Annotated in this window: 103 protein-coding genes and 1 pseudogene; 42 read left to right on the forward strand and 62 right to left on the reverse strand. The window is 72.7% G+C overall.

Translation table 11 applies throughout. From position 1 onward, the window contains the following. Positions 1-114: 114 nt before the first annotated feature. From ABZW17_RS19740 to ABZW17_RS19760, 5 genes are read right to left on the reverse strand one after another with little or no spacing between them, the layout of a single operon-like run. The gene (locus tag ABZW17_RS19740; protein ID WP_354815698.1) at positions 115-528 is read right to left on the reverse strand and encodes an ATP-binding protein; all 414 of its coding nucleotides are present in this window, start codon (positions 526-528) and stop codon (positions 115-117) included. An 11-nt stretch (positions 529-539) separates the two neighbouring features. Continuing rightward, positions 540-896: an STAS domain-containing protein gene (locus ABZW17_RS19745; RefSeq protein ID WP_354815701.1), complete on the reverse strand. Its 357-nt coding sequence runs from the start codon at positions 894-896 to the stop codon at positions 540-542. Between the two features lie 34 nt (positions 897-930). Further along, positions 931-1,371: a response regulator gene (locus tag ABZW17_RS19750; protein WP_354815704.1), complete on the reverse strand. Its 441-nt coding sequence runs from the start codon at positions 1,369-1,371 to the stop codon at positions 931-933. Further along, the gene (locus tag ABZW17_RS19755) at positions 1,368-2,930 is read right to left on the reverse strand and encodes an ATP-binding protein (RefSeq protein ID WP_354815707.1); all 1,563 of its coding nucleotides are present in this window, start codon (positions 2,928-2,930) and stop codon (positions 1,368-1,370) included. The genes ABZW17_RS19750 and ABZW17_RS19755 overlap by 4 nt, the downstream gene beginning before the upstream one ends. Continuing rightward, a complete protein-coding gene (locus ABZW17_RS19760) occupies positions 2,920-4,122 on the reverse strand; it encodes a SpoIIE family protein phosphatase (protein ID WP_354815710.1) in 1,203 nt (400 codons plus the stop codon). Before ABZW17_RS19760 ends, ABZW17_RS19755 begins: the two co-directional genes overlap by 11 nt. Positions 4,123-4,319: 197 nt before the next feature. Here ABZW17_RS19760 and ABZW17_RS19765 point away from each other — a divergent pair, with 197 nt between their 5' ends. Continuing rightward, entirely contained in the window at positions 4,320-4,676 is a 357-nt protein-coding gene (locus ABZW17_RS19765; RefSeq protein ID WP_354815713.1) for a hypothetical protein, read from the forward strand. Positions 4,677-4,679: 3 nt separating this feature from the next. On the opposite strand, the gene ABZW17_RS19770 is transcribed toward ABZW17_RS19765, so the two are convergent. The 3 genes from ABZW17_RS19770 to ABZW17_RS19780 all read right to left on the reverse strand — a co-directional run bounded on the left by ABZW17_RS19770 (position 4,680) and on the right by ABZW17_RS19780 (position 8,414). After that, positions 4,680-6,017: a DUF2252 family protein gene (locus ABZW17_RS19770; RefSeq protein ID WP_354815716.1), complete on the reverse strand. Its 1,338-nt coding sequence runs from the start codon at positions 6,015-6,017 to the stop codon at positions 4,680-4,682. A 34-nt stretch (positions 6,018-6,051) separates the two neighbouring features. Then, complete coding sequence (locus ABZW17_RS19775) at positions 6,052-7,107, reverse strand: DUF6801 domain-containing protein (RefSeq protein ID WP_354815719.1); 1,056 nt, start codon at positions 7,105-7,107, stop codon at positions 6,052-6,054. 77 nt (positions 7,108-7,184) lie between these two features. Next, positions 7,185-8,414 carry a DUF6801 domain-containing protein gene (locus ABZW17_RS19780; protein WP_354815722.1) on the reverse strand — a complete coding sequence of 410 codons (1,230 nt, stop codon included), beginning with the start codon at positions 8,412-8,414 and terminating at the stop codon, positions 7,185-7,187. A gap of 333 nt (positions 8,415-8,747) precedes the next feature. Between ABZW17_RS19780 and ABZW17_RS19785 the strand changes: the two genes are divergently transcribed. Together ABZW17_RS19785 and ABZW17_RS19790 are read left to right on the forward strand one after the other, a co-directional pair. After that, positions 8,748-9,311, forward strand: coding sequence for a hypothetical protein (locus tag ABZW17_RS19785; protein WP_354815725.1), 564 nt, complete (start codon positions 8,748-8,750; stop codon positions 9,309-9,311). Further along, entirely contained in the window at positions 9,308-10,489 is a 1,182-nt protein-coding gene (locus ABZW17_RS19790) for a lipase family protein (RefSeq protein ID WP_354815728.1), read from the forward strand. The genes ABZW17_RS19785 and ABZW17_RS19790 overlap by 4 nt, the downstream gene beginning before the upstream one ends. Here the strand turns inward: ABZW17_RS19790 and ABZW17_RS19795 are convergent, their stop codons facing one another. Further along, positions 10,490-11,089: a hypothetical protein gene (locus ABZW17_RS19795; protein ID WP_354815731.1), complete on the reverse strand. Its 600-nt coding sequence runs from the start codon at positions 11,087-11,089 to the stop codon at positions 10,490-10,492. 39 nt (positions 11,090-11,128) lie between these two features. Between ABZW17_RS19795 and ABZW17_RS19800 the strand changes: the two genes are divergently transcribed. Then, positions 11,129-11,602, forward strand: a complete 474-nt coding sequence (locus tag ABZW17_RS19800; RefSeq protein WP_354815734.1) for a GtrA family protein — start codon at positions 11,129-11,131, stop codon at positions 11,600-11,602. Here ABZW17_RS19800 and ABZW17_RS19805 read toward each other — a convergent pair. Beyond that, positions 11,585-12,796, reverse strand: coding sequence for a helix-turn-helix domain-containing protein (locus ABZW17_RS19805; protein WP_354815737.1), 1,212 nt, complete (start codon positions 12,794-12,796; stop codon positions 11,585-11,587). The genes ABZW17_RS19800 and ABZW17_RS19805 overlap by 18 nt on opposite strands. Positions 12,797-12,989: 193 nt before the next feature. Here ABZW17_RS19805 and ABZW17_RS19810 point away from each other — a divergent pair, with 193 nt between their 5' ends. Further along, positions 12,990-14,189: a helix-turn-helix domain-containing protein gene (locus ABZW17_RS19810; RefSeq protein WP_354815739.1), complete on the forward strand. Its 1,200-nt coding sequence runs from the start codon at positions 12,990-12,992 to the stop codon at positions 14,187-14,189. 48 nt (positions 14,190-14,237) lie between these two features. Here the strand turns inward: ABZW17_RS19810 and ABZW17_RS19815 are convergent, their stop codons facing one another. Then, positions 14,238-14,552, reverse strand: a complete 315-nt coding sequence (locus ABZW17_RS19815) for a hypothetical protein (RefSeq protein ID WP_354815742.1) — start codon at positions 14,550-14,552, stop codon at positions 14,238-14,240. A gap of 87 nt (positions 14,553-14,639) precedes the next feature. On the opposite strand from ABZW17_RS19815, the gene ABZW17_RS19820 reads away from it, so the two are divergent. The 3 genes from ABZW17_RS19820 (at position 14,640) to ABZW17_RS19830 (ending at position 18,352) form a co-directional block, all read left to right on the forward strand. Continuing rightward, positions 14,640-15,557 (forward strand): alpha/beta hydrolase, encoded by a 918-nt coding sequence (locus ABZW17_RS19820; protein ID WP_354815745.1) that lies wholly within the window; start codon positions 14,640-14,642, stop codon positions 15,555-15,557. A 216-nt stretch (positions 15,558-15,773) separates the two neighbouring features. Then, positions 15,774-17,120 carry a helix-turn-helix domain-containing protein gene (locus ABZW17_RS19825; RefSeq protein ID WP_354815748.1) on the forward strand — a complete coding sequence of 449 codons (1,347 nt, stop codon included), beginning with the start codon at positions 15,774-15,776 and terminating at the stop codon, positions 17,118-17,120. Between the two features lie 38 nt (positions 17,121-17,158). Beyond that, positions 17,159-18,352: a helix-turn-helix domain-containing protein gene (locus tag ABZW17_RS19830; protein ID WP_354815751.1), complete on the forward strand. Its 1,194-nt coding sequence runs from the start codon at positions 17,159-17,161 to the stop codon at positions 18,350-18,352. 185 nt (positions 18,353-18,537) lie between these two features. Here the strand turns inward: ABZW17_RS19830 and ABZW17_RS19835 are convergent, their stop codons facing one another. The 14 genes from ABZW17_RS19835 to ABZW17_RS19900 all read right to left on the reverse strand — a co-directional run bounded on the left by ABZW17_RS19835 (position 18,538) and on the right by ABZW17_RS19900 (position 32,136). Further along, positions 18,538-19,611, reverse strand: a complete 1,074-nt coding sequence (locus ABZW17_RS19835; RefSeq protein WP_354815754.1) for a KR domain-containing protein — start codon at positions 19,609-19,611, stop codon at positions 18,538-18,540. Continuing rightward, positions 19,608-20,879, reverse strand: coding sequence for an AMP-binding protein (locus ABZW17_RS19840; protein WP_354815756.1), 1,272 nt, complete (start codon positions 20,877-20,879; stop codon positions 19,608-19,610). Before ABZW17_RS19840 ends, ABZW17_RS19835 begins: the two co-directional genes overlap by 4 nt. Positions 20,880-20,896: 17 nt before the next feature. Then, a complete protein-coding gene (locus ABZW17_RS19845; RefSeq protein ID WP_354815759.1) occupies positions 20,897-21,364 on the reverse strand; it encodes a hypothetical protein in 468 nt (155 codons plus the stop codon). Positions 21,365-21,495: 131 nt separating this feature from the next. Next, complete coding sequence (locus tag ABZW17_RS19850) at positions 21,496-21,993, reverse strand: hypothetical protein (RefSeq protein WP_354815762.1); 498 nt, start codon at positions 21,991-21,993, stop codon at positions 21,496-21,498. Further along, complete coding sequence (locus tag ABZW17_RS19855) at positions 21,990-23,096, reverse strand: MlaD family protein (protein WP_354815765.1); 1,107 nt, start codon at positions 23,094-23,096, stop codon at positions 21,990-21,992. The genes ABZW17_RS19850 and ABZW17_RS19855 overlap by 4 nt, the downstream gene beginning before the upstream one ends. Continuing rightward, complete coding sequence (locus ABZW17_RS19860) at positions 23,096-24,067, reverse strand: MCE family protein (RefSeq protein WP_354815768.1); 972 nt, start codon at positions 24,065-24,067, stop codon at positions 23,096-23,098. Before ABZW17_RS19860 ends, ABZW17_RS19855 begins: the two co-directional genes overlap by 1 nt. Further along, positions 24,064-25,062, reverse strand: coding sequence for an MCE family protein (locus ABZW17_RS19865; RefSeq protein WP_354815771.1), 999 nt, complete (start codon positions 25,060-25,062; stop codon positions 24,064-24,066). Before ABZW17_RS19865 ends, ABZW17_RS19860 begins: the two co-directional genes overlap by 4 nt. Then, positions 25,062-26,057: an MCE family protein gene (locus ABZW17_RS19870; RefSeq protein ID WP_354815774.1), complete on the reverse strand. Its 996-nt coding sequence runs from the start codon at positions 26,055-26,057 to the stop codon at positions 25,062-25,064. Before ABZW17_RS19870 ends, ABZW17_RS19865 begins: the two co-directional genes overlap by 1 nt. Continuing rightward, positions 26,054-27,070, reverse strand: a complete 1,017-nt coding sequence (locus ABZW17_RS19875) for an MCE family protein (protein ID WP_354815777.1) — start codon at positions 27,068-27,070, stop codon at positions 26,054-26,056. The genes ABZW17_RS19870 and ABZW17_RS19875 overlap by 4 nt, the downstream gene beginning before the upstream one ends. Next, entirely contained in the window at positions 27,067-28,260 is a 1,194-nt protein-coding gene (locus tag ABZW17_RS19880; protein WP_354815780.1) for an MCE family protein, read from the reverse strand. The genes ABZW17_RS19875 and ABZW17_RS19880 overlap by 4 nt, the downstream gene beginning before the upstream one ends. Next, positions 28,257-29,072 (reverse strand): ABC transporter permease, encoded by an 816-nt coding sequence (locus tag ABZW17_RS19885; RefSeq protein ID WP_354815783.1) that lies wholly within the window; start codon positions 29,070-29,072, stop codon positions 28,257-28,259. The genes ABZW17_RS19880 and ABZW17_RS19885 overlap by 4 nt, the downstream gene beginning before the upstream one ends. Further along, positions 29,073-29,858 (reverse strand): ABC transporter permease, encoded by a 786-nt coding sequence (locus ABZW17_RS19890; RefSeq protein WP_354815786.1) that lies wholly within the window; start codon positions 29,856-29,858, stop codon positions 29,073-29,075. Continuing rightward, positions 29,855-30,577 (reverse strand): hypothetical protein, encoded by a 723-nt coding sequence (locus ABZW17_RS19895; RefSeq protein WP_354815789.1) that lies wholly within the window; start codon positions 30,575-30,577, stop codon positions 29,855-29,857. Before ABZW17_RS19895 ends, ABZW17_RS19890 begins: the two co-directional genes overlap by 4 nt. A 5-nt stretch (positions 30,578-30,582) precedes the next feature. Then, positions 30,583-32,136 carry a DUF6801 domain-containing protein gene (locus ABZW17_RS19900; RefSeq protein ID WP_354815792.1) on the reverse strand — a complete coding sequence of 518 codons (1,554 nt, stop codon included), beginning with the start codon at positions 32,134-32,136 and terminating at the stop codon, positions 30,583-30,585. Between the two features lie 252 nt (positions 32,137-32,388). Between ABZW17_RS19900 and ABZW17_RS19905 the strand changes: the two genes are divergently transcribed. Beyond that, complete coding sequence (locus tag ABZW17_RS19905; protein ID WP_354815795.1) at positions 32,389-33,318, forward strand: ATP-binding cassette domain-containing protein; 930 nt, start codon at positions 32,389-32,391, stop codon at positions 33,316-33,318. A gap of 11 nt (positions 33,319-33,329) precedes the next feature. After that, positions 33,330-34,163 (forward strand): ABC transporter permease, encoded by an 834-nt coding sequence (locus ABZW17_RS19910; RefSeq protein WP_354816292.1) that lies wholly within the window; start codon positions 33,330-33,332, stop codon positions 34,161-34,163. On the opposite strand, the gene ABZW17_RS19915 is transcribed toward ABZW17_RS19910, so the two are convergent. The 5 genes from ABZW17_RS19915 to ABZW17_RS19935 are packed head-to-tail and all read right to left on the reverse strand — an operon-like array spanning position 34,160 to position 45,852. Beyond that, positions 34,160-35,266, reverse strand: coding sequence for a nucleotide disphospho-sugar-binding domain-containing protein (locus ABZW17_RS19915; RefSeq protein ID WP_354815798.1), 1,107 nt, complete (start codon positions 35,264-35,266; stop codon positions 34,160-34,162). The genes ABZW17_RS19910 and ABZW17_RS19915 overlap by 4 nt on opposite strands. Beyond that, a complete protein-coding gene (locus ABZW17_RS19920) occupies positions 35,263-36,039 on the reverse strand; it encodes an alpha/beta hydrolase (protein ID WP_354815801.1) in 777 nt (258 codons plus the stop codon). Before ABZW17_RS19920 ends, ABZW17_RS19915 begins: the two co-directional genes overlap by 4 nt. Then, positions 36,027-36,317 (reverse strand): phosphopantetheine-binding protein, encoded by a 291-nt coding sequence (locus ABZW17_RS19925; RefSeq protein ID WP_354815804.1) that lies wholly within the window; start codon positions 36,315-36,317, stop codon positions 36,027-36,029. The genes ABZW17_RS19920 and ABZW17_RS19925 overlap by 13 nt, the downstream gene beginning before the upstream one ends. Then, positions 36,314-40,147 (reverse strand): beta-ketoacyl synthase N-terminal-like domain-containing protein, encoded by a 3,834-nt coding sequence (locus tag ABZW17_RS19930; RefSeq protein ID WP_354815807.1) that lies wholly within the window; start codon positions 40,145-40,147, stop codon positions 36,314-36,316. The genes ABZW17_RS19925 and ABZW17_RS19930 overlap by 4 nt, the downstream gene beginning before the upstream one ends. Further along, positions 40,141-45,852: an SDR family NAD(P)-dependent oxidoreductase gene (locus tag ABZW17_RS19935; RefSeq protein ID WP_354815810.1), complete on the reverse strand. Its 5,712-nt coding sequence runs from the start codon at positions 45,850-45,852 to the stop codon at positions 40,141-40,143. Before ABZW17_RS19935 ends, ABZW17_RS19930 begins: the two co-directional genes overlap by 7 nt. Before the next feature lie 206 nt (positions 45,853-46,058). Here ABZW17_RS19935 and ABZW17_RS19940 point away from each other — a divergent pair, with 206 nt between their 5' ends. Together ABZW17_RS19940 and ABZW17_RS19945 are read left to right on the forward strand one after the other, a co-directional pair. Next, entirely contained in the window at positions 46,059-46,844 is a 786-nt protein-coding gene (locus ABZW17_RS19940) for an SDR family oxidoreductase (protein ID WP_354815813.1), read from the forward strand. Between the two features lies 1 nt (position 46,845). Then, the gene (locus ABZW17_RS19945; protein WP_354815816.1) at positions 46,846-47,811 is read left to right on the forward strand and encodes an aldo/keto reductase; all 966 of its coding nucleotides are present in this window, start codon (positions 46,846-46,848) and stop codon (positions 47,809-47,811) included. Here ABZW17_RS19945 and ABZW17_RS19950 read toward each other — a convergent pair. The 3 genes from ABZW17_RS19950 to ABZW17_RS19960 all read right to left on the reverse strand — a co-directional run bounded on the left by ABZW17_RS19950 (position 47,808) and on the right by ABZW17_RS19960 (position 52,362). Continuing rightward, positions 47,808-50,417 (reverse strand): CHAT domain-containing tetratricopeptide repeat protein, encoded by a 2,610-nt coding sequence (locus ABZW17_RS19950; protein ID WP_354815819.1) that lies wholly within the window; start codon positions 50,415-50,417, stop codon positions 47,808-47,810. The genes ABZW17_RS19945 and ABZW17_RS19950 overlap by 4 nt on opposite strands. A gap of 90 nt (positions 50,418-50,507) precedes the next feature. Next, a complete protein-coding gene (locus ABZW17_RS19955; RefSeq protein WP_354815822.1) occupies positions 50,508-50,678 on the reverse strand; it encodes a hypothetical protein in 171 nt (56 codons plus the stop codon). 544 nt (positions 50,679-51,222) lie between these two features. Next, complete coding sequence (locus ABZW17_RS19960; protein ID WP_354815825.1) at positions 51,223-52,362, reverse strand: serine hydrolase domain-containing protein; 1,140 nt, start codon at positions 52,360-52,362, stop codon at positions 51,223-51,225. A 360-nt stretch (positions 52,363-52,722) separates the two neighbouring features. Between ABZW17_RS19960 and ABZW17_RS19965 the strand changes: the two genes are divergently transcribed. From ABZW17_RS19965 to ABZW17_RS19975, 3 genes are all read left to right on the forward strand, one after another. After that, positions 52,723-53,088 (forward strand): VOC family protein, encoded by a 366-nt coding sequence (locus ABZW17_RS19965; RefSeq protein ID WP_354815828.1) that lies wholly within the window; start codon positions 52,723-52,725, stop codon positions 53,086-53,088. Between the two features lie 76 nt (positions 53,089-53,164). Continuing rightward, positions 53,165-54,835, forward strand: a complete 1,671-nt coding sequence (locus ABZW17_RS19970; protein ID WP_354815831.1) for a hypothetical protein — start codon at positions 53,165-53,167, stop codon at positions 54,833-54,835. Between the two features lie 15 nt (positions 54,836-54,850). Further along, on the forward strand, positions 54,851-55,252 hold the full coding sequence (locus ABZW17_RS19975; protein WP_354815834.1) for an NUDIX hydrolase: 402 nt from the start codon (positions 54,851-54,853) through the stop codon (positions 55,250-55,252). A 208-nt stretch (positions 55,253-55,460) separates the two neighbouring features. Here ABZW17_RS19975 and ABZW17_RS19980 read toward each other — a convergent pair whose 3' ends face one another. The 3 genes from ABZW17_RS19980 to ABZW17_RS19990 form a co-directional block, all read right to left on the reverse strand. After that, on the reverse strand, positions 55,461-56,198 hold the full coding sequence (locus ABZW17_RS19980) for a dihydrofolate reductase family protein (RefSeq protein ID WP_354816295.1): 738 nt from the start codon (positions 56,196-56,198) through the stop codon (positions 55,461-55,463). After that, entirely contained in the window at positions 56,195-56,782 is a 588-nt protein-coding gene (locus ABZW17_RS19985) for a dihydropteroate synthase (RefSeq protein ID WP_354815837.1), read from the reverse strand. Before ABZW17_RS19985 ends, ABZW17_RS19980 begins: the two co-directional genes overlap by 4 nt. A 174-nt stretch (positions 56,783-56,956) precedes the next feature. Beyond that, entirely contained in the window at positions 56,957-57,256 is a 300-nt protein-coding gene (locus ABZW17_RS19990) for a hypothetical protein (protein ID WP_354815840.1), read from the reverse strand. Between the two features lie 211 nt (positions 57,257-57,467). Here ABZW17_RS19990 and ABZW17_RS19995 point away from each other — a divergent pair, with 211 nt between their 5' ends. The 5 genes from ABZW17_RS19995 to ABZW17_RS20015 are packed head-to-tail and all read left to right on the forward strand — an operon-like array spanning position 57,468 to position 62,122. Next, on the forward strand, positions 57,468-58,376 hold the full coding sequence (locus tag ABZW17_RS19995) for a hypothetical protein (RefSeq protein WP_354815843.1): 909 nt from the start codon (positions 57,468-57,470) through the stop codon (positions 58,374-58,376). Between the two features lie 21 nt (positions 58,377-58,397). Continuing rightward, positions 58,398-59,591, forward strand: a complete 1,194-nt coding sequence (locus ABZW17_RS20000) for a histidinol-phosphate transaminase (RefSeq protein ID WP_354815846.1) — start codon at positions 58,398-58,400, stop codon at positions 59,589-59,591. Between the two features lie 11 nt (positions 59,592-59,602). Continuing rightward, positions 59,603-60,538 (forward strand): phosphotransferase, encoded by a 936-nt coding sequence (locus tag ABZW17_RS20005; RefSeq protein ID WP_354815849.1) that lies wholly within the window; start codon positions 59,603-59,605, stop codon positions 60,536-60,538. Between the two features lie 20 nt (positions 60,539-60,558). Then, complete coding sequence (locus tag ABZW17_RS20010) at positions 60,559-61,248, forward strand: TetR/AcrR family transcriptional regulator (protein WP_354815852.1); 690 nt, start codon at positions 60,559-60,561, stop codon at positions 61,246-61,248. Positions 61,249-61,273: 25 nt separating this feature from the next. Continuing rightward, positions 61,274-62,122, forward strand: a complete 849-nt coding sequence (locus tag ABZW17_RS20015) for an LLM class F420-dependent oxidoreductase (protein ID WP_354815855.1) — start codon at positions 61,274-61,276, stop codon at positions 62,120-62,122. Here ABZW17_RS20015 and ABZW17_RS20020 read toward each other — a convergent pair whose 3' ends face one another. The 3 genes and pseudogenes from ABZW17_RS20020 to ABZW17_RS20030 all read right to left on the reverse strand — a co-directional run bounded on the left by ABZW17_RS20020 (position 62,123) and on the right by ABZW17_RS20030 (position 63,872). Continuing rightward, a complete protein-coding gene (locus tag ABZW17_RS20020) occupies positions 62,123-62,521 on the reverse strand; it encodes a hemerythrin domain-containing protein (protein ID WP_354816298.1) in 399 nt (132 codons plus the stop codon). 36 nt (positions 62,522-62,557) lie between these two features. Continuing rightward, positions 62,558-62,854 (reverse strand): annotated as a pseudogene (locus ABZW17_RS20025) (nitroreductase/quinone reductase family protein); the annotation flags it as partial. 199 nt (positions 62,855-63,053) lie between these two features. Further along, positions 63,054-63,872, reverse strand: a complete 819-nt coding sequence (locus tag ABZW17_RS20030) for a hypothetical protein (protein ID WP_354815858.1) — start codon at positions 63,870-63,872, stop codon at positions 63,054-63,056. A gap of 60 nt (positions 63,873-63,932) precedes the next feature. On the opposite strand from ABZW17_RS20030, the gene ABZW17_RS20035 reads away from it, so the two are divergent. Beyond that, on the forward strand, positions 63,933-65,456 hold the full coding sequence (locus ABZW17_RS20035) for an AMP-binding protein (RefSeq protein WP_354815861.1): 1,524 nt from the start codon (positions 63,933-63,935) through the stop codon (positions 65,454-65,456). A 15-nt stretch (positions 65,457-65,471) separates the two neighbouring features. On the opposite strand, the gene ABZW17_RS20040 is transcribed toward ABZW17_RS20035, so the two are convergent. The 6 genes from ABZW17_RS20040 to ABZW17_RS20065 form a co-directional block, all read right to left on the reverse strand. Further along, the gene (locus ABZW17_RS20040; protein ID WP_354815864.1) at positions 65,472-66,017 is read right to left on the reverse strand and encodes a dihydrofolate reductase family protein; all 546 of its coding nucleotides are present in this window, start codon (positions 66,015-66,017) and stop codon (positions 65,472-65,474) included. Between the two features lie 25 nt (positions 66,018-66,042). After that, a complete protein-coding gene (locus ABZW17_RS20045) occupies positions 66,043-68,358 on the reverse strand; it encodes a molybdopterin-dependent oxidoreductase (RefSeq protein ID WP_354815867.1) in 2,316 nt (771 codons plus the stop codon). Then, complete coding sequence (locus tag ABZW17_RS20050) at positions 68,355-69,380, reverse strand: LLM class flavin-dependent oxidoreductase (RefSeq protein ID WP_354815869.1); 1,026 nt, start codon at positions 69,378-69,380, stop codon at positions 68,355-68,357. The genes ABZW17_RS20045 and ABZW17_RS20050 overlap by 4 nt, the downstream gene beginning before the upstream one ends. After that, a complete protein-coding gene (locus ABZW17_RS20055; RefSeq protein WP_354815872.1) occupies positions 69,377-69,868 on the reverse strand; it encodes an SRPBCC family protein in 492 nt (163 codons plus the stop codon). The genes ABZW17_RS20050 and ABZW17_RS20055 overlap by 4 nt, the downstream gene beginning before the upstream one ends. Positions 69,869-69,937: 69 nt before the next feature. Then, entirely contained in the window at positions 69,938-70,441 is a 504-nt protein-coding gene (locus ABZW17_RS20060; RefSeq protein ID WP_354815875.1) for a helix-turn-helix domain-containing protein, read from the reverse strand. A 40-nt stretch (positions 70,442-70,481) separates the two neighbouring features. Continuing rightward, on the reverse strand, positions 70,482-70,871 hold the full coding sequence (locus ABZW17_RS20065) for a cupin domain-containing protein (protein WP_354815878.1): 390 nt from the start codon (positions 70,869-70,871) through the stop codon (positions 70,482-70,484). A gap of 43 nt (positions 70,872-70,914) precedes the next feature. Between ABZW17_RS20065 and ABZW17_RS20070 the strand changes: the two genes are divergently transcribed. Continuing rightward, positions 70,915-71,880, forward strand: a complete 966-nt coding sequence (locus tag ABZW17_RS20070) for a helix-turn-helix domain-containing protein (RefSeq protein WP_354815881.1) — start codon at positions 70,915-70,917, stop codon at positions 71,878-71,880. On the opposite strand, the gene ABZW17_RS20075 is transcribed toward ABZW17_RS20070, so the two are convergent. Then, positions 71,837-77,050: a hypothetical protein gene (locus tag ABZW17_RS20075; RefSeq protein WP_354815884.1), complete on the reverse strand. Its 5,214-nt coding sequence runs from the start codon at positions 77,048-77,050 to the stop codon at positions 71,837-71,839. The genes ABZW17_RS20070 and ABZW17_RS20075 overlap by 44 nt on opposite strands. Before the next feature lie 37 nt (positions 77,051-77,087). Further along, complete coding sequence (locus ABZW17_RS20080) at positions 77,088-77,690, reverse strand: TetR/AcrR family transcriptional regulator (RefSeq protein WP_354815887.1); 603 nt, start codon at positions 77,688-77,690, stop codon at positions 77,088-77,090. A gap of 70 nt (positions 77,691-77,760) precedes the next feature. Between ABZW17_RS20080 and ABZW17_RS20085 the strand changes: the two genes are divergently transcribed. Further along, the gene (locus ABZW17_RS20085) at positions 77,761-78,225 is read left to right on the forward strand and encodes a GNAT family N-acetyltransferase (protein ID WP_354815890.1); all 465 of its coding nucleotides are present in this window, start codon (positions 77,761-77,763) and stop codon (positions 78,223-78,225) included. A gap of 6 nt (positions 78,226-78,231) precedes the next feature. On the opposite strand, the gene ABZW17_RS20090 is transcribed toward ABZW17_RS20085, so the two are convergent. Then, the gene (locus ABZW17_RS20090) at positions 78,232-79,416 is read right to left on the reverse strand and encodes a hypothetical protein (protein WP_354815893.1); all 1,185 of its coding nucleotides are present in this window, start codon (positions 79,414-79,416) and stop codon (positions 78,232-78,234) included. Positions 79,417-79,640: 224 nt separating this feature from the next. Between ABZW17_RS20090 and ABZW17_RS20095 the strand changes: the two genes are divergently transcribed. From ABZW17_RS20095 to ABZW17_RS20115, 5 genes are all read left to right on the forward strand, one after another. Continuing rightward, positions 79,641-80,537, forward strand: a complete 897-nt coding sequence (locus ABZW17_RS20095; RefSeq protein WP_354815896.1) for a hypothetical protein — start codon at positions 79,641-79,643, stop codon at positions 80,535-80,537. A 246-nt stretch (positions 80,538-80,783) separates the two neighbouring features. Continuing rightward, on the forward strand, positions 80,784-81,119 hold the full coding sequence (locus tag ABZW17_RS20100; RefSeq protein WP_354815899.1) for a hypothetical protein: 336 nt from the start codon (positions 80,784-80,786) through the stop codon (positions 81,117-81,119). A gap of 95 nt (positions 81,120-81,214) precedes the next feature. Continuing rightward, positions 81,215-82,597 carry a DHA2 family efflux MFS transporter permease subunit gene (locus ABZW17_RS20105; protein WP_354815902.1) on the forward strand — a complete coding sequence of 461 codons (1,383 nt, stop codon included), beginning with the start codon at positions 81,215-81,217 and terminating at the stop codon, positions 82,595-82,597. A gap of 83 nt (positions 82,598-82,680) precedes the next feature. Continuing rightward, a complete protein-coding gene (locus ABZW17_RS20110) occupies positions 82,681-84,174 on the forward strand; it encodes an alpha/beta hydrolase (RefSeq protein WP_354815905.1) in 1,494 nt (497 codons plus the stop codon). 71 nt (positions 84,175-84,245) lie between these two features. After that, the gene (locus tag ABZW17_RS20115) at positions 84,246-85,091 is read left to right on the forward strand and encodes a GDSL-type esterase/lipase family protein (protein WP_354815908.1); all 846 of its coding nucleotides are present in this window, start codon (positions 84,246-84,248) and stop codon (positions 85,089-85,091) included. Between the two features lie 9 nt (positions 85,092-85,100). Here the strand turns inward: ABZW17_RS20115 and ABZW17_RS20120 are convergent, their stop codons facing one another. Next, positions 85,101-85,271 carry a hypothetical protein gene (locus ABZW17_RS20120; protein ID WP_354815911.1) on the reverse strand — a complete coding sequence of 57 codons (171 nt, stop codon included), beginning with the start codon at positions 85,269-85,271 and terminating at the stop codon, positions 85,101-85,103. Between the two features lie 170 nt (positions 85,272-85,441). Here ABZW17_RS20120 and ABZW17_RS20125 point away from each other — a divergent pair, with 170 nt between their 5' ends. After that, entirely contained in the window at positions 85,442-85,879 is a 438-nt protein-coding gene (locus ABZW17_RS20125; RefSeq protein WP_354815914.1) for a GNAT family N-acetyltransferase, read from the forward strand. Here ABZW17_RS20125 and ABZW17_RS20130 read toward each other — a convergent pair. Both ABZW17_RS20130 and ABZW17_RS20135 read right to left on the reverse strand, forming a co-directional pair. Beyond that, a complete protein-coding gene (locus ABZW17_RS20130; RefSeq protein ID WP_354815917.1) occupies positions 85,876-86,535 on the reverse strand; it encodes a hypothetical protein in 660 nt (219 codons plus the stop codon). The genes ABZW17_RS20125 and ABZW17_RS20130 overlap by 4 nt on opposite strands. A gap of 101 nt (positions 86,536-86,636) precedes the next feature. Then, positions 86,637-87,332: an SDR family oxidoreductase gene (locus tag ABZW17_RS20135; RefSeq protein WP_354815920.1), complete on the reverse strand. Its 696-nt coding sequence runs from the start codon at positions 87,330-87,332 to the stop codon at positions 86,637-86,639. 103 nt (positions 87,333-87,435) lie between these two features. Between ABZW17_RS20135 and ABZW17_RS20140 the strand changes: the two genes are divergently transcribed. The 3 genes from ABZW17_RS20140 to ABZW17_RS20150 all read left to right on the forward strand — a co-directional run bounded on the left by ABZW17_RS20140 (position 87,436) and on the right by ABZW17_RS20150 (position 89,969). Continuing rightward, positions 87,436-88,350 (forward strand): LysR family transcriptional regulator, encoded by a 915-nt coding sequence (locus ABZW17_RS20140; RefSeq protein WP_354815923.1) that lies wholly within the window; start codon positions 87,436-87,438, stop codon positions 88,348-88,350. Between the two features lie 195 nt (positions 88,351-88,545). Beyond that, positions 88,546-89,709, forward strand: a complete 1,164-nt coding sequence (locus tag ABZW17_RS20145; RefSeq protein WP_354815926.1) for a lytic murein transglycosylase — start codon at positions 88,546-88,548, stop codon at positions 89,707-89,709. Positions 89,710-89,714: 5 nt separating this feature from the next. After that, positions 89,715-89,969, forward strand: coding sequence for a hypothetical protein (locus ABZW17_RS20150; RefSeq protein WP_354815929.1), 255 nt, complete (start codon positions 89,715-89,717; stop codon positions 89,967-89,969). Positions 89,970-89,990: 21 nt separating this feature from the next. On the opposite strand, the gene ABZW17_RS20155 is transcribed toward ABZW17_RS20150, so the two are convergent. Then, positions 89,991-90,761, reverse strand: a complete 771-nt coding sequence (locus ABZW17_RS20155; RefSeq protein WP_354815932.1) for a TetR/AcrR family transcriptional regulator C-terminal domain-containing protein — start codon at positions 90,759-90,761, stop codon at positions 89,991-89,993. A 60-nt stretch (positions 90,762-90,821) separates the two neighbouring features. Between ABZW17_RS20155 and ABZW17_RS20160 the strand changes: the two genes are divergently transcribed. Continuing rightward, the gene (locus ABZW17_RS20160) at positions 90,822-91,235 is read left to right on the forward strand and encodes a DUF1992 domain-containing protein (RefSeq protein WP_354815935.1); all 414 of its coding nucleotides are present in this window, start codon (positions 90,822-90,824) and stop codon (positions 91,233-91,235) included. Here the strand turns inward: ABZW17_RS20160 and yidC are convergent. After that, on the reverse strand, positions 91,218-91,862 hold the full coding sequence (yidC, locus tag ABZW17_RS20165; RefSeq protein WP_354815938.1) for a membrane protein insertase YidC: 645 nt from the start codon (positions 91,860-91,862) through the stop codon (positions 91,218-91,220). The genes ABZW17_RS20160 and yidC overlap by 18 nt on opposite strands. Before the next feature lie 62 nt (positions 91,863-91,924). Further along, a complete protein-coding gene (locus tag ABZW17_RS20170) occupies positions 91,925-92,197 on the reverse strand; it encodes a DUF6412 domain-containing protein (protein WP_354815941.1) in 273 nt (90 codons plus the stop codon). 70 nt (positions 92,198-92,267) lie between these two features. Here ABZW17_RS20170 and ABZW17_RS20175 point away from each other — a divergent pair, with 70 nt between their 5' ends. The 3 genes from ABZW17_RS20175 (at position 92,268) to ABZW17_RS20185 (ending at position 94,983) form a co-directional block, all read left to right on the forward strand. After that, positions 92,268-93,389: a metallophosphoesterase gene (locus tag ABZW17_RS20175; RefSeq protein ID WP_354815944.1), complete on the forward strand. Its 1,122-nt coding sequence runs from the start codon at positions 92,268-92,270 to the stop codon at positions 93,387-93,389. 82 nt (positions 93,390-93,471) lie between these two features. Then, positions 93,472-94,206, forward strand: coding sequence for an alpha/beta hydrolase (locus tag ABZW17_RS20180; protein ID WP_354815947.1), 735 nt, complete (start codon positions 93,472-93,474; stop codon positions 94,204-94,206). 129 nt (positions 94,207-94,335) lie between these two features. Continuing rightward, positions 94,336-94,983, forward strand: a complete 648-nt coding sequence (locus ABZW17_RS20185; protein WP_354815950.1) for an HAD family hydrolase — start codon at positions 94,336-94,338, stop codon at positions 94,981-94,983. On the opposite strand, the gene ABZW17_RS20190 is transcribed toward ABZW17_RS20185, so the two are convergent. Further along, positions 94,973-95,440: an NUDIX domain-containing protein gene (locus ABZW17_RS20190; protein WP_354815953.1), complete on the reverse strand. Its 468-nt coding sequence runs from the start codon at positions 95,438-95,440 to the stop codon at positions 94,973-94,975. The two genes, ABZW17_RS20185 and ABZW17_RS20190, sit on opposite strands and share 11 nt — an antisense overlap. A 114-nt stretch (positions 95,441-95,554) precedes the next feature. Here ABZW17_RS20190 and ABZW17_RS20195 point away from each other — a divergent pair, with 114 nt between their 5' ends. After that, positions 95,555-95,980, forward strand: coding sequence for a DoxX family protein (locus ABZW17_RS20195; protein WP_354815956.1), 426 nt, complete (start codon positions 95,555-95,557; stop codon positions 95,978-95,980). Positions 95,981-95,999: 19 nt separating this feature from the next. On the opposite strand, the gene ABZW17_RS20200 is transcribed toward ABZW17_RS20195, so the two are convergent. From ABZW17_RS20200 to ABZW17_RS20220, 5 genes are all read right to left on the reverse strand, one after another. Beyond that, the gene (locus ABZW17_RS20200) at positions 96,000-96,602 is read right to left on the reverse strand and encodes an ATP/GTP-binding protein (protein ID WP_004561734.1); all 603 of its coding nucleotides are present in this window, start codon (positions 96,600-96,602) and stop codon (positions 96,000-96,002) included. Further along, positions 96,583-96,954: a DUF742 domain-containing protein gene (locus ABZW17_RS20205; protein ID WP_004561733.1), complete on the reverse strand. Its 372-nt coding sequence runs from the start codon at positions 96,952-96,954 to the stop codon at positions 96,583-96,585. The genes ABZW17_RS20200 and ABZW17_RS20205 overlap by 20 nt, the downstream gene beginning before the upstream one ends. Further along, entirely contained in the window at positions 96,951-97,370 is a 420-nt protein-coding gene (locus tag ABZW17_RS20210; protein WP_004561732.1) for a roadblock/LC7 domain-containing protein, read from the reverse strand. Before ABZW17_RS20210 ends, ABZW17_RS20205 begins: the two co-directional genes overlap by 4 nt. After that, positions 97,370-99,916 carry a nitrate- and nitrite sensing domain-containing protein gene (locus ABZW17_RS20215; protein ID WP_354815960.1) on the reverse strand — a complete coding sequence of 849 codons (2,547 nt, stop codon included), beginning with the start codon at positions 99,914-99,916 and terminating at the stop codon, positions 97,370-97,372. Before ABZW17_RS20215 ends, ABZW17_RS20210 begins: the two co-directional genes overlap by 1 nt. 599 nt (positions 99,917-100,515) lie before the next feature. Next, a complete protein-coding gene (locus ABZW17_RS20220) occupies positions 100,516-101,172 on the reverse strand; it encodes a transcriptional regulator (RefSeq protein ID WP_354815963.1) in 657 nt (218 codons plus the stop codon). Positions 101,173-101,367: 195 nt separating this feature from the next. Between ABZW17_RS20220 and ABZW17_RS20225 the strand changes: the two genes are divergently transcribed. Next, on the forward strand, positions 101,368-103,224 hold the full coding sequence (locus ABZW17_RS20225) for an AMP-dependent synthetase/ligase (RefSeq protein WP_354815966.1): 1,857 nt from the start codon (positions 101,368-101,370) through the stop codon (positions 103,222-103,224). Here the strand turns inward: ABZW17_RS20225 and ABZW17_RS20230 are convergent. Then, entirely contained in the window at positions 103,221-104,120 is a 900-nt protein-coding gene (locus tag ABZW17_RS20230) for an SDR family oxidoreductase (protein WP_354815969.1), read from the reverse strand. The two genes, ABZW17_RS20225 and ABZW17_RS20230, sit on opposite strands and share 4 nt — an antisense overlap. Positions 104,121-104,423: 303 nt before the next feature. Here ABZW17_RS20230 and ABZW17_RS20235 point away from each other — a divergent pair, with 303 nt between their 5' ends. Continuing rightward, positions 104,424-105,671 carry an MFS transporter gene (locus ABZW17_RS20235; protein WP_354815972.1) on the forward strand — a complete coding sequence of 416 codons (1,248 nt, stop codon included), beginning with the start codon at positions 104,424-104,426 and terminating at the stop codon, positions 105,669-105,671. 508 nt (positions 105,672-106,179) lie between these two features. Beyond that, on the forward strand, positions 106,180-107,397 hold the full coding sequence (locus ABZW17_RS20240; RefSeq protein ID WP_354816301.1) for a GGDEF domain-containing protein: 1,218 nt from the start codon (positions 106,180-106,182) through the stop codon (positions 107,395-107,397). Here ABZW17_RS20240 and ABZW17_RS20245 read toward each other — a convergent pair. Next, on the reverse strand, positions 107,375-108,244 hold the full coding sequence (locus ABZW17_RS20245; protein ID WP_354815975.1) for a hypothetical protein: 870 nt from the start codon (positions 108,242-108,244) through the stop codon (positions 107,375-107,377). The two genes, ABZW17_RS20240 and ABZW17_RS20245, sit on opposite strands and share 23 nt — an antisense overlap. A 156-nt stretch (positions 108,245-108,400) precedes the next feature. Here ABZW17_RS20245 and ABZW17_RS20250 point away from each other — a divergent pair, with 156 nt between their 5' ends. After that, positions 108,401-110,554, forward strand: a complete 2,154-nt coding sequence (locus tag ABZW17_RS20250; protein ID WP_354815978.1) for a phospholipase A2 — start codon at positions 108,401-108,403, stop codon at positions 110,552-110,554. 145 nt (positions 110,555-110,699) lie between these two features. After that, on the forward strand, positions 110,700-112,373 hold the full coding sequence (locus tag ABZW17_RS20255; protein ID WP_354815981.1) for an LCP family protein: 1,674 nt from the start codon (positions 110,700-110,702) through the stop codon (positions 112,371-112,373). The last annotated feature ends 117 nt before the right edge of the window (positions 112,374-112,490 follow it).

A 112,490-nucleotide genomic window follows, 5' to 3' on the forward strand; every position in this document is an offset into this window, starting at 1 on the left:
GGGCGCCCCCCCCGCCGCAACCGCCCGCGCCGCCCATCCTGAGCGGCTGGCCCGCCGCCGCCGTCGTGAGTTAAAAACCGTTTAAAACCCGTTTTCCCCCCCCACGACCGGTGGTCAGCGGGCGTCGGGGACCGGGTCCAGGTCCCAGGCCAGGGTCACGACCGTCCCCGCGTCGCCGGCCGAGATGTCCGCCCGGTCCGCGCTCGCCCGCAGCAGCAGCAAACCCCGCCCCCGCAACGAAACCGGCTCCGCGTCCGGGACCGGGGCGCGCCACTGGCCGTGGTCGGTGATCACCACCTCGATCCGGTCCGGGTACGCCGAGGCGTCGACGTCCACCAGGCCGTCGCCCGAACCGTCGTAGGCGTGGTCGGCCACGTTCGCCAGCGCTTCGTAAGCCGCCAGCACGATGTCGCCGGCCCGGTGCTCGCCGACGCCCGCCGCGAGCACCCACGCCGTCAGCTCGTGACGCAGGCGGCGGAGGGCCTCCGGGACGGCCGGCACGCCGTGGCACCGGAACGGTTCCTGCATCCGCGCCGGCCTCATGCGAGTGCTTCGCCGACCGTGGCGTGGACGCCGATCCACGTGTCGAGCCCGGTCGTCCGCAACGGTCCCGACGTCACCGCCGAATCGCTCACGACCCGCAGCGCGCGCTCGGCCAGCCTGCGGTGGGCGGCCGCGAGCACCTGCAGCCCGGCCGAGCAGAAGAACGTCACCTCGCGCAGGTCGACCACCAGCTTCTCCGGCCCACCGGCCAGCACCACGTCGACGACTTCCCCGAACTCCGGCGCGCTGACCAGGTCGATCTCCCCCGCCACGGCGAGCACCGCGGTGCGGCCGCGCCAGTCCAGCGTGACCGCCAGTTCGGTGGCGGGCAGATCCGGCGTCGAAGGGGGCACGGCCACCCATCGTGCCGCACTCACCGCGAAACGGCTACCGGTGCGGGAGCTGCACGACGGTGACCCAGAAGTCGTCGATCTTCCGGACCACTTCGACGAACTTCTCGAAGTCGACCGGCTTGGTGACGTAGGCGTTGGCGTGCAGCTCGTAGCTGCGCAGGATGTCTTCGTCCGCTTCGGACGTCGTCAGCACCACCACCGGGATCGTGCGCAGCGCGGGGTCCTGCTTGATCTCGCCGAGCAGCTCCCGGCCGTCCTTGCGGGGCAGGTTGAGGTCGAGCAGGATCAGCCCCGGCCGCGGCGAATCCCGGAACGGCCCTTCGCGGTGCAGGAACCGCAGCGCTTCGACGCCGTCCTCCGCGACGTGCAGCGGGTTGCGGATCTTGTGGTGCGTGAACGCTTCCCGGGTCATCAGCACGTCGCCGGGGTCGTCCTCGACGAGCAGGATGTCGATCGGGGTGGGCGCCTGCGTCATGCGTTCCCCTTGTCTTCGCGGGCGGGCAGGGTGAAGCGGAAGGTCGTGTCGGCGGCTTCGGTGTCGAGCCAGATCCGGCCGCCGTGGTACTCGACGATCCGGCGGCACAGGGCCAGGCCGATGCCGGTGCCCGGGTACGCCGAGCGCGTGTGCAGCCGCTGGAACAGCGCGAACACCCGTTCGGCGTACTCCGCGTCGATGCCGATCCCGTTGTCCGCCACCGAGAACACCCAGTCGTCGCCGTCGCGCTCCGCGGTGACCCGGACCTCCGGCGGGGTTTCGCCCTTGAACTTCAGCGCGTTGCCGATGAGGTTCTGGAACACCGCCGTCACCAGCGCCGGCTCGACGCGCACCGCGGGCAGCTCGCCGCGGGTGACCTTGCCGCCGCTCAGCGACAGCGCCACCTCCAGGTTCGCGAGCGCGTCGTCGACCAGCGCCCCCGCCTCGGCCACGACGTGCTCGCCCGGCTTGCGGCCGACCCGGGAGAACGCCAGCAGGTCGTTGATCAGCACCTGCATCCGCTTCGCGCCGTCGACGGCGTACTCGATGTACTGCTCGCCGCGCTCGTCGAGCAGGCCCTGGTAGCGCCGCTGCAGCAGCTGGCAGAAGCTGGCCACCTTCCGCAGCGGCTCCTGCAGGTCGTGGGATGCCACGTAGGCGAACTGCTCCAGGTCGGCGTTGGACCGCTCGAGCTCGCGGGTGCGGCGGTCCAGCATCGCGTTGGACTCCTCCGCTTCGCGCGTGCGCCGGTCCAGCATCGCGTGCGCCCGTTCGAGCTCGGCGACCTCGTCGAGGATGCGCTGCCGCATCGCCTCGACGTCGGCGCCGAGCTGGGCGATCTCGCGCGGCCCGCTGCCGTGCACCGGCCGGTGGATGTCGGAATCGGCGACGTGGCGGACCTCGCCGGCCAGCCGCAGGATCGGCCGGGTGATGACCTGCCGCAGCCCGGCGAACAGGCCGACGAACAGCAGCAGCACGAGGGCGCCGATGACCACGAACACCGCGGTGAGGAAGTTCGCCGCCGCGTCCAGGTCGACGCGGCCGGTGTCGCGGATCGCGGCGAGGTGGTCGAGCTGGGCGTCGAGGGCCTTGCGGACGTCGCCGAACAGGGTCCGGCCGCGCTCGACCTGGGCCGCGGTGACCGGAGGTGCGCCGGGGGCGACGGTCGGCTCGGCCGCGGCCTGCCAGGCGCCGGCCGCCCGCAGCACCGCCGTCAGGTCGTCGCCGATCCGGGTGCCCGGGTCCGCCCCGAGCTGCCGCAGCTGGGTGACCGCGTCGGCCTGGGAGCGCATGCCGTCGGTGTAGGGGACGAGGAACTCCGGCTGCCGGCCGAGCTGGTAGCCGCGGACGCCGGTTTCCTGGTTCAGCAGCGCGGTCGACAGCTGGGTCGCGGCCAGGCGCTGCGGCGCGATCACGTCGAGCAGGCGGGTGCGGGCCTCGGTGAGGTTGTGCAGCGCGATCCCGCCGGCGATCAGGGCGGCGACCAGCAGCACCGCTTCGACGGCGGCGAGGATGGCCAGGCGGCGGCGGATCGGCCAGCCGCGTGCGTCACCGCTCATCGGTCACGTCTCCCGGGTCGTGGCTGAGCAGGGCGAGGGCGACGTCGTCGTCGAGCGGGCCGGCGTTGAGCCGTTCGGCGCGGGCGATCAGCTCGTCCAGCAGGACGTGGCTGTGGATCCCGGTCTGCCGCTTGATGTCGAGCACGAGGGCGGCCATCCGCTCGTGGCCCAGCCGCTCGGACCCGGCGCCGACGCGGCCCTCGAACACGCCGTCGGTGTAGAGCAGCAGCGACCAGCCCGGCTCCAGCGGGACGTCCAGCGCCTCCCACTTGGCGCCTTCGACGACGCCGAGCGGGACGCCGAGGCGTTCGCCGGAGAGCAGGTGCCCGTCCTCCGGCGTGAGCAGCAGCGGCGGCAGGTGCCCGGCCAGCGACAGGCGCAGGGATCTTCGGTCCGGCGCGACGACGACCATGCAGACGGTGGCGAACAGCGGCTCGATCCGCTCGTGCACCAGGACCCGCTCGACCATGCTCAGCACGTCGGGCATCGGCAGGCCGGCCATCACGAGCGAGCGCCACGCGATCCGCAGCGCGACGCCGAGCGCGGCCTCGTCCGGGCCGTGGCCGCAGACGTCGCCGATCATCATGTGCACCGTGCCGTCGGCGAGCTCGATGGCGTCGTAGAAGTCGCCGCCCAGCAGGGAACCGTTGCGGCCGGGCCGGTAGCGGGCGGACAGGTCGAGGTGGGGGTCGCGCAGCAACGGGCTCGGCAGCAGGCCGCGTTCGAGCCGCGCGTTCTCCCGCGCGAGCAGCTGCTGCTGGAGGAACTGCTGCTCGACCTGCTCGGCGCGCTTGCGCTCCCGCGCGAACCGCAGCGCCTTCAGCAGCAGCGGGCCGTCGACCTGGTCCTTGACGAGGTAGTCCTGCGCGCCGGCGGCGACCGCGGCGACGCCGGTGGCCTGGTCGTGCTGGCCGGTCAGGACGACCACGGCGACGCCGGGGGCGTGCTGGCCGAGCTTGGTCAGGCCGGACAGCCCCATCGCGTCGGGCAGCTGCAGGTCGAGCACGACGCAGTCGGCGGTGAGCGGGCCGCTCAGCGCGGCGGCGAGGGTGTCGACGCGTTCGAGCGAGCACGGCGTCGCCGTGTCCGCCAGCATTTCCTCGACCAGCAGGGCGTCGCCGTCGTCGTCCTCGATCAGCAGCACCCGCAGGCGCGTGCGGGGATCCCACGATGAGTCGAGCGCGGCGGTCACCGGCGTCTCCCGTTCGGCTGCTCTTGAGCCAGCACATCCAGACGATCAACCCTAGCGGCACCGGCCGCGGCCGCCTACGGCCGTGGAACCGGTCCCACCGGGGTAGCGTTTTATAGCACCCCGGTGTGACACCGGGTCGATAACGGTTCGGGTCACGGCCGGACCCGAACCGGGCACAGCGCGCTTACGCTGCGCTGATGGCCCTGTCCGCCGCGCTCGCCTGGTGGGGTGCGACGGCGTGCTGGTTCCTCGGCACCCTCGCCGGCCGCCTGACCGGCAGCCACACGGCGATCACCGGAGCCATCCCGTTCCCGGTCGCGGTCCTCCTGTTCGCCGGCTGCGCCGGGCTCTGGGCCCTGCTCGTCCTCGCGGCCCGCCGGGGTCTCAAGGGCGCCCGTCCCGTGCTCGCGGTGGCCGGCGGGCTCGGGATCGTGGACCTCGTGGTGCAGCTCGTCGGGGACGTCGTGACGCGCAACCCGGTGCACGGCGGCCTCTTCCTGGCGGCGCTGGTCCTTTCCGGCGCCGGGTTCACCCTGATGTTCCGGCCGCGCTGACGCTCAGAACAGCGGGCGGCCGCTGTTCTTGGCGGCGACGTACGCCTGCCAGTCACCGGTGACCTGGTCGGCGTAGCTCGTCGCGAACGCCCGCGTCTCGGCCTGCAGCCCGGAGACCGACGTGATGGCGCCGTCGATCGCCGCGTCGGCCGAGTACGCCAGCCCGGTGCCGGCGATGTCCTGGTCGGCGCGGGCGTGCGCGGCGGCCAGCAGGCGCCCGACGTCCCGGACGGTGTCGTCCCAGATCGCGGACGTCGTCAGGTCGCCGATCTTCAGGTCTTCGGCGAACGGCGACTTCTCCTTGACCAGGACCGGTGTGCTGCCCACGCTCGCCCAGCCGGCCAGCGGGTCCGACTGGTTGGCCAGCCAGCGCAGGGCCAGCGCCGGGCGCTGCCCGCCGGTGAGGGTGGTGGCGTTCGGCGCGAGCTGCTTCGGCGCCGGGTCGACCTGCTGCTTGAGTTCGAGGATCCGGTCGTCGGAGTTCGCCGTCGTGTCCCCTTCGACCAGCACGTACCAGCGGAAGCGGCCCAGGCTGCCGGTGCCCGCGCCGGTGCGGCGGCGGACGTCCTTGACGACGGCTTCGGACGCCTTGAGCGGCTTGCCCGCCGTGGTCCGGTAGGCCGCGATCGCGGTCACGAGCTGGGTGCGCGTCGCCGCCGGGACGGCCTGCAGCTGCGGGTCGTCCTTGAAGTGGCCGCCGGTGGTCCACTTGGCGATCAGGTCGGCCCGCTTGTCCCCGGCGGACCCGTCGATCAGGTCGCTTACGAGGTCGGAGGTGTTGGCCGAGGTCAGCCGCCAGCTCGCTTCGTCGTTGGTGCCGTGGAACTTCGCGATCCACTGCGCGTACTCGGCGACGAACGTGTCGACGTCGGTGGCGATCTGGCTCGCGCTGCGGCCGTCCGCCCGGCCGGCGAGGACGATCGACACGGCTTCGCGGCGCAGTTCCCACGTCCACGACCCGCGCCAGGCGTCGTCGGTGTCGGTGATGGCGAACTGCTCTTCGTTGTCGGCCCCGCGGTCGGCGCCGGTGTTCTCCAGGTGGGCGTCGCCGGTCAGCCACACGTCGCCGCCCGCGGTGGCGTAGGCGGACGGCGGCAGTTCGCCCAGGTCGCGGTAGTACAGCGGCGAAGTGCCCCGGAAGAACGCCCACGCGCTGGACGCCAGCGTCTGCGTCCGCAGCGTCAGCTCGTCGTCGGTGGCGCCGCCGTCGAGGACGTGCAGCGCGTGGTCCCGGTCGTAGATCACCGCCACCGGGTCCCGGCTCAGGCCGGCCGCCTCCCCGGGCGCGGCGGTGGCGAGCAGCGTGACAACGACCAGAGTCCCCACAGTGGTTCGGCGCATTCCCCCAGGTATACCCGGATCGGGTGAGCGGCAGTCAGCGCGCAGTCAACGTCAGGGCGAACGTGTTCCCGTCGCCCTGCACCAGCGAACTCAGGTACGCGGTGAACGCGCCGCAGCCGGTCAGCGGCGGGATCGCGTACGGCCCGCTCACCGGCCCGCCCGACGCGAGCGCGAACCCCGGCCCCGTCTTCAGGTCGACCGGGATCGGGGCGCTCGCGCGGCACCCCGCATCCGCGACCGGCAGCCCGAACAGCGTCACCTGCGGCAAGGCCAGCGCCAGCTTCGCGTGCGCGACGAAGCCGTCGCCGGTGACTTCGCCGGTTTGCGGGCCGTCCGGGCCGAGCTGCAGGTCGGCGGTCCCGGGCACGAACCCGAACACCTTGAACTCCGCCCGCGTCCGGTCGAAGGCCGGGGTGAACCCCGTGAACGTTCCGGTGAGCGGCGCGGTCGCCCCGAGCGCCTTGAGCGTGGTCGAGCCCGTGACGCCGTAGTCGCGCGCCGACGTGCCGAGGTCGAAACTCAGCAGCACCGGGTCCTGCCCCGCGTCGAGCGTGCAGTCCGAGGTGAACGAGCCGAGCCCGGTGAACGAGCCGTCGGCCTTCTTCGGGGTGAGCCGCGCGCTGAAGCCGCCGATCGTCAGCGTCGTTTTGCCGGCGTTCGGCAACTGCACCGGTGGCACCGAACCGGACGCGTTCGTGGTGAACGGCCCCGACGCCGGCACCGCCGTCTTCGCCACGGTCAGCGGCAGGGCGAGCGGCAGCGTCAGCGAGCCGTTGGCCAGCGTCACCCCTGCGGACGCCGTCCCTTCGATGCTCGCCGCGCCGACCAGGGCCAGGCCGCGGGCGGACTTGTCCGGCACGGTCACCGCCACCGCGAGGTCCGCCGTCGTGAACGTGCCGCCGGGCGCGGCCGGCACATCGAACGACGCCTTGACCTCGACGTCCAGCTTCTGCAACCCGATCAACGGGAAGGGGCAGGTGAAGCTCAGCTCCTTGTCGATCGGCGTCGACGCCGCCGCGGGCGTGGCAACGGCGACGGGGCCGGCGAGGGCGAGCACGCAGGCGGCGAGCAACGACCGGGCGATCCGCACGGGCGCTCCCTTTCTCGAGACGTGGCACCGGCCCCCGCCGCGGCACGGTCGGCGCGCAGCGGGGGCCGGCAGATCGGTCACTTCTTGGCGAGGGTCAGGTCCAGCGAGTTGCCGTCGCTCTTGGCGAAGGCGCTGACGATGTCGTTGAACGGACCGCAGTTCTGCAGCGCCGACAGCGAATAGGTGCCCGCCAGCTTGCCGCCCTTGAGCAGGTCGAAGCCGGGACCGGTGGTCATTTCGCTGGTCGACGAGGTGGTCGTGCCGCACTTCGGGTCGGTGCTGATCGGGATGCCGAACAGGGTGACCGTGGTGAGGAACGTGTCGAACTTGATGTGCGCCTTGAAGCCGGTGCCGACGAGCTCACCGGTCTGCGGGCCGTTCTGCACGACCTTGACGTCCGAGCTGCCCTGCAGGAAGCCGAACAGCTTGAAGTCGGTGTGCGTCGGGTTGAGCTGCAGGCTGCCGGTGAACTTCTTGTTGGCCAGGTCCACGTCGGCGTCGAACGAGCCGGTGATCGGCGCGGTGCTGCCGAGCGACTTCAGCGCCGTCGACCCGGTGATGCCGAAGGAGTACTTGATGCCCCCGCCCGGCGGCGTGGTCGTGGGCGGGGTCGTCACCGGCGGCGTGGTCGTCGGCGGCGTGGTGACCGGCGGGGTCGTGGCCGGCGGGGTGGTCGTCCCGCCACCGCCGTTGATGGTGATCGTGGCCAGGGTGTTGTTCTGGCCGCTGTCCTGCGTGCAGGGCGCGTCGATCGTGCCGTCCGGCGTGATGCCGGTGACCGAGCCGTCGGCCTTGCGCGGGGTGACCTTGAGGTTCAGGTCGCCGACGGTGATCTTCGCCTGGCCGGGCTGGGTGAACGTCAGCGACGGCGTCTTGCCCGCCGCGTTGATGTTCATCTCGCCCGACGCCGGGATGTTCGTCTTGTCCAGCGTGATCGGCACGCTGACCGGCAGGTTGAGGCTCGGCGCGGCGACGGTCGCGCTCGCGGTGGCGGTGCCCTCCAGCGTCGTGGCGCCGATCAGGCTCAGGCCGCTGACGGTGTCCGCGTTGATGGTGGACACGGCCTTGATGTCGAACGCGCCGGTCGGCTGGCCGGTGTTCACCGTGGTCGGCAGGTCGGTGTTGATCACCACCTTCAGCGACTGCGAACCCACCAGCGGGAAGGTGCAGTGGTAGTTCAGCGTCAGCGAAATCGGGTCGGCGGCGCTGGTCTGCGCCCCGGCGACGAGCGCGGTGGCGATGAGCCCGGCCGCCGCCGTGGCCGCGGCGGCCGCGACCGTCTTCTTCTTGCCAGTTGGGTGACTCACGATGGTCCTTCCGTGTATCAACAGTGATACGAAACGGCGGAGCGTTCCCTGGAAATGACCGTCCGGAAATCGCTGCCGAACGGTACGCTAACGAGCACCGCTCGCCTCGATCAAGCGCTTCCGGTAAAAAGGTCACGTGGGCACGGCAAATTGTCACACCGGCACGTCGAGGCGCACGCTTTCCTAGCAGCTCCGGGAAGGTTTGCCCAGTACAACGCCACCGGCGAACCGCTGATGCGCGTGACAAAACCGGGTACCGGAATGTTGACGCAGGTGCCAACCGGCCATTCCGTTCTTGCTCGCCGGGGAGCGCGCCGCGTAGCTTCGAAACCCATGAAAAGAATGCACAGCGCGGTGCTCGCGATGTCGGCGGCCGCGCTTCTGTCGTGTGCCGCGTGCGCTTCGGACACCCCGCCCGACCCGGGCCGCCACGCGGATCCGGCGGCGCTCGCGTGGGTCGACAAGGTGTGCACCGGCGTCGCCGCGGGCTCGGCGAAGCTCGCCCAGCCGCCCGCGGTCGACGACGCCGACCCGGTGAAGACCCGGGACGCGATGGTCGGCTTCCTCGGCCGGCTCGGCTCCGCCCTCGACGACATGGCTGGCGGCATCCGCACGGCCGGCGTCCCGCCCGTCCCGGATGGACAGTCTGTTGTGGACAAAGCCACCGGCAACCTCACCGAGACGAAGACCAAGCTCGCCGAGACGAAGACCCGGATGGAGCAGGCGAAGGTGACCGACCAGCCCAGCCTGCGCAAGGTCATCTCCGAAGCCGACTCGACCATGGGGCAGCTGGCCGACCCGGAGGGCCCGATCAAGGACCTCAAGACGAACTCCGAGCTGAACCTGGCCTTCAGCGAGTCCGCGACCTGCAAGCGCGTCTACGGGACGGGCTCGTGACCGCCCGCCGCGTGCTCGCCGCACTGGTGGCGGTGGTCCTGAACGCGGTGTTCGCGCCCGCGGCCGCCGCCACGGCGCCTGCTCCGCCGGACGATTCGTTCTACGTCCCGCCGTCCCCGCTGCCGGCGGGCAAGCCGGGTGACGTGCTGCGGTGGCGGCCGTCGAAGGCGGGCCCGCGTTCGGCGTCGGTCGACGCGTGGCAGGTGATGTACCTGTCGACGAACGCGCTCGGGCAGCCCGACGCGGTCACCGGCACGGTCCTGGTGCCGAAGACCGCCGATCGCGCGAGCGCCCCGATCGTGGCGTTCGCCCCGGGCACGCACGGCCCGGCGTTCGCCTGCACCCCGTCGGCGATGATCGACATCGGCGCGTTCTACGAGCAGCCGGGCCTCGACGACCTGCTCGACGCGGGCTACGCGGTGGCGGTCCCGGACTACGAGGGCTACCAGCCGTCGCCGAAGACGACGTACGTGGTGGGGAGGTCCGAAGGCCCGGCGGTGATCGACGCGGTCCGCGCGGCCCAGCGGCTCCCGGCGGCCGGGCTGTCGGCGTCGGCGAAGGTGGTGTTCCGCGGGTATTCCCAGGGCGGCGGCGCGGCGGCGTGGGCCGGCGAGCTGCAGCCGTCCTACGCACCGGAGCTGAACCTGGTCGGCATCGCGGCCGGCGGGGTGCCGGCCGACCTGGTCCAGGTGACCCTGCAGCTCGACGGCAAGTTCGGCTTCGGCGTGTTCGCGTACGCGCTGCTGGGGCTCGACCGGGCGTACCCGGAGCTGCAGCTGGACTCGTTCCTCAGCGACAACGGCCGGGCGAAGCTGGCCGAGATGCAGCGGAGCGCGTGCACGTTCGAGCTGCTCACGACGTACGCGAACCAGAAGATCGCGGACTACACGACTTCGCCGGGCTACATCAAGCCGGCTTGGGTGGCGCGGCTGAACGAGAACAAGCTGGGCGGCACGCCACCGCGGGCACCGGTGTTCCTGTACCACGCGACGGGCGACCAGCTGGTGCAGTTCGCGCAGGCGGACGCGCTGCACAAGGCGTACTGCGCGGCCGGGGTCCGGGAGACGTGGAAGACCTACGACACCGACCACATCACGCTGGTGTACACGGGAAACGCGGACGTGCTGGCGTTCGTGCAGGACCGGATCGCGGGGAAACCGGCGACGGCGAGCTGCTGATCAGCGGTTCCGGCCGCCGCGCGGGTGCTGCTGCCAGGAGCTGATCACCGAGCTCACGTACTCCCGCCACTGGTCCTCCGGCGAGGCCGTCGACGGCGGCGGGGGCTCGGCGTGGGCGGGTTTGCGGCCCGCGGCGGACGGCACGCTCGTGGTCCCGGGCGGCGAGTCGCGCACCTGGGCGGTGAGCGGGGGCGCCGCCGCGGAGGCGCTCATCGTCACCACACCTTCGCTCGACGTCGTCGGGGGCGGCGGCGCCGGGACCGCCGCGCCGGGCGGGGGCACCGCCGTGCCGCCCACCTGGTGCGGCTGGAACAGCACGACCGCCGCCAGCCCGAGCCCGACGGCCGCGCCCGCGGCGAGGACGTACGGCTTCGCGCGGCGGGACCGGTCGGCGGGCGGGGTCTCCTGCGGGCGCTCGTCGCCAGCTGCCAGCTCCGCGTCGAGCACGGCCAGCGGGTCGGGCGCGGGCTCGGGTGCGGTGGCTGCCTCTTCGGCGAGCTTCGCGTCGAGTTCGCCGCGGATCACCAGCGGTCTCGTCTGCGAAAGGTTCACCAGTTCGGCGACCGAGGGGAGTTCGCCTTCCCCGCCCGTCCGTGCCATCGAAAGACCTCCGCCCTGTCGGCGCCACCTGGAGGAACCATGCCCGAGCCGCGAGAGCTGCTCCGCTTCGCCGTCGTCGGCTCGGCCGCGTACGGGGTCACCCTACTGGGCGACTACAGCCTGAAGTTCACCGTGTTCCGAGAGAAGCCTGTGACGGCCCTCGCGATCGCCACGGTCGCCGCCACGGCCTTCGCCTACCTGCTGTCCAGACGCTGGTCGTTCGCCACCCGCGGCGGCCACGGGCGGGTGCGCGAGGCGACGCTGTTCTTCGCCGTCAACGCGGGCGCGGTGGCGGTGAACCTCGTGCCGCCGCTGGTGTCGCGGTACGTGCTGCACCTGGCCGTCCCGCACGTCGGGTACGCCACGCAGGAGGTCGCCGACTTCGTCGCCGGGATGGTGCTGGGCACCCTGTCGGGGACGGCGTTCCGCTGGTGGGGCTACCGGCGGTGGGTGTTCCCGCGGCCGGCCGCCACCCCGGCAGCGCGGCCGCGGGCCTCAGCCGTGGTCCGGTAGCGCCCGCTCCGCCAGCAGCGCCAGCTCCAGCCGCAACCGCTCACCCGGGTCGTCCAGGCGGTCGCCGAACAGCTCCGCCAGCTTCTTCAGCCGCGCCCGGATCGTCTGCGGGTGCAGGTCGAGCACCCGCCCCAGCTCCGGCGCGCTGCCCCTGGTCCGGACCAGCGCCAGCAGCGTCTCGGCCAGCTGCTCGCGGCGACGTCCGGACAAACCGGACAGTGGCTCGAGCGTCGTCGAGGCCAGCTGCGTGAGCAGGAACTCGTCGGCGAGCAGCAGGAGCGTCGTCACGTGGTCGCGGCACCAGATCACCGGGCCCGGCGCGTCGAGGAGACCGCGGGCGGCCAGGTCGACCGCGCGGCGGGCGATCCGGAACGACTCGGGTGCTTCGGCCGGCGGCACCAGCGGGCCGACCGCGGCCGTCCAGCCCGGTGGCAGCCCGGCGAGGCCGGCCAGGTCGACGTCCGGGGCCGGGGTGAGCGCCGCCGGCGGGTCGCCGGCCGGGTCGGCGGGGACGTGCTCCGGCAGCAGCCCGGGCGGGAACTCCGGGGCGCCGGGCAGCGCGCGGAACGCCACCGCGGCGACCCGCTCGGGCACCGGCAGCCCGGACGCGGCGACCAGACTGTCCCACTCCTGAAATGTCTCAGCGGCCGGTGTGCGGCCGCCGAGGAGCGCGCGCAGCAGGCGGCGGTGCCGTTCGCCGGTCCCGGCCACCGCCGCTTCCGCCGCGCGGTAGCCCTCCGCAATGGCGGCCATCGACGTCTCGACGTCGGCGAACATCCCTTCGGCGGCGCCGTACAGGACATCGCCGGACAGGCCGGCTTCCCGCGCGATGTCGGCGATCCACCGCCAGGTGATCCGGCTCGACACGCGCACCGCCGCCTGCACGGCCTCGCGGCTGAGACCATTGTGGAACGCTTCGCGCCCGTGGCCGCGGAACCCGGCCAGCCGGTCGGCCTGCCACATCGCGGGCGTGCCGACGCGGTCGACGTCCCGCTCGATGCCGCGCCGCGCCTGCTCGATCGCCACCGCGCGCCCGGGGCCGTGGCCGAAAGTCCCGGAATATTCCGGAATCTCGGCGGCGATCGCGTCGATACAGGCCCGCGCGATCTCCGGGATCCGCGGGCGCACGGCGTCGCCGAGTTCGTGCGGCAGCCGGGACCACACGGAGCCGTCCGAGGCAGCGGAACCGCGCATGGGGAATTCAGTCCTCCACTGGGAATTGGTACCGCAGAAATGGCCCCGCCATCTGACACGGAGCGTAGAACGCGCACCCGTCCGTGTCAAAAGGACGAGTGAGCGTCACCCTTTCCGGGAACCGATCGTTGATTTTTCAGTGACATCCGGGTCGGATACGCTCGGGCCGCACACGCACGCGAAGGGGGATTCGTTGGTCGAGTACCGCAGCTTCCGCCTGCTGGCCTCGCTGCCGCGCGCGCTGGGCGCGGGCCTGCGCCCGCACGTCGGGCACGCGGCGGCCTCGATGATCCAGGAGGTGCAGCGCACGGTCCCGGCCTACGGCCAGCCGCTCAAGGGCGTGTTCGGCAAGGTGCTGGTGAAGAGCGTCGAGTACGCGGTGCAGCACTGCGTCGATGCGATGGGCGAGCCGGCGCTGCCGCACGAGCCGTGGGTCGAGTTCTACCGCGGCCGCGGCCGGATCGAGTTCACCGAGGGCCGCACCCTCGACGCACTGCAGGACAGCGCCACGATCGGGGCCCGGGTGGCCTGGCGGGCGATGCACCCGGCGGTGGTCGCCGCGGGTGTCGACCCGGCGGTCATCTCGACCGCCGCGGAGGCCATCTTCGCCTACGTCGACGAGCTCTGCGCCACCGCGATCGAGGGCTACCAGCAGGCACAGGCCGAGGCCGAGGGGGCGGTCCCGGTCCGGCGGCGGCGCCTGCTGGAGCTGATCGCGGGCGCCCCGGAGGGGGCGGCGAGCAGCATCGCCGAACTGGCGGGCGGCGCGGGCTGGCCCCTGCCGGAGACGGCGGCGATGGTGGCCCTCGAGCGCGGCCCGGACGCGGCGGACTTCCCGGCGGACCTGCTCGGCGACGGCGTCCTGGCCGACCTCGACGGCCCCGAGCCGTACCTGCTGACCAGCGACCCGGACGCGGACCTGGCCCCCCTGACGGCCAAGCTCGACGGCTGGCGCGCGGCGGTGTCCCCGACGGTGCCCCTGGTGGACGCCCCGGCGGCCCTGCGCACGGCCCGGCGGGCCCTGCTGCTGTCGGGCCCGGACGTCCCGGGCCCGCTGATCTGGTGCCGCGACCACCTGGCGACGCTCTGGCTGCTGGCCGAGGACTTCCTGGCGGCCGAGCTGGCCCGGCAGAGCCTGGACCCGTTCGCTTCGCTCAGCGAGAAGCAGCGGGAACGGTTGAGCGAGACGCTGCTGGCGTGGCTGGAGACGCGGGGCGGAGCACCGGAGATAGCGCAGCGGCTGGGGGTGCACCCGCAGACGGTCCGCAATCGCCTGCGTCAGCTGGAAGAGCTGTTCGGCGACCGGTTGAAGGACGCGGACGACCGGCTGGGCATGCAGCTGGCGTTGCGAGCGCAACGGCTGATGCGAGCGCACCGGCCGCCGGAGGGCTGAACGCACCCGGCGCAGGCAGGCAACCGAGCGCCGCATCGAGGCACTCGGTCACCCGTCCTCGCGCGGCGATCCGGGTGCTCCGCCGCAGCTCGCCTGCGCCGCGCCGGCCTGCACCACGCGGTCGAGCGCGCGCACCGGCATCGGCAGCACCCGCCGCCACGGCCGGCGGCCCGGGCGGCGGCGGGGCAGCCCCTGGTGGGCGAAATGGATACTCGCGCGGCAGGACATCAGCGCGTCCGGTGCGTCATTGCGACCATGCGTCGAGGATTCCCAACCGGCTCCGGAATGTCGATACGCATTCCCGGTGACCTTCCGGAAACCCGCACGCGCGGCCGCCTTTTCCGCCGCCTTCTTGTCATGCACGGCCGACGATTCGCGGCAGTGTCCTTCGCCACATCCCCGAAAGCGGTCCGGTGTCCTAATTTCGGGTCCCGCGAGAAAGGGCCACCGATGACCGTCAAGACCCTGACCCTGCACGGCCGCCGGATCCGGCTGCACGAGCACCTGCCGTCCTCGGGTGCTTCCGACGAAGCGATCGTGCTGCTGCACGGGATCGCGGGCAGCGCCGAGACCTGGGCGCCCGTGCTGGACCGGTGCGCCGCGCTCGGCCGCCGCGTGCTCGCGCCCGATCTGCCCGGGCACGGCGAATCCGAGGCACCCCGCGCGGACTACGGCCTCGGCGCGATGGCCGCCACCGTGCGCGACATCCTCGCCCTGTCCGGCGTGCGGCACGCCACCGTCGTCGGGCACTCCCTCGGCGGCGGCATCGCCCTGCAGTTCGCCTACCAGTTCCCGGAAATGTGCGACCGCCTGGTGCTGGTCGCCGGCGCCGGGCTCGGGCGTGAAGTGAGCCCGGTGCTGCGGGCCACGGCGCTGCCCGGTGCCCCCGCCGTGCTGGCGCTGGCCGTGAACCGGGTGACGCTGGCCCTCGCGCGGGCCGTCGCGCGGGCCGCCGGCCGGATCGCCGGGCCGCGCACGCCGGAAACCCGGGAACTGGCCCGGCACTTCGGCTCGCTGGCCGATCCCGCGCGGCGACGCGCGTTCCTGGTCATCGCGCGCAGCCTGATCGACCTGCGCGGCCAGCGCGCGAGCGCCGCCGACAAGCTCTACCTGGCCGAAGCCGTGCCGATGCTGCTGGTCTGGGGTGCCCGCGACCCGCTCATCCCGGTGAGTCACGCGCACCGGACGGCCGCCTTGCTGCCGGACAGCCGCTTGACGGTACTGGAAAACGTGAAACACTTTCCGCACGTGGCCGACCCGGACCGGTTCTGCGTGCTGCTGAACGAGTTCGTCACCGGGACCGCCCCCGCGCGCCTGACCCTCGACGACGTCGTCACGCGGCTGACCGCCGCGAACCGGGCCTCCTGAAAAGTTGTCATCCGCGCACCATTCCGCCGCGCCGGAAGTGTCACCTGCCCCCGCGCCGTTCCACCCGTTCGGGTGTAGTCCGGACGGGTTACCGCAAAGTCAGCGGAGAACCCGTTGACAGTGCCGTTCGCGCGAAATTATGTTGCCTGAGCCACAAAATTCGGATCGGCTGTCCCGGCGAAGAGGCCGCTTTTGTTGCCAGCAAGGATAAAACACATGACCGACGTGGACACCGGATTCGCCGCCCCCGCCCTGCGGGCCGGCCGGCCGAACCCCGGCGAGCGCACTTCCGGACCGGCCTACCGGCAGCAGTCCGTGTCGGCCCGGCCCGCCTACCCACCCGCGCCGCGCACCCCGGTGGACCGCCGTCCGGGCCGCGCTTCCGGCGCCATCGGGCTCTGGGCGTCACTGCCCCGCGAGCTGGCGATCCGCTTCAAGCCGCGGGTCGACCCGCTGGCACGGGCCATCCTGCAGGAGGTGCAGCGGGCGGTGCCCGAGTACCGCCAGCCGCTGGAGGGCGCGTTCGGACACATCATCACGCAGGGTGTCCGGCAGTCGATCATCCAGTGCCTCGACAGTGTCGGCACGCCGAACGCCGTGCCGCTCGAGACGTGGACGACCGTCTTCCGCAACCTGGGCAAGATCGAGTTCAACGAGGGCCGCAGCCTCGACTGCCTGCAGACCGCCTACCGGGTCGGCGGGCGCGTCGCGTGGCGGCACATCAGCGAGTTCGGGCAGGCCGCCGGCGTCTCCGCGGACACGCTGTGCACGAGCGCCGAGGCCATCTTCGCCTACGTCGACGAGATTTCCGCGCTCTCGATCGAGGGCTACACGGCGGCGCAGACGCGCGCGGCCGGCACCCGCGCCCGCCGCCGGAGACGACTGCTGGAACTGCTGCTCGCCGATCCGCCGTCCGCGCCGCAGACCATCACCGCGCAGGCCGCCACGGCGCAGTGGGCGTTGCCGGCCGAGGTCACCGTCGTCGCCCTCGAACCCCGCGCCGACCAGCACAGCCTCGCCGCGCCCGACCTGCACTCCGACGTCCTCGTCGACCTCGAAGGCGGCGAGCCGTGCCTGGTCACCGGCGACCCGGACCGGCACCTGAAGAACCTCGCCGAGCGGCTGCCGGGCTGGCGCGCCGTGATCGGCCCGGCCGTGCGGCTCACCGACGCGCCGCGCTCGCTGCTCTGGGCGCGCCGGACGCTGAAGCTCGTCCAGCGCGGCGTGCTGCCGGACGCGCCGGTGACCCGCTGCACCGACCACCTGTCCACGCTGTGGCTGCTCGCCGACGAGTTCCTCGTCCGCGAACTGTGCGCGCGCAGCCTGGAGCCGTTCAAGGACCTCACGCCGAAGCAGCGGGCGCGGCTCGGCGAGACGTTGCTGATCTGGCTGCAGTCCCGCGGCAGCGCGCCCGAGATCGCGAAGAAGCTGAAGGTGCACCCGCAGACCGTGCGGTACCGCATGCACCAGCTCGTCGACCTGTTCGGCGACCGGCTCCACAACGCCGACGACCGGCTAGACATGGAGATCGCGCTGCGCGCGGAGGCTCTCCTCGGTTCCTGAACTCCTCTTCCACAATGTCTTCCACAACGGGGTGGGCGATGACGGGACCGCCCGTCGAAACGAACTTCGGGCCGATGCTCGGCGACGACGGCCGGCCGGGACAGCTGTGGGCCCTGCTCCCCCGCGAGCTGGCCGCGGTGTTCCGGCCGCGGCTGCTCGACGTCGCCGACGAGGTGCTGCGCGAGATCCAGCGGACCATCCCGGACTACGCGCGGCCCCTCGACGGCGCGTTCGGCAAGGCGCTGCGGGCCGGCGTCCAGGCGGCGATCCTGCAGTTCGTCGACCAGATCGCGGCGTCGGAGCCGCTGCCGGACGACCGCCGGAAGGTGTTCGTCGGGCTCGGCGTGCACGAGCTCGCGCAGGGCCGCAACCTCGACGTCCTGCAGGCCGCCTACCGGGTCGGCGCACGGGTGACGTGGCGGCGGATGGCGGAGGTGGGGACGCGGGCCGGCGTGCCGTCGGCGACGCTGTGCCTGCTGGCCGAGGCGATCTTCGCCTACATCGACGAGCTGTCGGCGTTGTCGATCGAAGGGCACGCGGCGGCGCAGGCGCGGGCGGCGGGCGCGCTGGAACGGCGGCGGAGACGGCTGCTGGACCTGCTGCTGGCGGACCCGCCGTCGCCGTCCCGGACGGTCCAGGAAGCGGCGACGGCGGCGGAGTGGCCGTTGCCGCACCGGCTCGTCGCGGTGGCGCTCGACGGGGCCGCCGACGTCACCGGGCTGGACGCGCTGGAGGACTTCGAGGACGGCACTCCGCGCCTGCTGCTGCCCGCCCCCGCGGACCGCTGCGGGCTGACCCGGGCCCTGGCCGGCCGGCGGGCCGCGGTGGGCCCGCCGGTACCGCCCCGCCAGGCGGCCCGCTCCCTGGCGACGGCGCAGGAGGCCCTGCGGCTGGTCGGCGACGTCCTGCCGGACGAGCCCCTGACCTGGTGCGAGGACCACCTCGCGACGTTGTGGCTGCGCAAGGAGCCGTTCCTGGTCACGGAGGTGTCCCGCCGCCGGCTCGCGCCGCTCACGGCGTTGACCCCGAAGCAGTACAGCCGCCTGGCCCACACGCTGCTCGCGTGGCTGGAGACGTGCGGCAACGTCCGCGAAGTCGCCGACCGCCTCGCGATCCACCCCCAGACGGTCCGCGCCCGCGCCCAGGAGCTGGAGGCCCTCTTCCCCGACCACCTCCGCCGCCCGGACGACCGCTTCGAGATGATCCTCGCCCTCCGCGCCACCCTCACCTGACCGGTCGGCTCGCGTACCCAGGCAGTCGGCTCGCGTACCTGGACAGTCGGCTCGCGTACCTGGACGGTCGGCTCGCGTACCTGGACGGTCGGATGACGAGCCGACCCTCCCGGTACGCGAACCGACCCTCCCGGTACGCGAGCCGACCTTCTGGGTACGCGAGCCGACCCTTCGGGTGCGGGGCATCAGGCGAAGTCGGGCCAGTGGGCGGTGGTGGCGGGGAGGCCGCGGGCGCGGCGCCAGGCGGCGAACGCGTCGAGCCAGGCGCCGGCGGTCGCGGAGGGCAGCCGGGGCGGGGTGGGGGACGAGACCAGGAGCCACCAGTCCGGTGGGCAGTCGGCGGTGGCCTCGTGCAGGCGGCAGGCGCCGAGGACTTGGGGACGCCAGGCGGTCTCGACGTCGTCGGCGAGCTCTTCCGCCGCGTGCACCACGCCTCGCAGGGGGACGCCGTCCGCCGTGGCCGCCGCGATCAGGCGTTCCGCGACGCCCGGGGCCGCGATGTCGCCGGGGACGGCCACCGTGTCGACCCCGGGCAGGACGAGCGGAGTCCGTCCGGAAAGGACGATCCGGGTGGCGCCGGTGGCCGCCAGCCGGCGGGCGATGGCCGGTCCGCGCTCGCCCGTGATCACGTACGCGCCGGGCCCGCCCGGCACCTCGGCCGTGAACGGGACGCGGGCCGGCCGCGCCGCGTACCGGACTTCGTCGCGCCAGCGGACGTCGTCGTCCGGTGCGTCCGCGCGCAGCTCGCGCACCAGGAACCCCAGGTCGGCGCGGGCGTCGAAGTCGACGAGGCTCGCCCGCAGCTCCGGCCGCTCGACCGCGAGCACCCGCACCAGCCCGCGCAGGGACAGCAGCCCCGGCTCGCCGCCCGACTGTGTGAGCAGGTGGAACCGGACGCCGGGGCCGAGCCGGGCGACCACCTCGAGCACCGCGAACAGCAGTTCCTGGGCGGCCTCCGGGTCGTGGTAGGCGTACGGCGCCCCGGTCAGGAAGACGACGCCGCGCACCGGGCGTTCGGCCAGGAAGGCCGGCAGCTCGTCGAGGTCGTCGCGCGGCAGCGACAACGCGTCGTCGCCCGCCGCGGCCAGCGCCAGGGCCAGCGCGACGGCCCGGCCGAGCGCGGCCGGGTGCTCGTCGGTGAGCAGCAGCCACGCGGCGGACCCGGTCGGCGACGTCACCGGCAGCGGCGCCTCCGGCCACGACACCTCGGACGACGAAGGGGCGAACGGGACGCCGGGCGAGAGCGCCGGCCCGGTCACCACAGGCCGTCCCCGCCCCGGGAACCCGCGGGCAGCACGACGACTCTGCGCAGCGTCAGCCCGTGCCGCGCCGACACCGCGTGCCGCACCGCCCGCTCGACCTCGCCGCGCGGCGGGACGACGCCGTCGACCAGCTCCAGGACGACCACCGCCTGCTGCCCGGCGACGGCGAACGCGGCCGCGGCGTTCGGCCGGATCGCCGGGTGCGCCTCCTCGGCCGTCGCTTCGAGGTCCTGCGGGTGGTGACCGGCGACGAGGCCGCGGCCGGTGACCGTCAGCTCGCCGGCCTCGTCCAGGACACCGAGGTCGCCGGTCCGCAGCCACCACCGCGGCTCGTCGTCGCCGGTGAGGAACGCGCAGAAGACCCGCGCCGACTCCTCGGGCCGGTTCCAGTAGCCGCGGGCGACGTTCGGCCCGCTCACCCAGATCTCGCCGGCCACGCCCGGGGGCCGCCGCCGTCCGTCCGGGCCGACGATCGCGACCGACTGGCCGGCCGGGCGGCCGCACGAGACCAGCGCGGTCGCTTCGGCAAGGACGTAACACTCGCGCAGGCCCCCGGACACCGCCCGCAGCCGGTCCAGGTCCGGATCGTCGACGCTCACCAGGGTTCCGGCCGCCTCGACGGCCCCGGCCAGGACGGCTCGCCTCTCGCAAAGCACCGCGGGCCGGCCGGTGACGATCGGCACCGCCACGCCGAGCAGCAGGCCGAGGGGATCGCTCGGCGGCAGCCAGGTGACCACGACGGGCCGGTCCAGTACCTGCGCCGCCTGCCGCGCGTTGGCCACGACGTTCGCGTGGGTCACCATCACCCCGCCCGGGTACTGCAGGTAGGCCACGTCGTCGGGTGCCGGGGCGGCTTCGGCGAACGGCGCGTCCGCAACGGCGTCCACGGCGAGCACGCGATGCCCGCACGTGTCCGAAGTAGACAGGAATCGCCGGGTCGTGGTCACCGTCGCCGCGGTCGCGAGCACGATCGACGGCTGCGCGTCGGCCAGGACGCGGGCCCGGCGGTCCGGCCCCGCCGGGATCGCGACCAGCCCGGCCCGCAGCACGCCGAGTAACGCGACGACGCAGTCGGGTGACGGCGCGATCAGGATCGCCGCGCGCTGCCCCGGCTCGGCGACCCGGCGCAGGGCCGCGGCGACGGCGGTGACCCGGCGGTCCAGCTCGGCCCAGGTCAGGGTGATCGGCCGGGCGCCGGACCAGGTCAGCGCCGGCTCGTCGCCCGCCGCCGCGGCGCGGCGGGCCAGCAGCTTCGAGAGGGTCATGGCTTCCTCGTGCATCCTCAGGCCGCGGACATCCCGGTGACGCGCCACTTCCCGGCGACGCGCTCGGCCGTGACGCTCAGCTGGGCGGCGCCCGTGCTGCGCTGCCCGTCGCCCCTCGTGCCGGTCTGGTCGAGGAACACCAGCAGCGCCGCGCGGTCGCCGTCCAGGAGCTTCACGCCGGCGGTGACGGCGGTCGAGGTGACCACGAGCTTCTGGTCGGCGGCCAGCTTGCGGACCTGGCCGAAGAGCTGTTCGTACTGCGCGAGCGCGGGTCCGGTGAGGACGTCCTTCGCGGCCTGCTCGCTCTTGGCCGGGTCGTCGTAGCGGTAGGAAAACACCGTGCCGAGCGCGGCGCTGATCTGCTTGGCGGCGTCCGCGGTCCCGGCGACGTCGGAAAGCGCGCTGTTGTGCGCAACGACGGCGTTCGTGCTGCGGGCTTCGAGCGTGAACCACCCGGCGAGCCCGGCCATGACGACGGCCACCACCGCGAACACCACCCACGCCCGCCGCCGTCGCCCCGGGGTCGTGAGTGGTAAGGCGGGTTCTAACCCGTCCAAACACTCACGAGCGTGGTGGCGGCCGGCGACCTTGACCGTTCGCTTCTTCGTCGGGACTGTCATGGCGCCTCCCCCACGGGAACCTGGCCGAGCCCGGTGACCCGCCAGCCGTCCGGCCCGCGGGTCAGGTCGGCCTGGAACCGGTTGCGTTTCGTCACCGCGTCCCCGCCCTCCGGCGTGACGACCAGCTCGACCGACGCGATCAGCTTCGCCGTGCCCGCGCCGGTGTCCACTTCGGTCACCGCGGCGTCGGTCACCTTCCCGGTGGTGACGGTCTTCGCCTGGGCGATCCGGTCGAGACTGCCCGGCCGGTCGGCCGCCAGTTCGTCGCGGAGCGGGCCGCCGGAGAGGTCCAGCCAGTGCTGGTACCCGGGTGCCGCCTGCCGGTAGTCCAATGTGGTCAGTCCGGCGACGGCCGTCCGGCCCACCTGCAACGCTTCCTCCCGGACGACCGCGCGCGCGACGCCGTCGTCGTGCGCCGCCTGCCACCAGCTGAACCCCGACCATCCGGCCGCGGCGGTCGCCAAGACCGCGGCCACCACAGCGAAGATCCTCACGGCCGTCCTCCCGGTGCGTTCTGCGAGCCCCGGACGTTCGTCGGGTCGCCCTTCGGCAGCGCGCAGCGCGCGGCCGTGTTGAGCGGGCGGACCGACGTGTCGAGGCCGTTGCGGTACGGCGTCGTGTACCCGGTGGTGCACGGCGGTGGGTCGAAAAAGGTCAGCGACAGTCCGATGTGGACGCCGTCCGGCCGCACGATGGCGCCGGCCGCGGCGACCGCCTCCGGCGCGGTGATCAGCAGCTGCCGGACCCCGTCCTGCCGGGCCTCCAGGACGTCCGCGGTGGTCAGCAGGTTCGCCAGCAGGACGCCGAGGTCCGGGCCGGCGTCGCGGATCAGCGCGCTGACCTCGTTAGCGGCCGCGGGGACCGCGGGGATGAGCGTGCGCAGGTCGCCGTCGGACTGCTTCAACGTCGACGCGAGCAGCTTCGCGTTGGCCCCGAAGTCGCGGATCGCGCCCGCCTGCTGCACCTGCGTGTCGAGCACCGTGTGCGCGTCGGTGACGAACCGGGTCAGCGGGGCGACGTGCGCGCTCGCCGCCTGGACGAACTCGATGCCGCGGCCGATCAGCTGGTCCAGCGCCGGACCGGCGTCGGAGGTCGCGTTGTACAGCTCGTCGACGACCGTGCGCAGCGCCGGTTTGGGCACCGACGCGGCGAAGGTGTCCACTGTCGACAAAACGACGTCGACCGGCAGCGGGATCTTCGTGTCCGCCTGGGTGATCACCGAACCGTCGTGCAGCTTCGGCCCGCCGTCGGCGCGCGGCCGCAGGTCGACGTACTGCTCGCCGACGGCCGACCGGTCCGCGACGACGGCTTCGGTGTCGGCCGGGACCGGTGTGGTGCCGGCGTCGATCTCGAGGTCGGCCTCCATCCCGGCCGGTGTCAGCCGCAGTTCCCCGACGCGGCCGATCGGCACCCCGCGGTAGGTGACCTCGGCATTGGTGAAGATGCCGCCACCGGTCGGGAACTGCGCCCGCACCGTGTAGCCGCGGTCGAAGAACACCTTGTCGAGGCCGGCGTAGGTGGCCCCGACGTAGGCGACGCCGACGACGGCGATGACGACGAAGATCGTCACCTGGACGCGCACGAACCGGGTCAGCATCAGTGGCCCGCCTTGAGGAACCCGTTGAGGTAGTCGCCGCGGATCGTGTCGAGGGCGGCGTCCGGGAACGGGAAGGTGAAGATCATCTCCATCGCCTTGGGGAGCTTGTCGCCGGAGTCGGCCAGCCGCCGCAGCAGGGGTTCGAGGGCCTTCAGGTCGGCCACCAGGTCGTCCTTGCTGCGGTTGACCGTGTCGACGGCGACCGTGGTCAGGCCGTCCAGCGACTTGAGCATGTCGACCAGGGCGGTCCGCTGCTGGTTGAGCACGCCGATGCCCGGCGTCAGGCCGTTGAGGGTGGTGGTGATCTGGCCGGTGTGCGCGTTGAGCGTCGCCGCGAGCTTGTTGACGCTCTCGATGGCCCGCGTGATTTCGTTGCGGTGCTCGTCGAGGCCCTGGACGAACGTGTCCAAACTGGACAGCAGGCTGCGCGCGGCCGTTTCGCGGCCGCCGAGGGCGTCGTTGAGCTGGTGGCTGATGTTCTGGACCTGCGCCACCCCGCCGCCGTTGAGCAGCAGCGAAAGCGCGCCGAAGACCTCCTCGATCTCGGGCGTCAGCGTGGAGCGGTCGAGGGGGATGGACGCGCCGTCGAGGAGCCGGCCCGACGGTGTCGCGTCGTCCGGCGGGGCCAGTTCGACGAACTTCTCACCGAGGATGCTGGCCTGCCGCAGCCGGGCGACGGCGTTGCCGGGCAGGTCGACGTCGCCGTTGAGCAGCAGGTCGACGACCGCGCTGTGCCCGTCCGGCGCCAGCTCGACCTTGACGACCTGGCCGACCGGGACGTCGTTGACCTTGACCCCGGACTGCGGCACCAGGTCGAGGACGTTGGTGAAGCTCGCGGTGACGTGGATCGGGTGGTCGCCGAGCGCGGCGCCGCCGGGCAGCGGGATGTCGTAGACGCTCACCCCGCTGCCGCAGCCGGTCGTCACCAGCGCGAGGGCGACGACCGCGGCGAACTTGACCGGGGACTTCATTTCTGCTCCGGGAATTCGAGGAGGTTGCCGCGGCCGTCGATGGTCCCGTTCGCCCGGTCGTAGGCACCCAGGAGGTTCGACAGCGCGTTCGGTGCCGCGGTGAGCGCCTCGGACAGCGAGTCCTTCTGGTTGACCAGCACCTTCGTGACGTCGGCCAGCTTGTCCACATCGGACTGCACCTTGCCGCGGTTGTCCTTGATGAACGTCTGCACGACGCTCAGCGCCTGGGTCAGCTCGGTCAAGGCGCCGGAGAACTGGTCGCGCTGGTCGGCCAAAACCTTGCTCAGCGAAGCGATCTGCGAGATCGCCTGCTTGACCTGCCCGTCGTTCGCGGCGAGCATCGCGGTGAACTTGCTGATGTTGTCGACCGAGGAGAACAGGTCGTCCTTCGAGTCGCTCGCGGCGCGGGCGAACTCGCCGAGGTTCCTGATCGCCGTGCCGATGGTCTGCCCGGTGCCGCTCAGGTAGTCCGCCGACCGGGTCAGGACCTCGCTGACCGCGCCGTCCTTGTTGGCGCCGTTCGGGCCGAGCGCCGACATCAGCTGGTTGAGGCTGTGCAGCAGGTCGTCGACCTCGACCGGGGTCGCGGTGCGCTCGCGCGGGATCGACGAGCCGTCCGCCAGCGTGGGGCCGCCGTGGTAGACCGGCGTGAGCTGCACGTACCGGTCGGCGACCAGGCTCGGCGTGATGACGACGGCCCCGGCGTCCGCGGGCAGCTGAACCCCGGGCTTCAGCGTCATCGTCACCTTCACGTCGGTCCCGTTAGGTTCCACTTTGGACACCGAGCCGATCGCGACGCCGAGTACGCGCACGTCCGAGTTCGGGTAGATCCCCACCGCGGCGGTGAAGTACGCGTACAGGGTGCGCTGGGCGGGCGCGGTGACCACCGGCCACGCCGCCGACACCCCGAGCGCGAGCACGACGCCGAGCGTCAGCGCCCGCTGTCTCGTCCGCCGTCGCGCCGCCGCGCCCAGGTCGAGCAGCTGGTGGGCCATCAGCGTCCCCCGTTCTTCGGCGGCTGGCAGCTGCCCGGCGTGGTGCCGGTCGGGATCAGGCCGCAGATGTAGGTGTCGATCCACCGGCCGTTGCCGACGGCGTTGCCGAGCAGCCGGTAGAACGGGCCGGCCAGGCGGAGGCTGTCTTCGAGCTTGCCCTGGTTCCGCTGCAGCACGGTGGCCACGCGGTCGAGCTGGTCCAGCGCCGGGCCGAGCGTCTTCTGGTTCTCGGCGACCAGCCCGCGCAGCTGGATCGAGAGGTTCTTGATGCCGCTGAACAGCTGGGCGATCGCGTCCTTGCGGGCGTTGAGTTCGGTGAGCAGCGTGTTGCCGTCGCGGATCAGCGCCTCGATCTGGCCGGAGCGTTCACCGAGCGTCTTCGACACCTGGTTGGTGTTCTGGAACAGCTTGACCAGCTCGTCGTCGCGCGATGCCAGCGTCTGTGACAGCGCGGCAATGCCGTTGAAGGCCGTCTTGACGTCGCTGGGAGCGGACGCGCCGAGGGTGTCGGACAGCACGCGGAACGCTTGGGCAAGCTGGTCGGTGTCGATGGCGCCGACCGTGCTCGCCAGGTCGTTGAAGACCGCGGTGACGTCGTAGGGCGAGCTCGTGCGCTCGGCCGGGATCGGCTGGTCGGGGTTCAGCTCGCCGTTGCCGACCGGGTCGAGCACGAGGTTCTTCTGGCCCAGCAACGTCTTGATCTTGATCGCCGCGGTGGTCCGGTTGCCCACCCACGTGTCGCGGACCCGGAACAGCACCTCGACGTGGTCGCCGGCCAGCCGCACGTCGGTGACCTCGCCGACCTTCACCCCGGCGACGCGGACCTCGTCGTCCGGCCGGAGCCCGGCGGCCTCGCGGAACTCGGCCCGGTACGTCGTGCCGCCGCCGACGAGCGGCAGGTCGTCGGAGAAGAAGGTGGCGCTGCCGACCAGCGCCATGACCAGCGCGGTCACCGCGCCGACGGCGATCGGGTCGCGGCTGCGGAAGGGTTTCACCGGCACCTCGCAGCCGTCACGGGGATGCCCGGCGGCGGTCCGCCGGGCGCGGGTTTCGCGTCGGTCTTCACCGAGCACAGGTAGAAGCTCGCCCACGAGCCGTAGGAGAAGAGCGTGCCGATCCGGTCGAGCTTCTTCGGCAGGTTGTCGACGAACTGCTGGAACACCGGGGTGTTGTCGGCCAGGTTCTTCGACAGGTCGCCGAGTGCGGTGATGCTGTCCTTCAGCGGCTGACGGCCCTGTTCGAGCAGGCCGGCCGTCGCGGTGGTCAGCTCGCCGAGGCCGCCGATGGCCTGCCCGATCGGCTTCGCGTCCGCGGCCAGCCCGGTGACCAGCTGCGCGGTCGTGTCGACGAGCGTGTCGAACTGGTCGCCCTGGGCGTTCAGCGTGTCGAGCACGGTGTTGAGGTTGCCGATCACCTGGCCGATGAGCGCGTCCTTGCCCGCCAGGGTCGAAGTGAGCGACGCCGTGTGCCGCAGCAGGCTCTCGATCGTGCTGCCCTCCCCCTGCAGCACCTGGATGATCTCGAACGACAGCTGGTTGACGTCGTTCGGCGACAGCGCCTGGAAGAGCGGTTTGAAGCCGTTGAACAACGCGGTGAGGTCGAGCGCCGGAGTCGTCCGTTCGAGCGGGATTTCCGCGCCTTCGGCCAGCGTCGGCGAGGTGTCGGTGGCACCGGGGTCGATCGCCAGGTACCGCTGCCCGACCAGGTTGCGGTAGCGGATGGTGACCGAGGCCGACGCGGTGAGCCGGTGCGCGCGGCCGACCGAGAACGCGACGTCGGCCAGGCGGTGTTCGACGACCCGCACCGAGTCGACCTGGCCGATCCGGACGCCGGCCATCCGGACCTCGTCGCCGGGGTTGACCGAGGTCGCGTCGGTGAACCGGGCGGTGTAGCCGATCGTCGCCCCGACGTCGGAGTTGGCGATCGTGATCGCGAGCACGGCCGTCGCGGCCGCGGTGACCAGGAAGAAGATCAGGCCCTTGACGGCGGGGCCGACGACGCTCCTCATCGGACGGTCACCTCCGTCCCGCGCAGCGCCGGTCCGATGAGGACACTGCTCCAGTCGGGCACGTCACCCAAGGCCGGCCGCAGGAGTTCGGCGACGAGCCGGCGCTCGCCCGCCGAGTTCGCGGGCCCCAGGTCACCGTCGGCGGCCGCCGGGGCACCACCACCGCCGTAGCACTTCGGGCCGCCGGTGGCGTCGAACCGCGGGGTGTCACGGCCGGGCACGTACTTCTCGCGCGGGTCCTGCACGGTGAGCGTCACGTGCAGGCCCGGTTCGTTCGTGCCCTTGCCGAGGGCCTTCTCCATCAGCGGCTTCAGCCGGTTGACGGCGTCGAACAGGCACGGGAACTCCGGCGAATACCGCGACAGCAGCTCCAGCGTGGGCCGGCTCGCGGCGGAGACGCCGATCAGGTTGTCCTTGTTCTTCCGCAGGAACTCGTTCAGGTGGCCGGTGGCGCTGGTGACGCTCGTGTAGAGGCTGTCGAGGTCGGCACGGGTGTCCACAATGGTCTTCGCCGTGGTCGAGAGGTCGGACAGCGCCTGGAGGATGTCCGGCGCGGCACCGGTGTAGACGTCCGCTGCGTTCGCCAACCCGGTGACGTCGGCCTTGAACTGCGGCATCAGCGGGTTCAGCCGGCCCAGGAGGTCCTGCAGCTGGACGATGCTGTCGCCGAGCGGTTTCCCGCGGTTGTCGAGGGCCTGCGAGATCGCGCCGAGCGAACTGTTCAGCTTCTGCGGCTGGACCGCGCGCAGCAGCGGCAGCAGGTCGCCGAGGACGCGTTCCAGCTCGATCGCGTTCGTCGAGCGGTCCTGCCCGATGACGTCCCCGGCCCGCAGTGTCCCTTGTGGACTGACCGGCAGCACGAGGTTGACGTACCGCTCGCCGAACACCGTCTTCGGCAGCAGCCGCGCGGACACGTTCTCCGGCAGCAGCCCGATCTTCGCCGGGTCGAGCGCGAGGTCGATCTCCGCGCCGGTGCGCGTGCTGCGCACCGCCCGGACCTCGCCGAACGGCACGCCCTTGACCTTGACCTCGGCGGTCGGCGCGAGCTGGTTGCCGACGCGGTCCGCCCGCAGCGTCACCAGCTCGGCGTCGTCGAAGTCCTTGTCGTAGATGGCGACCGCGAGGTAGCCGAGCAGGACCAGCACGCCGAGGAAGGCGACCCCGGCGAGCTGTGTGCGGAACCGGCTCATCCGGACACCTTCACCGTGGTGGTCGCGCCCCAGATGGCCAGGGACAGGAACAGGTCGAGCACGCTGATCAGCACGATCGACGTCCGCACGGCCCGGCCCACCGCGACGCCGACGCCGGCCGGGCCGCCGCTGGCGCGGTAGCCGTAGAAGCAGTGGGTCAGGATCACCCCGACGCTGAAGACGAGCACCTTGCCGAACGACCACAGGACGTCACCGGGTGGCAGGAACAGCGTGAAGTAGTGGTCGTAGGTGCCGCCGGACTGTCCGAAGAAGACGACCGTGGTGAGCCGCGAGCCGAGGTAGGAGATCAGCAGCCCGACGACGTACAGCGGGACGATGGCGATGAACCCGGCGACGATCCGGGTGGTGACCAGGTACGGCATGCTGCGCACGGCCATCACCTCGAGGGCGTCGATCTCTTCGGAGATCCGCATGGCGCCCAGCTGCGCGGTGAACCCGCTGCCCACAGTGGACGAAAGCGCGAGCCCGGCGACGAGCGGCGCGATCTCCCGCGTGTTGAAGTACGCGGTCAGGAACCCCGTCATCGCCGAGATGTTGATCTGGTTGAGCGCGCTGAACCCCTGCAGGCCCACGGTGACACCGGTGAACACGCACAGGCCGACCATCACGCCGATCGTGCCGCCGATCACCGCGAGCGCGCCGCTGCCGAACGTCACTTCGGCCAGCAGGCGCACCACTTCGCGGAAGTAGCGGGTGACGGCGAGGGGGACGGCCGCGAGCGCGCGGACGTAGAACAGCAGCTGGTCGCCGAGGTCGAACAGCCGGTCGCCGGGTTTGCCGAGGAGCGTCACTCAGGTTCCCTTCGCCGGGACGAGCTGCAGGTACAGCGCGGTGAGCACGGTGTTGACGAAGAACAGCAGCAAGAACGTGATGACGACGGACTGGTTGACGACGTCGCCGACGCCCTTGGGGCCGCCCCGGGGGTTCAGGCCGCGGTAGGCCGCGACCACCCCGGCGAGGTAGCCGAAGATGACGGCCTTGATCGAGCTGACGACCAGGTCCGGCAGCTGCGCGAGGGCGTTGAAACTGGCCAGGTACGCACCGGGCGTCCCGCCTTGGACGATGACGTTGAAGAAGTAGCCGCCGAGCACGCCGACCACGCTGACCAGGCCGTTCAGCAGCACGGACACGCCGACGGCGGCCTGCACCCGCGGCACGACCAGCCGGTGGATCGGCGAGACGCCGAGCACCTCCATCGCGGCGATCTCCTCGCGGATGCTGCGCGCGCCGAGGTCGGCGCAGATCGCGCTGCCGCCCGCACCGGCGATGATCAGCGTCGTCACGATCGGGCTCGCCTGCTGCACGACGGCCAGCACGCTCGCCGCGCCGTTGAACTGCTGGGCGCCGATCTGGCTGGTCAGCGACCCCAGCTGCAGGGAGATCACCGCGCCGAACGGGATGGACACCAGGATCGCCGGCGCGATGGACACGCTGGCGATGAACCAGAACTGCTGGACGAACTCCCGCACCTGGTACGGGCGGCGGAGCATGGCGACCAGGACGTCGAGGCCCATCGCGCACATCCGGCCGAACTCGCGCAGGCCGTTGACCGCGCGCTCCTGCAGCTGGATGGTCATGGCTTGCACCCGCTGCTGAAGCAGCGCAATCGGAGGTTCGAGACGAATGTGTTGCCGGGTCCCGAAACCAGGCCGGTGAGCAGGCGGCTGACGTCCTCGTGCCCGACGCACCCGGCGAACGGCGGTGCGGTGAAGGTCGACGTCACCTTCACCGGCGGGGCCGGCAGGGAGATCGGCACCAGCGCCTTGATGGTGACCGCCGCGGGCTGGGCCGTCCGGCAGCCGGGGCCGACGTCGAGGGGCCGGCCGTCCACTTTGACGTCCGAGAGCTTGATGAACACCTTGGCGGTCACATCCGTATCGGCGCAGATGGTGGTCTGGGTGGCCTTGCAGTCCTTGTCCTTGCCCGTGTGGACGGTGGCCGTGCCGGCCGCGTCGCCGTCCGGGACGATTTCGACCCGGCCGGTGGTGGCCATGAACCGGAACGCGACGAAGTAGCCGTCCGCGGGCGGGATGGCGAGCTTGCCGGTGATCGGCACGGTGCTGGTCAGGCCGCCCAGGAAGCCGTCGAACGTGCCCGGTGGGAAGGCGATGTCGGAGCCGAGCTTGGCCACGTGGCTCGTGGTCGGCTGCTGCGCGTCCCCGAGGGTGAAGCCGAACGGGATCTGCGTTGCCGCCTGGGGTGCCGGGGCGTCCCCGCCCGGCGCGGCTTGCGCGGCACCGAGCGAGAACGCGGCCACTGCCAGCACGAGCGGCAGAGAAGAACGGATCAGCTTCATCGAGTTCACTTCTTGGTGAGGGTCACGTCCAGCTTGTTGCCGGGGCCGGAGGTGATTCCGGTGATCAGACCGGTGAGGAAACCGCAGCCGGTGAACTGCGGGATGCCGTAGGTCGCGGTGAGCTTGCCGCCCTTGAGCGGGTCGAAGCCGGGTGCCGACGTCAGCGGCACGTCCGCGGGCTTGACCGTGTGGCACGACTTCGACGACAGGATCGGGAAGCCGAACACGCGGACCTTGGTGAGCTGGACGTCGACCTGCGCGTTGGCCTTGACCGCACCGGCGGTGAGCGTGCCGTTGATCGCGCCGACCTGGGCCAGCTTCACCGTCGCGGACGCCGGGATGAAGCCGAGGACGCGGAAGTACACATCGGACTTCGGCAACGCGAGCTGGGCGCCGAACTTGCCGGAGGCCGCGTCGAGCTTCGCGTCCAGGGTGCCCGGGCCGAGGGGCAGCGTGGCGTGCAGCTGCTTGAGGGCCGACTTGCCCTTGACCGAGTACTTGACGTCGATGCCGCCCGGCGGGGTCGACGTGGTGGTCGTCGTCGGGGTGGTCGGTTGCGTGGTCGGGGTCGTCGGCGTGGTCGGCTCGGTGGTCGGGGTGGTCGGTTCTGTGGTCGGAGTGGTCGGCTCGGTGGTGGGGGTCGTCGGTTCCGTGGTCGGAGTCGTGGGTTCCGTCGTCGGCGTCGTCGGTTCCGTCGTGGGAGTCGTCGGCTCGGTCGTCGGTGTCGTCGGCTCGGTGGTCGGAGTCGTCGGCTCGGTGGTCGGAGTCGTCGGCTCAGTCGTGGGAGTCGTCGGTTCCGTGGTCGGCGTCGTGGGCTCCGTGGTGGGAGTCGTCGGCTCGGTGGTCGGCGTCGTCGGTGCCGTCGTCGGGGTCGTGGGCTCCGTGGTCGGGGTCGTGGGTGTGGTGGGCGTCGTGGGGGTGGTCGGCGTCGTCGTGCCGCCCGCCGGCTTGATCTCGAACGTGCCCAGCTGCTGGTTCTGGCCCGGGACGGCGACGCAGTCCGAGGTGAACGTGCCGAGGTCGGTCGGCTGGCCGTCCGCCGTCCGCGGCGTCATCGTGGTGCTGAAGTTCCCGACCGTCACCGACGCCGTGCCCGGGCTCGGGAACGTCACCGCCGGGGCCTTGCCGCTGCTCTTGACGTGGAACGCGCCCGACGGCGGCACCGGCGTCGAGGCGATCGCCAGCGGCAGGTTCAGGTTCAGCGTCTTGTCGACCGGGTACTTGAGCACGGCCGCGGCCTTGGCCGAGCCGTCCAGCGAGGTGGCGCCGACCAGCGCGAGGCCCTCGGTGGCGGTCTCCGGCACGGTGACGTCGACGTCGAAGGTGATCGGCGTCGACGAGGCACCCGCGACGGCGTTGTCCGGCAGGTTGGTGTCGATCTTCACCGACAGCACCTGGTCGCCGATGAGCGGGAACGGGCAGTTGTAGTTGAGCGTCAGGCTCACCGGGGCGGCCTGGGTCGGGCCGGCGCCGACGAGCGCGACCGCCGCCGCCACGCCCGCGGCGGTCACGACGGCCAGACCGTAGGCGGGCTTTCTCGACTTCCACGAAAACTTCACGGCTCGTCACCTCGGGAAATGGGGGAATTTCGGCAAAGCTACCTCCGCGTTTCCGGCGGAACAAGCGGCCGCCGATTCTTTGTCACGCGCATGGCATCGGCCCGTCCCCGAACGATCACGCAGGTCAGGGCTTATCACGCGGAGACGAATCCATTCCGCGAAAATTGTCATGCGTACGGCGGGTGGTGACGATCTTCTTGCCCGGGAACACCTCGTCCCGATACCTTTTCGCAGGCAAGGAAAGGAGCGGCCATGTCCCAGCCGGTCATCGCCGTGACGGACCTCGAGAAGAAGTACGGCGCGGTCACCGCGCTCGCCGGGATCGGCCTCACCGTGGCCCGGGGCACGGTGCTGGCGGTCCTCGGCCACAACGGCGCCGGGAAGACCACGCTGATCGACATCCTCAGCACGCGGGTGCGGCCGAGCTCGGGCAGCGCCCGGGTCTGCGGCTACGACGTCGTGCAGCGCGGCCGCGCGGTCCGGCGGCGGATCGGCGTGACCGGGCAGTTCGCCGCGGTCGACGACACGCTGTCCGGCCGCGGGAACCTCGTGCTGATCGCCCGGCTGCTGGGCGCGAAACCGCGGCAGGCCCTCGCGCGGGCGGCCGAGCTGGTCGCCGCGTTCGGCCTCGAAGACGCGGCCGACCGCCCGGCGGGCACGTATTCCGGCGGCATGCGGCGGCGGCTGGACCTGGCCGCGGGGCTCGTCGGCGCGCCGCAGGTGCTGTTCCTCGACGAGCCGACCACCGGCCTCGACCCGGTGAGCCGGGCCGGGCTCTGGGCGATCGTCGAAGACCTCGCCGCGCGCGGCACCACCGTCGTGCTGACCACGCAGTACCTCGAGGAGGCGGACCGGCTGGCCGACCACGTCGTCGTCCTCGGCTTCGGGCACATCACCGTGTCGGGAACGCCGGCGCAGCTCAAGGCCCGGCTCGGCACCCGCACCGCGACCTGCACGTTCGGCACCGAGCTGGCGTTGCGGCGCGCGGTGGACGCGCTGGCGCGCCTGGGGCTCGCGGCCGGGCGCGCCGGGCTGGTGCTCACCGTGCCGCTGTCCGGCCCGGGCGACATCCCGGTGCTGGTCCGCGCCCTCGACGCGGCGGGCGCACCGCTGCGGGACCTGACGGTGACCGAGCCGACGCTCGACGACGTCTACCTTTCGCTGCACCGGACGGCATCGTGACCCGGTTCCCGATGGCCCAGGCCCGCCACCGCGCGGCGGTGGCCGCCCTCGGCGACCCGGCGGCGTGGCCGGAAGCCGGCTTCTGGACCCAGGTCCGGGTCCTGGCGGCCCGATCCCTGCGCACGGCGTTCGGCGACCGCCGGCTGGTGTTCTTCGGGCTGTTGCAGCCGGTGGTGCTGCTGGTGCTGTTCAGCCAGGTGTTCAGCGGCGTCGGAGAGCTCCCGGGGGTGGCGGCGTACCAGGGTTACGTGAACTTCCTGGTGCCGGCGACGCTGGTCAACATCGCGATGACGACGGCGATGAGCTCGGGCGCGGGCCTCCTGGCGGAGATCTACGGCGGCTTCACCGGGCGGTTGCGGTGCCTGCCGATCTCGCTGTTTTCGGTCCTGGTGGCCCGGACGCTGGCGGACGCCGCGCGGCTGGGTGTCCAGTTGGCGGTGACGGCCCTGGCGAGCGTGGTGTTCCTGGACTTCCGCCCGGCGGGCGGAGTGCTGGGCCTGAGCTTGGCGTTGGCGTTGACGTTGGTCGTCGGCTGGTGCCTGAGCTGGGTGTTCGTGGCGATCACGACGTGGCTGCGCAAGGCGGAGACGTTGCAGGCGGCGTCGTTCGTGGTGATGTTCCCGCTGATGTTCTCGTCGAGCGCGTACATGCCCCTGGACACGATGCCGGCGTGGGTCCGAGCGGTGTCGGCGGTGAACCCGCTGACGTACGCGATCGACGCGACCCGGGCGTTGGCTTTGGGCCGCCCGATCGGCTGGTCGGTGCTGACGGCGGTGGCGATCGCCGCGGTGGCCGCGGTAGTGGGCTCGGTGCTGGCGGCTCGGACGTTCCGCAACCGCGGCTAACCCAGCGCCTCCAGGTGGTCGGCCGCCTCCTGGGCACCGCCCGCGGCCGCGAACGACTTGCGGATCTTCTCCGCGCCCGGCGCATACCCCGGAGCCGCTTCGATCGCCTTGCGGATGTCCGCCGCCTTCGCGCGGTCGAAACGCAACCTCACCCCCGCCGACGCCGCCACCACCTGCTGGGCCAGCATCGACTGGTCGTCCCGGATCGGCGCGACCACCAGCGGCACCCCCGCCGACAACGCCTCGCACACCGTGTTGTGGCCGCCGTGGCAGACCACCACCGAGGCCCGCGAAAACACCGCCACCTGCGGGATCCGCCGGGCCAGCAGCACGCTCTCGCTGACCAGCGAGCCCGTCGGGTCGACGACGAGCCCCTGCACGCCCGGCATTCCGGCCAGCGCGTCCACGCTCTCCGCCAGGAACCGGGAGCCCGCCGAGTCGTTCGACGTCCCCAGCGTCACCACCACCAGCGGCCGATCGTCCACAAGGGACCACTCGCCCGATGCCGCGGGCAGGGCCGGGCCGACGTACGACACCGGCACCGCCAGGCGGCACTCGCCGGCCAGGGCGCGGGTGGTGAACGCCAGCACCAGGTGCGGGGAGAACCGCAGGTCCCCCAGCAGGACGCCGTGCCGGGCCCGCAGGCCGGCCTGGAGATCGGAAACCCAGGACGCGATCTTCGGCAACGTCCCCAGCGGGTCGGCCAGCTCGGTGGACGTCGACGCCGACGTCGCCCACGGCCGCCCGCAGCGGGCCGCCACCAGCGCGCCCGCCATCGCCTGCTGGTCCACCACGACCACGTCCGGCTCGAAAGCCGCCACCGCCGACGAAACCCCGGGCACCATCGCATCCGCCAGCGGGACCAGGTACGACTCCCACAGGAACTTCAACGCGGCGAACCCGCGCAGCCCCGGCGGCCGCAGGGACAACGAGAACGGCGCCGAACCCCCGGCCGGGAACACGCGTCCGGAGACCAAAGTGGACAGCAGCGGCTCCGGGCCGCACCAAGCCACCGAATGGCCGCGCGAGGAAAGCACCGCAGCCACCCCGCGCAACGGCGCCACGTGCCCGGCCAGCGGCGGCACCACCAGCAGGAACCTCACGCGGCGTGCCGTTCGATCCACTTCAGCACCAGCGCACGCACCTCCCGGTGCTGCTCCACCAGCACCGAATGCCCCTGCCCCTCGAACACGTGCAGCTCGCCGTTCGGCAGCAACGACGTGCACGCTTCGAGATCGTCGGCCTGGTAGCCGTGACTGCCCAAAATGGACAGCACCGGGCAGCCGATGGCCGCCACCTGGTCCCAGGTCAGCAACGGGCCGAGCGGGACCTCCTCGGCCATCTTCGTCGACGTGATCCGCTCGGCCGCCATCCGCGCGAGCCGCCGGTGGTGCGCGCTGAAGTTGGCTTCGATCCAGTCGAAGCTCTCCTCCACCTGCAGGAACCGCACGGTGTGCGCGAGGATCGCGCTCATCTTCTCCGCCCACACTTCCGTCGCCGGCTCGGACTCGATGCACACGATGCTGCGAACCCGGGAAGGGTGAGCCACGGCGTAGCTGTAGGCCAGCGTGCCGCCGAAGCTGTTGCCCACCAGGTGCACCGGCCGGTCGACGCCGAGCTGCCGCAGCAGGTCGTCCAGGTCGGCGACGAAGTCCCCGAGGGTGTAGCCGCGCTCCGGCCGCTCGGTCTTGCCGTGCCCGCGCAGGTCGTAGCTGATCACGTCGATGCCCGCGGCCGCGACCGGCGGCGCCAGCGTCAGGTAGAAGCTCGCCAGGCTGTCGGTGCCCATGCCGTGCAGGAACACCACGGTTTCGGTGCCGCCGGCCGGCACGAGCTGCACGTTGGTGCGCAGCCCGTTGACGGTCATCGTGGGCACGTGCGCTCCCCCACGAACCGGGCGATGTCGCCGACGGTCAGCCCGATGACGTCGTCGAGGTCCTGCTCCGCCAGGTATTCGGCGAGGTTGACGTCCGCGCCGAAGTGCTCGGCGAGGATGCTCGCGAAGGTCACCAGGTCGATGCTCTCCAGCTGCAGGTCCTCGTGGAACGTCGTGCCGGGGGTGATTTCGGTGCCGAGCACGTCGGCGTCCCCGACGAGCTCGGCGAGCAGCTCGGCGACGACGTCGAAGGTGGCGGACGCGTGGTCGATGGTCATGAAGTGCTCCTGATTCGTGCGATGGCGGTGTCGCCGTTGAGCTCGACCGAGACGGCGAAGGGCGGCAGGTCCCGGTGGTGGCCGGACACCGTGCCGTCTTCGTGGACGCGGATTTCCGCCGGGTAGACGGGTTCGCCGAGGCGCGCCCGGACGGCGTCCTTGACGGCGATCCGCTTCAGCAGCCAGCCGCGCTGCTGCCGCGGCGGGACGGCGGCGAACTCCGCGCGTTCGGCCGCGCTGAGGTGGATCCCGGCGTAGATGTCCCGCGCGGCGACCGTCGGCCAGCGGTCGGTGACCGCGACCGAACCGTCGGCCCGGCGCTCGCCGAGCAGGTGCTCCGCCGGGAAGGCGTAGACGCGGTGGGCCGCGCGGTCGCAGGGGAACCGGACGTCCCGCCAGCCGTCGATGCGCGCCAGCACCCGGCCGTCCCGCACCAGCTCGGCGTCCATCTCGAGGACGTCCGGCCGCGGCAGCCGGACCCGGACCAGGCACCCGACCCGCGTCCCGGCGGCCGGTTCGGGGCCGTGCCAGGTGAGCCGGCCGATCGAGCGCGGGAACGCGAGCAGGGCGTCGGACCGGGTCGCCATCAGCCAGCAGCCGAGCAGCTGGCCGACGTTGTCGAGCAGGCCGCCGGGTGCTTCCGGGACGACCAGTTCGCCACGGATGTGCTGCTCGCCGAGCCCGGTCAGCCGGGCCAGGCCCTGGTACGCCGGGCCGTGGAACATCTCGCGCCGCGCGTAGATTTCGGCCGCGGTCAGCGGCGGCGCGGTCTCCGGCCCGGGTACCTCGGTCCGCGACGGCGGCGGGGCGAACGTGCCCAGTTCGATGGTCATCAGGGCGTATGGTCCGATTTCGACGGTCACGTGGTCGCCCTCGCGGCTCAGCGACAGCGGCACCCGCTGGGCCGGGGTCGCGATCAGCCACCGCGAGAACACCGCGTCCCGCACCGCGACCGCGGTCGTGCCCGGCCAGGCGCGTTCGGCGGCCCGGCAGGCGAGGTCGACCAGGGTCGTCGCGGGTACCACCGGGCGGAAGTCCGACTCGTCCGGCCAGTCGTCGCGCTGGCGGAAGAACCGGTGGTCACGCAGGTACGGCATGGCCGCGAGCGAGACGTCCACAGTGGACTCGGACCGCCGGTGCGCGGCCGCGACGACGTCCGCCGCGGCCCGGCGGGTTTCGGTGAGCAGGGCGGTGAACTCGGCGACGATCGCGTCCGGCACCCCGGCGGGCAGCTCCGGCGGCGCTGCGGCGTCCAGCAGTCCGCGGGCCGACTTTCCCAGGGACAGCAGGGGGTTTCCGGTGGTGAGCCGGATGCGCCGGGGTTCCAGCGCCGCGAAGTCCGGGTCGCCGCCCTCGGTCCACAGCGCGGTGGCCAGGCGCCGCAGCTGCGCCAGCCCGGGCCGGGTGCCCGACGCGGCCGCGACGACCAGGTGCCGCCGCTCGCCCAGCGTGTCGGTGACGAACGACCCGAGCTGACCGGCGCCGACCTGAACGAACACGCGGAACCCGGTGTCGTGCAGCGCCTCGGTCAGCTCCCGGAACCGGACCGGGCGCAGCAGGTGGTCCAGGTAGAGCCGGCGGACGCCGTCCGGGTCCGCGGGGTACGGCCGCGCGGTCGTCGCCGACCACACCGGCAGCTTCGGGGCCCGCAGCTCCAGGTCCGCGACGAGCCGGGCGAAGGGCTCGAGGTGCGGCCGCATCAGCGGGGTGTGGAAACCGGACCGGAACGGCAGGGTCGTGGCCACGATCCCCTGGTCACGGCAGGTTGCCGCGAAGTCCGCGACGGCGTCCGGCGGGCCGCACACGATGGTCTGCCGCGCCGCGTTTTCGTGGGAAACGACCAGGTCAGCGGAGAGCAGCCCGGCCACGCGCGCCGCCGGGGCGCCCAGCACGAGGTAATCCGCTTCGGGCAGTTCGAAGCCGTCCGGCCAGTACCGCGCCAGCGCGTCCGGCGCCGCCCGGTACATCCCGGCGGCCTGCATCGCGGTCCACTCCCCGACGCTGTGCCCGGCCAGGGCGTCCGGCCGGACCGCCAGCCGCCGCAGGACGTCGTCGAGCAGCAGCCCGGCCGCCGACACACTCGCCGCGCGGTCGAGCACGTTCGCCGTCGACCACTGTGGACGGTCGAGGCCGAAGTGCCCGGCCACGTCGTCGAGACGCGGTTCGCCGCCGGCCTCCAGTCCCGGGTGGACGAACACCGTCTTCCCGGCCGGCAACAGCGGATCGACGCTGCACCAGAGGTCGCCGCCGCCGTGCCACGGCCGTCCCTCGGCGGCCACCTTGGCGAGCACGCGGCGGGCCGTGGCGAGCTTGCGGTCGTCGGCGCCGACGATGCCGAGCCGGCAGGGTCCGGCGCCTTCGCCGGGCTTTTCGAGCTGCTCCAGCAGTTCCTCCGGCGTGCGCGCGGCCAGGCGCAGCACGCGTTCCGGCTCGTCGACGCGCACCCGCCGCTTCGGCGCGGGGTCGCCGGCTTCGAGCACGACGTGGGCGTTCACCCCGCCGAAGCCGAACGCGTTGACCGCGGCCACGCGCGGCAGCGCGCCCCACGGCTCGGCCTCGGCCAGCACCCGGAACCGCGTCTTGTCCAGCAGCGGGTGGGGGTCGGCGCAGTTGAGCGTCGGCGGCAGGACGCCGTGGTGCAGCGCGAGCGCCACCTTGACCAGCCCGGCGACCCCGGCGGTCGGCAGCGTGTGCCCGATCATCGACTTCACCGAGCCGATCACCGCGCGCGGCCCGCCGGCCGGGCCGAAGACGTCGGCGACGGTGGTCAGCTCCGCGGCGTCCCCGGCGGGCGTGGCCGTGCCGTGGGCCTCCAGGAGGCCGATGTCCGCGGGATCGCGGCCCGCCCAGGCGCGGCGCAGGGCGAGGGTCTGCCCAGCCACGGACGGGCTGAGCAGGCTCGCACCCCGGCCGTCGCTCGACGTGCCGCTGCCGCGGATCACGGCGTACACGCGGTCGCCGTCGCGCCGGGCGTCGGCCAGCCGCCGGAGCACGACGATCGCGGTGCCCTCGCCGATGAGCATGCCGTCGGCGGCGCGGGACAGCGGGCTGATCCGCTGGCTCGGCGACAGCGCGCCGAGCTGGGTGAACAGCGACCAGAGCGTGTCGTCCTGCGTCTGGTGCACCCCACCGGCCAGCACGGCGTCGCAGCGACCGCGGGTCAGCTCGCCGATCGCCTGGTCGACGGCGACCAGCGAGGACGCGCAGGCGGCGTCCACTGTGTACGCCGGGCCGCCGAGGTCGAGCCGGTTGGCCACGCGGGCCGCGGCGAGGTTCGGCACCAGCCCGGCGGCGGTCTCGGGCCGGAACTCGCCGAGGGGTTCGAGCAGCGCCGTCCGCAGCCGGTCGAGGACGTCCGGCCCGGCCGACGGCATCAGCTCGCCGACCGTGCGCGTGATCTGCCGGACGGTCCGGACCCGCTGGTCGAAACCCTGCAACCCGGGCGAAAGGTACCCGCCGCGGCCGAGCACGACGCCGATCCGTTCCGGGTCGCCGAGCCGGCCGAGGCCCCCGGCGTCGCCGACCGCGGTCACGGCGACGGCCAGCGCCGTCAGCTGGTCCGGCTCGGTGCCGTCGAGCGACGTCGGCGGGACGCCGTGGGCGAGCGGGTCGAAGTCGAGGGTGTCCGGGGTGAAGCCGCCGCGGCGGCCGTGGGTGCGGTCCGGCGCGACGCCCTCGCGACCGTGGAACCCGGGGTCACGGCGGTGCGGCGGGACCTCCGTGACGGCGTCGGTGCCGGCCACCAGGTTGCGCCAGTACTGGTCCACTGTGGACGCGCCGGGCAGGAACACGCCCATGCCGACGATGGCCACCGGCTCCTGGGTCACCACAGCGACGCCGTGTACAGCACCGACCGGTCGGTCCCGTAGGCGAGTTCGCGCAGCAGGGCCGCGGTGGCCTCGGCCGGGTCGAGCAGGCCGATGTCCCGGCGTTCGTACTCGCGCGCGAGCTCCGGCGACACCATGCCGGCGTGGTCGCCGTCCGGCGCCCACGGTCCCCAGTGGACGGTCACGGCCCGGCCGGCCCAGTTCGCCCCCATCGTTTCGAGGGCGTCGTTCGCGGCGGCGTAGTCGGTCTGGCCACGGTTGCCCAGCACCGCGGCGATGCTGCCGAAGAACGCGACGAACCCGGGCTCGGTCTCGAGCGCGTCGAGCAGGGCGGCCGCACCCTCCACTTTGGTCTCGAAGACGGTCCGGAACGACTGCTCGTCCTTGTCCGCCATCAGCTTGTCGTCGAGCACGCCGGCGGCGAAGACGACACCGTCGAGCCGCCCGAGGCTCTTGACCAGCTGGTGCACCGCCTCCGAGTCGCGCACGTCGAGTTCGTGGTACGCGGGGTGGCCGCCGGCGGCGCGGATCTCGCCGAGGGTCCGGCCGATCTCGCGCTGGGCCAGCACGGTCCGCACCCGGCGTTCGATGTCGGCCACCGCGCCACCGCGACCGGCCAGCACCGCCCGCATCGCGGCCGGGTCGGCGGGCAGGTCGTCGGGCTCGCCGGGCCACGGGGTGCGTCCGGCCAGCTCGATCCGCGCACCGGAGGCGGCGAACGCGATCGCCGCGCGGGCGGTGATCCCGCGCGCCCCGCCGAGCAGCAGCACCACGGATTCCGGTCCGAGGCCGAGCGCGGCGAGCTCACCCCCGCCCGGCCCGGCGCCGGCGTAGGCGATCGACGGGAGGTCGGCGGCCCGCGGCTCGATCGTGAACCGGCCCCCGTCGTCGTGGCCGACGACCGGCGGGCCGTCGCTGAGGGCCTCGTCGACGAGCACCTTCGCGATGTCCTGCGTGGCCTCGACGAGCCGCGTCACGCCGTCGCGTTCGAGCGCGGCCGCGCGGACCAGGCCGCGCAACCCGGGGATGCCCGGTCCGGCCGCCACCAGCACGGTGCCGCTCAGCGCCTTGAGCAGCGTGAAGACCTCCGGGACGCTGCGCCCGGCGGCCGGCACGACGGTGATGTCCGCGTCTTCGCCGACGATCTTCGCCCCGGCGCGGCTGAACGCGGCGCGCACGGCGTCGTCGCCGTCGAGGACCGTCACGGACTTGCCGTGCAGCCGTGCGGGATCGGGGTCGAGCGGCACCGGGACGCGTTCGAGCCGGTACCGGCGGGGGGCGGCGGCCGGGGGTGCCGGGGAGAGCCAGCTTTCGAGGTGCGCGGCCAGGGCGTCGGCCGTGCGGTCGCGGCTGAGCTGGTCGGTGCGGTCGTCGGCGGGCAGGCCCAGCCGGCTCAGCAGCGTCCCCGCGATCTCGGTGCGTTTGATGGAGTCGATCGAGAGGTCGGCTTCGAGGTCGAGGTCGACGGCGATCATCTCGGCCGGGTAGCCGGTCCGTTCGCTGATGACGCCGATCACGGTGCTCAGGACGTCTTGCTGCGTCGTCTCGGCCACGGGTTCCGGCCGGGGTTCCGGCTGCGGCTCGTCAACGACCACCGGCACCGGCGCGGGTGCGCTGCTCCCGAGGTAGCCGAGCATGACCTCCCGCTGCGCGGCGACGAGCTCGCGGGTGGTGCGCAGGAAGTCGACGATCGCCTGGTCACGGCCGGTGGGCTGGGTCATGGCGGTACTCCGGATTCGTCGGGCCGGGGGCAGGGCGGGTGCGTCGGCGCCGGGCGCGCGGGCGGACCGCCCGTCGACGGCCCAGGCGGTACCGGGCGGTGCGGGCCGCGGCGGCCGCGTCAGCCGTTCGGTCCGGACGTCGACGCCGGCTTGCGCGAGGGTCTTCAGGGCGGTCAGGAAGCCGTTGAGGTCCGGGCCGCAGGCGACGACGGTGTGCGGGCGGTCGCCGAGGATTTCCTCGACCAGCCGGGACAACACGCGGCCGGGGCCGGCTTCGACGAAGGTCCGGGCACCGGCGGCGTACATCGCTTCGATCTGGTCGAGGAAGCGGACCGGGGCGCCGATCTGCGCGGCGAGTTCGGTCTTGACGTCGGTGTACGGTTCGGCGGTCCGGTTCGCCCACACGGGACGGTGCGGTGGATCGATCCTCTCCCGCGCGAGATCGGCCGCGAAAAGGTCCGCCGCGGGGGCGACTAGCGGGCTGTGGAAGGCGCAGGCGACGGGAATCCGCCGGGCGGAGATGCCGGTTTCCCCGAGCCGCCGAACGGCCCGTTCGACGGCAGCGACCGGTCCGGAAAGGACGACCTGTTCGGGCGCGTTGTGGTTGGCGACGACGACATCCGGGCCGATGAGGGTGGCGGTGAGGGCATCCCGGTTCGCCTTGACGGCGGCCATGGCGCCGGGTTTCGCGACCTCGGCGATGGCTTGCGCGCGGGCCCGGCTGAGGCGGAGGAGGGTCTCGGTGTCGAAGGCCCCGGCGACGGAGAGGGCGACGAGTTCGCCGTAGGAGTGCCCGGCCAGGAAGTCGGGACGCACGTCGAGTTGGGCGAGCAGTTCCGCGACGGCGATCTCGACGAGCCCGAGCGCCGGCTGGGCGACGCGGGTGTCGGTGAGGGCGGCTTCCTGCGCATCGAGAGCCTCGGCGGTGAAGGCTTTCGCCGGAAAGGCCGTGGCGGCGACATCGGGGGCGAGCCGGAGGACCTCGGCGAGTTCGGGGAAGTGGACGAAGAGGTCGGCGAGCATGCCGGGGCGCTGGCTGCCCTGGCCGGGGAAGAGGAAGGCGACCTTGCCGGGATCGGCATCGTGGCGTCGAATACCGGCGACGGTCTGTTCGGCTTCCGGCGCCCAGTCCCGCAGCCCGTGCCGCCGGTCCGGGGCCACCGGTGCCGCCGCGACCACCGCGTGGAAGTTCGTCCCGCCGAAGCCGAATGCGCTCACCCCCGCCAGCCGTGCCGGTTCGGGCCAGGGCCGGGCCGACGTCGTGAACGTGAACGGGCTCGCCGTCGCGTCCCAAGCCGCGTTCGGGCTGGTCAGGTGCCGGGTCGGCGGGACCACCTCGTGCCACAGCGCCATCGCCGCCTTGATCAGCCCGGCGAGGCCCGCCGCGCACTTCGTGTGGCCGATCTGGCTCTTCACCGACCCCAGCGCACAAGCGCCCGGCCGCGCTCCCGCCTCCGTGAAGAACTCCGTCAGCGTCCGCAGCTCGGTGGCGTCGCCGACGACCGTTCCCGTTCCGTGGGCCTCCACCAGCCCCACTTCGGCCGGGGACACCCCCGCGTCCCGGTAGGCGCGCGCCAGTGCGCGGCGCTGGCCCTCCGGGCGGGGCGCCGTCAGGCCCAGCGCCTTGCCGTCGCTGGCCGCGCCGACTCCCTTGACCACCGCGTAGATCCGGTCGCCGTCGCGTTCCGCATCGGACAGTCGCTTGAGGACCAGGCACGCCACGCCCTCGCCGAGCGCGATGCCGTCCGCCGCCGCGTCGAACGGGCGGCAGCGGCCCGTCGGGGACAGCGCTCCGGCCGAGGTGAACATCAGGTAGTCGTGGATGCCGTTGTGCAGGTCGACCGCGCCGCAGAGGACCAGCGAGCTGGTGCCCGCCCGCAGTTCCTTGGCGGCGAGGTCGAGCGCGGCCAAGGACGACCCGCACGCGGCGTCCACCGTGTAGTTCGCGCCGCCGAGGTCGAGGCGGTTGGCGATCCGGCCGGAGATGACGTTGGCCAGCGTGCCCGGGAAGCTGTCTTCGGTCGGCTCGGGCAGCTGGGCGAGCAACTCCGGCGGCACCTCGTCGAAGTAGCCGTCGAGCAGGGACCGCAGGGCGCCCGCGTTCGCCAGGTCACCACCCGCCTCCGCGCCGAACACGACGCTCGTGTGCTCGCGGTCGAAGTCCCGCTCGGCGTACCCGGCGTCGGCCAGCGCGCGGCGCGCGGTCTCCAGCGACACCAGCTGCGCGGGGTCGATGCTGCCCATCGCCGACGGCGGGATGCCGAATTCCAGCGGGTCGACGTCGAGGGCGGGCAGGAACCCGCCCCACCTCGACGTCGACTGTCCGAAGTAGACGTCCGGGTCCCAGCGGTCGCGGGGGACTTCGGTGACGGCGTCGTCGCCGCGCAGGACGTTCGACCAGAAGGCGTCGAGGTCGCGTGCGCCGGGGAACGTGCAGGCCATGCCGATGATCGCGATGTCACGGGAGTTCTCCGCGACCGCCTCTTCCGGGCGGGCGAACGTCTGCCCGGCGGTGACCTCGCGGTGCAGCTCGGCGATCGTCGTCCGGCGGTCCCGGAGGACGGCGACCTGGCCGGCCAGGTACATGCCTTCTTCGAGCTGAGTGGCCGCGTCGAGTGGCTCGCCGTCGCGGCGGACGCCCTTGCTCGCGACGCGCAGCCGTCCGGTGTTCAGCTCCTCCAGCCGCTGCCACGCTTCCGGTGTCGCGCCGAGACCCGCCTTGACCTGCTCGAACTCCGCCGTGTACGGGCTGGGCAGGCACCGCGTGCGGTGGCCCGGGGCGGTCTCGAGCGTCACGGTCGTGACGGCGGCGAGCGCGCGTTCCTGGAACAGGCCGGTGATGGCCCCGTGTTCCACGGCTTCTTCGGTGAACAGGTACGCCGTGCCCATCAGGACGCCGACGGCGTCGAGCGGTTGCGCCATCGCGGCGACCACGGCGGCCGAACGGGCGTCGTGGATCCCGCCCGCGAAGAGCACCTCGACGTCCTTCGCCGCGCCGAGGACGGCCAGCTGTTCCTCCCACAGCTCGAAACTGGCCCGCGGGCCGATGTGGCCGCCGCATTCGGCGCCCTCGAAGACGAACCGGCGGATCCCGGCGTCGAGGTACTGGCGGAGCAGCACCGGCGACGGCACGTGCAGGAACGTTGCGATCCCCTCGGCTTCCAATGCCTTGGCCTGGCCCGGTTTCCCGCCCGCGACCAGCACGCACCGCGGCCGTGCGGTCCGGATCGCGGCGAGCTGGGCGGCCCGCAGGTCGTCGGGTACGAAGCCGAGGATGCCCGCGCCCCAAGGACGTTCACCGAGCCGCTCGGCGGTCCGGGCGAGCAGGTCGGTGGTGCGCGCGCCGTTCGCCGTGGCCACCGCGACGAACGGGAACCCGCCCGCGTCGGCGACCGCGGCCGCGAAGCCCGGCTGGTCGCTCACCCGCGTCATCGGGCCCTGGACGACCGGCAGCGGCGTCCCCAGCGTCCGGCACAGCCGCGTCCCGAGGGTCGGCGCCGGCACGTCTGCCCCGACGATCCGGCGAACATCCTCTGTGGACCGGACGACGACTCCGGCGGCACCTCCGGCGAGCGCACCCACCGCCGTCCGCGGCCCGGCCACGCTGCCCCACACCGGGACGTCGAAGGCGCCGAGAAGCTGTTGCAGCAGAACGAAGTCACTCAGGTCGCCACCGCGGGTCACCAAGCCGAGCGCGCCGCCGCGGACCGCCTCGGCGGCCGTGGCCAGGTCCGCGACTTCGGCGAGCGCTCCCGCCCACGGCCCGTGCGTGCGGACGGCGAAGGCCGCACCGGCGGGCAACGGGCCGTCCGTGCGGACCCCGTAGGGCACGCGCACCCGGGCCGCGACCAGCCGGAGGTCGGCCGGATCGGCGCCGTCGAGGACGCCGAGGCCACCGTCGCGTGCGATGGCGGCGACCTCGCCGGGACCACCGACTCCCAGGCACCGCAGCCGTCGAGCGTGCGACGGCGGGACGAGCTCGGCCATCGGCGGGACCTCCTGTACGCGGGGCGTTGCGATCTTCAGGAATAACGCACCGGATACCTGAAACGCAATAGTCGTGCTAACGTGCAAAACCGTGCCACCAGGCACGATCACCGCCCCGACCAGCACTTTTATCACCTGCATCGCAACCGGAAAATACATTTCCCGCACGCAGGTGACAATTCGAACCCGATATTTCTGGAGCCCGCGTGGAACTGACCGGACGCGTGGTCGTGCTGACCGGCGCGGCACACGGAATCGGGGCCGCCATGGCCCGCCGCTTCGCCGCGGAAGGGGCGGCCGGCGTGGTCGTGTCCGACGTGGACACCCCAGGCGCCGAGCGGGTGGTGGCGGAGATCGCGGCCGCGGGCGGCCGGGCCGTCGCGGTGGCCGCCGACGCGACGTCCAAAAAGGACCTCAAGGCGCTGGTCGCGACGGCCCGCACCGAGTTCGGCCGCATCGACGTGTTCTGCGCCAACGCGGGTGCGGCGTTCGGCACCGGCGTGCACGCGGCCGACGAGCAGTGGCAGAGGTCCTGGGAGATCAACGTCATGCAGCACGTCCACGCCGCCCAGGCCGTGCTGCCCGCGATGCTGGCGCGCGGCGAGGGCTACCTGCTGATCACGGCGTCGGGCGCCGGCCTGCTCGGCATCCCCGGCGACGCGCCGTACTCGGTCACCAAGCACGCGGCCGTCGGCCTCGCCGAGTGGCTGGCGATCACCTACCGGCCACGCGGGGTGCGGGTCAGCGCGCTGTGCCCGCTCGGGGTCCGGACGGCGCTGCTCGAACCCGGCATCGCGGCCGGCCACCCGGCGGCGCTGGCCATCGCCGCGGCGGCCCCGCTCATCGAGCCCGACGACGTCGCCGAGGCGGTCGTGCGCGGGCTCGGCACCGAGGAGTTCCTGATCCTGCCGCACGAATCGGTGCGGGAGTCCTTCGCCCGCAAAGCCGGCGCGGTCGACGCGTGGATCGACGAGATGGCCGTGGGAGGCTGAAGTGGAGTACCGCAGGGTGGGCGCGAGCGGGCTCGCCGTCAGCGAAATCGCCTACGGAAACTGGCTGACGCACGGCGAGCCGGGCTGCGTCGCCGCGGCGCTGGACGCCGGTGTCACGACGTTCCACACCGCGGCCGCCTGGGACGGGGGCGCCGCGGAAGCCGCGTTCGGAGCGGCGTTCGCCGGGATGCGCCGCGACGATCTGGTACTGTGCACGGGAGTCTTCTGGCCCGAGGGCCCGGGTCCGAACGACGCGGGCCTGAGCCGCAAGCACGTGATCGCCTCTCTCGAAGGGTCGCTGCGGCGGCTGCGCACCGACCACGTCGACGTCTACCAGCTGCTGCGCTTCGACTACCGGACGCCGGTCGCGGAAACGTTCCTCGCGCTCTCGGACCTGGTGCGGCAGGGGAAGATCCGGTACGCCGGGACCTCGGAGTGGACGGCCGAGCAGCTGCTCCAAGCGCACGAGGCCGCGGCGCGGTACGACGTGCCGCTGATCGCCAACCAGCCGCACTACTCGATGCTGTGGCGGGTGCCCGAGGCCCAGGTGATGCCGGTGGGCACGCGGATCGGCGTCGGGCAGTTCGCGTCGGTGCCGCTCGCTCAGGGCGTGCTGACCGGCAGGTACCGGGACGGGCGCATCCCGGCGGGGTCACGCGCCGCCGCCCACCCGCACGCCCGGCCGCTGCTCCTGCCGGAGCTGCTGGAGCGGGTGGAGCTGCTTCGCGGGGTCGCGGACGATTGCGGCCTGACGATGGCGCAGCTCGCGCTGGCGTGGACGTTGCAGCACGAGACGGTCGCCTCGGCGGTCGCCGGCGCGAGCACGCCCGAGCAGGTCACGGAGAACGCCAAGGCCGCCGGCGTCCGGCTCGACCTCGACGTGCTGACCCGCGTCGACCAGCTGCTCGGCAGTTTCGTCCAGACCGACCCGCGGCTGGTGTGGTCGCCGCCGGCGCAGCTGCCCTAACCGGCGCCGAGGCAGACGAACGGGCGGCGGAACGGGTCGACGGCGATGGCGTCGGCCAGCGCCAGTGCCGGGCTGTCCCGGACGGCCAGCGCGCGGTAGTAGTCGTCCATCGCGGCCGCCGAAGCGAGGTCGCCGACGCGGGACAGCGGCGCGATCACCGTCCGCGAGCCGCTGGCCAGCAGGGCGCTGGCGAAGCCGAGCGCTTCGTCGCCGGGCCGGATCCGGTTCATCGCCAGCTCGCACGCGGCGAACACCACCTGCCGCGGCGGCTGCCGCAGCCCGGCCATCTCGTGGCCGAACAGGGCGCCGTCGGCCAGTTCGAGCCGGGAGAACAGCGCGTTCTCCGGCTCGTGCGCGCCGTGCGCGGCGAAGTGCGCGAGCTTCGCGCCGTCCATCGCACGCAGCACGGACTTCACGGTGGCCTTGGCGCCGGTCATCGTCGTCGCGGTGCGGTAGTGCGTGGTCAGCTTTTCGAGCTCACCGCGGGCGCCGGCCAGGCCCGGGCCGCGGACCAGCACGATCTTGCGGGCGCGCGTCGACCGGGTCAGCTCGGCGGCGAGCCACGCGGTCGCCGACGGCGCGACGACGGTCGGCCGCCCCCGCAGGCCCGGCAGCACGCCCCACGGCACGGCGTAGAGCGGGCCGGTCGGGACGATGACCAGGTCGCGGTCGCCGATGAGGCCGGCCAGCGGCCGGACGAGCTGGGCGTCGAGCTTGTCGGCCTGCTTGTGCGCCGAAGCCATGACGACCTCGGCGAGCCGCTCGGGCAGGTTGTCGGGCGCGAGGGCGTCGAGGTCGACGTTGAGCACGCGCGCGGACTCGGCGGCAGCCCCGGCGGACCCCAGCCGAACGAGCCGGCACTCACCCCCGGCGACGACGACGGCGACGAGCTCGTCGCCGGAAGCGGCGAAGCTGACCATGGCCCGCTCCCCGAGCCGCCCGGCGACCTCGGCGAGCCCCGCGACGGGCCGCGGACGGCCCCACCGCCCGGTGTGCCAGCCGAGCCGCTGGGCCTCCCGCAGCCGTTCGTTGTACTTCGCCCGCAGGCCGGCGACGGGGTGCCCGTCGTGCTGGGCCTCCTGGATGGCCTGCCCGAGCCCCCGCACCTCGGCGACGCGCGCAGCGAGCTCCGGATCGGTGCCGGCCGAAAGCGGTTCGTAGCGGTAGGTCTGGGCCCGGGTGCGTTCCAGCCAGACGAACAGCCGCCGGGCGTCGTTGCGTTCGAGCACGAGCTTCACGGCGAGGTCGGCGAGTTCCTGGCCGTGCAGCGCGGTCCCGGAGACGAGGTCCAGCCCGCCCATCCGGTCCCGGACGGCGTCCAGTTCGGTGAGCCCGGACCGGATCTCGGTGAGCGCCTTCGCCCGGTCCCCCTGGGCGACGGCGAGTTCGGCCCGGCAGAGCCGCCGCAGCATCCGGTAGTCGATGGGGGCGAGCTGCCCGGGCCGCGGCACCAGCTGCAAGGTCTCGACGGCCCGCTTGAGGTTGCCGCGCCGGATGTCCAGCCGGACGGCGAGCATGCGCGCGGTCGCGGCCTGGTCGGTGAGCTGCGGGGCCGGCATCTTCGCGGCCTGGCGCAGGGCCCGCGTCGGCAGGCTCGCGGGCACGTCCCCCGTCTCCAGTGCGTCCCGCGCGTCGGCTTTGAGGCCCATCAGGGTGGCGTTGGCCGTGCAGGTCAGGCACCCGACCTTGAGCATCCGGCGCCGCGCCGAGTAGGCCATCTCCCTGGCGAGCTCGACGTCGTCGCCCATCAGCGCGGCCGAGGCGCGGTAGAGCTCGGCCAGCGCCAGTTCGCGGCTGACGCTCTGCTCTTCGACCATGACCGGCAGGATCTCGTCGAGGTGGGCCCCGGCCTCGTCCGCGAGCCCGGCCGCGAGCAGGGCCTCGGCCTGCGCGAGCCGCAGGGTGGGCGGGATCTCCATGTCGAGCGCGCGGTAGCTGCGCTCGCACTCGTCGTAGAGCCGCAGGGCTTCGGGGACATCGCCCATCCGCAGGGCGAGCGTGCCCAGCGTCCGCCGGGTGCTGGCGGCGTTGCCGCGCAGCTCGTACTTCTCCGCGAGTTCGAGGGACCGGGTCAGGTCCGCCTGGGCTTCACGCACGTTCCCCAGCCGGATGTGCACCCAGCCGCGCGACGCCAGCGTCAACGTGAAGGCGCTCATCCGCGACTCGGGGTCGGTGCCGTTGGCCAGGCGGTACTCGTGGTGCCCGACCGCCCGGTCGAACGACGCGAGGCTCTCGTCGTTGCGCCCGACACCCATCAGCCGCATCGCGTAGTTGTGGTTGAGCGAGCCGTTGAGCTCGGCCTGCAGGACGGGATCCGCCACGGCGTTGATCAGCAGCCGGACGTCGTCCAGGCCCGCCAGCCCGGCGGCGAGGTCGTTGGAGATCTCCGAGGAGATCGCCGTCATGGTGCTGGCCAGCCGGATGCGCGTCACCAGCCAGTCGGTGTGGTGCTCCGCCGGCACCGGGTGCACGGAGTCCAGCAGGCTCATCCCGCGGCGCAGCAGCCGGAGGCTCAGGTGGTACCGCGCGACGCACGAAGCGTCGGCGGCGTCCTTCTGCAGGGAACGAACCCTCTCGATCACCTCGGAGGGGTCCAGTTCAATCACGGGCACTCACCTATGACAGCACAGGCGTCGGCAAAAAGAAGCCCGCCTACCGGTAGATCAGCAGGCGGGCTTGCCTCGACGAGGCGTGGCTCAGGGCGTGACAACCTGATAGCAGCCGTTCGCGCACTCGGTGTGCACCGGGTGGTCGACGTGGACCTTGCCGTCCGCGTCCGTCCACTGCACGAGCGGCTGAGCCGGCTCGACCGGCTCCTCGACCGGCTCCGGGGCTTCGCCGGGCTTGACATCCGTGGGCGTCGACATGGTCGATCTCCTCTCCCCTGGGGATCTGCATGGGGACGCTGCCGTGACGGTGAGTCCCCTGTCGCGAGGCCCTCTCCCCGCGAACGGCCCAATAGTTTCACATCGGAGCAATGATCGGGAGAGTTTTCGCTACGGAAAGTCAGTCCGGACGCGGTGAGCAGGCGGGATGCCCCGACCGGAACGTCCTAACGGGTGAAGTCTGTAACGACGTCCACTCCGGACGTGCACCTGAGCCCTCAGGAGGCCACTCGCGGGTACGTGGTGCTCCGGCCACGGACCGTGACCGGAGCGTCTACTGTGGACGGTCGAGGCCGCGGGCCGCCCGCCGCCGGGTAGGCGATCACCTGCAAGTGGTTGAGCTGGACCTCTGGTGGTTGTGCCGGGTGGTTGGTCGCGGTGAGTTGACGGACAAGGTGTATTCGCATCCCCTCGACCCGCCGAGTGATGCGAGACCGGCGGACCGCCTTCGTCGGCCCGGAGCGCGATGATCAAGTCGCCCGCCGCCATCGTGCCCCTGGCTTCCGATGACTTACAGGACAGCTCCCTAGGCGGTCGCCGCCGCGTGGACCGCGCTGACCAGGCGGGCGTTTTCCGGGGCGGCGCCACCCGGGAAGGCGAACCGGCGGCGGTTGTAGCCGTACGCGAGACCGCTGCGCGGGTCGGCGAACGCCTGCGAGCCGGCCGCGCCGCTGTGGCCGAACGCGCCCTGGCCCAGGACGGGGTAGTCGTCCGACACGATGGCGAAGCCGAGGCCGAAGGCGTTGTGGTTGCGGGTGGACAGGTCGTCGCCGATCGAGTGAATCTGCGCGAACTCCGCCGCGGTCTCCGGACGCAGGAGCGGCTCGGAGCCGCTGATCGCCGCCGCGTACATGCCGGCCAGCCCCCGCGCCGACGCGACGCCGCCCACCGACGCCGGGCTCAGCTGGCGGACCGGCTTGAGGTTCGGCAGCTCCCAGAGTTCCGGGCCCTTGGGGTGGTTCCGGTTGAAGGCGATGCCGGTGATGCTGTCCGGACCGGTCGCGTTCGCCTCGAGCTCCGCCAGCTGCTCGGGCGTCGGCAGCATCGGCTGCGTGGTCAGGAACCGCGGTTCCAGTTCTTCGGGCAGCCCGAGGTAGAAGTCGAGGCCGAACGGCTTGCGGACGCGCTCTTCGTAGTGCTCCTGGATGCTGCGGCCGGTGACGCGCCGGACGACCTCGCCGGTCAGCGCGCCGATCACGAGCGCGTGGTAGCCGAACGCGGTGCCGGGCCGCCAGTACGGCCGCTGCGGGACGAGCCGCTCGGCGATGATCCGGTCGTCCGCGATCTCTTCGGCCGTGAAGCCCCCGTCCGCCCCGACGACACCGGCGCGGTGCGCAAGCAGCTCGCGCAGCGTGATCCGGTCCTTGCCGGCGGCGCCGAACTCCGGCCAGTAGTGCGCGACCCGCTCGTCGAGGTCCAGCACACCGTCCTGGACGAGCAGCGCGACCACCAGGTGCGCGGCCCCCTTGGTCGAGGAGAACACGCCGGTCAGCGAGTCACCGTCGATTTCGGGACCGGTCCAGAGGTCGACAACTCGTTCCCCGTCGACGTGCGCGACGAGCTGCGCGGCATAGTCACCCCCTTGATCGACGGCAACGGCGGCGAACTCCGCACGGACGCCTTCGAACCCGTCGGCGACGGTCCCCTGGATGTGCTCGGACGACATGGCAGCTCCCTCAGTGATCTCAACGCCTGCGCCAGGATCCAACCGCTGCGATGCCGAGGTATTCCGCGGAAATCGGCCAGTGTGGTGCTGGTGGTGGCAGGGGGTCGCAGCGGGAGGCGGCGGGGGGCCGTGCCCCGCGCCGAGGGATCAGGCGGCCGGTCGGGTCGGACAGGGCGGGATACTCACCTTTGATGCTGGTGCCGGAGCTGCGGGCCACCGGGTGCCCGGACGAGCCGAAGTATCCCTCGACCTGCCCGGCAACCTATCGCGGCCGGCTGGTCCACCACGGCCGGCAGCGGCCCATGCGTCGAACAGCGCCCGCCGCGGTAGAGATCGCGGCTTGCGGGTACCAGTCCGATCATGAAGCTGACCTCCACCGTGCTCGGCACGCCGGAACCCCGCGCACTCGCCGAGTTCTACTCGAAGCTGCTCGGGTGGCCGATCCGCACCGACGAACCGGAGTGGGTGACGCTGCGCCCGGACGATGGCAGCGCCGGCCTGTCGTTCCAGCTGGAGACCGGGCACGTTCCGCCGGTGTGGCCGCCGGCCGGGGGTGCGCAGCAGATGCAGCTGCACCTCGACATCGAGGTCGACGACCTTCAGGAGGCGACGGCGGTGGCGACCGCGGCGGGCGCGGTGGTCGCCGGGTTCCAGCCGCAGGACGATGTCCGCGTCTGTTTCGATCCGGCGGGGCACCCGTTCTGCCTCTGGACACGAACAGGGTGACGCCCCGCGTTCGAACGGTCACAGGATCCGCTATGTTCGGCTGAGGTCCTGTTCCCGGCGAACGGAGTTGAGTCCTGTGGGGGTGCACCGGATCTGGCACCACGGACTGGTCCCCACCGAGGGGAAACGCCCCCTGGACGCGTTGCGCAGCAGGCTGATCAGCCGTCAGCGGCAGCACGACGACTACACGGTGACCGATCTCGGCTCGTCCGACGACGGCGGTTCGCGCCGGTGCGATCTGAAGTTCGCGTACGAGGGCGGCGAAGGCCGCTACTCCGTTCAGGTATTGCTTTCGCTGTGCTACCGCGCCGGCGAGGACCGGGTGACCTGGCTGCTCGCCGCGGCGAGCACGCGGCCGTGGCGCAGCTGCCACATCGCGCCCGCCGAGCGGATCGGGCTGGAGGAGCTGGGCGCCAGCGGCAGCGACGAAATCCCGATCGAAACGCCGGTGCTGGCGATGCGCGGCTGGTCGCGCCGGGAATGCGACCACCTGGCCGACCTGCTGGGCGAGGCTTTGGTGGCACCGTGGCGCTCTTCGGCGGTGCTGGTGCTCACCGAGCCGCCGACGGTGCCGGTGGCGGGCTGGCCCGGGCTGGTCAACGTCTTCGACGTCGACGACCGCTTCCGCCACACGCTCAACCGGCACCTTCCGCTGGGCTGTGCGCTGCCGCAGGGCGCGCGGCTGTACGTGCCCCCATGCGACCAGCTCCCGGACTTCGTCGAAGCCGCCAGCCCGGTTTCCGGCGAGGCGCTCGAGGACGCGATCACGCGCCTCATCCAGGCCCGCAGCCGGACGCCGCTGCCCGAGGAGTGGACCGGGGTGCCGAGCGTGCGGACCTGGTACGCCACGGATCCCTTCGCGTCGCCGAAGCGCGAGCCCGACGCTGAGCTGGTCGGGAAGCTCGGCCGCGCCGAACGGGAACTCGCCGAGGCGCGTGGCGTGATCACGATCCTGCGGAAGAAGGCCAAGGCGCACGCCGAAGAACGGGATCGGCACGCCGGCGAGGTCAAGACGCTCCGCCGCCGCCTCGAAGACGTCTGCGCGACCGACGTCGCGTGCCTGCGGGAGCAGCTCGCGCACCTGCAGGTGGAGGTGGACGACTACGCCCGCGCCTTCGAGGAGACCGAGGCCGAGCGCGACGAGCTCAGACGGGTCAACGGCCTGCTGGCCGGCCGGCTCGCCCGCCACCACGACGCGGACGACGAGGTCGCCGCCGCCGAGCGGCCGCCGGAGGACTTCCCCAGTTTCGGCGAGCTGATCGGTGCCGCGACGGCGTCGCTCAACCACCTCGCGATCACGGCCGAGCCGGCTCCGGCCGCGATCCTCGACCACCACCCGAAAGCCGCCGCCTGGCGCCGGAAGGCGTGGGACGCCCTTCGCACCCTCGACGCCTACGCGGGCGCCCGGACGTCGCTGCTGGAGGCCGGCCAGGACCCCGGACCCGAGCTTTCCGACGTGCTCGCGTTCGCCCGGACCGGGCAGCCGGGTTCGCTGATCAGCGCCAACATCATCGCCCTGGCCGAGTCGGACACGGTGACGACGAACGAACGGCTCCGCCAGGCCCGCACGTTCCGCGTCGATCCCCGGACGAACCCGGCGGGCCGCGACTACTTCGGCGCCCACATCGCCTTGGAGCGGTTCAAGTCGCCGGCGCCGCGGCTGCACTTCCTCGACGACACCGACCGGACGGGCACGGTGTACGTCGGCTACCTCGGCGCCCACCTGCCGACCTCGAAGACCAACTGAGCGAGAATCGCGCGCATGACGGAGATCGCGCACAAGCACCTGGCCTACTGCTGGCTCGCCCGCGGCGACCGGGTGCTGTTCCTCCGCCGCGTGCCCGGAGTGTTCCTCGCGGGCCGCTGGGAACTGCCCGGCGGGACGGCCGAGCCGGGCGAGCCGGGTGAAGCCACAGCGGTGCGCGAGGCGGCGGAGGAGACCGGGCTGGCGGTCCGCGTCACGGGTGAGCTGGCTCGCGACGCGTGGCCGGACATCGCCGGCCGCCCGCTGCGGATCCACGCTTTCTTTTACACGGTGGAAGAAATCGGCGCGGGCGAGGTCGTGCTCAGCCCTGAGGAGCACGACGACTTCGCGTGGCTGACGCAGGCGGAGGCGCGGGAACTGCCGCTGCCGGACCATTTCCGGCGCTTGCTCGATCGGTAGGGTTTTTCTCTGGTGCAGCACCGATTTCCGGTGCCGGGGTCTTCGGATGGCGGTCATGTCTCCGACGGTACCCGAACAAAGGTTCGAACATCATCGCTGGACCGGGTGAATGACGGCGGGCGCGCTGAGCGGCGATTTCCCTTGTGCCGCAACAGGAACCGCGCGAGGGAGCCCCCGAATTCCACACTACCGGAAGGGACCGACAAAACTAGCGCGAAGCCAGGTAGCGCAGCAGAACGCTGTCCCCGTCGGTCAGCACCGAAGCCAGCTCCAGCGCGGCCGGATCCACCACTCCGCCGACCGCCGCCCGGCTCGATGTCCCCGCCACCAGGAACGGCGCCACCGTCAACCGGAACTCGTCGACCACGCCCGCCTCGATCAGCGAACCGAACAACCGCGGGCCGCCCTCGCAGTCGATGCGGCCCAGGCCTTCCGCCACCAGCGTCGACACCACTCCCTCGGCCGACACCTCCGCCTCGCCCACGACGAACACCCGGGCCCCGTTCGACGCCCACGCCCCGCGCACCGCCGCGGGGGCCGAAGCGCAGGTGAACACGATCGTCGGGACCGCCGCCTTGGTGATCACCGGGGCGTCCGGCGGCAGGGAACGGCCCGTCGTCACCACCGCCACCGGGGCGATCGGGGCCAAGCCGAACCGGCGCCGGCGGCCGGCCGTCGCCGCGTCGGGGCGCATTCCCTCGAAGCCCTCCGCCATCGCCGTGCCCGCGCCCACCAGGACCACGTCGGCCAGGTCGTTGCCGAGGCGGTAGACGATCCGGTCCGCCGGGGTCGACAGGCCTCCCGACCGGCCCTCCACCGTGATCGCGCCGTCGGTGCTCGACACGAAGTTCACCGCCAGCCAGCGGGGGTCGGCCGGGTAGCGGTACAGCTGCTCGAGGTCGTCTTCGCCGAGGTCGCGCGCCGCCGGCCAGATCTGCCGGATCACTCCCACCGGACCGCCTTCGCCGGCGGGCGGGTGCCCGCGATGCTCGCCGCCATCTCGGCCACGTGCCGCACCTCGCGCACGTGCCGCGTACGGATGATCGCCACCCCCGCCGACGCCGCGAGCGCGGCGCGCGCCAGGCCGCCGGGCGTTCCGTCGCCGGCCACCCCGGCCAGCACGGGCACGTCGCCGGGCACCGGCAGCCGGAACTCCCCGACGTCCACCAAGACGCCCGAAGCGGGCAATCCGGCTGGCACCGAGGCGGCGGCGTAACCCACGCCGAACCGCGCGGCGACCTCGGAAAGGTCGGCGCCGGCCACGATCAGGTCCGCGCCCGCTTCACAGCAAGCCCCGGCCACCGAAGCATCAGCGGTTTCGGCCCCCACGACGAGGCCGGGAAAAGTCTCACGCGCCCACCCGACCAGGGTCTCGACGCCGGTCCCGGCGAAGCTCACGAGGTCGGCGCCGTCGGCGACGGCGGCGCGGGTGGTGTCCCGGGCCGACGGGAGCGCCTCGACCGCGGCCAGCACCAGCGCGCGGTCCCTGCTCAACCGGCGGCCCCGGAAGACGAGGTCGGGGGTTTTCATCGCACTCTCCCTGCTGGACGTCCTTCGCGATCATAAGCGAGGCGCAGCGGGCGAGTGTTCTTCGCCGTCAGGTGGCTGGCGTCGTCGCCGGGCCACCCGACCCATGACGGCTGTAACATTCCGGGCTTCGCCCGGGCCGGGGGCTCCGCCACCCGGACCCCCGAAGACCGCGGTTCAGGAAGCAATGGCCTCGTTGATCGCCAGCAGCTCCTGCGCGGTGCGCGTGGCGGTGAACTCGATGACTTCGTAGCGGGCGAGCCGGCGGACCACGAACGGGTCGCTGGCGAGCACGGCGTCGAGCTTGCCGCGCAGCACCGACCGCGTCAGTATCACCTGGTCGGCCGCGCCGTTGCCCTTTCCGGAAACCAGGAACAGTCCCTTCGTGAATTGTTTGCGCAACCAGTCCGAATGGTCCGGAAGTGCGTAGTCGACTTCTGTTTCGGGCGCCGTGTAGGTCAAGAGTGCGATGTACATGATTGCAGAGTAGAACGCCGCCGACCGGTTCGCATCCGCCTGGCGAGTGGCTCCCGGCACACGCCCCGCCAAAATTTCGTCAAGAAAATTTCAATTCCTTTACCGGTGCTTTTTCGACATGCTCACCGATTGCCGTACGCCCGTCGTCGTACGTCGTGGTGTCGCCGCCGGGACGACGCACCGGACGCCGAGAAGGAGGGAAACTCCGGGTATGAACGCACTCACCCGGATCTGGCACGACGGCAGGCGAGCCGAGCGGATCGCCTACGCCGTCGGCGCGGCCCTGTTCGTGAGCGGCCTCGTGCACGCGCTCGTGCTCGTCGCCACGGGCGGCTCGTGGCTCGGCCCGCTGTCGCTGCGCAAGGCCGTCACGTTCGGCCTCTCCTTCGGGCTGACCCTCGCCTCGGTCGCCTGGGCGACGTCGTTCCTCACCGTCCGCCCGCGGGTGCGCGGTGTCCTGCTCGGCGCCTTCACCGCGGCGAGCGTCACCGAAGTCCTGCTGGTCAGCATGCAGGCGTGGCGCGGGGTGCCGTCGCACTTCGACTTCGAGACGCCGTTCGACACGGCCGTCTCGATGACGCTCGCCATCGGTGGCGCGGTCATCATCGTGACCGTCATCGGCTTCACCGCGGCCGCGCTCGTGGAGCCCGGCCCGGACGCGCCGAGCCTGCGCCTGGCTATCCGCGCGGGCCTGGTCGTGCTCCTGGTCGCGCTGGCCACCGGTGCGGTGATGATCGGCCGCGGTGTCGTCGCGTCGCGCGGCGGCAACCCGGAGCTGGCCTACACGACCGCCGGGTCGCTGAAACCGCTGCACGCGGTGGCCATGCACGCGATCCTGGTGCTGCCCGCGCTGGCCTGGCTCCTGCGCTTCACCCACTGGCCCGAAGCGCACCGCACGCGGGTCGTCCGGATCGCCGTCGCCGCCGACGCGGTGCTCACCGCCGTCATCGGCCTCGAATCCTTCACCGGCATCGACCCGCTGGCCGCGCCGCTGCCGCTCACGGCGTTGTCCCTGCTCGCCGCCATCGCCCTGGCGGGCACCGGGGTCTATGCGGTGTCCGGCACTGAACCGGCCGCCCGATTCGTACGTGTCCCCCACGGGAAGGCAAGGGGCCGGTAAAGCGGCGGACGGAGACCACGCGTGCGGCACGGCATGACGACCAGCGGCCTTTTCCAGCAGGGCCAGGCCCACAGCCCGTCCTTCTTCTCCGTGGCCAGGGCGATGGGGCAGCACGCGGACGACCTCGCGGACTTCTGCATCCCGTGCAACCCGTACTTCCCCACCGACGCGATGTTCGGCGAGCTCGAACGGAACCTCCGCACGATCCTCAAGTTCTACCCGAGCGACGCCGCCGCGATCACCGCGCAGCTGGCGAGCGTGCTGCGGCTCAACCCGTCGACGATCTCCCTGGCCAACGGCTCGACCGAGCTGATCACCTGGATCGACCGGCTGCTGGTCGACGCCAGCGTCGCCGTGCCGATCCCGACCTTCGGCCGGTGGACCGACCAGCCGATGGAGACCGGCAAGCGCGTCGACATGTTCCTGCTGAAGGAAGCGGACAACTTCGAGCTCCACGTCGACGAGTACGTCGACTTCATCAAGCGCCGCGGCTCGCGCGTGGCGGTGCTGTGCAACCCGAACAACCCCGACGGCGGGTACCTGCCGCGCCGCGAGGTGCTCCGGTTCATGGACGCTCTCGAGGACCTCGACCTGGTGGTGATCGACGAGTCGTTCGTCGATTTCGTCGAGGTCGAGCGGAACCCGTCGGTGGCCGGCGAAGCCGTCGTCCGGCCGAACGTGATCGTGCTGAAGAGCCTCGGCAAGAACTTCGGGCTGCACGGGATCCGGTTCGGCTACCAGGTGTCGAATCCGGCCATGACGCGCAAACTGTCGGCCGCGCTGCCGAAGTGGAACCTGAATTCGCTCGCCGAAACCGTGATCTTCATGCTCGCCGAGCACCGCGCGGAGTACGAGGAAAGCCTCAAGAAGCTCGCGCTCGACCGGTTCATGATGAACGCGCAGCTGAGCCAGTTCCCGGAGCTGACGGTGTACCCGTCGCAGGCGAACTTCCTGCTCGTCAGGCTGCCCGCGTCGGTCGACGGCGCCGAGTTGTGCGACTACCTGCTCGCCGAACACCACCTGCTGGTGCGCCAGTGCGGCAACAAGATCGGCATGACCAGCCAGTTCATGCGCTTCGGGGTGCGGCCGGACACCGAGGTCGAGCGGCTGGTCGAGGGCCTGCGCGGGGTCGAGCGGCTGGGTGGCGGACGGCACTCGACGCCGACGATCGAGCTCGTCTCGCACGCCCGCGAGCCGGAACGGTCGATCAGCTGAGCACCTGGGCGATGGCCGACTTCCAGGCGAACACCCGGCCGTTCGCCGAACTGGACCGCGCCGGCCGCACGCGACGCCTGCGCCGCCTCGCCGAAGGCGCGTTGACCGCCTACGCCGTGCCGGTGGCCCGCCTGACCCCGCTGGCGCACGGGCTCAACACGTCGTTCCGCGTCGACGGCTCGGACGGCCACCGGTACGTGCTGCGGGTGCAGCGGCCGGACGGGCCCGGCGTCGCGCAGGTGCGCGCCGAGATGGCCTGGCTCGCCACGCTGGGCCGCGAGACCGACCTCGTCGTCCCGCGGCCGGTGCCGACGCGCGCGCGGGAGGCGGTCACCGTGGTCGCCGACCCGGCGGTGCCCGAACCGCGCACCTGCGTGCTGTACCACTGGGTCGACGGCCGGTTCGCCGACGAGCGGCTGGGCTCGGCCCAGCTGTACGCGCTGGGCGCGTTCACCGCGCGGCTGCACCTGCACGGCTCGCGGATGAACGGCCTCGACCGCGGCCGCGTCGACGACCTGACCGAGTTCGGGCGCACGCAGGGGGACGGCTTCTCCGCCGCGGTCGTCGAGCGGGCCGTCGCCGCGGCCGGCGGCGACGAGAGCGTCCGCGAGGCGGTGACGCGGGTCCGCGCGGTGCGGGCCGAGCTGGGGTACGGCGCCGACGCCTTCGGCCTGGTGCACGGCGACCTGCGGCAGGACAACTACCTGTTCGACCGCGGCCGGGTGCGGGTGATCGACTTCGACGACTGCGGGTACGGCCACTACGCCTACGACCTCGCCGTCGCCTCGGCCGCGCTCGCGCACCTGCCGCAACGCGAGGAGCTGCGAGAAGCACTGGTGGACGGCTACCGGTCGGTGCGCCCGGCCGCGGCCACGACGGACCCGGAGGTGCTGGCCGCCTTCGCCGGGCTCCGACGCGTCCAGCTGCGGCTGCGCCGGGCGCTATAACCCGGCGTTACAATTGCTACATGGTCGGACGATCGAGCAACGCCACCAGTACCCGCGACCGCCTGCTGCTGGCCGCCGGCCAGCTCCTGCACGAGGCCGGCGACGGCCCGGTGTCGACGCGGGCGATCTGCGAGCGCGCCGGCGTCCAGGCCCCCACGCTGTACCACCACTTCGGCAGCAAGCAGGGCCTGCTCGACGCCGTCGTCAACTACGGCTTCACGCAGTACGTCCAGGCGCCGTCGCCGGAGGGCGATCCGGTCGACCGGATCCGCGAGGGCTGGGACAGGCACGTCGAATACGGCCTGGCGCACCCGGCGTTCTACGTGCTGCTCTACGGCCAGATCGAGCCGGGCGTGCCCTGCAACCTCACGTCGAGCGCCGAAGCGATGCTGCTGGAGCTGTTCACGCCGCTGGCGCGCGACGGCCGGCTGCGCGTCGAGGCGGCGGAGGCCGCGCGCCAGTTCGCGGCGGCCAACAGCGGCGTGACGCTCAGCCTGATCGCGCAGCCCGAAGACCGGCGTGACCTGACGATGTCCGCGCAGGTCAGGGAGTCCGTGCTGGCCGGGCTGCTGGCGGAGCAGCCCGCCGAAGGGTCGTCCATGAGCGCCCTCGCTGTCGCTTTGTCGACCGCCCTGGAGGACGACACCGACGCGCTGACCGCCACCGAGCGCCAGCTGTTGCGGGAGTGGCTGCACCGGCTCGCCGCGTGACGCTACATTTGCTACATTAAGTTCTATGACAAATGTAGTGAACCAGTTCGGCCTGTTCCTGGCGCCGCACCGCGACGACGCGACCCGGAAGGAGCAGGCGATCGCGGCGGACTCGCTCGGCTACGGCGCGGTCTGGCTCGGCACCGGCCGGAACTCCGTCGGCGACCTCGCGTTCGTCGAAGACGTCCTCGCCTCGACCGAGCGGATCACCGTGGCGACGGCGATCGTCAACATGTGGGCCGACGAGCCGGAAACCCTCGCGGAGTCCTACCACCGGCTCGCGGGCCGGTACGGTAAGCGCTTGCTGCTCGGCATCGGCGTCGGGCACCCCGAGTCCGTCACGGAGTACCGCAGCCCGTACGCCAAGATCGTCGGCTACCTCGACCGGCTCGACGCGGCCGGCGTCCCGGCCGACGCCCGGATCCTCGCCGCGCTCGGCGACCGCGTGCTGAAGCTGGCCGCCGAGCGCACGGCGGGCGCCCACCCGTACCTGGTGCCGGCCGGGCACACGCGACACGCCCGGGCGGTCCTGGGTGCCGGCAAACTGCTGGCGCCGGAACAGAAAGTCGTCCTGGACGACGACCCGGTCGCCGCGCGCGCCATCGGCCGCCCGTACGTGCAGACCCCCTACCTGGGGCTGAGCAACTACGTGAACAACCTGCTGCGCCACGGGTACACCGAGGCCGACGTCGCCGGCGGCGGCAGCGACCGGCTGATCGACGACCTCGTCCTGCACGGCACGCCGGAAGCCGTCGTCAAGGGCCTCCGGTCCCACGTGGACGCCGGTGCCGACCACGTGGCCGTCCAGGTGCTCGGGCCGTCCCCCGCGGTGGAGCTGGAGAACCAGCGGCGGCTGGCCGCAATCCTGTTCTGATCAGCCCGGCGCGGGCAGCAGGGCGTTCAACGCGGCGACGAGGGTGCGTTCCTCGTAGTCGAAGTGACTGTCCAGTTCGGACCGCAGCCGGTCGAACTCCGCGCGCAGCTTGACCGGGTCGGTTTCCTGGTCGACGAGCCGTTGGATGTCCTCCTGCAGCCGGGCCACGACGACGTGTTCCTCGTCGAGCTTCGCCAGCGTCGGCGCCAGGGCGGGGAACCGCTCGCCCAGCAGGGGGAACAGGTTCGCGCCTTCGCCGGTGTGGTGCTTGGTGAGCGCCGTGCAGAACCCGGCGCACCGCGTGCTCAGCCGCCGCGGGGTGCCGCAGTCCAGCTCGGCGCGCAGCTCCTTCAGCTCGGCGCGCAGCCAGTCGTGCACCTCGACGATCCAGTCGCCCATGCGGCGCGCGGGGTCGAACCGGTGCAGCTCGACGACGGGCAGGATCCGGGTCGTCCGCGCCTGGTGGTCGGCGAACCCCGGTTCCCGCTCGACGACCTTGGCGAACAGCTCGTCGCGGTCCGGCGGCAGGGCGGCCATGGCGTCGAACGTCTCGGTCCCGGTTTCCACCGTGACCAGGGGGTTCTGCCGGATGTTGTGGTACCAGGCCGGGTGCTTCGGCGCGCCCATCGCGGACGCGACGACGACCAGCCGGCCGTCGATGTCCAAGGCGCCCAACGGAACCCGGTGCTTCCGGCCGGTGCGGGCGCCGGTGGTGGTGAGCGTGATCAAGCTGGGTGTTCCTTTCCGATGCCGGAGTCACCGGAGGCCGAGAGCCGACACGAAGGCACAGCTCCGCCCGGGAAGGGCGGAACGTGTCGATCTCAAGGGGGCTGGTTAGCCACTACCTCCGTGTGTCGGCCCATCCGGGGCGCCCTCGCACGCTACCGACCCGGGCCGGCCGCGGGCCATCCCCCAACCGCGTAGCCCGGGCTCAGCCGGCGGCGTCGGCGGCGTCCCGGGCGGCGGTGTCGGCCTCGTCGAAGGCCGCTTTCGCCGTCTCCAGCTCCGCCGTCGCACGCTCGGCGCGTTCCTCGGCCTCGGCCAGGCGCTCACGCAGCTCCGCGACGCGGGCGGTGGCCTGCTCGGCCGCGCGCTCGGTGCGGACGAGGTCACGCTCGGCCGTCGCGCGTTCTTTCGCCCGTTCGGCGGCTTCCTTGCGCCGGCGGTCACGTTCCGCGCGAGCCTTCGCCCGTTCCGCTTCCTCGCGCCGGTGGTCCCGCTTCGGCTCGGCCGGTTCGGCCTTGTCCACCAGCTTCTTCGGGCGCTTCCCGGTGGCGGGCGGGACGCTCGCGGCGAGGCTGAACCACTGGTCGGTGTCCTGGTGCGCCACCGACGTCAGCCGGCCGGCCAGCGCGAGCGCGGCGGTGCCCGGGTCGGCCGCGACAGCTTCCAGGGTCGCCTCGACCTCGCGGGCCACCGGGTCGCTCATCGACGGCAGCCCGTGCAGGATCCGCCGCACCAGCTCGCCGCGGCGGCGGGTCAGGGCCCGCAGCTCGTCGCCGGCCAGCCGCGTGTGCGCGTCCCGCAGCTCGTCGCCGAGCCCGGCCAGTTCCTGCAGTTCGTCCGGGTCCTCGTGGGCGAGGGTGTTGACGATCGCCGCGGCCGTCGTCGGCTTCCGCAGCTGCTGGATCCGCTTCGCGAGCTCCGCGTCCCCCTCGGCCTTCGCCGCCTTCACGGCCGCGTTGCGCGCGCTGACGAACTCCGCGAGGTCGCCCCCGTAGAGCTCGCCGGCCACCGTGTCGAAGTCCATCGCGGTCCAGCGAACCACATCGGACTGGTGCGAGCACCTGGGAAGAGTCATCATCGGGGGATGTTCTTCGATCTGGGTGTCCGGGACTTCCTCGACCGCGCGGAAACGGTGTACCCGGACCGCGTCGCGGTGGTCGACGAGCCGGACCAGCCCGCGCCGAGCTGGGGTTCGCTCACCTACCGCGAGGTGGCGCGCCGGGCCCGCGCGCAGGCCGCCAACCTCGACGCGCTGGGCGTGCCGGCCGGCGGGCGCGTCGCGATGGTCTCGCACAACGCCGCGCGGCTGCTCGTGTCGTTCTTCGGCGTGTCCGGCTGGGGCCGGATCCTGGTGCCGGTGAACTTCCGGCTGGCTCCCGCCGAGGTCAAGTACATAGTGGAGCACTCGGGCGCGGAGGTGCTGATCGTCGACCCGGAGCTCGAGCACCTGCTGGACACGGTGACGGCGAAGCACGTGTTCGTCCTCGGCCGCGACGACGACGCCATCTGGGGCGGCGACGGCACGCCCCGGCCGTGGGACGGCGACGAGTCCGCCACGGCGACGATCAACTACACGTCCGGGACGACAGCCCGGCCGAAGGGCGTGCAGCTCACCCACCGCAACATCTGGCTGAACGCGGCCGTCTTCGGCCTGCACACGACGTTGAGCGACCACGACGTCCTGCTGCACACGCTGCCGATGTTCCACTGCAACGGCTGGGGCATGCCGTACGCGGTGACCGGCCTCGGCGGCCGGCACATCGTGCTGCGGAAGGTCGACGGGACGGAGATCCTGCGGCGGATTTCCGAGCACGGCGTGACGATCCTCTGTGCGGCGCCCGCGGTGGTCACGGCGGCCCTGGACGGCGCCGCGGCTTGGGACGGCGAGATCCCGGGCCGCGACCGCGTCCGGATCGTGGTGGCCGGCGCACCGCCGCCGACGCGCACGATCGAGCGCGTCCGGGCCGAGCTGCGCTGGGAGTTCATCCAGATCTACGGGCTCACCGAGACGGCACCGCTGCTGACGGTGAACCGCATGCGCAGCGAGTGGGCGGACCTCGACCCGCACGAGCAGGCGCGGCTGCTGGGCCGCGCGGGCACGCCGGCCCTGGGCGTCCGGATCGCGGTGGACACCGACGGGGAGGTGCTCGCGCAGTCCAACCACAACCTGGACGGCTACTGGGAGAACCCGGCGGAGACGGCACGGGTGCAGGAGGGCGGCTGGTTCCACACGGGCGACGGCGGGACGTTCTCGGAGGGTTACCTGACGATCGCGGACCGCAAGAAGGACGTGATCATCTCGGGCGGCGAGAACGTGTCGTCGATCGAGGTCGAGGACGCGCTGAACTCGCACCCGGCGATCCGCGAGGCCGCGGTGATCGGCATCCCGGACGAGAAGTGGGGCGAGCTGGTGACGGCGCTGGTCGTGGTGGAGGGGTCGGTCACCGCGGAGGAGCTGATCCAGCACTGCCGGGGGTACTTGGCGGGGTACAAGTGCCCGAAGCGGGTGGAGTTCCTGACCGAGCTGCCCCGGACGGCAACCGGGAAGATCCAGAAGTTCAAGCTGCGCGAGCCGTTCTGGGAGGGGCAGTCACGGCAGGTCAACTGAGGCGGAACGGCGTGGTCACGCCGGTGCGTAGGTCAGGTGGACCACGCCGTTGCCGAACGTCGCCGACTTCCGCAGCTCCAGCGGGAACGACGGGCCGTCCGCCGGGAAGAGGCGCTTGCCGCGGCCCACGACGACCGGGTACAGCACCAGGTTCAGCTCGTCGACCAGGCCCTCGGCGAGCAGCCACCGGACCGCCGTCGGGCTTCCGCTGGTCATGATGTCGCCGCCCGGTGCGGCCTTCAGCGTCCGGATCTCTTCGGCCGGGTCGCCGGTCAGGAGCGTCGAGTTGTTCCAGGTGACTTCCGACAACGTCGACGAAAGCACGTACTTGCGCACGTTGTTCATGAACTCGGCGCCCTCGTCCTCCTCGACGGTCCGGCCGGGCCACGCCTCGGCGAACCCTTCGTAGGTGACGCGTCCGAGCAGCATCGCGTCGGCGGCGGCCATCCCGCCGCCGACGGCCTGGCCGATCTCGTCGCTCCAGTACCGCAACGACCACTTGTCCGGCGCTTCGACCACGCCGTCAAGGGAAATGAACAGGTTCGCGACGATCTTGCGCATGGGCCCACTATAGACCGGAGCGCGATCACGACCGTCCACTCGCGACAGTCTCCCGCACGCGGGCGCTGTCGGACTCCGCCCGGGCCCGCTCGGCCGCCGTCGCCGGTTCCAGCCGCGCCGGGACGTCCTTGTGGTGCGGGGTGCCCGCGATCGGGTCGCGGTCCAGCGGGTCGGTCAGCAGGTTGATCCGCGGGCCGCTGACCACGCGGCGGCCGTGGGCGTCCGGGTGCGCCATGCCGTAGCCGTGCGGCAGCGCGAGCTGGCCCGGCCGCAGCCCGGGATCGGCCTCGGCGCGCACGACCACCCGCCCCGACGCCGTCACGACGGCGACCCAGTCGCCCGGGGCCGCGCCGATCGACGCCAGTTCTTCGGGACGCGCGCGCAGGGCGCCGTCCGGGTCGGTGCGGCGCCAGCGCGGGTCGCGCAGGATCTGGTTCGCGTTGTGCGCCCGCCGCTGCCCGTTGAGCAGCGAAAACGGGTACGCCGGGTCGGGCTGTTCGGCCGCCGGGTCCAGCGCGGCCAGCCAGTCCAGCAGCTCCGGCACGGCCAGCCGCACCTTCGGGCGGCGCAGCAGGCTCCACACCTCGTCCTGCTCGTGCGTGGAAAACGGCGTCGGGCCGGCCAGGATCCGCTCGAACAGCTCCTCCCCGAGCCGCGGGCCGCTCGCCGAGCTGCCCAGCGCGCGCTGCACCGGCACGGTCATCGTCTTGGCCGCGCGGTGGCAGCCCGCCCACAGCGGCGCGATCGACGCCGCGCCGCCGGGCAGCGCCGCGCCCAGCGTGCGGTACAGCAGCACCGGGAGGATCGCCGCGCGTTCCGGCATCGCCTGGACCAGGGCGCCCAGCCCCGCCTGCAGCTCCGTACGCGGCCCGGCGGCCAGCGACGCGAGGACGTCGGACGGCGGCAGCACGCCGAGTGCGTCGAAGAGCCGCGCGTAGATCTCGGCTTCGACGAGCGTGCCCGGCAGCGGGTCCAGCAACGGCCGCCGCAGCTGGAAGTAGTTCGTCGGCCATTCGAAGGTGAAGAGCGTGAACTCCCACTTCTCGTGCTGGGACGCCGCCGGCAGCACGTAGTCCGCCAGCGCGGCCGTCTCGGTGTAGGCGACGTCGACGACCACGGTCAGCTCGGCGGCCTCCAGGGCGCGTTCGACCTCCCGCGTCCCGGCGAAGGTGTTGGCCGGGTTCGACGATTCCACCCAGACCGCGCGGACGCGGTTCGGGTGGTCGCCGAGGACCTCCTCGGCGAGGGTGTTCGCCGGGAGCAGGCCGCCGATGTACTCGAACCCGGTGATTTCGGACCGCTGCCCGCTCGTCGCGCCCCACAACGGCAGCAGCCACGAGTGCAGGTTGTTCGTGCCGCGGCGGCCGAAGTGCCCGGTGAGCAGGTACAGCAGCTTTTCGAGGTAGCTGTTGAGCGTCGAGTGCCGTCCCTGCTGGATGCCCAGCTCGACGCGGACCGTCATGGCACGCGCCGCGAGGATCAGCTCGACCGCCTTCTCGACGTCCACACGGGACACTCCGGCGTGCGCGATCCACGCGTCCACCGGCACTTTCGCCAGCACGGCGGCCACCTCGTCGAAGCCTTCGGTGCGTTCCGCGAGGAATTCCCGGTCGGCGCCACCGCGTTCGAGCAGCAACGCCAGGATCGCGCCCAGCAGGTAGGCGTCGGTGCCCGGGCGCAGCGGCAGGTGCAGGTCGGCCAGTTCCGCGGTCTCGGTGCGCCGGGGGTCGATGACGATCATCCGGCGGTCCGGGTCGTTCTTGAGCGTGTTGAGCGCGTGCCGGGCGTTGCTGAACCCGTGCGCCTGCCAGGGGTTGCAGCCGAGGACGAGCAGCAGGTCGCAGTGCTCGACGTCCTCGGCGGTGTGCACGGTCGTCGAGCCGAACATCTGCCCGTTGACCCAGAAGTCGCCGGTCTTCTCCTGCGACAGCGCATTGAAGTGCCTTGTCGAGTTCATCCACTTCAGCAGCGAAGTGCCGTACGCGCCGCCGGAGTGGTTGCCCTGCCCACCGCCGCCGACGTAGGCGAACGAGCCGGGGCGCCCGGCCGCGGTGTCGGCGTCCCGGATCGCCCGCAGCCTGGCGGCGATCTCGGTGAGCGCGGTGTCCCAGCCGATCGGCTCGTGGGTGCCGTCCGGACGGCGGCGCAGCGGGGTCGTCAGGCGGTCCTCGTGGTCGCCGTACCAGGTCAGGCGCTGGGCTTTCTGGCAGAGGTAGCCGCCGGACCGCGGGTGCGCCCGGTCGCCGCGGACGCGGGTGATCTTCCGGCCGTCGAGCTGCACCTCCAGCCCGCAGTTGAGGTAGCAGAGGCTGCACGCGGTGCGCTGCCAGTCGCCGGTCACATCAGCTCCAATGCACGGCCGAGCGTCGTGAGACGCGCTTCGAGCGTTTCGCCGGCCGGGTAGAGCCGGACCGTGTCGATCCCGGTGCCGCGCCAGACGCGCAGGCGTTCGCGGACCATCTCTTCGGTGCCGATCAACGTCGTGCCGAGCACCATTTCGTCGGTGACGAGCGCGGCGGCGCCGTCGCGGTCCCCGCCCTGCCAGCGCTCGCGGACCTCGGCCGCGACGTCGGCCCAGCCCTGGCGGCTGTAGGCGTCGTTGTAGAAGTTCGTGCCGGCCGAGCCCATCCCGCCGAGGCTGAACGCGAGCTCCTTCTTGCGGCTGCCGACCAGGGTGCGCAGCTCGTCTTCGTTGTCCGCGAAGGCGACTTCGGCGCCCTGGCAGACGTCGATGTCTTCGCGCTTGCGGCCCGCCTTCGCGAGCCCCGCGTCCAGGTGGGCGAAGTACGCGTCGGCGCCTTCGGGGACGAAGCTGGTGCCCAGCCAGCCGTCCGCGATCTCGCCGGTGAGCTCCAGGAGCTTCGGTGACAGCGTGGCGAGGTAGATCGGGATGTCCGGATTCGGTGCGGTGGACAGCCGCATCGGACGCGCTTCGCCCGGCAGCGGGATCTCGAACGCCTGGCCGGAGAACGAAATCTTCTCCCCCGCGAACGCCTGGCGGATGATTTCGACGGTCTCGCGCATCCGCGTCAGCGGTTTCGCGAACGGGACGCCGTGCAGCCCTTCGACGACCTGCGGCCCGGACGGCCCGAGGCCGAGGGCGAACCGGCCGCCGGACAGGTCGGCGAGGGTGAGCGCGGCCTGCGCGATCGCGACCGGCGTGCGCGTGCCGAGCTGGATGATGCCGGAGCCGAGCCGGATCCGGTCGGTGCGGGCGGCGAGGTAGCCGAGCGCGGACGGCGCGTCCGAGCCCCACGCCTCGGCCACCCAGCAGACGTCGAGGCCGAGCTTTTCCGCCTCCAGCACGAAGTCCACCGTCGTGCGGGTGTCCTTCGAGAACTCGACGGTGGTCGCGCTCCTCATCGGCGCTCGGCCCGGGCCTTGATCGCGGCGACCGTGCCGGCCATCGCCGTCTCGAACTCCCGCATCCGGACGAAGACGATCTTCTGTTCCTTCTCCGGCATCCGGTCGATGGCGAACGACAGCCCGGACCGGCCCGGGCCCATCCGCATCCGCTGGCTCAGCCGGGTGCCGCCGTGGTCGGGCTCGAGGGTGAACTTCCAGGTCGCGCTGGGCGCGGCCGGGTCGGCGACGGCCCACGCGAACACCCGCGGCGCTTCGCACTCCACGACGTAGGAGGTGGTTTCCCACTCGCCGAAGGCGTCGTGCTTGCTGCGGCCGACGAACGTACGGCCTTCTTCGCACCACTCGACGGACTGCAGCTCCGCGCTCAGCGACGGCATCAGCGAGATGTCCGAGACGAGCGGCCAGACGTCCTCGGGCGCGGCGTCGATCCAGGTCGAAACCTCGGCCGTCGGCAGGTCGGCGTACCGCGCCCCGGTCCACTCCATCGTGGTCGCACCCCTCTCGAAGAGTCCTCTGACCACGATAGTTGCGTAGATAGACCTACCCTGTCAACGTCACTCCTGCCGGGCGAAGCGCTCCTCGACGTCCGGGCGCTGGGCCAGCCGGGGCGGGAAACCCGGGCCGCGGCGCATCCGCGTGTCGTCCGGCGTCATCGGCTCGCGGCATTCCGCGCAGACGATTTCAGCGTGCGTGTCGTGCCCGCAGGCGAGGTGGTGCACGGTGATCGGCGGCCCGGCTTCGGTCGCGAGCCACTTGTCACCCCAGCGGGTCATCGCCAGCAGCACCGGGTAGAAGTCGCGGCCCTTTTCGGTGAGCACGTAGTCGTGGCGCACCGGCTCGGTCTGGTAGGGCACCTTTTCCAGCAGCCCCTCGTCGACCAGCCGCTTCAGCCGGTCGGCGAGGGTGTTGCGCGCGATGCCGAGCGCCTGCTGGAACTCGTCGAAGCGGCGCACGCCGTAGAAGGCGTCCCGCAGCACCAGCGGCGTCCACCAGTCGCCGAGCAGGTCCATGGTGCGCGCGATCGAGCACGGCCACTGCGCGAACGATGTCCGTTTCATGCCGCCGAGCCTACGCCGTTGCCAGGAAGGACTCAGCAGGTCAAACGCGATGGCCGGTCGTGACGTCGACGTGGTCCGGCACCTCGTCGTGCTCGTCGCCGACCGAGAGCGTCCCGGCCGGCTCGACCAGCAGCACGCTCGCGCCCGCCTTCGACGACGGTTTGTGGAACGTGCCCTTCGGGACCACGAAGACCTGCCCGCGGCCGAGCGTGACGACGCGCTCGGCCGGGTCGCGCAGGCCGATCTCGATCTCGCCGTCCAGGACGAGGAAGAACTCGTCGGTGTTTTCGTGGACGTGCCAGACGTGCTCGCCGTCGAACCGGGCGAGGCGGATGTCGTAGTCGTTGACGCGGGTGACGATGCGCGGGCTCCAGGCGGCGTCGAAGCTCGCCAGGACTTCGTTCAGGTCGATCGGGTTCATACGTCCCATGCTCGACCTGGTGTTCCACGGGCACGAGTGCTAGGAATCGCACATGCCGCAAGAATTCTCGCACCGGGTCGTCGCGATCGTCACCGAGCAGTCGAACCCGTTCGAGATGGGCGTGACGACCGAGCTGTTCGGCCTGCGCCGGCCCGAGCTCGACCGCCCGTGGTACGACTTCACGCTCTGCTCGGCGACGCCGGACGTGCGGATGAACCTCGGCATGTTCACGCTGTCCGGCGTCGCCGGTCTCGAGGCGGCCGACACGGCGGACACCCTGATCGTCCCGGCCCGCCCGGACACCGACGTCCCGACGGACCCGGCGATCCTCGCGGCGATCCGCCGGGCGGCCGGCCGCGGCGCCCGCCTGGTCAGCTTCTGCACGGGCGCGCTGGCCCTGGCGGAGGCGGGGGTGCTCGACGGCCGCCGCGCGACGACCCACTGGCAGTGGGCAGCCTCGCTGGCCGCCCGGTTCCCGCGGGTGCGGTGGGAGCCGGACGTGCTGTTCGTCGACGAAGGCGACGTCCTGACGGCGGCCGGCAGCGCGGCGTCGCTCGACCTCGGCCTGCACCTCATCCACCGCGACCACGGGGCGGAGGTCGTCAACGCGGTCAGCCGCCGGCTGGTGTTCACCGGTCACCGCGACGGCGGCCAGCGGCAGTTCATCGCGCGGCCGGTCCCGGCGGTGCCGGAGACGTCGCTGGCGCCGGTCCTCGCGTGGGCCCTCGAACGGCTGGACACGCCCCTGACGGTCGCGGACCTGGCCGCCCGGGCGGCGACGAGCCCGGCGACGCTGCACCGGAAGTTCCGGGCGGAGCTGGGCACGACCCCGCTGGCGTGGCTGACGACGGAGCGGGTGACGCTGGCGTGCCGGTTGATCGAGCGGGGCGAGCTGCGGCTGGACCGGGTGGCGGAGTCGAGCGGCTTCGGGACGGCGGCGAACCTGCGGCTGCAGGTGCGGCGGCACACCGGGCTCAGCCCGAGCGCCTACCGCCGCCGGTTCGGCCCGGCCGCGTGAGGTCCAGGATCACTTCGCGGGCTTCGGCGCGGCAGAGCTCGCTGGTGAGCGCGAGCAACCGGGCGGCGGAGACGCGGACGTGACGCGGGTTTTGCCCGTCGTGGGCGAGCTCGCGGGCGACGACGGCCGCGGCTTCGCGGTGGTCACGGTGGAGGCGAGCGGCGGCCCAGGCGCTGCGGCAGCGGGCGACCGGGCCGAGGGGGGCGTCGCGGGCCATGTCGAGGAGGCCGAGCGCGGCTTCTTCGGGTTGGAAGTCGCCGATCGCCCGCCACACCAGCACTCTGGCGTGCGGGTTCGGGACGGTCCGGAAGCCACGCAGGACCTCGAGCACTTCGCTGCGCAGGTCCGGCCGGAACATCCCCAGCCGGGCGGCCGCCTCCCGGCGCGCGGCGAGCGGAAGCCCTTCGTCGTTCATGAGCTCCGCCAAGATCGCCGTCCCGCGTTCGTGTCCCCGGGTGCCCAGCTCGGCGAGGTCGTCGGCCGTCCACCAGCGCAGCCGCGGGTGGCAGGCCGGGTCGACGGCCATGGTGTGGAAGAGCTCCGCCGCGGCGACGCGGTCTTCCCGGCTGTAGTCGGACAGCTTCAGGGCGGCGGTCCGCCGCAGCGGAAGCGGTTCCCGCTGGTCGTCGCGGATGGCACGGACGTCGTCCCAGCGCCGCAGGTCGAACAGGACGCGCAGGCGCAGCCGGCGGGCGAGCCGTTCGTCGTCCAGCAGCTCTTCCAGGTGCCGGCGGCTCGGCTCGGGGAGCTCGGAGGTGAGGGCGAGCAGGGTGGCTGCGGCTTCGGCCCGCGCGCGCCCGGACCGTCCGGCGTCCGCGAGCACCGCCTGCGCGTCGGCGACCACACGCCGACGCCGTCGAGGATCCAGCAACGCCAGTTCCCTCCGGGCGCGCCCGGAAGCAACCCCGCCCCGGCTGAGCTCGTCGAGTTCGTCGGCGGCTTTCGGTTCCCACGACGGCGAAATCTTCGCCAGCGCCACCGCCGCCGTGATCCGGGCGGCCGGCGGCGACTCCGGACCGGCGAGCCGGTCGAGCAGCACCTGTTCCGCTTCCCGGGCCAGCGGCCCGTCCTTCCACCGGGTGACCTCGTCCGCCCAGGTGTCCGGCGCGGCGAGCCGATCCGACACCAGCGCACGCCCGACGGACCGGCGGTCCTTGCCGGTCAGTTCGCGCAGCACGCCGGCCCGCACCTTGCCGGAGGTGTTCGCCGGGTCGTGGGCCAGGGCCGGCAGCAGCCGGATCGTCCGGCCGTCCGGCCGGAAGTAGCTCAACAGCCTCAAAGCCGCACCGCGTTCATCGGGCGCGAGGTCCGGATCCCCGACGAACCGCGCCAGCGCCCGGCGCGCGTCCGCCCCCGCCGACCGATCGACCGACGCGAGTTCGTAGGCGGCGTAGCTGCGTTCCTCCACCTGCTGCCGCTCGTCCGCCATCGTCGCCCGGACCGCCGGGGCGGACGCGGGTGCGGTGCGCGGGTCCGCCGCGGCCAGCCGCCGCATCGCGATGTTCCGCCAGCCGACGTACAGGAACGGGTCTTCCGTGTGCGAGCGCAGTTCGGCGAGGGCCTCCGGTTCCGGCACCGGCCGCCGCTGCGCGACGAGCACGGCCGCCTGCTGCCGGAACCGGAAGTCCGTGTTCCGGTCGGCGATCATCGCCCGGATGTCGTCCCCGACGTCGGCCCCCAGCAACACCAGGCGGCGAACCCGGTCGCCCCAGTCGACGTTGTCCAGGTGCGGGTGGAGCCGGAGAACGACTTCGGCGGCTTCCGAAAGCCGGACGACACCGCTTCTCGCCAGAAGGATCACCGCGTCACAGCGTGAAACGGCGTCGGCCCTGAAGTCGGCGGCGATCGTGCGCAGCGCCGAGAACACGGCCTCGTCGTCGAGTGTGTCCAGGGCGTCCATCGCGTCCGCGGCGCCGCACACGCGGCTCGGCCGGCCGGCCGGGGACACCGCCACCGCCCGCAACGCGCCGGTCATGAGGCGGCGCAGCTCGGCGCCGGTACGGCTGCCCGGCCGGCACACGGAGATGAGCTCGTCGTCCGGGACGACGTCGTCCCGGATCAGGCCGGCGATTCCCCGCGCGGCCGCGGCGTGGTAGCGGTGGTGCATCCAGATCAGCAGCGAAGCCGCGGCAGACCGGTGGTGACCGCTCAGGGCGCGGTCGTCCACCGTCCGTTCGAGCGCCCGGGCGAGTTCGTCCGGATCGGCGACTTCCCACCGGTGGATCGGCAGATCGCCGCTTTGGCCGACCAGCCCGACGAGCGCGGCGGAGGCCCGCTGTTCCAGCTCGGGATCCAGTTGTTTGAGCTGTCGCCACGCTTCGGCCCGGAGCTTCGGCGCGAGCGGCGCGGCCGTGAGGCGGACCAGCTGCGCGATCACCTCGGGGTGGAACTCCGGGCCGAGGTAGGCGAATTCGGCCGCCGCCCGGCATCGCAGCTCCGCGGTCGATTCCGGGCCGTTCATCGCCGCGCGCAGCCTTTTCACGGCCTGCGCTTTGTGCTGTTCGCCCATCGTCGCGAGGGAGCCGAGGGCGCTCATGGCGAGGGCGTCGGTGCCCAGCGGGTGGTCGGCCGCGTCGAGGAGCGCCTGCGCGGCGTCCGGCCAGTGCTCCGGGCCCAGGCTGGCCAGTTTGCTCCCCGCCGTGAGCCGGTAGCCGGCGCCCGCGACCGGATCGGCCAGCACCGAGCGGATGACGGCCACGGCGGGCTCGTGGAATTCGGGCCCGCAGTCGGCGAGCACCGAAGCGGCGTACGCCCGGTCGACGATTCCGCCGGCCGGCCCCGCCGCGAACGCGACGATCAGTTCGCCCGCCCGGCTCCGGTGCCGTGGCCCCAGCCGTGACAGCACGCGAGCGCCCTGCAGCCGGTCGAAGTAGTGCAGGCGGGGATCGGCGATCCGCTCTTCGAGGGTCGCCACGGTCTCCGCGAGGCATTCCGGCCCCAGCGACGCCAGTGCGACCGCGGCTTCCGCGACCCCGTCGACCGACCACGAACGGCGGTGCAGCACCGCGCGGAACACCGTCGCACACCGTTCGTGGAGCCGGACGTCGATCTCCAGCAGGCTGATCGCCGCCGCGACGAGGTCCTCGTCCGGCACGGTGGGGTCGTCCAGCAGGGCGGTCAGGGTTTCGATCGCGTGCGTGCGCGGACCGGCACCCAGCCCGGCGAGGACGACCGCCGCGTCACCGCGCTGGGACGCCGTGACGGACGGGCTGTCCAGCACGGAAACCAGCCCGGCCGCCGCGGCCTCGCGCTCGCTTTCACCGCACTGCGAGAGCGCATCCGCCGCGTCGAGGCGGGGCTGCACGCCGATGCCCGCGTCCCCCACGATCGTCCGGAGCGTGGCCACGGCCTCCGCGCGCGCCTCGCTGTGGAGCCGCGTGCCCAGCGCCACCGCCGCCTCCACCCGCGACGACCACGGCAGCCCGTCGTCGCGCATGAGCTCCTGCAGCCAGCCGACCAGGCCGGGGTGGTGCGCGGCCCGGCTGACCTCGGCGAGGATCTCGCCGCCCGGGTACTGCGTGGTCGCCGCCCAGGCACGCGCGGTCGCCAGGAACGCGTCGACGATCTCCACGCCCGCCGGCACGTGCCAGGCCAGCAACCTCGCGGCCAGCAGGTGCTGCTGCGGCCCACCGTCGTGCAGGTGCCGGACCAGCCGGTCCGCCGCCACCGGGTGCAACCGCGTGTAGTGCAGCAGAACCCGGCGCGCGTACCGGCCCCGCCCCTCCGGTTCGGCCGCGTGCAGCAGCTCCACGAACTCCTGGTGCGACGCATCGAAGACGTCCGGGAGCTGCCGCGCCTTCGCCGTGGCCGCCAGGTGCTCGGCGAAACTGTGGTGCAGGAACGCCAGATCGCCCGCGCGGAAGAGGAACGGCCCCACCGCGGCCAGGTACCCGACGAGCTGCTCCTGCCAAGGAGGCGCCAGGTCGGGCAGCCGGGCACCGACCCACCGGCACGCGGCGGTGCTCAGCGACGTGTCCTCCTCCAGCCGGACCCGGCCGAGGTGCTCCAGCAGCTGACCGCACCAGGAGTCGAACGGGCTGCGCGGCACGGGATGCGCCGTCCGCAGGTACTCCAGGTACGTCTCGTACAGCTCGTACTGGTTGTCCGGCAACGGCCGGTCGGCGTACCGCTCGAAGATGATCGCCGCGATCGTCGCCAGCAGCGGCACCCGCACCAGCTCGTCCAGGTGCGCGTCCCGGATCTGGCGCACGAACCGCTTCGCGGCATCGGGACTCTCGGAGAACCAGTTCCCGGCGAACCGGCGGAACGCCTCCTCGTCGAACGGCAGCAGTTCGTACCGCGCCGCGCCGATCCGCTGGAACGGGGCGAGGGTCGCGCCTTCGATCGGCCGCGTCGTCAGCACCACGCGGTACGCCTCGTCCGCCGACCACGTCGCCAGGACCGTCACCAGGCGGTCCCGCGTCACCGTGTCCGCCACCTCGTCGAGGCCGTCCACCAGGAGCAGCCAGCGGCAGCCCGCGACGCGGCCGGTCAGGTCCTCCGGCCGCAGCGGCTGGGCGAGCATCGCGCCGTACTCGCCGCGGACCGTCTCGGACAGGGCCTCGAAGAACGGCAGCTCCAGCCGGGTCGCGAGCTCGCGGGCCGTCAGGCGCAGCGGCACCACCGGCTCGGCCAGCGGCGGGGCGTCGACGGTCTCCAGCCAGCAGCGGGCGACGTCGGCGGCCAGCTGCAGGGACAGCGTGGACTTGCCCTGGCCCGGCCCGCCGGTCACCAGCAGGTGCTCGCCGCCGTCGAGGGCCTCGCGCATGCTCCGGGACGGCGGCCGGACCGTCAGCCGCGCCGCCGGGGCGTGCGGGACGTCGATCAGCCTGCCCTTGCTGTCGAGCACCGGGAGCGGCCGCGCCGGGCCGGACGGCTGGAGCTCCGTCCCGGTCGTCACGTCCTGGCGGACGTAGACCGTCGACAAGGACGGCCTGCGGGCGCCCGGCAGGCGGTACGGCAGCTTCTCCGCGCTCCGGATCTGGGCCCGCAGCAGGGAGACGATCTTCGGCGGCAGCATCGGGAGCGACGACCAGTCCGCGGGTGGCTCGACGGGCACCGGCGCGGGCGGGGGTGCGATGCCGACGTACATGTCGCCGTGGAGCGCGCCGACCTGGATTGCCGATCCGGCCACGTCTCCGGTGATGCGGTTGGCCGGTTGCTCCGTCACGCACTCTCCTCCCGCCGGAGCCGGCCATCCCAGCGGCTCACCGCACAGCCGAACCCCATTCGGTGATGACGGACAGCGCGGCCCGCAGCGCCTCCCGCTGCAGGTCGGCGGGGTAGGTCTCCGGGTCCGCCGCGGCCAGCACGTTGAGCCCCTCCACCAGGGCCACCAGGCTCTTCGTCGTCCGCTCGAGCCGCTCGTCCGTCCACATCGGACAGCAGGCCGCCACGAGCCGGTGGACGCGGGCCAGGAACGAGCGGTTCGCCGCGCGGTGGCGTTCGGCCAGGTCGTCGTCGGCCAGGGCGGCCGCCAGGAACCCGACCCACACGCGGGATTCGTCGTGGTGGCCGTGCGGGAGGTCGACGGCCTGGCCGAGCACCGCCGCGAGCGCCCCGGCCGCGTCGGCGCTCGCCGCCTCGGCCGCGTCGGCGCGGACGGCCGTGCGTTCGTAGAGCAGGTCGCGGGCGTGCAGCAGCAGCGCTTTCTTGGTCGGGAACGCGTGCATGACCAGGCCGGTGGTGCAGCCCGCCCGCTCGGCCACCGCCCGCAACGTCAGCCCCGGCAGGCCGGTCTCGGCCAGGACCTGCCAGGTCGCGTTCGACAACAGGTCCCGCTGGGCCTGGACGTCCCGCTGCTTCGGCATCGAACCTCCTTCCCGGGAAGCGTAACAGCTGCTACGGTAACAACCGTTACGGAAACGGAAGTGAGGGCCGATGCTCGACTGCACGCTGACGATCACCCCGGTGACCTGGGACGATCCCGACGCCGTCCGGTTGCGCGAAGCCCAGCGGACCGAACTCGACGCCCGCTACGGCACCGACGACCACGAGCCCGGCGCGGTCCCGACCGCCGACACCGTCGCCGTGTTCCTGGTGGCCCGCGACGCCGGCGGCACCGCCGTGGGCTGCGGCGGGCTGCGGCCGCTCGGCCCCGGGTCGGGCGAGGTCAAGCGCATGTACGTCGACCCGCCGGCGCGCGGCACCGGCGTCGCGGCCGCCTTGCTGCGCGCGCTCGAAGACCACGCGCGCGGCCTCGGGATCACCCGGCTGCTGCTGGAAACCGGCACCGCCCAGCCAGACGCCATCCGCTTCTACCAGCGCGAAGGCTACGAACCGATCGAGGCTTACGGGCCCTACCGCGGTTCGGCCCTTTCCCGCTGCTTCGCCCGCGACCTCTGAGCCGGTTCACAAGAGGTGGTACTTGCTGCCCCGGCACGGCACGCCCGTGCCGTTCTTGTGCGCCCGGAGCTTGCCGGTCTTGTTGACCTTCACCCGCTTGCCGCAGTCCAGGCAGGTCGCCTCCTCCTTCACCGCCTTCTTGATCTGCAGGGCCGGGCCCTTGCGGACGGGTGCCGCCGCCTTCTTCGTGAGTACCGCGGGCGAATTGGCCCCGGCGAGCCACGCGTCCAGATTGCCCCCGCGAGCCGGCACCGCAACGTTCTGCTGAGGCACCGGCACCGGCACGTTCTGCGGCACCGGAACGGGCACGTTCTGCGGCACCGGATCCGGAACAGGATCCGGCACCGGCATTGGCACCGGCATTGGCATTGGCACCGGCGCGGGAACGTCCTTCGGCGCCGGCCGGCCGGACTCGCGCACGACCTCCCGCGCCCGGGCCACGGCGGCGTTCCAGCCGGCGTCGACCGCCTTCGCGGCCTCGGCGGCCTCGTTCCCCGACCGGCACCGCCGCTGCCATTCGCTCGCGGTCAGCACGACGTCGACGATCGCGGACCGTGCCTCCACGAGCGCCGCCAGTGCTTCCGGCGAAGCCGCCTGGTCACGCAACCCGTAGAGCTCGTTGAGCAGGACGACCCTGGTGCGCCACAACGCGTTGGGCACCTGCACCTCCCACCGGTCCTGGCTGTGCGGCGGCGCGGTCGACTGCACGACGACGGCGTCGTTCAGCCGCGTGGCCAGCCATTCGTAGCAGGGACCGCACGGCGACAGCTCGGTGTAGACGCGGACGATGCGCTTTCCCTCGACTTCCCGGGGGTGGTAGCTCAGCCGGGCGCCCCCGGCGACCGCCTGCCGGACGGCGATGCGCTCGGCGTGCTGCTCGGGATCCTGGGTTCCGCTGCTCCACACCGGCTTCTCCGGTTTGGCCTCTTCCGAACCCTGCTCCGCCACATACGCGACGGCCACGTTCTTCTCCGACAACGCCTCGGCGCTGCCGTGCCGCGCCTGCTCGGCGACCTCGTCGGCCGGCACGTTCTGCGAGCGGAAGCGCTGGATCGGGAGGGCACCGGCGACCGCCCGGTTCCCCGCCGCCTGCTGCAGCCGCAGCACGGCGGCCGGCCCCGCGGCGATCGACGTGCGCGGTGCCGGCACCGCCTCGGGTTCCGGCCGGTCCGGGTGCTTGCGCTTTCGCATGCACTCAGCGTGACAGGATCGTTGCACTCCGGTCGAGGTGCGACGCGGGCACATTCGGCCGCACCTGCCGCTGCCCGTTCGGGCAGCGCGAGCCATCGGTTTTCCGATGCCACCGCGAAAGGAACCTATTGGCGGCACCCCGCGCACCCGGCCTACGGTCGAAGGCACGGCGATCTGGGGTTCTCTTCGCCGTCCACTTGTCACGAACCGAACCGGAGTTTCCCTTGCGCATCAAGCAGATCGGCGCCGCGCTGGCCGCGGCCGCCGTCTTCGCCCTGCCGGCCGCGCCCGCCCAGGCGACGTCGAGGATCATCCCGCTCGACCTCGCCGCCGGGCAGCAGCCGGAAAACATCGCGCTGGAGCCCGACGGCTCCGCCGACCTCACCTTCGCCTACACCGGGGAGATCGGCCGGGTCTCGCCCGGCGGCCGGGTGAGCGTCATCGCCCGGATCCCGGTGCCCGCCGACGGGGACGTCCCGGTGGTGCACAGGAAGCTGTTCCTCGGCGGGATCGTGCGCGCCCCCGGCGGTGACCTGTACGTCGCCGTTTCGACCGGCACGGCGGCGACCGGCCTCTACCGGGTGCGGCCCGGGATCCCGCCGGTGCAGGTGGCCGCGCTTTCGCCGGCCGGCTTCCAGAACGGCGTCGCCCGGGATCCCGCCAGTGGCGACCTCTTCGTCGCCGACTCGTTCGGCTCGGTCGTCCGGCGCGTCTCCCCGCGCACCGGGCAGGTCACCGACTGGGCCACCGGCGAACTGCTCGCGCCGGTGACCGGCTTCGGGGCGAACGGGGTGAAGGTGCACGACGGCGCGGTGTGGGTGTCCAACCTGGACCGCGGCACGCTGGTCCGGTTCCCGCTCACCGGCGCGCCCGGCCGGGTCGCCGCCTCGGGGCTCGGCCCGGTCGACGACTTCGCGTTCCACGGCGACACCGTCGTCGCGGCGGTCAACCAGGACAACCGGGTCGTCACGACCGGCCGCGACGGGACCAGGACGATCCTGTCCACTTCGGATGGTCTGGCCAACCCGACGTCGGTCGCCGTCCGCGGTGACACGCTGTACGTGGCCGACAGCGCGTACTTCGGCGGCTCGCCCAACCTGCTGCGCACCCACCTGCGGTAAAGGAATCGGCACGTGCATCCGCACACCGATTGTGCACGCGCCTTCCGGTGATCACGGCAATCGGTTGCTGTGAACCAAAACCACCGGTAAGTTGGCGAAACCCCGGTGCTCGGCCATCGGTCACCGGGGTTCGCGCTGCTCGGCGGAGGCGGGGAGGCCACGCCGAGAGAGCGCTTTCCGGCGGTCAGGGGTCGCCGCCGGGCGGGGCAGGAGGGAAGCAGTGCCTGGGTGTTCCGGGGAACGGTCATGGCCGACCACGTGACCGAGCCGTACCTGGTCGGGCTCGAAGCCATCGCGGGTGAGCTGTTGCGCGGCAAGTGGTGCGTCTACCTGCACGAATGGCTCGGCGACGACGACGATCTCCCCGCCTGGCAGGCCCGGGTGGCCGCCCACGCCGAACGCGCCGGCGTCGAGGTGTGCTTCGTCGAGATCCCGCGCAAGGACATGACACTGGTGGCCAACGTGCGCGCGCTGCCGAGTTTCGAGCAGGTCACCGAATCCGTGGCCGCCCTGGAGCACTACCGCGGCCTGGCCGCGGGACGCGGGTGGCGGGGCGCGGCCGCCCGCCGGTCGGCCGGATAGCCCAGCCGGGCCTGTCCCACCAAGCGGGACGACACTGTCGCGCCCGGCAGCTCGCCGTTGACCTCGACCTTTGTCGAACTTCTACCGTCGTCGGCATGACCACCGCACCCCCGATCCCGCGCACCGTCTGGCTCGCGTCCGGCGTGCTGGCCCTGGGCGGCTTCCTCGGCAACATGGACGCTTCGATCGTCGCCGTCGGCCTCGAGACGATGCGCGACAGCCTCGGCGTCGCGCTCGCCGGGATCCAGTGGGTCGCCACGGCCTACCTGCTGGGCCTGTCGGCCGCGCTCCCGCTGACGCCGTGGCTCGGGCACAGGTTCGGCGCCGGCCGCCTGTGGCTCGGCGCGCTGGCCGCCTTCCTGCTCACGTCGGTGGCGTGCGCGCTCGCCCCGGACGCCGGCACGCTGATCGGCGTCCGCGCCGTGCAGGGCATGGCCGCCGGGGTCATGGTGACCGCCGGGCAGACCGTGATCGGGCTGGCCGTCGGCCCGGAACGGCTGGGCCGCACCATGGGCACGCTGGCGCTCGTGGTCGGGCTGGCGCCGGTCGTCGGGCCGAGCGTCGGCGGGTTCCTGCTCGCGCACTTCTCGTGGCCGGTGCTGTTCTGGCTGAACGTCCCGATCGGACTGCTCGCGTTCGGCCTGGCCCTGCGGTACGTGCCGCGCGGCGACCGCGGGCAGCCGCCGCCGGTGGACTGGCGCGGCCTGGCCCTGGTGTCGCTCGGCCTGCCGCTGCTGGTGTACGCGCTGACCGAACTGGCCACCCCCGGCTCCCTCGACGTCGCACTGGCGAGCATCGGGGCCGCGGCCATGGGGTTGTTCGCCTGGCGGTCGTTGCGCGTCCCGCACCCGGCGCTGCGGCTGCGCCTGGCCGCGCGGCCGGTGCTGGGGTCCGCGCTCGCGTCCGTGCTGCTCGGCGGCGCCGGGATGTTCGGGGCCGTGCTGGTGCTGCCGCTGTGGTTCCAGGTCCGGCTCGGCGCCGGGACCGCCGAATCCGGCGTCCTGCTCGCCCCGATGGGGCTGGCCACCACGGTGTTCGTGGTCGTCGCCGGCCGGCTGACCGACCGCTACGGCGGCGGCACCGTCTCGCTCGCCGGGTCACTGGTGGTGCTGGCGAGCACCGTGCCGCTCCCGTGGCTGGGCCCGGACGCGCCGATGTGGCTCGTCCAGGCCCTGCTCCTGGTCCGCGGCGCCGGACTCGGGCTTTCCGTCATGCCCGCGTCGACGGCGGCGTACGCGTCGGTCGCCGCCGCCGAGCTCGGCCACGCCACCGCGCTGGTGAACATCGTCATGCGCGTGGGCGGCGCCCTCGGCGGCGCGCTGTGCGTGATCGTGCTGTCCCGGGGACTGGCCGCCGGCCCGGCCACCGGGTTCGGCTGGGCCTTCGGCGCGCTGACGGCGGTGTGCGCGCTGGGCGCGGTGGCCACGGCCGGGCTCCGGCGCGCCGAACGTTCGTCCACAGTGGACACCGCGGCCTGATTCACCAGGCAACCTGGCGCGATCCCCGGATCGGTGATTTATTGGAGTCGATCGTGCACTGTCGGTGAGGGGAAGGACTGGGCATGACGGGGGTCAAGAAGCGGTTCCTGACGGCCACGGCCGTCACCGCGGTACTGGGCAGCCTGCTGGCGGCGCCACCGGCCTCGGCCGCAGGCAGCGTCGACTGGCAGCCGTGCGCCGACGCGCCCGGCGCCGAGTGCGGCACGGTGACCGTGCCGATCGACTGGGCCCACCCGGACCGGGGCACCACGACGATCGCGCTCGCCCGGCGCAAAGCCACCGATCCGCAGGCCCGGATCGGCTCGGTGCTGATGGACCCGGGCGGCCCCGGGGGCGCGGGCGCCGGCGAGGTCAAGGCCGGCTGGTCGCTCTCGGCCGAGGTCACCAAACGCTTCGACACCGTGGGGTTCGACCCCCGCGGCGTCGGCGACAGCACCCAGATCAAGTGCGGGCTCGCCGAGCTGATCGCCGACCACCCGCAGGTTCCGCGCAACCGGACCGAATTCGAGCAGCTCGCGCAGTACAACCGCAAGCTCGGCGAGAGCTGCACCCGGATCACCGGGCCACTGGCGCAGTCCGGCGACACGAAGAGCGTCGCGCGGGACATGGACGCCATCCGCGCCGCCCTCGGCGAGCCGAAGCTGACCTACTACGGCGTCTCCTACGGCACGCTGATGGGCCAGCAGTACGCCGAGCTGTTCCCGGACAGGGTCCGCGCGCTCGTGCTGGACAGCAACATGGACCACTCGCAGGTCACCGCGTGGGAGTTCCTGCAGAGCGAGACGCAGTCGGTGCAGGCGGAGTTCCGCGAGTTCGCCGCCTGGTGCGACCGGACGCCGGCCTGCGCGCTGCACGGCCGGGACGTCTCCGCGCTGACCCGCGGCCTGCAGGACAAAGCCGCGCGCGGCGAGCTGAAGGACCCGCAGAGCGGCGAGGCGATCACCCCGCTGGACCTCGCTTCGATCATCCAGGGCAACTTCTACGGCCCGAGCTGGGACAGGCTGGCGAAGGTGCTCAAGTCGTTCGCGGACGGCACGGCGGCAGCGTCGGCGAAGCTGCGCGACGACATCGGGGTCAACACCGTCTTCCAGAGCGTGTTCTGCGACGACTGGCGCCTGCCGGTGCACAGCTTCGCCGAACTCGAGGTCTACCGCCGGGCGGCCGCGGCCTTCGCGCCGGACGTCAAGGTCAGCTCCCTGGGCTGGCGGGCGGTCACCGGCTGCCTCGGCTGGCCGGGCCCGGTCGGCAACCCGCAGCACCCGCTGCAGGTGCACGGCGCGCCGCCGCTGCTGATGCTGAGCAGCCGGTACGACCCGGCGACACCGTACGCGTGGTCGCAGGCCGCCGCCCGGCAGAGCGGCAGCACGCTGCTCACCTACGACGGCTGGGGCCACGGCGCCTACTTCAAGCAGAGCCCGTGCGTGACCAAGGCGACCGACGACTACCTGATCACCGGCAAGCTCCCGGCCCGGGGCACGCACTGCGCGGCGGTCGAGCCGGGCGCGGCGCAGGCCCAGGTCGCCGGACCGAAACCGCCGTCGACGATCGCCTTCTGACGCTTCCGCCGCGTGGCCGGGACCGGCAAAATCGGTTCCGGCCACGCAACGGCGCGCGGAAGGAGCCGGTCATGGGGTTCAGGAGCAGGGTTCTCGCCGCCGCGGCGGCCGTCCTCGCGCTGACGTCGCTGGCGGCGGCGCCCGCGGAGGCAACCGGTTACCACGGCCGGTACCTCGCGCTCGGCGATTCCGTCGCGTTCGGTTACCGGCCCGGCGCCGTCACCCCGCCCGCGGACTACCTGGATGCGGCCAACTTCCGCGGTTACGCCGAGAAGTACGCGGCCCTGCGCGGGCTGCGGCTCGCCAACGCGTCCTGTCCCGGCGAGACGACGGCGAGCATGCTGACGGCCGGCGCCCAGAGCAACGGCTGCGAGAACTCCCTCGGCTCCCCGGCGGGTTACCGGACGGCGTTCCCCCTGCACGTCGCCTACCCCGGCACCCAGATCGACTACGCCGTGGCGTTCCTGCGCGCCCACCGCGACACCCGGCTGGTGACGCTGACCATCGGCGCCAACGACCTGTTCCTCTGCCAGGACACCACCCCGGACCACTGCACGAGTTCCTTCCCGGCCGCACTCGACCGGCTGGGCCGCAACCTCGCCGCCATCCTCGGTGCCGTGCGGGCGAACTACCGCGGTGACCTGGTGCTCGTGTCCTACTACTCGCTCGACTATCGGGATGCGGCCCAGGTTTCGCAGGTGAAGGCGCTCGACGCGCTGCTGGGGCAGGTGACCCGGCGCTACCACGGCGCGGTCGCCGACGGCTTCACCGCGTTCCGGCTGGCTTCCCTGCGGTCCGGCGGCGATCCCTGCGCGGCCGGGCTGCTGATCGCGCTGCCCGGCGGGGGCTGTGACGTCCACCCGACCGCGGCCGGGCACCGGGTGCTGGCCGCGGCGCTCGCGGTGGCGGCGCGCTGAACCGGACGGCTACCGCGGTTTGCGCCGCCACAGCCCGGTGACGACGGCCAGCGCGCGGGCGCCGGGCGAGGGCGTCCGGACGACGGGCTCCGGACCGAGCCGGCGGCGCTGCCGGTAGGCGAGTTCGAGCACTTCGAGGTCTTCGGGCCGGCGGCGGCCGTGCACATCCGGCCGCAGCATCAGCTCCCCCACGGTGACGGGTCTGCCACTGGCACGGTGCGCCGTGCGCGCCATCAGGAACCTCCGCTGGATTTCGCCGACCGGGCCCCGATTCTATGAATTCGTTTCGGGTTCGTCACCTTACTGACGAGTTGTGTCCCGCGCGTGTCCGTCCACGTTAGCCTCGCGCCATGATCACCATCGGGGGCCTGACCGAAGAAGACCGCCCGGCCTGGGAAAACCTGTTCGCCGGCTACAACAGTTTCTACGGCCGGACGCTCGCGCCGGACCTGGTGGACCGGGCCTGGCGCGAGTTCGCGAGCGGCGCGCGGATGCACGCGCTCGGCGCGCGGCTCGGCGGCGAACTCGTCGGCATCGTCCACTTCCTGACGCACGCCAGCACGACGTCGGCCGACGTCTGCTACCTGCAGGACCTGTTCACCGACGAGAAGGCCCGCGGCCGCGGGGCGGCGCGCGCGCTGATCGAGGCCGTCGCGGACTGGGCGCGGACGCAGGGGTGCGGCCGCGTCTACTGGCACACGCAGACGTCGAACACGACCGCCCGGCGGCTCTACGACCGGGTCGCGCTCGACAAGGGGTTCATGCAGTACCAGCTCCCGCTGGGCTAACGGCGGTGGCGGCCACAGCCGTCGTGCCCGCCACCCGGGAAGCCCACCGGGCGGCGGCCGGCCCACATCGACTGCCAGTCCGGGACTTCCGGGCGGCCGCGCGACCAGAGCGGGACGTCCGGGATCTCGTGGCGCACCGGTGCCGCCTGCGGGGGCAGTTTCGGTTTCGGCCGTTCCTTCACCTTGTCGACGATCTTCACAGCGCGCGCCAGGGTTCCGCGGCGTGCGGGCGAAACCACCACGGAATCCGATTCCGGCTCCGGTATCGGCGCCGGAGCGACGATTCCGCCCGGCTCTCCGGCCGGCGCCACGGATTTCGGAGCCGGGTTGGCCGGCGGCACGACGACGTCCGCCGGCAGCGGCACCAGCGCCACCGCCGGGGGTTCCAGGCCGGCCGGCGGCCAGGCCGCGCCCGCGGTCCGCGCCGGCGGCATCGACACCGCCGCGCTGACCCCGCCGGTCAACGCGAGCGCCCCGGCCACCACGGAGAACACCCGCAGCCGCGTCAACGACCGCAGGACCTGCGGTTTTTCGCGGTGGCGCGCTCGCGGGAGCACGAGCGTGTCCTCGTCGCGGTAGCGGTCGCCCGGTGCGTCGGACCGGCCCAGCAGCTCGGCGACGGTCACCCGCTCGGGGCGCGGAGCCCTACGTGCCATCAAACCCTCCACCTGGGCCGTCCGGACGGGCGGCAGCGCGTCCGGACGGCTGATCATAGGAATCGCCCCCCTTCGTGTAAAGGCTTGCTCACCCACCGTTCTCAGGCGAGCCGGCCGCCGCCGTCCACGTGCAGGACCGAGCCCGTGACGAACGGGTTCGCCAGCAGGTGGAGGGCGGCCGCCGAGACGTCCGCGGGCCGGCCCACCCGGCGCGCCGGGTTCGCCTCGGCGGTCCGGCGGAAGAACTCGGCCTTCGCCTCGCCGAGCCGGTCCCACGCGCCCGAGTCGACGATGCCCGGCGAGATCGCGTTGACCCGGACCGGCGCGAGCTCCACGGCCAGGGCCTCGGCGAGGAACGCCACCGCACCGTTCGTCGTCGCCATGACCGCCCGCCCGGGCACCGGGCGCCACGCGGCGACGCCGGAGAACAGGACCATCGCGCCGCCGTCCCGGAACCGCGGCGCGAAGTGCTTGGCCAGCATGAGCGGGCCGACCACCTTCGCGTCGAAGGCCCGCGCGACCGCGTCCCGCTCCAGCGTCGCGACCGGCCCGTTCGCCGGCGCCGCCGCCAGGGTGACCAGGAAGTCGATTTCACCCACCGCTTCGGCAAGCGCTTTCAGCGACGATTCTTCCGCCAGATCCGCGAATGCGGTCCGGACCCCCGGTTCGGCCAGCCGCGCCGGATTCCGCCCGGCCCGGATGACCTCGGCCCCGGCCGCGCGGGCGTCCACCGCGAGCTGCCTGCCGATCCCCGCACTCCCGCCCACGACGACCAGGCGCTTTCCCTCGAACGACATTTCCGTGCTCCTTCCGTTTCGCACCCCGGGTTCAGCGCCGGCCGGGCCGCGGACAATCCCGTCTTGATCCGAAGGTTTTCGATGGCTGCGATAGAATCGGCGAATGCCTACGCTGCGCGCGCTCGAGTGCCTGGTGGCGGTCCTCGACGCCGGGTCGATCACCGAGGCGGCCGCGCGGCTGCACCTGTCCCAGCCCGCGCTGTCCCACCAGATCGGCGCGCTCGAGCGGGAACTGGGGACGCCGGTGCTGGAGCGGCTGCCGCGCGGGGTCCGCCCGACCGCGGCGGGGCGGGCGGTGCTCCCGGACGCGCGGGCGGCGCTGGCCGCCGCCGAACGGGTGCTCCGGACCGGCCGCGCGGTGTCCGGCGGCGGCGAAGGCACCCTCCGGATCGCCTGCGCGGAGACGATGACCGCCGGGTTGCTGGCGCCGGTGCTGCGCGCCTGGCACCGCCACCGCCCCGAGGTGCGGATCACGCTGACCGAGACCACGAGCGCGGACGCGCTGGTCGAAGCCCTGGAAGCCGGCGAAGCGGACATCGCCGCCGGGCCGCGGCCGAGCCGCTGGACCGGGACGACCGACCTGGTGGGACGCGAGGAGATCGTCGTGGCGCTGGCCGCGGACCACCCCCTCGCCGCCCGGGCGGCCGTCCCGATGACCGCCCTCGCGGACCTCCCGCTGGTGCACTACCACCGGGACAATGGACTCGGCGGCTGGCTCGACCGGGAGGCGGCGCGGCACGGCGTGGTGCTCGAGGCGGTGATGCGGACCAAACAGGCGGCGACGGCGGCCCAGCTCGCCGCGGCCGGGCTCGGCGTGGCACTGGTCCCGACCACCGCGCTCACGCGGACCTTCGCGGGAGCGCTGCGGCGGCTGAAGCCGGCGCTGCACCGGGACGTCGTGACGTTCACCGCGACACCGTCGGATTCGCTCGTCCGGCGGTTTTCCTCGGACGTGCGGCACCGCGGGCTCACCGTCCCCGGTGTCCTGCTGGACAAACTGTCCGGAGGGGCACGTTAAGTTTCGGTGAATCTGACAGATTCCCTCCTAACGTTTTGTGCCATCCGGACGAACTTCTTCGTGAGGACCGGTTTTTGCTGCGCCATTCGCCAAAGTTCGGTTCCATCGGATAGTTTGCTCCTACCGGTCAGTACCGGTGGGTGAGGCCGATCGAGTGAGGCGATCAGCGACAGATCGAGGGAAGCGGGGACGACCATGCCCAAGCACCGGCCACGTCGCAGGAGCACGCGTTCGGTCCGCCGGACCGCCGCCGCGCTCGCGGGTGGGGCGCTCGTCGTGCTGCCCACGCTGACCACCGGCCTGCCGGCACCGGTCGTGGTCGCCGACGCCGGCAACGGCGGTGTCCTGCCGGACCGGGCCGCCCCGCAGCAGCAGCCGAACATCGTCATGCCGCCGATCGCCGTCGACGGCAGCCTGCCGCAGCCGCCGCTGCCCGAGCCGCTGGTCGTGCCGGGCGGGCGGGCCGGGTCCGCGGGCATCTCCGGGCCGCTCGGCATCCCGGCGAGCATGCTCAAGGCGTACAAGAACGCCGCCGGGATCCTCGCCAAGGAGCAGCCGAACTGCCACCTGGACTGGGCCCTGATCGCCAGCATCGGCCGGATCGAGTCGAACCACGCGCGCGGCGGGTACGTCAACGCGGCGGGCGACACGCTCGAGCCGATCCTCGGCCCGGTGCTCAACGGCGCGGGCGCGTTCGCCGCGATCCCGGACACCGACGGCGGCAAGTACGACGGCGACGCGCAGTGGGACCGCGCGGTCGGCCCGACGCAGTTCATCCCGTCGACCTGGCGCTCCTACGCCTCGGACGGCAACGGCGACGGCGTGTCCAACCCGAACAACATCTACGACGAGGCCCTGGCCACGGCCCGCTACCTGTGCTCGGGCGGCCTCGACCTCTCGACGGACGCGGGGCAGCGGATCGCCGTGCGCCGCTACAACAACTCGCAGTCCTATGTGGACACTGTGATGGCGTGGGCTTCGGCCTACCGCAGCGGCGTCGCGCAGCTGCCCGACAGCCAGGTCCCGATCGGCGCGCCGGACGCCCCGGACGCCGCCGCGGCGGGTGCCCCGGTCGGCGTCCCGGCGCCGCCGCCGGCCCCGCCGGTGGTCGTCGTGCCGCCGGGTTCCCTGCCGGGGACGACGACGTCGTCCTCCCCGACTTCGACCACCCCGGCCTCGACCACCCCCTCGTCGACGACGCCGACCTCCTCGACGCCCACGTCGACCCCGTCGTCGACGCCCACGACACCTCCGGCGACGACCAGCACGACCCCGGCCCCGTCGTCGACGGCGGCCAACACCCCGGCCGACTCGGCGGGCACCCCGGCCACGACCACGTCGACCAGCGCGCCGGGGTGAGCCGGGTGGACCCGTTCCTGGTGCACATCCGCTGCGACACCGACGGCTACACGCACGCGATCACCGAAGAGGAGTTCGCGTCGGGCCGCCACGAGGGCCGCTTCCACGCGGTCTGCGGCCACGTGGTCCTGGCGGCCCCGATGATCGAGGAACCCGGCCGCTTCGACCCGGTCTGCCGCGAGGTGCTGCGCGGCGGCGACGCGGAGCCGGCGGTGCCGAGGCAGGAGCGACGCCGCCTGAGGTGGCGCAGCCGGCGCTGACCGGCTGCGGCCTTCGCCGCGCTAGTCCACCAGGGCCTGGATGCCGTCGAGCATCCGGTTCAGCCCGAACTCGTACGCCGTGTCGCCCTGGGCCTTGGCGCCCTGGTCGAAGCCGCCGCCCAGCCAGATGCGGTTCATCGCCGGGTGGGCGTCCACCACGAAGTAGTTCTCCCAGAACGACGACCGCTGGTGCCACCACGCTTCGGTCGACTGCCCGGTACTCCGCTCCAGCCTCGTGTTCTCCGCGTCGAGGGCCGCGTTCGCGTCGATGTACGTGCCGATCCCGTTGGCCGCCGCGACCGCCTCCCGTGGCGGCAGGCCCAGCACGTCCATGATCGACAGCAGGTACTCCTGCCCCGCCAGCTGCCCCGGCCCGAGCGGCGGCCGGACGCGCGACACCTCGCACAGCCACGGGTGCTCCCGGTACGCCCGCCGCGTCCGCTCGGCGTAGAGCGCCACCTGCTCGCGCCAGTCCCCCGGGCGCGGCTCGCCCGGCCCCGGCAGCCGCCGTCCGACGAGCACGTCGTCGACCATCAGGTCAACCAGCTCCGCCTTGCCCGGCACGTACGTGTACAGCGTCATCGTGCCCGCGCCCAGCTCCTTCGCCACGCGGTGCATCGACGCGGCGGCGAGCCCGTCGGCGTCCGCGACCGCGACCGCCGCGGCGACGATCCGCTCGATCGTCAGTGTCGGGCGGCGGCCCCGGGTCGGTTCGCCGGTGCCGCCGCGGCCGCGCCACAGCAACGCGAGCGTGCGGTCGATGTCCTCGGCGCCACTGCGTTCGGCGGTCATGCGGTCCCCTCGCTTTTCCCCGGAGATTACCCTGGACGGCAGACCGAGGGGGTGTCACCGATGACCGCACGCAAGCCGCCCAAGGTGTCCTTCCGCTGGTGGGTCGACCGGCAGATCGCCGAAGCCCGCGAGCGCGGCGAGTTCGACGACCTGCCCGGCACCGGGCAGCCGCTGCCGAAACCCACGGGCCACGACGCGGCGACCGAGTGGGTGCTCCGCGAAGTCCGCAAGGGCGGCCACGACGCGAAAGCGCTGCTGCCGCCGGCGCTCGCGCTCAAACGCGAGGTCCAGGACCTGCCGGACCGGCTCGCCGCGGAGCGGGCCGAACGGCGGGTGCGGGAGCTCGTCGAGGACCTCAACACCCGCATCCGCCAGGCCTACCTCAACCACCACACGGGCCCGCCGCTCACGGTGGCGCTGGTGGACGTCGAAGAGGCGGTCGAGCTCTGGCGGCGCTCACGAGCCGCGTCGTAGCAACGCCCGCTCCGCCGCGGTCCACGCCGTGGTGGTGAGCAGGTAGATGCCGGCGGCCTGCGGCACGACCAGCGTGGCGAGCACGGTGCCGAAGGGCAGCAGCCGCAGCAGCTTCCCGCCCGGGACGTCACCGGCGGCGGGCTGCCGGCGCACGGTGAACCACGCCACGACGGCGAGCCCGGCCGCGATCACGAACACGAGCGGGCCACCGGCCAGGCCGTGCGCGCCCAGCGGCGTCCCGAGCAGGGTCGCGCCGAGCAGCGAGTTGGGTTCGCCGCTGATCGTGGCCGTGGTGAACAGGCGGTACATGACCGTGAAGAACGGCAGCTGCAGCAGCATCGGCAGGCAGCCGACGAACAGCGACGTCCCGGACTCCTGCTGCAGCTTCGTCATTTCCGCGGCCAGCCGGTCGCGGTCGCGGCCGTGCTTTTCCTGCAGCGCCCGGAGCTCCGGCAGCAGGGCGGCCCGGGCACGCTCGCCGCGGGCCGCCGACCGGGCGAGCGGGTGCAGCAGCAGCCGCACGGACACCGTGAAGACGACGATGGCCAGCGCCGCCGGCAGCGGGCCGCTGAGCCAGTGGATGAGGTGGTACGCGCCGGCGACGGGCACGTCGAGAAAACCGAACATGGGCAGCACTCCGCACGAGTGAAGGGATGGGGGTGAGCGGAATGGCTGCGCTGGGCCGGAACCTAGGCAGCCGTGCTGCCGGAACCGGGTGCTCGTGGCCTGCTGCGGCCGGGTGCGCCGGGATCGCGCAGGCGGATCGACTCGGCGCGGCGGGCCCGGCGGCGCAGGGCCGTGACGCGGCTGCGCACCGGCGACGACCACAACGCCAGCTCACTGCGGTGCGTGCTGCCGACGAGCAGCACGACCAGCAGGCCGGCGGCGGCCAGGGAGGCGAAGGCGACCAGCGCGGTCGGGCTGGCCAGCACGGGGAACGCCAGCTCCAGCACTGTGGTCACGGGCGCCCCCCTTCCTCCGGCTCCAGAGTAGCGAAACCGGTAAGAGCCCGGCGGGCTGTAATCTGGTTCGATGAGAGGCCAACTGGTCGTCGTCCCCCTTCTGGCGCTGCTCGTGCTGTTCAGCGTGCCGTGGTGGACGCTGGTGCTGGCGCCGGACTGGGGCACCGCCGGCACGATCGCCGGGACGGCGCTGTTCGCACTGGCCATGGTGGCGATGCCGGTCGCCATGGTCCGCGGGCACGCGCGGCGGCAGCAGGACGGCGCCGCCCGGCTCGGCGACTCGCTCCTCGCGGTGATCTGGGTGCTGTGGAGCTGGTCCGTGCTCAGCCTGGTGCTGCGGGTCGCACTGCTCGGCGTCGACGACCCGGTGCGGTCGCGGATCGTCGCGGGCGCCACCGTGCTGGTCGCCGCCGGGCTGCTCGTGCACGGCAACCGCGTCGCCATGCGGGTGCCGCCGGTGAAGGCGGTCGACGTCGTCATCCCGCGGCTCGGCCCGGGCCTCGACGGCCTGCGCGTCGCCGTGCTGACCGACACCCACTTCGGGCCGATCGACCGCACGAGGTGGTCCGAGCGGGTCGTCGCGGCGGTCAACGCCCTGGAGGCGGACGTCGTCTGCCACGCCGGCGACCTCGCCGACGGCGCGGTCGCGAAGCGCCGCAAGCAGGTCGACCCGCTCGGCGGCGTCCAGGCCGGCCTCGGGCGGTTCTACATCACCGGCAACCACGAGTACTTCGGCGAGGCCCAGGCGTGGCTGGACCACATGGAGGGGCTCGGCTGGGACACGCTGCACAACCGCTCGACGCTGCTCGAGCGCGGCGGCGACCGGATCCTGTTCGCGGGCATCGACGACCCGACGGGCACGGCGTCCGGCCTGCCGGGCCACGGCCCCGACCTGGCCGCGGCGCTGGCCGGCCGGCCGGCGGACGTCCCGGTGGTGCTGCTGGCGCACCAGCCGAAGCAGGTCCGCGAGGCCCGCGAGGCCGACGTCGACCTGCAGATCTCCGGGCACACGCACGGCGGGCAGATCTGGCCGTTCCACCTCCTGGTGCGCTTCGACCAGCCGACGCTGTCCGGCCTGACCCGGCACGGGGCGACCCAGCTGTACAACAGCCGGGGCACCGGGTTCTGGGGTCCGCCGTTCCGGATCTTCGCGCCCAGCGAGATCACGCTCCTCACCCTGCGCTCGGCCTGATCCCCTTTTCGCCCGCTTCGGCGGGGCCACCGACAACTTTTTTTGTCTTGACAGCTTGCCCCTTCGGGTTCAGGCTGTCCGCATGACGACGACAACCTCGGCCGACGGCGCGATGTGCTACCGCGGCTCCTCCCCGAACGACGCGCTGGCGAAGGAACTGGCCGCGCGCTTCACGGTGTACACGTACGACCGCCGCGGCCGCGGCGAGAGCACCGACACCGGGCCGTACGCGGTCGGCCGCGAGGTCGAGGACCTGGCCGCGGTGGTCAAGGAAGCGGGCGGCGAGGCGTTCTTGTTCGGCATCTCCTCGGGAGCGGTGCTGGCCCTCGAAGCGGCCCGCAGCGTCCCGGCACCGAAGCTGGCGCTGTACGAGCCCCCGTTCGTGGTGGACGGCTCCCGCCCCCGCGTCCCGGCGGACTACGCGACCCGGCTCGCGTCGGCGTTGCAGGAGGGCAAGCGCGGTACGGCGGTCAAGATGTTCATGACCGAAGGCGTCGGCCTGAGCGGCGTGACGGTGGCGTTGATGCGGATCATGCCGTTCTGGGCCAAGCTGAAGCGGGTGGCCCACACGATCCCGTACGACACGGCGGTGCTGGGCGACCGGCAGTCGGGCAAGCCCCTGCCGGCGGCTTGGCCGGAGGTCCGGGTCCCGACCGCGGTGATCGACGGCGGCCGCAGCCCGGAGTGGATGCGGAACGGGGTGGCATCGCTGGCGAAGGTGCTGCCGTCGGCGGAGTACCGGACGCTGCCGGGCCAGACCCACATCGTGAAGGCGGCGGCACTGGCCCCGGTGCTGACGGAGTTCTTCCTGAGCTGACCGATCACCCGGGAAACGGCGGGATCGGCGAATCGAGCGCATCGGCCGCGACCGGTTCGAGGTCGACGTGGTCGTCAACGCGTCACAACTCCCTTGCCTGAACGATCACCGACCGGGCATCGTGCAGGCGTGCCCACCCGCGCTCTGGTCTTCGACTTCGACGGCACGCTCGCCGACACCGAGTCCGCCGTTCTGCAGGCCTGGCAGGAGGTCTTCCGCGCCCACGGCACCGAACTCCCGCTCGAGGCCTGGTACGCCGTCATCGGCACCCAGCACACCACGCCCGCCATGTTCGCCCTGCTCGCCGAACGCGCTCCCGGCGTCGATCCCGATGCCCTGCGGCCGGTCACCAAAGCCCGCGTCCACGAGCTGCTCGAGACCCTCGGCCCGCGCGACGGCGTCGAAAGCTACCTTGAAACCGCGCGCACCCAGGGCATCAAGCTCGCCGTCGCCTCCAGCTCGTCCGGGGCCTGGGTCAACCCGCACCTCGAACGCCTGGGCATCGCCGGCTACTTCGACGCCGTCCTCACCGGCGACCTCCACCGGGCCAAACCCGACCCCGACCTCTACCTCGCCGCCCTCGACGCGCTTCGGACCCCGGCGAACGAGACCCTCGCCTTCGAGGACACCCCGCACGGCGTCACCGCCGCCAAGGCCGCCGGGCTGACCTGCGTCGCCGTGCCGAACGCCATCACCGAACGGCTCGACTTCCGGCAGGCCGACGTCGTGCTGCCGTCGTTCACCGCCAAGCCGCTGGAAGCGCTGCTCAGCCGCTGACCAGCGCGAGCAGCCGGTCCAGGAACGGCAGCTGGCCCTTCACCAGCTTCTCCCGGGCGACCACCACCGGGAACCACGCCACCCGGTCGACCTCGGGGAACTCCTGCTGCCGGCCCGAGCGCGGCGGCCACTCCATGGTGAACGTCCCCGGCACCACGGCCGCCGGGTCGAGGTCGGCCGCCACCGCCCACGCCGTCACGACCTTGCCGCCCGACTGCTTCACCTCACCCAGCGGGACGTACTCGCCGGACGGCGCCGGCAGCCCCAGCTCCTCGGTGAACTCCCGCCGCGCCGCCGCCTCCGGCGGCTCGCCGGGGTCCAGCTCGCCCTTCGGCAGCGACCACGCGGCCGCGTCCTTCTTCGCCCAGAACGGCCCGCCCATGTGCCCGAGCAGCACTTCGACGTCGTCGCCGCGGCCGCGGTGGAGCAGGAGCCCGGCACTCTGTTTGCCCGCCATCGGCCCATCCTCCCGAAACCCGGCGGAAGAAATCCCGGCGGGGTTGTCGATCCGGGGAGAAGTCACTCGACGCGTAGGCAGAAGGCAAGCAAGCCCCAGGGAGAGGAACCCGTCATGACCGCCACCATCGCCCGCGAAACCCGGACCAAGACCCCGGCCCAGGTCAAGAGCACCGTCATCGGCGCCAGCCGGATCGTGATCTCGTTCCTGTTCGGCTGCCACGGCCTGCAGGGATTCGGCTTCTTCGGCGGGATCGACGGCCAGGGCGGCGGCGTCCCGTTCGGCTCGTTCCCCGGCTGGTGGGGCAGCGTCTTCGAGCTCGTGGGCGCGTTGCTGCTGCTGGCCGGGCTGGCCAGCCGGCCCGCCGCGATCCTGCTTTCCGGTGTGATGGCCTACGCCTACTTCACCGTGCACGCACCGATGGGGCTGCTGCCGCTGCAGAACATGGGCGAGCCCGCCGCCGTCTACGCGTGGGTCTTCCTGCTGTTCGCCGCGATCGGCCCGGGCCGCTTCGCGCTCGACAACCTGCGCAAGCGCTGACGAGCGGAGCGCGGTCCGATCAGTAGCCGCCCTGGGCGGCCGCGAGGTCGGACCGCGCCATCACGTGTTCCATCAGGCTGGTCAGCACCTGCTTCGTCGACTCCCGCTCGCGGGCGTCGCACAGCAGCAGCGGGACGTCCATGCCGACGTCGAGGGCCTGCCGGACCTCTTCCGTGCCGTAGCGGTACGCGCCGTCGAAGCAGTTCACGCCGACGACGAACGGCAGGTTGCGGCGCTCGAAGAAGTCCACGGCCGCGAAGCAGCTGTCGAGCCGGCGGGTGTCGGCCAGCACGACGGCGCCGAGCGCGCCTTCGGCCAGCTCGTCCCACATGAACCAGAACCGGTCCTGCCCGGGCGTGCCGAACAGGTACAGGATCAGGTCCGGGTTGATCGTGATGCGGCCGAAGTCGAGCGCGACCGTCGTGGTGGTCTTCTGCTCGACGCCGGACAGGTCGTCGACCCCCTCGGAGGCGGTGGTGATGACCTCCTCGGTCCGCAGTGGCGGCACTTCGCTCACCGAGCCGACCATCGTGGTCTTGCCGACCCCGAACCCGCCGGCGATGAGTACCTTGACCGCGGTCGCGGTCAGGTTCCGCCGGGGGTCAGAGTTTCCGGATGCCATCAAGAACCGCCTGCAATACGTGTCGGTTGGGGGTTTCCTGGACCGGTGCCGCGGTACGGAACAGCACCAGGTTCTGCTCGATGAGGTCGCTCAGCATCACCTTCACCACGGGCAGCGGGAGATCGACCCGGGCGGCCACCTCGGCCACCGAGACCGGCCGCTGGCACAAGGCGATGATGCGCGCGTACTCCGGTTCGAGCATGCCCGCCTCGTGCGCGGTGCGCAGGGCGACCACGAGCGTGATGAGGTCGAGCCCGAGTGTGTCCGACCGGGTGCGGCCGCCCGTGACCGCGTAGGACCGGACCAGCGGGCCGGCCTCGTCGTCGAACCAGGCTTCGTGCCGTGCGCTCACGGCGACGTGGGCTGGACGCCGGCGCCGGTCCGCGGGGCCGAGGTGAGGACCTGGCCGACGCGCTTCACCATCAGGTTCATCTCGTACGCGACGAGACCCATGTCCGCGTCTTCGCGGGCCAGCAGGGCGAGGCACGCGCCCCGCCCGGCCGCCGTCACGAACAGGAACGCGTGGTCCATCTCGACCATCGTCTGGCGGACGTTGCCGCCGCCGAAGTGCCGCCCGGTGCCGCGGGCCAGGCTCTGGAACGCCGAAGCCACCGCGGACAGGTGTTCGGCGTCCTCCTCGGAAAGGTTGCCCGACCGCCCGATGAGCAGGCCGTCCGAGGACAGCACCACCGCCCGGTCCGCCCCGGCGACCCGCTTGACGAGGTCGTCCAGCAGCCAGTCGAGCTCGTGGGCGCCTGAGTTGACCATTACTCGCGCTCTCCGTACCTGTCGTCGTTCTCGGGAAACTCTTCGTCACGGGCCCGCCGGGTGCCCTGCTGGAAGGCGGACAGCCTGCTGCGGGCGGCTTCCGGCGAGTCCAGCCGGACCTCTTCGCGCTCCGCCGCGCTCGCGGGCTTGTCCTCCCGCAGCTGGGGCACGAGGCTCTGCTGGCGTCGCCGCTGCGGCAGCGGCGGACGGCCGGGAGCCTCCGGGCGGCGCGGCTGCTGCGGCCGGCCTTCCGGCGTCGCCGACCGCGGCTCCTGCGGGGGCCACACCGGCTGCTGCGCCGCCGGGCGCGCCGGGCGCGAGGTCCGGGCGGGCGGGGCGGGCGGCCGGATCGGGGCCACCGCCGGCTGGGCCTGCGTCGGCTGGCTGACCGGCTCCGAGACGGACCCGGCCGGGACCGGCGTCGGCGCGGACGGCGGCTGCGACCGCTCCGGGGCGGGCGGCGGGACGGTGACCGGCGGGACCGGCGTCGGCGGCGGGGTCACGGCCGCGGGCGCCGTGACGGGTGCCGGCGGGGCGGGCGGCTCGGTGCGGTGCCGGGCCGGGCGGCGGACCGGCCGCTTGAGCGGCGCGACCTCGTCGTTGGCCGTGGTCTCCGGCTCCACCGGGTTCGGCACGAGCTCCGGCTTCGGCGGGGTGATCGGCTGCTCCGGCTCGGTCTCCGCCAGCGGGGCCAGCAGGTCGGTGCGCACCAGCACGATGGCCCGGGTGCCGCCGTAGGCCGACTCCCGCAGGTGCACCTGGATGCCGTGCCGCGCGGCCAGCCGCGCGACCACGAACAGGCCCAGGCGCGGCTCGTCCGACAGCGCCATGATCCCGAAGTCCGGCGGGGCGGCCAGCATCGCGTTGATCTCTTCGGTCTGGTCCGGCTCGAGCCCGAGGCCCTGGTCCTCGACCTCGATCACGACACCCTTGCCGACCACGTTGCCGCGGATCTCGACCCGCGACTGCGGCGGCGAGAACGACGTCGCGTTGTCGATCAGCTCGGCGAGCAGGTGCACGAGGTCGCCGACGACCGGGCCGCGGACGGCGATCTGCGGCAGCACGGCCGACTTGACCCGGGCGAAGTCCTCCGTCTCGGCGGACGCACCGCGGACCAGCTCGGCCAGCCCGACCGGGTTGCGCCACTGCCGGCCCGGCTGCCCGCCGCCGAGGATGATCAGGTTCTCCGCGTTGCGGCGGGCGCGGGTGGAGAGGTGGTCGAGCTGGAACAGCGTGTCCAGCTGGTCCGGGTCCTCCTGCTTGCGCTCGGCCTGGTCGAGCACCTTCAGCTGGCGGTGCACGATGACCTGGCTGCGGTGGGCGATGTTGAGGAACACCGTCTTGGTGCCCTCCTTGGTCTTCGCCTCGTCGATGGCGGCCGCGATGGCGGTCTGCTGCGCCTTGTTGAACGCGTCGGCGACCTGGCCGATCTCGTCGGTGCCGTGGTCGAGGAAGTGCCCGCCCTCTTCGAGGTCGACGGGCTCGCCCGCCTGGACCCGGGCGACCAGCTCGGGCAGCCGGACCTCGGCCGCGTCGAGGGTGTCCTCCCGCAGCCGGTGCAGGCGGCCGATGAGCCGGTTCGACAGCCGGACGGCGACGAACACCACGAAGACCGCGAACAGGACGGCGATCACACCGGCGATCAGCGACTCGGTGAACGTCGAGTCGGCGTCGTCGATGGCGGCCTGGCTCGCGTTCGAGCTCTGCAGGACGAAGATGCCCATCAGCGCGGTGCCGACCTGGCGGGCGGCCGCGCGCCACTGGTCCTGCGGCACCGGCAGCTTCGACAGGTCGCCGCGCAGGAACGCGGTCTCGACCTGGTTGACCGTCTGCCACGGCTGGCTGGCCAGCAGCTGGTCGTACTTCGCCTTGACGTCGGGGATCATCTTCGGCGCCGACGCGTCGAGCTGGGCGTGGTAGGCACCGACCTGGCCGACGTAGGCGCGGAAGTCGTCGTTGGTGAGGCCGCCCGCGGCGAGCCCGGCGGCGGCGAGCGCGTCACTGCGCTGCATCGCGTCGGCCGCGGTGAACAGCGGGATGGCGGTCAGCCGGTCGAAGGCGTTCTGCGCGCCACGGGCGTTCTGCGCCAGCCCGGCGACACCGTCGGTGAACTGGTCGAACAGCCGGTTGTAGTAGGTGAACGCCTGGCTGATCTGCATCTGGCCGCTGTCGACCGCCTGCCGGGTCTGCGGCAGCTGCTGGAACAGCCCGAAGAACGTGGCGATGTTCTTCTGCACGCTCGGCGGGGTGTTGTCGTAGTCGGCGAAGTTGTCGCGGAGGTTCTCGATCTCCTTCGCGGCGGTCGCGTCCGTCTTCGGGCGGACGGCCGCCAGCACGGCACGCTGGTTGCTCTGCCCGGCCAGCAGGCTCAGGGTCGCCTGGCGCTCCTGCTGGAGCGCGGCGAAGAACGGGATCGCCGGGGCTTCCGAGTTCCGGATCCGGCTGGTGTAATCGCGAGCGGTGACCGCGTCGTAGATGAGGTAACCCGCGAGGGCCACGCCGACCAGCAGCAGGGCCACACTGGGGATGAGCGCGATCGTGAGCACGCGCTTCCGAATCGAGGATCCCCGGTTGCGTCGAAGAGAAATCTGCTTCACCTGGGTCCGTTTTCCTTCCGGCAGTACATGGTTTCGGGTCGCCCGAGGTGGTCTGCACCCGGATTCCGACCAGCCGGATCAACATCACCGTGGTCTGCTTCGCCCGCGACGACGTTAGGCAGCCCTCCTGGGCGCGTCAAGTCCGTGGCGAGAACGTGATCTTGGAACGGTGACCCGTCAACACTTGCTGCCTGCGCTTCGAAAGTCCACCACCGTAAGTCGTGAGCTTCGTCGCAGGGCGACTTTCGTTCCACGCACGTATGTGAGTACTGGAAGCGCTCCCGGCACCGCGGCGCGATCCGGCCGGCACCCTCTACGTACGACAGCGGCGAATCGTTCGGTGACAAACATCACGGACCCGGGCGAGCACCCCGGAAGACCGCGTTCGTCCGGAGTGGACAGCCCCGGGAAAGCGGAATGGGCAGGATCGGCGGGCGCGGCCGCGGATTCCCCGGGCCGGAAGCCGAAATTCCCGTCAATCCGCAATCGCAGCCGACCGGGCACGCTGCGCTGACCCCGGTACCGGTTCCGCGGGACGGGCGGCCCCGTCAGCCGGGGAACTCGTCGGCCAGCGTGTTCCAGAAGAGCAGCTCGTAGCTCTGGAACAGCCGGGCGCAGCGGTGCGCCTCGCGTTCGTCGAGCCGGTGCGCGTCGAGACCGGCCTGGATCGCGGCGAGCGCTTGTTCTTCTATTTCCGGAACGTCCGCGGCAAAAAAGTCGAAGAACGCGCACTGCTCGTCCGTGAACCCGTAGTGCGCGCGCATGCCCGCCGCGACGTCCCGGCAGTACCGGCCGAAGGCGGAGAAGTTGGCGAAGATCCCGGCCGCGGTCGCCGACGACTCGCCGTTCAGCGCGAGCCAGGCGACGTACGCCGGATACGCCTGGCAGCCCGCGCGCGGCCGTTCCTTCCCGTGGTCCGGACCAGTCGCCGCCAGCAGACCGTCGAGCATCCCGTTCGCCTGCTGCTCCCCCGGCGCCAGCCCGCCGAAGAAGCTGCGCGCGTGCGGTTCGCCGGCCCGCGCGGCCAGGGCGTGGAAACTCCGCCAGTCGCTGAGGGTGATCAGCTTCTCCTCCGCGGCGAGCGCGGCGAACACCGCGCGCGGCGCCCGGCCGGCGGTGATCAGCGGCACGAGCCGGTTGTCGCCGTCGCGCGGCGCGAGTTCGGCCTGGATCTCCTCGAGCAGCTGGCGCGCCGACCGCGTCATGGTCCCCCCAGTCGTCCGTGACCCCTCCATTGAAGCGCGGTTCCCGCGCGGACGCTCGTGTACACAGTGGACGGTCGTGGGGGCCTGACCGGGATGTCCGTTTCGACGGGGGTGCTTGACGTGGCCGCGATTCTCTATCCACCTGCGTCGGGAGCCCCTACAGTGTGGCCATCCGGAGCACCGAGGAGGCCAGCGTTGACCACCCCGTCCGTCGCCGAGCAGACCGAGGGTCAGACGATCCCGCGGCTGCTGCACCGCAACGCGGTCGAATACCCCGACCTGCCGGCGATCACCTCGCTCGACATCGAAGGCCAGCCGACGTTGAGCTGGCTGGAGTTCCGCACGGCCATCGCCGAGGTCTCCCGCGGGCTGGCCGGGCTCGGGCTCGCCGCGGGTGACCGGGTGCTGATCATGGCGCCGGGCTGCCCGGACCACATCGTCGCCGACCTCGCCGCGGCGCACCTGGCCACGATCCCCTGCACCGCCTACGCCACCCTCAGCCCGGACCAGATCCGGTTCGTCGCGCGGCACAGCGCGGCGCCGGTCGTGGTGCTCGGCGGGGAGAACGAGCTGGCGCGCTGGCGGCCGGTGCTCGACGACCTCCCGGCGCTGCGGCACATCGTCGTGCTGGACGCGACGGCGATCCCGGAAGGCGACGACCGCTTTCTCGCCTTCGCGGACCTGCGTGCCCGGGGCCGGGAAGCGCTTGCCGCCGACCCGGACGCTTTCGAACGGTCGTGGCGGCAGATCAAGCCGGACGACCCGCTGTCGATGATCTACACCTCCGGCACCACCGGCGACCCCAAGGGTGTCGTGCTCTCGCACCGCAACGCGATCCACCAGGCGTACGCGGTCACCGAGCTGCACCACCCGCCGATGCACGCGACGAACATCGCGTACCTGCCGCTCGCGCACATCGCCGAGCGCGAACTGTCGATCTACCTGCCGATCGTCTGGGCGGGGCACGTGCACACCCTGGCCGACCCGTCCGGCGTCGTCGGCGCGCTCGGCAAGGTGCACCCGCAGAGCTTCTTCGGCGTCCCGCGCGTGTGGGAAAAGATGGTCGCCGGGCTGAAGAACATGCTCGCCGGCGTGCCGGAGGACCGGCGCACCGCGCTGCTGCAGGCGAACGAGCTGCTGCAGCAGGGCTACAAGCTGCGCAGCGCCGGGCAGCCGGTGCCACCCGAGCTGGCCGAGAAGATCCGGCAGACCGACGAGGCCGCGCTGGCGCCGGTGCGCGCGCTGCTCGGGCTCGACAAGGTGCTCGTCGCCTCCAGCGGCGCGGCCGCCCTGCCGGTGGAGATCATCTACTTCATCGCCGGGCTCGGCATCGAGATCTGCGAGGTCTGGGGCCTGTCCGAGACGACCGGCGCGGCGACGTCCAACTCCGGCACGGACTTCCGCGCGGGTTCGGTGGGCAAGCCGCTCGACGGCGTCGAGGTGAAGGTCGCCGAGGACGGCGAGCTGCTGGTCCGCGGCCCGATCGTGTTCCTCGGCTACCTGCAGGAGGACGGCACGATCGCCGACGCCACCGACGCCGACGGCTGGTACGCCACCGGCGACATCGGCACGATCGACGAAGACGGCTTCGTGACGATCACCGACCGCAAGAAGGAACTGATCATCACCTCGAGCGGCAAGAACATCGCCCCGACGCGGATCGAGGGCCTGCTCAAGGAGCACCCGCTGATCGGCCAGGCGGTGGCGATCGGCGACGACCGCCCGTACGTGACGGCCCTGATCGTCATCGACGACGAGATCGCCCCCGGCTGGGCCGCGGCGAACGGCGTCGAGGCCGCGCCGGAGGAGCTCGCCGACCACCCGGCGGTCCGCGCCGAGCTGGAGCGCGCGGTCGAGTCGGCCAACAGCAGGCTCGCCCGGATCGAGCAGATCAAGCGCTACCACGTGCTCCCGAAGACGTGGACGCCCGAGTCCGGCGAGCTGACCCCGACGCTCAAGCTCAAGCGCCGGGTCATCAACGACCGCTACTCGGCCGACATCGAGGCGTTGTACGCGGCGACCCGCGACCCCGAGCCGGCCGCGGGTTCCTAAGCCGTGCGGGGCGAGGTCGACTCCGTCCACTTGCGCAGCCGCGGCGGGACGCGCTTTTCCAGGCCGTAGTTCTCCAGGTGGGCGGAGAAGACCTCGTCGAACGCCTTCTGCACGGTCTCGGTGTCCCACACCGGGCGCTCGAGGATCGGCTGCTTGAGGAACGGCTGGCCCATGACGTGCAGCTGCGGGCCGTTGCACCGGATCATCTGCCCGGTGATGCCATCCGAGCCCGCGCCGAGCAGGAACAGCACGACCGGCGCGATCCGCGCCGGCGTGCGGTCCGGCGGGCACGCGCGCAGCGACCGCTCGGACTTCCACACCATGCGCGTGTGCGCCAGCGGGCAGACGGCGTTGACGCGGATCCCGACGTCTTCGAGGTCGAGCGCCCAGGAGTAGGTCAGGGACGCGACCGCGCCCTTGCTGGCCGCGTACACGCCGAGCTTGCGCTGCCCGAGCGAAGCACCCGAGGAGATGTTGACGATCGAGCCGCCGGTGCCCGCGTCGACCATCGCCTTGATCGCCGCCAGCCCGGTGTTGACCACGCCGAGGACGTTCACCTGGACGAGCTCCCGCGCCTGCTCGGCGTCGTCCTCCCAGGGCAGCGCTTCGTAGTTCAGCCCGGCGTTGTTGACCAGCCCGTCGATGCCGCCGAACTCCTTGACGCACAGGTCGACGATGTCCTGCGCCTCGCCCGCCTCGGCCACGCTGTGCCCGCTCGCGACGGCGCGGCCGCCGTGCGCCCGGATGGTCTCGGCCGTCCGTTCCGCCAGCTCCGCGTCGACGTCGTTGACCACCACCGCCCCGCCCGCCCGCGCGACGTGCACGGCGAACGCCTCGCCCAGTCCCCGCCCGGCCCCGGTCACCACGACCGCCTTGCCCTGCATCAACCCGTCCATCGCTTCTCCCCGATCTGCAGCGCCGGCGGCGCGCGGTCCGTCCACCCCGGCCGGCTCCTGTCCAGTCTTGGCCCATTCGGTCCAACCCGGCATCGGCGCGACGACGAGCGGCCGCCGCCCTGCGCCGAGCGAGTCCGGTTCGATCAGCCCGGACGTACCCGCGCGCCGGTCACGAGGGGGTGACTGGCGGCCGTTCCGGGGACACCGGGGCGTGACCGGCGGCATACTGTCAGTGCTTTCCGGTGGTGGGACGTGACTCCACCGGACGGGGCCGTCACTGACGAGGCACAATGCGGACGGTCCATGTTCACTCGATCGGGGGACGGTGGTGACGAGGTGACGACGCGCGCGACACCCCGGCTCCGGGCCGTCCTGGCCAACCACGAGTTCCGCGCGCTGTGGTTCGCCGAGACGCAGTCGATGCTCGGCGACCAGCTGACCATCGTCGCGCTGGCCATCCTGATCTTCGACCGGACGGGGTCGCCGCTGCTGTCGGCGGTCGTCTACTCCCTGACGTTCCTGCCCGCGCTCGCCGGCGGGCTCGGGCTGTCCCAGCTCGCCGACCGGTACCCGCGGCGCGCGGTGCTCGCGACCGGCTCGTTCGCGCAGGCGGTGCTGATCGGGCTGATGGCCGTGCCCGGGATGCCGATGGGCTGGCTGTTCGTCCTCTTCGTCTTCGCCCGGCTGGCGAACGCGCCGTGCAACGCGGCGCAGAACGCGCTGGGCCGGGAGATCTTCGCCGACGACGACGTCTACCTGCAGAGCCAGGACCTGCGCGGGATCACGAACAACACCGCGATGCTGGCCGGGCTGGCCGCCGGCGGCCTGCTCGTGACGAGCATCGGCACGTCGTGGGCGCTGGCGATCGACGCGCTGACGTTCGTGATCGCCACCGTCGCCGTGCGGCTGCTGGTGCTGCGGCGGCCGGCCGCCGGGAACGGCGGCGGCCCGTGGTTCGGCGCCGTCCGGCAGGTTTTCGGCGACGAACGGCTGCGCGTGCTGCTCTACCTGTCCTGGCTCGTCGGCCTCGCGGTGATCCCGGAGGGGCTCGCCGCGCCGCTCGCCGCGCAGCTGGGCGCGGGTGACCAGGCGGTCGGCTGGCTGCTGGCCGCCGACCCGCTGGGGTTCGTCGTCGGGACGTTCCTGCTGTCGCGGTTCGTCTCGACGGAACACCGCCGCAAGCTGCTGGGCGTGCTGGCCGCCCTGCCGCTGGCCGCGCTCGCGGCCTTCGCGCTGAAGCCGAACCTGGCCGTCGCGCTGGTGCTGCTCGGGCTGGCCGGGGCGACCGGCGCGTACGTCATCACGGTGACGGCCACGTTCATCACGTGGGTGCCCAACGACATCCGGGGCAGCGCCGGCGGGCTCTACCGGACGGGGCTGCGGGTCGCGCAGGGCGTGGGGGTGGGGGTCGGCGGGCTGGTCGCGCAGGGCCTGGGGTCGGCGAACGCGACCATTGCGCTCGCGGGGGCGGTGGGACTGCTCGTGGCCGTCCCGGTCGCGTTGTCGTGGCGCCGGGTCGGGAGTGCGGAACCGGGGCCGGAGTCGTCATGAACGGTTTTTCCGCCGGATTCAGCCGTCACGGTTCGACATCGGTCGCCACCTCTCCGTACAGGGCAAGATCATGAATGACATTCAGCTGGGGACGGCGAGCAATTCGCGTCCGAGTCAGCCGTCGCGGTTCGACATCGGGTCGCCACCTCCGTCAAGCGAAGCATGAACAAGCTATTGCGCCGCGTTCGCGGTCAGTTCGGCCGCGAACGCGAGGTTCTGTTGGTGAAGGATGATACCCAACCGCGGAATGCGTCAACACTCTGGCAGGTACCGATGAGATTACTCAAGTACCGGGCTAGGCTGGAAAGGAGGTGACCAATTGCATCCCGGACCAGACGACGACCCCGCCGCCGCGGGCGGGGCGGCCGCCCGGCGGGCGCGGGGCCCGGCCGCGCACCCGCCGGTGACCGCGCACGCCGAAGCGGCAGGCGGTCCGGCCGGACGCGACCACCCCTACCGGCCACGCAACTGGGCGCTCTGGCGCCGCCCGCCGGTGCTGATCGCCTTCATGCTCGGCCTCGAAGTCGTCGCGGTCGCCGTGCTCGCGATTTCCTTCGTCCATTCCGCGGTGCCCGGCAATCGCGACTGGATCAATTTCGGGATCCTCGCGGGCGGCGCGACCGTCCACATTCAACTGACGCAGCGGCAGGAGGAAAGGCGGCGCAACCGCACCAAAAAAGTCCTCATCGACCTGACCGCGGTGTGGACGTTTTCCGCCGCGTTGATCCTGCCGGTGCCGCTGACCCTGCTCGTCATTTTCCTGATCCGGCTGCAACACTGGTTCATCGCGCGCAGGCCGGCCCACAACTTCATTTTCTCCTCGATCACCCACGGCCTGGCCGGCGCGGTCGCGCACCTGACGTACGGGGCGCTCGGGCCGCACCTGCTGGGGCAACCCGGCTGGGGTGGTTTCTGGTACGAGGCGGGCACCATCGTGCTCACCGGCGTCGTCTACGAAGCGATCCAGATCCTCTACGTCGGCGGCGCACTGGCGCTGGGGCTGTCGTCCGAGCCGACCCTGCGTAACGTCCTGGGCAGCCCGGCCGACAACCTCCTCGAAGCGGTCACCATCGGCCTCGGCGCGGTGACCGCGATCCTGCTCGCCGTCGTCCCGCCGATGGTCGTGGTGATGGCGGTGGCCACCGTGGTCTTCAATCGCCTCGCGGAACTCGATCAGCTCCAGAACGACGTCCGGACCGACCCGAAAACGGGCATTCTCAACATGCGCGGCTGGTCGGAGTCGGCGGAGCGGGCACTCGAACGGACCGCTCGATCGGGTGATCAACTGGCACTGCTGATGGTCGATCTCGACCACTTCAAGTGGATTAACGACACCTATGGACATCCGGCGGGTGACGACGTGCTCCGCACCGTTGCGCAAACCCTCGACGAAGTGACGAGACCGACGGACTTGGTCGGCCGTTTCGGCGGTGAGGAATTCCTCGTTCTGTTGCCGGACATCGACGAAGAAGCGACCTGGGACGCGGCCGAGCGCATCCGGACGGCGATCGCCAAGCTGCACATAGTGACGACGGACAAGCGCGGCGACCCGGCCACGATCGCCGACCGCACGACCTCGATCGGCGTCGCCCGCCACCCCCGCCACGGCGACAACCTGGACCGCCTGCTCCAGTCGGCCGACGCGGCGGTCTACCTGGCGAAGGAGAACGGCCGCGACCAGGTGTGCTTCGCCCCGGACAGCCTCATGCCCCCAGCCGCACGGTGAGTTCGAGCTTCACGAGCACCTCGGCGGTGGACCCGGCCGAAGCCCGGTCGAGAACCTGCCGCTCACCGCGGTAGCCGGCGGACTCCAGCCGCAGCACACGCGCGCCCGGAGCGGGCCGGGGATGGCACCAGTGCCGCACGGTCCCGGTGCCGGCGGGGTCCTTGGCGAGCAGGAGGTACTCGTACCCGAGATCGTCGGCAACGCGCCCGAGGCCGTTCCACCAGAGGGCCCGCAGCGTGAGCCCGGCGCGGTCGCGGAGCACTTCGACGGGCGGATCGGCGTGGACATCGACGCGAAAGCCCCTCTCGCCGACGCGGACCGAGCGCACGTCGAGGAAGGCGCTGGCCCCGCCCGCGACCTCGGAGCCCAGGATCTCCCGCCCGCCTTCCCCCGCGTCGACCGCCGGCAGCAGCGCCGCCACCGTCAGCTCCGCCGCCGCCCGGCCGTCCTCCTCGTCCGGCACCACCGGCACCCCGCACAGCTCCCCCGCCAGCACCCGGTACCCGCGCACCTCCGCCCAGCCCAGCGCCGCCGCCCGCAACCCGTGCTCGCGCCACGCCCCCGCACCGAGCCGCGCCGCCCGGACCAGCCGTGCCGTCTCCGGGTCCTCCGCTCCGAAGAACCCCGTCATCGCCCTTCGCAACGCGCGCCGCTGCGCTCCCAGCACCACCCGCGCCACCGCGTCGGGATGCCGCAGCGCCAGCGCGCCCGGCGAGCAGTCGCGCAACGCCGCCGCCAGCAGGCGCAGCTCCGGCGTCGGCGGTGAGCGCAGGAACGCGCCGGGGGCGAGCCGTCGCAGGGCGCGGACGGTGTCCTCCACCGGCGCCGCCGATCCGCTCGAGCGCACTGCCGCCTCCTGGTCGCCGCGCCCCCTTTCGAGTCTCGACCCGCGCACCCGGGCGGCACCAGGGAGGAAGGGGCAGCCGTCCGGGCAGGAAACCACCGCGCGCTCCGGGGGCTATCCCCATGCCGTCCCCACGGCCGGGCTGGCACCCTTGAACCCATGCCAGCCCCGTCCGAGCCGCCGCGTGTCCGCCGACCCTGGTCGACGTCCGGATGGCTGCTGCTGGTCCTGCTGGTCGTCTTCGCGTTCGGGCTGATCGCCTCGCGGCCGCCGTCGCCGCCGGACCAGGGGCCGCCGACCGGGGACGTGCTCGCCGCGCAGAACGCCATCGACGCCCTCGTCCACCCCGGCCCGCACCCCGACGCCCTCGCGCGGCTGCCCAAGGACTTCACCGCGCTCAGCGGCGTCACCCCGGGCGCGATGCCGGCCCGCGACGGTACCGTCCGCGCGGTCCACGTCGACGGCGGCTGCTCGACCCCGTGGGGCGACGACAACACGAAGTGGGACTACGCCGTGCCGTGCAAGGCGCACGACCTCGGCTACGACCTGCTCCGGTACGCCGACCGCAAGGGCCACCCGCTCGGGCCCGAGGCCCGGGCCGCGCTGGACGACCGGCTGTCCCACGACATGCACCACACCTGCGACCTCAACCCGATGAACTCCGCGCTGACCTGCCGGGTCGTCGCCTCCTTCTACTCGGCCGGGCTGGTCGTCAACTCGTGGCACCAGCGGTGGGGCCCGCCGGTCGGCGACCCGATCGGCCCGATGGTCGCCGGCGTGCTCGTGATCGGCTGCCTGCTGGTCTTCCGGCTGCGCGGCTGGCTGCGGGCCCGCCGCGAACCGCGGCGGCCCGCGCCGGCTGTCGCGCCCGCCGAGGTCGGCCGCTGGGCGCTGCTCGGGGCCGGCGCCGTCGTGGTCCTGCTGCTCGGCGAGTCCGCGACGGCGCTGGCGCACTGGGCCGGGGCGGACGAGACGGCGCTGTGGCCGCTGACCTGGCTCACCCAGCTGGCCCCGGTGATCTTCTTCGCCGGCGGCCACGCCAACGCCGCCGGCTGGCGCGCCGAGCAAGCGGCGGGCGGCGGCTACCGGCACTACCTGGCCGAACGCGCCAGCCCGCTGCTGCGCCCGGCGCTGATCTTCGCCGTCGTCGCGCTGCTGACGCCGCTCGCGCTCGAACTGCTCGGCATCCCGGCCGGGACGACGGCCACCGTCATGCGGATCGCCCTGCACCCGCTCTGGCTGCTCGGGGTGTACCTGCTGACGATCGTCTGCGCGCCCGCGCTGCTGGTCCTGCACCGCCGGGCCCCGATCGGCGCGGCCGCGGGCCTGCTCGCGCTGGTCGTCGGCGGCGAGGTGACCGCCGACGCCGTCGGATCGCCGCTACCCCGCTACGCAGCGACGTTCGCTCTCGCGCTCCTCGCCCAGCAGCTCGCCTTCGCGCACGCTGACGGCGTACGCCCGTCTCGGCGCCTGCTCGCCGCGGCCGCCGCGACCGGGGTCGCGGGCCTCGCCATGGCGAGTGTCCTGAAGGGCGGGCCGCCCGTCCTGCTGGGCAGCCCGGGCGCCCCGGCGGCGTTGTCCGCGCCGCCGTGGGGCGTGCTGCTGCTCGGCCTGGTCCAGCTCGGCCTGCTCGGGCTGCTGGCCGTCCCGCTGGCCCGGGCCGGCCGCCGGCCCGGCGTCGTCACCGCCTCCCGGTTCGTCCTGCGCGCGCCGATGAGCCTGTACCTGGCGTTCCTCGCCGCGATGCTGCTGCTGGTCGCCGTCGTGTACCTGCCCGGCCGGATCGCCGACGGGCTCAGCTGGCTGATCCGGCCCCGCACGCTGGTCGCGGTCGGGCTGCTCGCGGTGCCCGCGACGCTCGTCTTCTGGTGGTTCGAACGGCACACCCACGGCGCCCGGCAGCCGCGGGCGGCCGACCTGCCCGGCCGCCGGACGGCGGTGCTGACCCGGGCCGCGGCCGGGCTCGGGATCGGCTACGCGACGCTCGGCGTGTTCGGCTTCGCACTGACCCGCTTCGGCGGGGTGGCCGCCGACGCCGACCTGCTGGGCCTGCGGCTCGACCCGATCCAGAGCCTGGTGCACCTGCTGCTCGGGGTGTTCCTGCTGCACACGATCCGGATCGGGGCCGGTGCGGCGACCGGCACCTGGCTGACCACGGCGCTCGCCTGCGCACCCTCACTGCTGTTCGCCGCCGACGGCAGCACGCCCGGCTTCCTCGGCGTCACCCTCCACGCCGTGACGGCCGGCTTCGCCCTGCTCGCCGCCGCCGGCACCCTCCTGCCCGTCCGGCCGACGGTCAATGCGCCGTCCTGACCAGGCGAAACCGTCGAACGTGCGGGAAACTGGGTGGTGCATGACACATCCGTGGGGGGATGTGTAACGCTGCAGCAACCCGGGGCAGGCACCATGCGTCCCATCCCGTAGCACCACCCGATCGATGCAGTGAGGAGTCGCCCGCGTGGATCACCCGCCTCGGAACGGGCAAGGCGGCCGCCGCCCCGCCCGGCCCTGGCAGGACGAGCCAGGCCGGGACGACGCCCGGCGCGGCAGCACGCCGCCGCGCCGCCCGGCACCCCGCCGTGACCCGGCGGACGCCCGGCGCGCGGACCCGGCGCCGGCCCGGCGTCCGCAGCCGCGCCCGGCCCCGCGCGCCCGCCGCAACTCCTTCCGCGGCGCGAAGATCGCGCTGGCCGTCGTCTCGCTGCTGGTGATGGGCCTGACCGGGTACGCGTGGGCGGCCATGCAGGGCCTGGTCAACGGGCTGAACTACCAGAACGTGATCAGTGACGGCGGGGGCGGTGAGAAGCCCGCCGACGGCGCCCGCGACATCCTCCTGGTCGGCCTCGACAGCCGCACCGACGCCCAGGGCAACCCGCTGCCGCGCGAGGTGCTCGACGAGCTGCGCGCCGGCGACGCCGACGGAGAGCTCAACACCGACTCGCTGATCTTCGTGCACATCCCGAACGACGGCAGCAAGGCCGTCGCGATGTCCCTGCCGCGCGACTCCTACGTCGACATCCCCGGCTACGGCAAGCACAAGATCAACTCCGCCTACGCCCGGGCGATGCTGCAGGCCCGCAAGGACCTGCAGAAACAGGGCGTCACCGACCCGAAGGAGCTCGACGTCAAGGCCAACCAGGCCGGGGCGAAGGAGCTCATCGAGACCATCGAGAAGCTCACCGGGTCGACCATCGACAACTACGCCGCGGTGAACCTGCTCGGCTTCAGCGAGATCACCAAGGCCATCGGCGGCGTCGACGTCTGCCTGAAGAACAACGTCAAGGACGAGTACTCCGGCGCCGACTTCACCAAGGGCCAGCACACGATCTCCGGCGTCGAGGCCCTCGAGTTCGTCCGGCAGCGCCACGGCCTGCCCAACGGCGACCTCGACCGGGTCGTCCGCCAGCAGGTGTTCATGGCCGGCATGGCGCGCAAGGTGCTCTCGGCGGGCACGCTGACCAACCCGTCGAAGCTGTCCGACCTGATCGACGCCATCAAGAAGTCGGTCGTGCTCAACCAGAACTGGGACATCTTCGGCTTCGCCCAGCAGATGAAGGGCCTGACCGGCGGCCAGCTCGAGTTCCGCACCATCCCGGTGAAGAACGTCGAGTACAAGACGCCCGACGACGGCGTCGCCATCCAGGTCGACCCCGCCGAGGTGAAGCAGTTCGTGCAGGGGATCGCCGGGCCGCAGCCGGGCCAGACCGCGCCGCCCGCGGACCAGGCCGACCCGGCCAACAAGGCGACCACCGTCGACGTCCGCAACGCCTCCGGCCGCACCGGCCTCGCCGCGAGCGTCGCCAAGACCCTCGAAGGCAAGGGCTTCACCGGCGGCGAGACGGCCAACGCGACCGCGCGCAAGACCACGGTGATCTGGGTGCCGAAGGGCGGCAGGGACAAGGGCCAGGCGGTCGCGGAGGCGCTCGGCGGTTCGCCGACCGTCCAGGAGGACAAGAGCGTCCAAGCCGGGCACGTGACCGTGTTCCTCGGCGCCGACTACCAGGGCACGGACTCCGCCGCGAGTTCCGGCGCCGGCGCCGCGGGCGCGACGTCGTCGCAGGCCGCCGCCCCGCCGCCGGCCGCGGAGGATGACAAAGCGATCACGGCCGAGGGCGTTCCCTGCGTCAACTGACCCGCTCAGCGAGCCGCCGTTAACCCGTTCGGCCTAACTCGCGCAATCGGTATCAAAGACATGCCCGAATTCGCGTAAGGGCCGGGCCTCAGCGCACTTACATACGTGTGAGGGTGC

The sequence above is a fragment of the Amycolatopsis sp. NPDC004625 genome, from assembly GCF_040609695.1.
Classification (GTDB): domain Bacteria; phylum Actinomycetota; class Actinomycetes; order Mycobacteriales; family Pseudonocardiaceae; genus Amycolatopsis.

What these genes read in the sequence shown, in the direction of transcription:
- ABZW17_RS19820 (WP_354815745.1), top strand. Translation starts at nt 14,640, where the DNA reads ATGACCGTCAAGACCCTGACCCTGCACGGCCGCCGGATCCGGCTGCAC.
- ABZW17_RS20240 (WP_354816301.1), top strand. Translation starts at nt 106,180, where the DNA reads ATGCTCGGCCTCGAAGTCGTCGCGGTCGCCGTGCTCGCGATTTCCTTC.
- ABZW17_RS20220 (WP_354815963.1), bottom strand. Translation starts at nt 101,172, where the DNA reads ATGACGCGGTCGGCGCGCCAGCTGCTCGAGGAGATCCAGGCCGAACTC.
- ABZW17_RS20195 (WP_354815956.1), top strand. Translation starts at nt 95,555, where the DNA reads ATGACCGCCACCATCGCCCGCGAAACCCGGACCAAGACCCCGGCCCAG.
- ABZW17_RS19965 (WP_354815828.1), top strand. Translation starts at nt 52,723, where the DNA reads ATGAAGCTGACCTCCACCGTGCTCGGCACGCCGGAACCCCGCGCACTC.
- ABZW17_RS19825 (WP_354815748.1), top strand. Translation starts at nt 15,774, where the DNA reads ATGACCGACGTGGACACCGGATTCGCCGCCCCCGCCCTGCGGGCCGGC.
- ABZW17_RS19935 (WP_354815810.1), bottom strand. Translation starts at nt 45,852, where the DNA reads ATGGCCGAGCTCGTCCCGCCGTCGCACGCTCGACGGCTGCGGTGCCTG.
- ABZW17_RS20060 (WP_354815875.1), bottom strand. Translation starts at nt 70,441, where the DNA reads ATGAAACGGACATCGTTCGCGCAGTGGCCGTGCTCGATCGCGCGCACC.
- ABZW17_RS20125 (WP_354815914.1), top strand. Translation starts at nt 85,442, where the DNA reads ATGATCACCATCGGGGGCCTGACCGAAGAAGACCGCCCGGCCTGGGAA.
- ABZW17_RS19990 (WP_354815840.1), bottom strand. Translation starts at nt 57,256, where the DNA reads ATGTACATCGCACTCTTGACCTACACGGCGCCCGAAACAGAAGTCGAC.
- ABZW17_RS19770 (WP_354815716.1), bottom strand. Translation starts at nt 6,017, where the DNA reads ATGCGCCGAACCACTGTGGGGACTCTGGTCGTTGTCACGCTGCTCGCC.
- ABZW17_RS19880 (WP_354815780.1), bottom strand. Translation starts at nt 28,260, where the DNA reads ATGAGCCGGTTCCGCACACAGCTCGCCGGGGTCGCCTTCCTCGGCGTG.
- ABZW17_RS19895 (WP_354815789.1), bottom strand. Translation starts at nt 30,577, where the DNA reads ATGAAGCTGATCCGTTCTTCTCTGCCGCTCGTGCTGGCAGTGGCCGCG.
- ABZW17_RS19740 (WP_354815698.1), bottom strand. Translation starts at nt 528, where the DNA reads ATGCAGGAACCGTTCCGGTGCCACGGCGTGCCGGCCGTCCCGGAGGCC.
- ABZW17_RS20175 (WP_354815944.1), top strand. Translation starts at nt 92,268, where the DNA reads ATGAGAGGCCAACTGGTCGTCGTCCCCCTTCTGGCGCTGCTCGTGCTG.
- ABZW17_RS19755 (WP_354815707.1), bottom strand. Translation starts at nt 2,930, where the DNA reads ATGAGCGGTGACGCACGCGGCTGGCCGATCCGCCGCCGCCTGGCCATC.
- ABZW17_RS20180 (WP_354815947.1), top strand. Translation starts at nt 93,472, where the DNA reads ATGACGACGACAACCTCGGCCGACGGCGCGATGTGCTACCGCGGCTCC.
- ABZW17_RS20210 (WP_004561732.1), bottom strand. Translation starts at nt 97,370, where the DNA reads ATGGTCAACTCAGGCGCCCACGAGCTCGACTGGCTGCTGGACGACCTC.
- ABZW17_RS20005 (WP_354815849.1), top strand. Translation starts at nt 59,603, where the DNA reads ATGGCCGACTTCCAGGCGAACACCCGGCCGTTCGCCGAACTGGACCGC.
- ABZW17_RS20080 (WP_354815887.1), bottom strand. Translation starts at nt 77,690, where the DNA reads ATGCCGAAGCAGCGGGACGTCCAGGCCCAGCGGGACCTGTTGTCGAAC.
- ABZW17_RS20115 (WP_354815908.1), top strand. Translation starts at nt 84,246, where the DNA reads ATGGGGTTCAGGAGCAGGGTTCTCGCCGCCGCGGCGGCCGTCCTCGCG.
- ABZW17_RS19795 (WP_354815731.1), bottom strand. Translation starts at nt 11,089, where the DNA reads ATGGCACGGACGGGCGGGGAAGGCGAACTCCCCTCGGTCGCCGAACTG.
- ABZW17_RS20250 (WP_354815978.1), top strand. Translation starts at nt 108,401, where the DNA reads ATGCCAGCCCCGTCCGAGCCGCCGCGTGTCCGCCGACCCTGGTCGACG.
- ABZW17_RS20010 (WP_354815852.1), top strand. Translation starts at nt 60,559, where the DNA reads ATGGTCGGACGATCGAGCAACGCCACCAGTACCCGCGACCGCCTGCTG.
- ABZW17_RS20120 (WP_354815911.1), bottom strand. Translation starts at nt 85,271, where the DNA reads ATGCTGCGGCCGGATGTGCACGGCCGCCGCCGGCCCGAAGACCTCGAA.
- ABZW17_RS20110 (WP_354815905.1), top strand. Translation starts at nt 82,681, where the DNA reads ATGACGGGGGTCAAGAAGCGGTTCCTGACGGCCACGGCCGTCACCGCG.
- ABZW17_RS20190 (WP_354815953.1), bottom strand. Translation starts at nt 95,440, where the DNA reads ATGGCGGGCAAACAGAGTGCCGGGCTCCTGCTCCACCGCGGCCGCGGC.
- ABZW17_RS20065 (WP_354815878.1), bottom strand. Translation starts at nt 70,871, where the DNA reads ATGGGACGTATGAACCCGATCGACCTGAACGAAGTCCTGGCGAGCTTC.
- ABZW17_RS19855 (WP_354815765.1), bottom strand. Translation starts at nt 23,096, where the DNA reads ATGCTGACCCGGTTCGTGCGCGTCCAGGTGACGATCTTCGTCGTCATC.
- ABZW17_RS20145 (WP_354815926.1), top strand. Translation starts at nt 88,546, where the DNA reads ATGCCCAAGCACCGGCCACGTCGCAGGAGCACGCGTTCGGTCCGCCGG.
- ABZW17_RS20020 (WP_354816298.1), bottom strand. Translation starts at nt 62,521, where the DNA reads ATGGGCGACTGGATCGTCGAGGTGCACGACTGGCTGCGCGCCGAGCTG.
- ABZW17_RS20070 (WP_354815881.1), top strand. Translation starts at nt 70,915, where the DNA reads ATGCCGCAAGAATTCTCGCACCGGGTCGTCGCGATCGTCACCGAGCAG.
- ABZW17_RS19785 (WP_354815725.1), top strand. Translation starts at nt 8,748, where the DNA reads ATGAAAAGAATGCACAGCGCGGTGCTCGCGATGTCGGCGGCCGCGCTT.
- ABZW17_RS19985 (WP_354815837.1), bottom strand. Translation starts at nt 56,782, where the DNA reads ATGAAAACCCCCGACCTCGTCTTCCGGGGCCGCCGGTTGAGCAGGGAC.
- ABZW17_RS19830 (WP_354815751.1), top strand. Translation starts at nt 17,159, where the DNA reads ATGACGGGACCGCCCGTCGAAACGAACTTCGGGCCGATGCTCGGCGAC.
- ABZW17_RS20030 (WP_354815858.1), bottom strand. Translation starts at nt 63,872, where the DNA reads ATGGACTTCGACACGGTGGCCGGCGAGCTCTACGGGGGCGACCTCGCG.
- ABZW17_RS19840 (WP_354815756.1), bottom strand. Translation starts at nt 20,879, where the DNA reads ATGACCCTCTCGAAGCTGCTGGCCCGCCGCGCCGCGGCGGCGGGCGAC.
- ABZW17_RS19750 (WP_354815704.1), bottom strand. Translation starts at nt 1,371, where the DNA reads ATGACGCAGGCGCCCACCCCGATCGACATCCTGCTCGTCGAGGACGAC.
- ABZW17_RS19765 (WP_354815713.1), top strand. Translation starts at nt 4,320, where the DNA reads ATGGCCCTGTCCGCCGCGCTCGCCTGGTGGGGTGCGACGGCGTGCTGG.
- ABZW17_RS20200 (WP_004561734.1), bottom strand. Translation starts at nt 96,602, where the DNA reads ATGGCATCCGGAAACTCTGACCCCCGGCGGAACCTGACCGCGACCGCG.
- ABZW17_RS20105 (WP_354815902.1), top strand. Translation starts at nt 81,215, where the DNA reads ATGACCACCGCACCCCCGATCCCGCGCACCGTCTGGCTCGCGTCCGGC.
- ABZW17_RS19875 (WP_354815777.1), bottom strand. Translation starts at nt 27,070, where the DNA reads ATGAGGAGCGTCGTCGGCCCCGCCGTCAAGGGCCTGATCTTCTTCCTG.
- ABZW17_RS19925 (WP_354815804.1), bottom strand. Translation starts at nt 36,317, where the DNA reads ATGACCATCGACCACGCGTCCGCCACCTTCGACGTCGTCGCCGAGCTG.
- ABZW17_RS20090 (WP_354815893.1), bottom strand. Translation starts at nt 79,416, where the DNA reads ATGCGAAAGCGCAAGCACCCGGACCGGCCGGAACCCGAGGCGGTGCCG.
- ABZW17_RS20015 (WP_354815855.1), top strand. Translation starts at nt 61,274, where the DNA reads ATGACAAATGTAGTGAACCAGTTCGGCCTGTTCCTGGCGCCGCACCGC.
- ABZW17_RS19860 (WP_354815768.1), bottom strand. Translation starts at nt 24,067, where the DNA reads ATGAAGTCCCCGGTCAAGTTCGCCGCGGTCGTCGCCCTCGCGCTGGTG.
- ABZW17_RS20100 (WP_354815899.1), top strand. Translation starts at nt 80,784, where the DNA reads ATGGCCGACCACGTGACCGAGCCGTACCTGGTCGGGCTCGAAGCCATC.
- ABZW17_RS20230 (WP_354815969.1), bottom strand. Translation starts at nt 104,120, where the DNA reads ATGGACGGGTTGATGCAGGGCAAGGCGGTCGTGGTGACCGGGGCCGGG.
- ABZW17_RS20085 (WP_354815890.1), top strand. Translation starts at nt 77,761, where the DNA reads ATGCTCGACTGCACGCTGACGATCACCCCGGTGACCTGGGACGATCCC.
- ABZW17_RS19975 (WP_354815834.1), top strand. Translation starts at nt 54,851, where the DNA reads ATGACGGAGATCGCGCACAAGCACCTGGCCTACTGCTGGCTCGCCCGC.
- ABZW17_RS20055 (WP_354815872.1), bottom strand. Translation starts at nt 69,868, where the DNA reads ATGGAGTGGACCGGGGCGCGGTACGCCGACCTGCCGACGGCCGAGGTT.
- ABZW17_RS20035 (WP_354815861.1), top strand. Translation starts at nt 63,933, where the DNA reads ATGTTCTTCGATCTGGGTGTCCGGGACTTCCTCGACCGCGCGGAAACG.
- ABZW17_RS20235 (WP_354815972.1), top strand. Translation starts at nt 104,424, where the DNA reads ATGTTCACTCGATCGGGGGACGGTGGTGACGAGGTGACGACGCGCGCG.
- ABZW17_RS19905 (WP_354815795.1), top strand. Translation starts at nt 32,389, where the DNA reads ATGTCCCAGCCGGTCATCGCCGTGACGGACCTCGAGAAGAAGTACGGC.
- ABZW17_RS19960 (WP_354815825.1), bottom strand. Translation starts at nt 52,362, where the DNA reads ATGTCGTCCGAGCACATCCAGGGGACCGTCGCCGACGGGTTCGAAGGC.
- ABZW17_RS19910 (WP_354816292.1), top strand. Translation starts at nt 33,330, where the DNA reads ATGGCCCAGGCCCGCCACCGCGCGGCGGTGGCCGCCCTCGGCGACCCG.
- ABZW17_RS19865 (WP_354815771.1), bottom strand. Translation starts at nt 25,062, where the DNA reads ATGGCCCACCAGCTGCTCGACCTGGGCGCGGCGGCGCGACGGCGGACG.
- ABZW17_RS19800 (WP_354815734.1), top strand. Translation starts at nt 11,129, where the DNA reads ATGCCCGAGCCGCGAGAGCTGCTCCGCTTCGCCGTCGTCGGCTCGGCC.
- ABZW17_RS19890 (WP_354815786.1), bottom strand. Translation starts at nt 29,858, where the DNA reads ATGACCATCCAGCTGCAGGAGCGCGCGGTCAACGGCCTGCGCGAGTTC.
- ABZW17_RS20050 (WP_354815869.1), bottom strand. Translation starts at nt 69,380, where the DNA reads ATGAGGAGCGCGACCACCGTCGAGTTCTCGAAGGACACCCGCACGACG.
- ABZW17_RS19995 (WP_354815843.1), top strand. Translation starts at nt 57,468, where the DNA reads ATGAACGCACTCACCCGGATCTGGCACGACGGCAGGCGAGCCGAGCGG.
- ABZW17_RS20160 (WP_354815935.1), top strand. Translation starts at nt 90,822, where the DNA reads ATGACCGCACGCAAGCCGCCCAAGGTGTCCTTCCGCTGGTGGGTCGAC.
- ABZW17_RS20155 (WP_354815932.1), bottom strand. Translation starts at nt 90,761, where the DNA reads ATGACCGCCGAACGCAGTGGCGCCGAGGACATCGACCGCACGCTCGCG.
- ABZW17_RS20040 (WP_354815864.1), bottom strand. Translation starts at nt 66,017, where the DNA reads ATGCGCAAGATCGTCGCGAACCTGTTCATTTCCCTTGACGGCGTGGTC.
- yidC (WP_354815938.1), bottom strand. Translation starts at nt 91,862, where the DNA reads ATGTTCGGTTTTCTCGACGTGCCCGTCGCCGGCGCGTACCACCTCATC.
- ABZW17_RS19955 (WP_354815822.1), bottom strand. Translation starts at nt 50,678, where the DNA reads ATGTCGACGCCCACGGATGTCAAGCCCGGCGAAGCCCCGGAGCCGGTC.
- ABZW17_RS20130 (WP_354815917.1), bottom strand. Translation starts at nt 86,535, where the DNA reads ATGGCACGTAGGGCTCCGCGCCCCGAGCGGGTGACCGTCGCCGAGCTG.
- ABZW17_RS20135 (WP_354815920.1), bottom strand. Translation starts at nt 87,332, where the DNA reads ATGTCGTTCGAGGGAAAGCGCCTGGTCGTCGTGGGCGGGAGTGCGGGG.
- ABZW17_RS20140 (WP_354815923.1), top strand. Translation starts at nt 87,436, where the DNA reads ATGCCTACGCTGCGCGCGCTCGAGTGCCTGGTGGCGGTCCTCGACGCC.
- ABZW17_RS19805 (WP_354815737.1), bottom strand. Translation starts at nt 12,796, where the DNA reads ATGCGCGGTTCCGCTGCCTCGGACGGCTCCGTGTGGTCCCGGCTGCCG.